General features: G+C 60.0%; 97 protein-coding genes and 1 riboswitch (2 of these 98 cut by a window edge). Of the genes, 66 read left to right on the top strand and 31 right to left on the bottom strand.

Features of this window, described 5'->3' with window-relative positions; all coding sequences use genetic code 11:
* Positions 1–3, top strand: the 3' portion of a protein-coding gene (locus FHT82_RS20545; RefSeq protein WP_183734530.1) for a DUF2934 domain-containing protein. 255 nt of this gene lie to the left of the window's left edge; the window shows 3 of its 258 coding nt (coding positions 256–258); its start codon lies off the left edge, out of view; it ends in the stop codon at positions 1–3.
* 176 nt (positions 4–179) lie between these two features.
* On the opposite strand, the gene FHT82_RS20540 is transcribed toward FHT82_RS20545, so the two are convergent.
* Entirely contained in the window at positions 180–824 is a 645-nt protein-coding gene (locus FHT82_RS20540) for a ThuA domain-containing protein (RefSeq protein ID WP_183734529.1), read from the bottom strand.
* Positions 825–1,150: 326 nt separating this feature from the next.
* On the opposite strand from FHT82_RS20540, the gene galE reads away from it, so the two are divergent.
* Positions 1,151–2,134, top strand: coding sequence for a UDP-glucose 4-epimerase GalE (gene galE, locus FHT82_RS20535; RefSeq protein WP_183734528.1), 984 nt, complete (start codon positions 1,151–1,153; stop codon positions 2,132–2,134).
* A complete protein-coding gene (locus tag FHT82_RS20530; protein ID WP_183734527.1) occupies positions 2,112–3,656 on the top strand; it encodes an alkaline phosphatase family protein in 1,545 nt (514 codons plus the stop codon). Before galE ends, FHT82_RS20530 begins: the two co-directional genes overlap by 23 nt.
* Positions 3,657–3,765: 109 nt before the next feature.
* On the opposite strand, the gene FHT82_RS20525 is transcribed toward FHT82_RS20530, so the two are convergent.
* The gene (locus FHT82_RS20525; protein WP_183734526.1) at positions 3,766–4,269 is read right to left on the bottom strand and encodes a DUF1993 domain-containing protein; all 504 of its coding nucleotides are present in this window, start codon (positions 4,267–4,269) and stop codon (positions 3,766–3,768) included.
* Positions 4,270–4,655: 386 nt separating this feature from the next.
* Between FHT82_RS20525 and FHT82_RS20520 the strand changes: the two genes are divergently transcribed.
* From FHT82_RS20520 to FHT82_RS20510, 3 genes are all read left to right on the top strand, one after another.
* Positions 4,656–5,585: a sugar ABC transporter substrate-binding protein gene (locus FHT82_RS20520; RefSeq protein WP_183734525.1), complete on the top strand. Its 930-nt coding sequence runs from the start codon at positions 4,656–4,658 to the stop codon at positions 5,583–5,585.
* Between the two features lie 75 nt (positions 5,586–5,660).
* Positions 5,661–7,202 (top strand): sugar ABC transporter ATP-binding protein, encoded by a 1,542-nt coding sequence (locus FHT82_RS20515; protein WP_183734524.1) that lies wholly within the window; start codon positions 5,661–5,663, stop codon positions 7,200–7,202.
* Positions 7,203–7,239: 37 nt separating this feature from the next.
* Complete coding sequence (locus tag FHT82_RS20510) at positions 7,240–8,265, top strand: ABC transporter permease (RefSeq protein WP_183734523.1); 1,026 nt, start codon at positions 7,240–7,242, stop codon at positions 8,263–8,265.
* Positions 8,266–8,337: 72 nt separating this feature from the next.
* Here the strand turns inward: FHT82_RS20510 and FHT82_RS20505 are convergent, their stop codons facing one another.
* Complete coding sequence (locus tag FHT82_RS20505) at positions 8,338–8,868, bottom strand: NUDIX hydrolase (RefSeq protein ID WP_183734522.1); 531 nt, start codon at positions 8,866–8,868, stop codon at positions 8,338–8,340.
* 211 nt (positions 8,869–9,079) lie between these two features.
* On the opposite strand from FHT82_RS20505, the gene FHT82_RS20500 reads away from it, so the two are divergent.
* From FHT82_RS20500 to FHT82_RS20435, 14 genes are all read left to right on the top strand, one after another.
* The gene (locus FHT82_RS20500) at positions 9,080–10,138 is read left to right on the top strand and encodes a dipeptidase (RefSeq protein WP_183734521.1); all 1,059 of its coding nucleotides are present in this window, start codon (positions 9,080–9,082) and stop codon (positions 10,136–10,138) included.
* A gap of 47 nt (positions 10,139–10,185) precedes the next feature.
* Complete coding sequence (locus FHT82_RS20495) at positions 10,186–11,823, top strand: ABC transporter substrate-binding protein (protein ID WP_183734520.1); 1,638 nt, start codon at positions 10,186–10,188, stop codon at positions 11,821–11,823.
* 21 nt (positions 11,824–11,844) lie between these two features.
* Positions 11,845–12,912 (top strand): ABC transporter permease, encoded by a 1,068-nt coding sequence (locus FHT82_RS20490; RefSeq protein WP_183734519.1) that lies wholly within the window; start codon positions 11,845–11,847, stop codon positions 12,910–12,912.
* Positions 12,909–13,835 (top strand): ABC transporter permease, encoded by a 927-nt coding sequence (locus FHT82_RS20485; RefSeq protein ID WP_183734518.1) that lies wholly within the window; start codon positions 12,909–12,911, stop codon positions 13,833–13,835. The genes FHT82_RS20490 and FHT82_RS20485 overlap by 4 nt, the downstream gene beginning before the upstream one ends.
* Positions 13,832–14,665, top strand: a complete 834-nt coding sequence (locus FHT82_RS20480) for an ABC transporter ATP-binding protein (protein WP_183734517.1) — start codon at positions 13,832–13,834, stop codon at positions 14,663–14,665. The genes FHT82_RS20485 and FHT82_RS20480 overlap by 4 nt, the downstream gene beginning before the upstream one ends.
* Positions 14,662–15,411, top strand: coding sequence for an ABC transporter ATP-binding protein (locus FHT82_RS20475; RefSeq protein WP_183734516.1), 750 nt, complete (start codon positions 14,662–14,664; stop codon positions 15,409–15,411). Before FHT82_RS20480 ends, FHT82_RS20475 begins: the two co-directional genes overlap by 4 nt.
* 162 nt (positions 15,412–15,573) lie before the next feature.
* Positions 15,574–15,762 carry a hypothetical protein gene (locus FHT82_RS20470; protein ID WP_183734515.1) on the top strand — a complete coding sequence of 63 codons (189 nt, stop codon included), beginning with the start codon at positions 15,574–15,576 and terminating at the stop codon, positions 15,760–15,762.
* A gap of 133 nt (positions 15,763–15,895) precedes the next feature.
* A complete protein-coding gene (locus tag FHT82_RS20465) occupies positions 15,896–16,060 on the top strand; it encodes a hypothetical protein (protein WP_183734514.1) in 165 nt (54 codons plus the stop codon).
* A 119-nt stretch (positions 16,061–16,179) separates the two neighbouring features.
* On the top strand, positions 16,180–16,365 hold the full coding sequence (locus FHT82_RS20460; protein WP_183734660.1) for a hypothetical protein: 186 nt from the start codon (positions 16,180–16,182) through the stop codon (positions 16,363–16,365).
* Between the two features lie 322 nt (positions 16,366–16,687).
* Positions 16,688–25,207, top strand: coding sequence for a glucoamylase family protein (locus tag FHT82_RS20455; protein WP_183734513.1), 8,520 nt, complete (start codon positions 16,688–16,690; stop codon positions 25,205–25,207).
* Positions 25,208–25,305: 98 nt separating this feature from the next.
* Complete coding sequence (gene opgC, locus FHT82_RS20450; RefSeq protein ID WP_183734512.1) at positions 25,306–26,535, top strand: OpgC domain-containing protein; 1,230 nt, start codon at positions 25,306–25,308, stop codon at positions 26,533–26,535.
* A gap of 235 nt (positions 26,536–26,770) precedes the next feature.
* The gene (locus FHT82_RS20445) at positions 26,771–27,541 is read left to right on the top strand and encodes a hydratase (protein WP_183734511.1); all 771 of its coding nucleotides are present in this window, start codon (positions 26,771–26,773) and stop codon (positions 27,539–27,541) included.
* Positions 27,542–27,569: 28 nt separating this feature from the next.
* Positions 27,570–27,725 carry a hypothetical protein gene (locus FHT82_RS20440; protein ID WP_183734510.1) on the top strand — a complete coding sequence of 52 codons (156 nt, stop codon included), beginning with the start codon at positions 27,570–27,572 and terminating at the stop codon, positions 27,723–27,725.
* Positions 27,718–27,957 (top strand): hypothetical protein, encoded by a 240-nt coding sequence (locus FHT82_RS20435; RefSeq protein ID WP_183734509.1) that lies wholly within the window; start codon positions 27,718–27,720, stop codon positions 27,955–27,957. The genes FHT82_RS20440 and FHT82_RS20435 overlap by 8 nt, the downstream gene beginning before the upstream one ends.
* A 135-nt stretch (positions 27,958–28,092) precedes the next feature.
* Here FHT82_RS20435 and FHT82_RS20430 read toward each other — a convergent pair whose 3' ends face one another.
* Positions 28,093–29,856, bottom strand: a complete 1,764-nt coding sequence (locus FHT82_RS20430) for a glucan ABC transporter ATP-binding protein/ permease (RefSeq protein ID WP_183734508.1) — start codon at positions 29,854–29,856, stop codon at positions 28,093–28,095.
* 308 nt (positions 29,857–30,164) lie between these two features.
* Between FHT82_RS20430 and FHT82_RS20425 the strand changes: the two genes are divergently transcribed.
* The 3 genes from FHT82_RS20425 to FHT82_RS20415 all read left to right on the top strand — a co-directional run bounded on the left by FHT82_RS20425 (position 30,165) and on the right by FHT82_RS20415 (position 35,228).
* Positions 30,165–30,905, top strand: coding sequence for a LuxR family transcriptional regulator (locus FHT82_RS20425; protein WP_183734507.1), 741 nt, complete (start codon positions 30,165–30,167; stop codon positions 30,903–30,905).
* Between the two features lie 117 nt (positions 30,906–31,022).
* Positions 31,023–34,487 carry a pyruvate carboxylase gene (pyc, locus tag FHT82_RS20420; RefSeq protein ID WP_183734506.1) on the top strand — a complete coding sequence of 1,155 codons (3,465 nt, stop codon included), beginning with the start codon at positions 31,023–31,025 and terminating at the stop codon, positions 34,485–34,487.
* Between the two features lie 168 nt (positions 34,488–34,655).
* Positions 34,656–35,228 (top strand): NAD(P)H-dependent oxidoreductase, encoded by a 573-nt coding sequence (locus FHT82_RS20415; RefSeq protein WP_183734505.1) that lies wholly within the window; start codon positions 34,656–34,658, stop codon positions 35,226–35,228.
* 42 nt (positions 35,229–35,270) lie between these two features.
* On the opposite strand, the gene FHT82_RS20410 is transcribed toward FHT82_RS20415, so the two are convergent.
* The 4 genes from FHT82_RS20410 to FHT82_RS20395 all read right to left on the bottom strand — a co-directional run bounded on the left by FHT82_RS20410 (position 35,271) and on the right by FHT82_RS20395 (position 38,689).
* Positions 35,271–36,032 carry an amino acid ABC transporter ATP-binding protein gene (locus tag FHT82_RS20410; protein WP_183734504.1) on the bottom strand — a complete coding sequence of 254 codons (762 nt, stop codon included), beginning with the start codon at positions 36,030–36,032 and terminating at the stop codon, positions 35,271–35,273.
* On the bottom strand, positions 36,029–36,709 hold the full coding sequence (locus FHT82_RS20405) for an amino acid ABC transporter permease (protein ID WP_183734503.1): 681 nt from the start codon (positions 36,707–36,709) through the stop codon (positions 36,029–36,031). The genes FHT82_RS20410 and FHT82_RS20405 overlap by 4 nt, the downstream gene beginning before the upstream one ends.
* 104 nt (positions 36,710–36,813) lie before the next feature.
* The gene (locus tag FHT82_RS20400) at positions 36,814–37,587 is read right to left on the bottom strand and encodes an amino acid ABC transporter substrate-binding protein (protein WP_183734502.1); all 774 of its coding nucleotides are present in this window, start codon (positions 37,585–37,587) and stop codon (positions 36,814–36,816) included.
* Between the two features lie 154 nt (positions 37,588–37,741).
* Positions 37,742–38,689 (bottom strand): DMT family transporter, encoded by a 948-nt coding sequence (locus FHT82_RS20395; RefSeq protein WP_183734501.1) that lies wholly within the window; start codon positions 38,687–38,689, stop codon positions 37,742–37,744.
* A 132-nt stretch (positions 38,690–38,821) separates the two neighbouring features.
* Between FHT82_RS20395 and FHT82_RS20390 the strand changes: the two genes are divergently transcribed.
* From FHT82_RS20390 to ispG, 3 genes are all read left to right on the top strand, one after another.
* Positions 38,822–39,598, top strand: a complete 777-nt coding sequence (locus tag FHT82_RS20390) for a DeoR/GlpR family DNA-binding transcription regulator (RefSeq protein ID WP_183734500.1) — start codon at positions 38,822–38,824, stop codon at positions 39,596–39,598.
* A 60-nt stretch (positions 39,599–39,658) separates the two neighbouring features.
* Positions 39,659–40,852, top strand: coding sequence for an MFS transporter (locus FHT82_RS20385; protein WP_183734499.1), 1,194 nt, complete (start codon positions 39,659–39,661; stop codon positions 40,850–40,852).
* Between the two features lie 95 nt (positions 40,853–40,947).
* Positions 40,948–42,195, top strand: a complete 1,248-nt coding sequence (ispG, locus tag FHT82_RS20380; protein ID WP_183734498.1) for a flavodoxin-dependent (E)-4-hydroxy-3-methylbut-2-enyl-diphosphate synthase — start codon at positions 40,948–40,950, stop codon at positions 42,193–42,195.
* Positions 42,196–42,255: 60 nt separating this feature from the next.
* Here the strand turns inward: ispG and FHT82_RS20375 are convergent, their stop codons facing one another.
* Positions 42,256–43,170, bottom strand: coding sequence for a polyprenyl synthetase family protein (locus FHT82_RS20375; RefSeq protein WP_183734497.1), 915 nt, complete (start codon positions 43,168–43,170; stop codon positions 42,256–42,258).
* A gap of 134 nt (positions 43,171–43,304) precedes the next feature.
* On the opposite strand from FHT82_RS20375, the gene mtgA reads away from it, so the two are divergent.
* The 5 genes from mtgA (at position 43,305) to FHT82_RS20350 (ending at position 46,414) form a co-directional block, all read left to right on the top strand.
* Positions 43,305–44,042: a monofunctional biosynthetic peptidoglycan transglycosylase gene (gene mtgA / locus FHT82_RS20370; protein WP_183734496.1), complete on the top strand. Its 738-nt coding sequence runs from the start codon at positions 43,305–43,307 to the stop codon at positions 44,040–44,042.
* A 95-nt stretch (positions 44,043–44,137) separates the two neighbouring features.
* Positions 44,138–44,860 (top strand): DUF1868 domain-containing protein, encoded by a 723-nt coding sequence (locus FHT82_RS20365; RefSeq protein WP_183734495.1) that lies wholly within the window; start codon positions 44,138–44,140, stop codon positions 44,858–44,860.
* 12 nt (positions 44,861–44,872) lie between these two features.
* Positions 44,873–45,520 (top strand): glutathione S-transferase family protein, encoded by a 648-nt coding sequence (locus FHT82_RS20360; protein ID WP_183734494.1) that lies wholly within the window; start codon positions 44,873–44,875, stop codon positions 45,518–45,520.
* Positions 45,521–45,676: 156 nt separating this feature from the next.
* Positions 45,677–45,862, top strand: a complete 186-nt coding sequence (gene rpmF, locus FHT82_RS20355) for a 50S ribosomal protein L32 (protein WP_026186748.1) — start codon at positions 45,677–45,679, stop codon at positions 45,860–45,862.
* Positions 45,863–46,006: 144 nt separating this feature from the next.
* On the top strand, positions 46,007–46,414 hold the full coding sequence (locus FHT82_RS20350; protein WP_183734493.1) for a hypothetical protein: 408 nt from the start codon (positions 46,007–46,009) through the stop codon (positions 46,412–46,414).
* On the opposite strand, the gene phaR is transcribed toward FHT82_RS20350, so the two are convergent.
* Positions 46,409–46,981 (bottom strand): polyhydroxyalkanoate synthesis repressor PhaR, encoded by a 573-nt coding sequence (gene phaR, locus FHT82_RS20345; RefSeq protein WP_183734492.1) that lies wholly within the window; start codon positions 46,979–46,981, stop codon positions 46,409–46,411. The two genes, FHT82_RS20350 and phaR, sit on opposite strands and share 6 nt — an antisense overlap.
* A gap of 233 nt (positions 46,982–47,214) precedes the next feature.
* On the opposite strand from phaR, the gene FHT82_RS20340 reads away from it, so the two are divergent.
* Both FHT82_RS20340 and FHT82_RS20335 read left to right on the top strand, forming a co-directional pair.
* Entirely contained in the window at positions 47,215–48,396 is a 1,182-nt protein-coding gene (locus FHT82_RS20340) for an acetyl-CoA C-acetyltransferase (RefSeq protein WP_183734491.1), read from the top strand.
* Positions 48,397–48,463: 67 nt separating this feature from the next.
* Positions 48,464–49,189: a beta-ketoacyl-ACP reductase gene (locus FHT82_RS20335; protein ID WP_183734490.1), complete on the top strand. Its 726-nt coding sequence runs from the start codon at positions 48,464–48,466 to the stop codon at positions 49,187–49,189.
* Positions 49,190–49,373: 184 nt separating this feature from the next.
* Here FHT82_RS20335 and FHT82_RS20330 read toward each other — a convergent pair whose 3' ends face one another.
* From FHT82_RS20330 to FHT82_RS20320, 3 genes are all read right to left on the bottom strand, one after another.
* Entirely contained in the window at positions 49,374–49,520 is a 147-nt protein-coding gene (locus tag FHT82_RS20330; RefSeq protein WP_183734489.1) for a hypothetical protein, read from the bottom strand.
* Between the two features lie 194 nt (positions 49,521–49,714).
* The gene (locus FHT82_RS20325; RefSeq protein ID WP_007825452.1) at positions 49,715–49,969 is read right to left on the bottom strand and encodes a YMGG-like glycine zipper-containing protein; all 255 of its coding nucleotides are present in this window, start codon (positions 49,967–49,969) and stop codon (positions 49,715–49,717) included.
* Between the two features lie 26 nt (positions 49,970–49,995).
* Entirely contained in the window at positions 49,996–50,151 is a 156-nt protein-coding gene (locus tag FHT82_RS20320) for a DUF3309 family protein (RefSeq protein WP_017962528.1), read from the bottom strand.
* Positions 50,152–51,009: 858 nt separating this feature from the next.
* On the opposite strand from FHT82_RS20320, the gene FHT82_RS20315 reads away from it, so the two are divergent.
* The 5 genes from FHT82_RS20315 (at position 51,010) to FHT82_RS20295 (ending at position 57,301) form a co-directional block, all read left to right on the top strand.
* Positions 51,010–54,144: a helicase-related protein gene (locus FHT82_RS20315; RefSeq protein ID WP_183734488.1), complete on the top strand. Its 3,135-nt coding sequence runs from the start codon at positions 51,010–51,012 to the stop codon at positions 54,142–54,144.
* Positions 54,145–54,146: 2 nt separating this feature from the next.
* Entirely contained in the window at positions 54,147–54,551 is a 405-nt protein-coding gene (locus tag FHT82_RS20310; RefSeq protein WP_183734487.1) for an RNA-binding S4 domain-containing protein, read from the top strand.
* A 195-nt stretch (positions 54,552–54,746) separates the two neighbouring features.
* Positions 54,747–55,085, top strand: coding sequence for a ferredoxin FdxA (gene fdxA, locus FHT82_RS20305; protein ID WP_183734486.1), 339 nt, complete (start codon positions 54,747–54,749; stop codon positions 55,083–55,085).
* Between the two features lie 400 nt (positions 55,086–55,485).
* Positions 55,486–56,058 (top strand): CarD family transcriptional regulator, encoded by a 573-nt coding sequence (locus FHT82_RS20300; RefSeq protein WP_113299540.1) that lies wholly within the window; start codon positions 55,486–55,488, stop codon positions 56,056–56,058.
* A 379-nt stretch (positions 56,059–56,437) separates the two neighbouring features.
* Positions 56,438–57,301, top strand: coding sequence for an RNA polymerase factor sigma-32 (locus FHT82_RS20295; protein WP_007825441.1), 864 nt, complete (start codon positions 56,438–56,440; stop codon positions 57,299–57,301).
* A gap of 54 nt (positions 57,302–57,355) precedes the next feature.
* On the opposite strand, the gene FHT82_RS20290 is transcribed toward FHT82_RS20295, so the two are convergent.
* Complete coding sequence (locus FHT82_RS20290; RefSeq protein ID WP_183734485.1) at positions 57,356–58,900, bottom strand: M48 family metalloprotease; 1,545 nt, start codon at positions 58,898–58,900, stop codon at positions 57,356–57,358.
* 382 nt (positions 58,901–59,282) lie between these two features.
* Complete coding sequence (locus FHT82_RS20285) at positions 59,283–60,824, bottom strand: MDR family MFS transporter (protein ID WP_183734484.1); 1,542 nt, start codon at positions 60,822–60,824, stop codon at positions 59,283–59,285.
* A 114-nt stretch (positions 60,825–60,938) separates the two neighbouring features.
* Between FHT82_RS20285 and FHT82_RS20280 the strand changes: the two genes are divergently transcribed.
* The 6 genes from FHT82_RS20280 to FHT82_RS20255 all read left to right on the top strand — a co-directional run bounded on the left by FHT82_RS20280 (position 60,939) and on the right by FHT82_RS20255 (position 66,074).
* Positions 60,939–61,466, top strand: a complete 528-nt coding sequence (locus FHT82_RS20280; RefSeq protein ID WP_183734483.1) for a MarR family winged helix-turn-helix transcriptional regulator — start codon at positions 60,939–60,941, stop codon at positions 61,464–61,466.
* 93 nt (positions 61,467–61,559) lie between these two features.
* Positions 61,560–62,234: an OmpW family protein gene (locus FHT82_RS20275; protein WP_183734482.1), complete on the top strand. Its 675-nt coding sequence runs from the start codon at positions 61,560–61,562 to the stop codon at positions 62,232–62,234.
* Positions 62,235–62,294: 60 nt separating this feature from the next.
* Positions 62,295–62,951 (top strand): thiamine diphosphokinase, encoded by a 657-nt coding sequence (locus FHT82_RS20270; protein WP_246698184.1) that lies wholly within the window; start codon positions 62,295–62,297, stop codon positions 62,949–62,951.
* Positions 62,952–62,954: 3 nt separating this feature from the next.
* The gene (locus tag FHT82_RS20265) at positions 62,955–64,778 is read left to right on the top strand and encodes an ABC-F family ATP-binding cassette domain-containing protein (protein WP_183734480.1); all 1,824 of its coding nucleotides are present in this window, start codon (positions 62,955–62,957) and stop codon (positions 64,776–64,778) included.
* 103 nt (positions 64,779–64,881) lie between these two features.
* Positions 64,882–65,280, top strand: a complete 399-nt coding sequence (locus tag FHT82_RS20260; RefSeq protein WP_183734479.1) for a VOC family protein — start codon at positions 64,882–64,884, stop codon at positions 65,278–65,280.
* A 164-nt stretch (positions 65,281–65,444) separates the two neighbouring features.
* Entirely contained in the window at positions 65,445–66,074 is a 630-nt protein-coding gene (locus tag FHT82_RS20255) for a DUF5666 domain-containing protein (protein ID WP_183734478.1), read from the top strand.
* 50 nt (positions 66,075–66,124) lie between these two features.
* Here the strand turns inward: FHT82_RS20255 and FHT82_RS20250 are convergent, their stop codons facing one another.
* Entirely contained in the window at positions 66,125–67,966 is a 1,842-nt protein-coding gene (locus FHT82_RS20250) for an ABC transporter ATP-binding protein/permease (RefSeq protein WP_183734477.1), read from the bottom strand.
* 148 nt (positions 67,967–68,114) lie between these two features.
* A riboswitch (SAM riboswitch) is annotated at positions 68,115–68,192 on the top strand.
* 47 nt (positions 68,193–68,239) lie between these two features.
* Between FHT82_RS20250 and metA the strand changes: the two genes are divergently transcribed.
* From metA to FHT82_RS20220, 6 genes are all read left to right on the top strand, one after another.
* Entirely contained in the window at positions 68,240–69,163 is a 924-nt protein-coding gene (gene metA, locus FHT82_RS20245) for a homoserine O-succinyltransferase (protein WP_183734476.1), read from the top strand.
* Between the two features lie 140 nt (positions 69,164–69,303).
* The gene (locus FHT82_RS20240; protein WP_183734475.1) at positions 69,304–70,326 is read left to right on the top strand and encodes an aldose epimerase family protein; all 1,023 of its coding nucleotides are present in this window, start codon (positions 69,304–69,306) and stop codon (positions 70,324–70,326) included.
* A gap of 112 nt (positions 70,327–70,438) precedes the next feature.
* On the top strand, positions 70,439–71,212 hold the full coding sequence (locus FHT82_RS20235) for a GntR family transcriptional regulator (RefSeq protein ID WP_183734474.1): 774 nt from the start codon (positions 70,439–70,441) through the stop codon (positions 71,210–71,212).
* A complete protein-coding gene (locus FHT82_RS20230) occupies positions 71,209–72,240 on the top strand; it encodes an SIS domain-containing protein (protein WP_183734473.1) in 1,032 nt (343 codons plus the stop codon). Before FHT82_RS20235 ends, FHT82_RS20230 begins: the two co-directional genes overlap by 4 nt.
* Positions 72,240–73,391, top strand: coding sequence for an N-acetylglucosamine-6-phosphate deacetylase (nagA, locus tag FHT82_RS20225; RefSeq protein ID WP_183734472.1), 1,152 nt, complete (start codon positions 72,240–72,242; stop codon positions 73,389–73,391). Before FHT82_RS20230 ends, nagA begins: the two co-directional genes overlap by 1 nt.
* Positions 73,392–73,404: 13 nt before the next feature.
* Entirely contained in the window at positions 73,405–74,133 is a 729-nt protein-coding gene (locus FHT82_RS20220; RefSeq protein WP_183734471.1) for an SIS domain-containing protein, read from the top strand.
* A gap of 129 nt (positions 74,134–74,262) precedes the next feature.
* On the opposite strand, the gene efp is transcribed toward FHT82_RS20220, so the two are convergent.
* Entirely contained in the window at positions 74,263–74,832 is a 570-nt protein-coding gene (gene efp, locus FHT82_RS20215; RefSeq protein WP_064696465.1) for an elongation factor P, read from the bottom strand.
* A 149-nt stretch (positions 74,833–74,981) separates the two neighbouring features.
* Here efp and epmA point away from each other — a divergent pair, with 149 nt between their 5' ends.
* From epmA to FHT82_RS20170, 9 genes are all read left to right on the top strand, one after another.
* Positions 74,982–76,046, top strand: a complete 1,065-nt coding sequence (epmA, locus tag FHT82_RS20210) for an EF-P lysine aminoacylase EpmA (RefSeq protein ID WP_183734470.1) — start codon at positions 74,982–74,984, stop codon at positions 76,044–76,046.
* Positions 76,043–77,095: a lysine-2,3-aminomutase-like protein gene (locus FHT82_RS20205; RefSeq protein ID WP_183734469.1), complete on the top strand. Its 1,053-nt coding sequence runs from the start codon at positions 76,043–76,045 to the stop codon at positions 77,093–77,095. The genes epmA and FHT82_RS20205 overlap by 4 nt, the downstream gene beginning before the upstream one ends.
* A 264-nt stretch (positions 77,096–77,359) precedes the next feature.
* Entirely contained in the window at positions 77,360–77,611 is a 252-nt protein-coding gene (locus FHT82_RS20200) for an acyl carrier protein (protein ID WP_183734468.1), read from the top strand.
* Positions 77,611–78,792: an acyl-CoA dehydrogenase family protein gene (locus tag FHT82_RS20195; protein ID WP_183734467.1), complete on the top strand. Its 1,182-nt coding sequence runs from the start codon at positions 77,611–77,613 to the stop codon at positions 78,790–78,792. Before FHT82_RS20200 ends, FHT82_RS20195 begins: the two co-directional genes overlap by 1 nt.
* A gap of 4 nt (positions 78,793–78,796) precedes the next feature.
* Positions 78,797–79,705 carry an amino acid--[acyl-carrier-protein] ligase gene (locus tag FHT82_RS20190; RefSeq protein WP_183734466.1) on the top strand — a complete coding sequence of 303 codons (909 nt, stop codon included), beginning with the start codon at positions 78,797–78,799 and terminating at the stop codon, positions 79,703–79,705.
* The gene (locus tag FHT82_RS20185) at positions 79,696–80,676 is read left to right on the top strand and encodes a DUF1839 family protein (protein WP_183734465.1); all 981 of its coding nucleotides are present in this window, start codon (positions 79,696–79,698) and stop codon (positions 80,674–80,676) included. Before FHT82_RS20190 ends, FHT82_RS20185 begins: the two co-directional genes overlap by 10 nt.
* A gap of 16 nt (positions 80,677–80,692) precedes the next feature.
* Entirely contained in the window at positions 80,693–83,167 is a 2,475-nt protein-coding gene (locus FHT82_RS20180) for a glycoside hydrolase family 2 protein (RefSeq protein ID WP_183734464.1), read from the top strand.
* 46 nt (positions 83,168–83,213) lie between these two features.
* Positions 83,214–84,392 (top strand): glycosyltransferase family 4 protein, encoded by a 1,179-nt coding sequence (locus tag FHT82_RS20175; RefSeq protein ID WP_183734654.1) that lies wholly within the window; start codon positions 83,214–83,216, stop codon positions 84,390–84,392.
* A gap of 90 nt (positions 84,393–84,482) precedes the next feature.
* The gene (locus tag FHT82_RS20170; RefSeq protein WP_183734463.1) at positions 84,483–87,794 is read left to right on the top strand and encodes an alpha/beta fold hydrolase; all 3,312 of its coding nucleotides are present in this window, start codon (positions 84,483–84,485) and stop codon (positions 87,792–87,794) included.
* Between the two features lie 97 nt (positions 87,795–87,891).
* Here FHT82_RS20170 and FHT82_RS20165 read toward each other — a convergent pair whose 3' ends face one another.
* From FHT82_RS20165 to FHT82_RS20155, 3 genes are all read right to left on the bottom strand, one after another.
* Positions 87,892–89,046: a glycosyltransferase family 4 protein gene (locus FHT82_RS20165; protein ID WP_246698183.1), complete on the bottom strand. Its 1,155-nt coding sequence runs from the start codon at positions 89,044–89,046 to the stop codon at positions 87,892–87,894.
* Positions 89,047–89,161: 115 nt separating this feature from the next.
* Complete coding sequence (locus FHT82_RS20160; protein ID WP_113299657.1) at positions 89,162–89,398, bottom strand: Lrp/AsnC ligand binding domain-containing protein; 237 nt, start codon at positions 89,396–89,398, stop codon at positions 89,162–89,164.
* Between the two features lie 70 nt (positions 89,399–89,468).
* Positions 89,469–90,377, bottom strand: coding sequence for a LysR substrate-binding domain-containing protein (locus FHT82_RS20155; RefSeq protein ID WP_183734462.1), 909 nt, complete (start codon positions 90,375–90,377; stop codon positions 89,469–89,471).
* Positions 90,378–90,479: 102 nt separating this feature from the next.
* Here FHT82_RS20155 and FHT82_RS20150 point away from each other — a divergent pair, with 102 nt between their 5' ends.
* The 6 genes from FHT82_RS20150 (at position 90,480) to FHT82_RS20125 (ending at position 98,792) form a co-directional block, all read left to right on the top strand.
* On the top strand, positions 90,480–91,886 hold the full coding sequence (locus tag FHT82_RS20150; protein ID WP_246698182.1) for a VOC family protein: 1,407 nt from the start codon (positions 90,480–90,482) through the stop codon (positions 91,884–91,886).
* A 69-nt stretch (positions 91,887–91,955) separates the two neighbouring features.
* Positions 91,956–93,239: an FAD-binding oxidoreductase gene (locus FHT82_RS20145; protein WP_183734460.1), complete on the top strand. Its 1,284-nt coding sequence runs from the start codon at positions 91,956–91,958 to the stop codon at positions 93,237–93,239.
* Between the two features lie 25 nt (positions 93,240–93,264).
* Positions 93,265–94,803 carry an aldehyde dehydrogenase family protein gene (locus tag FHT82_RS20140; RefSeq protein WP_183734459.1) on the top strand — a complete coding sequence of 513 codons (1,539 nt, stop codon included), beginning with the start codon at positions 93,265–93,267 and terminating at the stop codon, positions 94,801–94,803.
* A gap of 197 nt (positions 94,804–95,000) precedes the next feature.
* Complete coding sequence (locus FHT82_RS20135) at positions 95,001–96,026, top strand: iron ABC transporter substrate-binding protein (protein ID WP_183734458.1); 1,026 nt, start codon at positions 95,001–95,003, stop codon at positions 96,024–96,026.
* A gap of 64 nt (positions 96,027–96,090) precedes the next feature.
* Positions 96,091–97,758 carry an iron ABC transporter permease gene (locus tag FHT82_RS20130; protein WP_183734457.1) on the top strand — a complete coding sequence of 556 codons (1,668 nt, stop codon included), beginning with the start codon at positions 96,091–96,093 and terminating at the stop codon, positions 97,756–97,758.
* Positions 97,755–98,792 (top strand): ABC transporter ATP-binding protein, encoded by a 1,038-nt coding sequence (locus FHT82_RS20125; RefSeq protein WP_183734456.1) that lies wholly within the window; start codon positions 97,755–97,757, stop codon positions 98,790–98,792. Before FHT82_RS20130 ends, FHT82_RS20125 begins: the two co-directional genes overlap by 4 nt.
* Before the next feature lie 102 nt (positions 98,793–98,894).
* Here FHT82_RS20125 and FHT82_RS20120 read toward each other — a convergent pair whose 3' ends face one another.
* The 10 genes from FHT82_RS20120 to FHT82_RS20075 form a co-directional block, all read right to left on the bottom strand.
* Positions 98,895–100,226 carry a glucoamylase family protein gene (locus FHT82_RS20120; protein ID WP_183734455.1) on the bottom strand — a complete coding sequence of 444 codons (1,332 nt, stop codon included), beginning with the start codon at positions 100,224–100,226 and terminating at the stop codon, positions 98,895–98,897.
* Positions 100,227–100,482: 256 nt separating this feature from the next.
* On the bottom strand, positions 100,483–102,321 hold the full coding sequence (locus tag FHT82_RS20115; RefSeq protein WP_183734454.1) for an ABC transporter ATP-binding protein: 1,839 nt from the start codon (positions 102,319–102,321) through the stop codon (positions 100,483–100,485).
* Between the two features lie 40 nt (positions 102,322–102,361).
* Positions 102,362–103,117 carry a DUF1028 domain-containing protein gene (locus FHT82_RS20110; protein WP_183734453.1) on the bottom strand — a complete coding sequence of 252 codons (756 nt, stop codon included), beginning with the start codon at positions 103,115–103,117 and terminating at the stop codon, positions 102,362–102,364.
* Positions 103,118–103,119: 2 nt separating this feature from the next.
* Entirely contained in the window at positions 103,120–104,904 is a 1,785-nt protein-coding gene (locus FHT82_RS20105) for a gamma-glutamyltransferase family protein (RefSeq protein WP_183734452.1), read from the bottom strand.
* A gap of 21 nt (positions 104,905–104,925) precedes the next feature.
* The gene (locus FHT82_RS20100; protein ID WP_183734451.1) at positions 104,926–105,810 is read right to left on the bottom strand and encodes an ABC transporter permease; all 885 of its coding nucleotides are present in this window, start codon (positions 105,808–105,810) and stop codon (positions 104,926–104,928) included.
* Positions 105,807–106,754, bottom strand: coding sequence for an ABC transporter permease (locus FHT82_RS20095; RefSeq protein WP_183734450.1), 948 nt, complete (start codon positions 106,752–106,754; stop codon positions 105,807–105,809). Before FHT82_RS20095 ends, FHT82_RS20100 begins: the two co-directional genes overlap by 4 nt.
* Positions 106,755–106,817: 63 nt before the next feature.
* Positions 106,818–108,326 carry an ABC transporter substrate-binding protein gene (locus FHT82_RS20090; RefSeq protein ID WP_183734449.1) on the bottom strand — a complete coding sequence of 503 codons (1,509 nt, stop codon included), beginning with the start codon at positions 108,324–108,326 and terminating at the stop codon, positions 106,818–106,820.
* A 79-nt stretch (positions 108,327–108,405) separates the two neighbouring features.
* Positions 108,406–109,131: a FadR/GntR family transcriptional regulator gene (locus tag FHT82_RS20085; RefSeq protein WP_183734448.1), complete on the bottom strand. Its 726-nt coding sequence runs from the start codon at positions 109,129–109,131 to the stop codon at positions 108,406–108,408.
* 207 nt (positions 109,132–109,338) lie between these two features.
* Positions 109,339–110,781, bottom strand: a complete 1,443-nt coding sequence (locus FHT82_RS20080; RefSeq protein WP_183734447.1) for a M81 family metallopeptidase — start codon at positions 110,779–110,781, stop codon at positions 109,339–109,341.
* Positions 110,782–110,789: 8 nt separating this feature from the next.
* Entirely contained in the window at positions 110,790–111,923 is a 1,134-nt protein-coding gene (locus tag FHT82_RS20075) for an ROK family transcriptional regulator (RefSeq protein ID WP_183734446.1), read from the bottom strand.
* 405 nt (positions 111,924–112,328) lie between these two features.
* Between FHT82_RS20075 and FHT82_RS20070 the strand changes: the two genes are divergently transcribed.
* Positions 112,329–114,017: an ABC transporter ATP-binding protein/permease gene (locus FHT82_RS20070; protein ID WP_183734652.1), complete on the top strand. Its 1,689-nt coding sequence runs from the start codon at positions 112,329–112,331 to the stop codon at positions 114,015–114,017.
* Between the two features lie 98 nt (positions 114,018–114,115).
* Here the strand turns inward: FHT82_RS20070 and FHT82_RS20065 are convergent, their stop codons facing one another.
* On the bottom strand, positions 114,116–115,343 hold the 3' portion of the coding sequence (locus tag FHT82_RS20065) for a glucoamylase family protein (protein ID WP_183734445.1). The gene runs 92 nt beyond the window's last position; the window shows 1,228 of its 1,320 coding nt (coding positions 93–1,320); its start codon lies off the right edge, out of view — the gene reads right to left on this strand; its stop codon occupies positions 114,116–114,118.

The raw sequence follows: 115,343 nt of genomic DNA, 5'->3' as shown, positions 1-115,343 counted from the left end.
TAGGCTCGGCTGAGACCGGCGTCGCAGAGGCGCTTTTATATACTGAATGTTAGTCAGCCGTCGGCTTTTTTGTTGTCAGGCCGGCTTGTTCGCAAGCATGATGTGAACGTTCCTCGGCTCTGTATATTTATCGAAGCCGCCCGGCCAAGTATCGCAGCTCATTGCGGTCCTACCCCTCATTACTGGCGAGCGGCCCAACTGAGGCCGCGCCGGAGAATGAGGGGCATATAGGGGTGGCTGAATTCGGCGGCGACGTGGCCCAGTGCGGAGTAGAACACGCGGCCTTCGCCGAAATGTCGCTTGAAGACGACGGGCATCGCGATATTGCGCGCGGCAGGATCGTACTGGCCGGTGAAGGTCGTGGTGGCCAGGATTTCCACCGAGGGATCGTAGTGCAGATAATACTGCTCCGAGCGGTAGTCGAAGTCCGGAATGCCTTCCATTAACGGATCATCCTGCCGCGTTATGGCAACCTGGAAGTCAATAATATTGCCGGGATGGGCAACCCAGGTGACACCGGAGACGTAGCGGAAGGGTGCGCTTTCCTTGAAGGAAGTAGCAAGGCAGCCGTGATGGCCCCCGAGGCCGAGACCGCCGCGAACAGCTTGGACCAGGGCATCTGCGTGCGGCTTTTCCAGCTTCTCGCCGGTAATGACCGGCACCAGAAGATCGGCATTTGCGAGAAGCGGGGAGCCGAAGATGCCGAGGTCATTGGTGATTTCGACTGCAAATCCGTCCTCGCGCAACAATTCGCCAACGATGTTTGCGCAGGGCTCCGGCTCGTGGCCCTGCCAGCCGCCCCAGACGATGATCGCCTTTTTCATATTTTCTTCCTTAAACTCATGCAGCAGGCTTATCGACGATAAACATTATAGTGCTAAGGCTGAGCGGCCAGATGTCGACCGATCTCTTCGACCACGGAAGAGCCGAAATGTCGGCGCCATTCCGACGGCGTTAGCGATATAACGAATGTCTTCGATGCAAAAGGCGTCGGTGTGGCCGGCAGGCCGATCGCGCTGCCCAATGCGCATTCCGTGTGCAAGGCATCTCTAATCTTCTTCTTTTTGCAAATATGTAACCGAGATAACTTTTTACTGACGTGTAATTTGGCTAAGGTCCACGCATCTGTGACTTGTAAAGGGATAGATGCATGGCAGGTGAAACGGTACTGGTCGTCGGCGGCGCTGGTTATATTGGCTCGCACACGTGTCTCGATCTGGCGAACAAGGGCTACAAGCCCGTGGTGTTCGACAATTTTTCCAACGGTCATCGCGAATTCGTCAAATGGGGACCAGCGGAAGAGGGTGACATTCGCGATCGCGCCCGTCTCGATGAGGTGCTGGCAAAGCACAAACCGTCGGCGATCCTGCATTTTGCGGCGCTGATCGAGGTCGGCGAATCAGTCAAGGATCCGGTCTCCTTCTATGAGAACAATGTCATCGGCACGCTGACGCTCCTCTCGGCGGCGCAGGCGGCGGGTATCAATGCCTTCGTCTTCTCCTCTACCTGCGCGACCTACGGTCTGCCCCAGAGCGTGCCACTCGATGAGACGCACCGCCAGGTGCCGATCAATCCCTATGGCCGCACCAAATATATCGTCGAACAGGCGCTTGCCGATTACGACCAGTACAAGAGCCTTCGCTCCGTCGTGCTGCGCTATTTCAACGCTGCCGGCGCCGATTTCGAAGGCCGGATCGGCGAATGGCACCAGCCGGAAACGCATGCGATCCCGCTGGCGATCGACGCAGCCCTGGGGCGCCGCCAGGGCTTCAAGGTTTTCGGCAGCGACTACGAGACGCGCGACGGCACCTGTGTGCGCGACTATATCCACGTTCTCGATCTCGCCGATGCGCACGTGCGCGCCGTCGAATATCTGTTGAGAGGTGGCGAGTCTGTCGCGCTTAACCTCGGCACCGGCACCGGCACGACGGTGAAGGAACTGCTCGGCGCCATCGAAGATGTCTCCAAGAAGCCGTTCCCGGTGGAGTATATCGGCCGTCGCGAGGGCGATTCACATACGCTGGTCGCCAATAACGACAAGGCGCGGGACGTGCTGGGCTGGGTGCCGCAGTATGATCTCTCGCAGATCATTCAGTCGGCCTGGAACTGGCATGCGAGATCAAATCAGCACTGAACGCGGCTCAAAGCCCAACGTTCTCATCGTCACTGCGGATCAATGGCGCGGCGATTGCCTCTCGGCTATGGGGCACGCCTGCGTCAAGACGCCGAATGTAGACGCTCTGGCGAAAGAAGGGACGCTCTTCCGGCGGCACTATGCCGGTGCAGCTCCCTGTTCGCCGGCGCGCGCTACGCTTTATACCGGCCTTTATCAGATGAACCATCGCGTCTGCCGGAACGGATCGCCGCTCGACCGGCGGTTCGATAATCTGGCGCTGGCGGCAAGGCGGGCGGGTTACGATCCGACGCTGTTCGGCTACACGGACACGGCGCCCGATCCCAGAGATATGGATGCCAATGATCCGCATCTGACCACCTATGAAGGCCTGCTGCCGGGTTTCACGGCTCGCCAGCTCCTGCCGGAACATGAAAGACAGTGGCTTTCCTGGCTGCGTTCACGCGGCCACAAGGATGCCGTCAGCCGTGATATCCACATTCCAGTCGGCGCTGCGGCAGGAGAAATCTCCGACGCGGCGCCCGCCTATTCACGTGAAGAAACGCAGACCGCCTTCCTGACCGGCGAATTCATCCGTTGGATGGGGGAGCAGGATGCGCCGTGGTTCGCGCATATTTCCTTTTTGCGGCCGCATCCGCCTTTCTCCGTACCGGAGCCCTTTAACCGCATGTTCAATCCGGGCGAAGGCCCGGCTTTTGCGCGTGCCACCGACTGCGAAACGGAACAGCAGAGCCATCCCTATCTTGCCTATGCGATGCCGCGCGCCGGCAAGGGCAGTTTCATCCGCGGGGCGGAAGGGCCGCTCAGCGACTGGAACGTCGCTGATTTCGATGCCATCCGGTCTATTTACTACGGCATGATCGCCGAAGTGGACGACCAGCTCGGCCACATCTGGCAAGCGCTGAAAGATGCCGGTGAGTGGAACAACACGATCATCGTCTTCACCTCCGATCATGCAGAGATGGCGGGGGATCACTGGATGCTCGGCAAAGGCGGCTATTTCGACGGCAGCTACCATATTCCGCTCGTCATTCGCGATCCCGGCGCGGCCGCAGCCGGTGGTATCGTTGATCATTTTACCAGTGCTACCGATGTGTTTCCGACGCTTTGCGAACGGCTCGGCATTGTGCCTGCCAATGGCATCGACGGCCGCTCGCTTGCATCGTTCCTCGACGGTATCGAAGCGTCGGGCTGGCGGGACGCGGCTTTCTGGGAATTCGATTTCCGCGATATCGCCCATGGCGAGGCGGAGCGGCATTTCGGCCTTCGGTCGAATGAACTGAACCTTGCCGTCATCCGCGACAACAGGTTCAAATATGTGCATTTCACCGCATTGTCGGCGCTGCTCTTCGATCTCTCGGAAGATCCGATGGAATTGCGCAACCTTGCCGACGATCCGGCCTATGCGTCGGTACGGCTCGGCTATGCCGAACGGCTGCTGTCGCTCCGGGCGCGACATCTCGATCAGACACTTGCCTATACCGAACTGACGGAAAAAGGGCCGGTGACGCACCGACCCTGATTAGAGCGCCGTGCGTCCGTTCGGACGCACAAAGGACGCTCTAACTCTTGGAAATTACGCATCAGGCTTTCGAAAATCGGTTCCGATTTTCGGGCCGATGCTCTCGGCATCAGAAGTTTCCGAGGAAATCCCGCTTGCCGACCGGCGCACCCTGATTGCGCAGGATGGCGTGTGCCGTCGTCACGTGGAAATAAAAGTTCGGCAACGCGAAGAGGGCGACATATTCGAGGCCCGGCACGACCAGACCGTTGCGGCCTGGCACCGTGATATCCTTGACGTCGCTCCCTTCCAGAGCCTCCGAAGAGAAGCTGGCTAGATAGGCTTCGGTCTTCGCCATACGCTCGCGCAGTTCGGCGATCGTCGTTTCATTATCCTCGAATTTCGGCGCGTCGGTCGCCGTCAGGCGAGCGAGCGTAAATTTCGCGCTGTCGCTGGCGCGCTGGTACTGACCGGAAAGCGGCAGCATGTCCGGTGCCAGACGCGCGTTTACGAGAATGGTCGGATCGATCTTCTTTTCCTCGGCATAGGCTTCGGCCTTGTCGAGATAGGTTTTCAGGCTGGCAATGCCGCGCTGAAACATGGGTACGGTAAGGCGATACATCGAAATGGACATCTGTCCTGTCTCCAAAATTTTCAAAAAACAGCCGGTGTGCGCAGGCTGTTGGGGCCTCGACTAGATGGGGATCTCTACGGCTTTCACAATAAGTGCCTGTGACGGTTCTTTGCCGATCATGGCCGGATTGCAACAGGCTGATCTCCCACAGTTCACCGCAATAGCGGGCCTCGCGCCGCCAACCGTATCCGAAATCGGCAAAGAGGCTTGACGTCGTTTCGATAAAATGGAATGAATATTCCGCGAGACAAATTTTACGGTTTGTTTGTTCCGTTTTGACGGGGCCGCCACGGGAGAGGCGGCGCGGGATTAAGGCCTGCAGACGGATGTCTGAGGCCCCGGCGTGAGGAGGGTGCAGCCGGGCACCGCTTTGTGGAGGAAATGCAATGAGAAAATTCATTCTGGGCACTGCGATGGCGCTCGTCCTGTCGACGGCCGCCCATGCGGAAACGGTCGGCGTTTCGATGGCCAAATTCGACGACAACTTCCTGACCGTTCTGCGCAACGGCATGACCGATTATGCGAAGACGCTCAATGGCGTCACATTGCAGGTTGAAGACGCGCAGAACGACGTTTCCAAGCAGCAGAGCCAGATCCAGAACTTCATCGCCTCAAAGGTCGATGCGATCATCGTCAACCCTGTCGATACCGATGCGACGACGGCAATGTCGAAGCTTGCGGCCGATGCCGGCATTCCGCTGGTTTACGTCAACCGTCAGCCGGTCAATGTCGACACGCTGCCAGAAAAGCAGGCTTTCGTGGCGTCCAACGAGCAGGAATCCGGCACGCTGGAAACCAAGGAAATCTGCCGTATTCTCGGTGGCAAAGGCAAGGCCGTCGTTATCATGGGCGAGCTTTCCAACCAGGCGGCTCGCATGCGAACCCAGGACGTCCATGATGTCATCAAGACGGACGAATGCAAGGGACTGGAGATCGTGGAAGAACAGACGGCCAACTGGGACCGCACCCAGGGCTCCGACCTGATGACCAACTGGCTCTCCAGCGGCATCGAGTTCGATGCCGTGATCTCCAACAACGACGAAATGGCGATCGGCGCTATCCAGGCGCTGAAGGCGGCCGGCAAGGACATGACCAAGGTCGTCGTCGGCGGTGTCGACGCCACGCAGGACGCGCTTGCCGCCATGCAGGCGGGCGATCTCGATGTGACTGTATTCCAGGACGCCGCCGGCCAAGGCAAGGGGGCGCTCGATGCCGCACTCAAGATTGCCAAGGGCGAAAAGGTCGAGAAGAAGGTCTACATCCCCTTCCAGCTCGTCACGCCTGAAAACGTCAAGGACTTTGTCGCCAAGAACTGAGGCGGGTCGAGACGAACCGGGTGCGGGCCGGAACGCCCGCATCCTTTAAACCTATCCGTATCCGGAGGAAACCAGATGGCTGTCAGCCCGACCACCATGGCCGCGGTTCGCGCAAGTGGCGCAATTCCGAATGCGGAATATCTCCTGACCGCCGAGGGCGTGCGCAAGGAGTTTCCGGGTGTCGTGGCGCTTGATGATGTACAGTTTCGGCTGAAGCGCGGCTCCGTGCATGCGCTGATGGGCGAAAACGGTGCGGGCAAATCCACGCTGATGAAAATTCTTGCCGGCATCTATATTCCCGATAAGGGCGACATCCGGCTGAAAGGCGTGGAAATCCGGTTGCAATCGCCGCTCGATGCGCTGGAAAACGGTATCGCCATGATCCATCAGGAACTGAACCTGATGCCCTTCATGACGGTGGCGGAAAATATCTGGATCCGCCGCGAACCGAAGAACCGCTTTGGCCTCGTCGATCACGGTGCGATGTATCGCCAGACCGAGGAATTGTTTGCCCGGCTCAATATCGCCATCGACCCCGCGATCGAGGTCCGGTATCTCTCGGTTGCCAACCGCCAGATGGTCGAGATCGCCAAAGCGGTCTCCTATAATTCCGACGTGCTGATCATGGACGAGCCGACCTCGGCGCTGACGGAGCGGGAGGTCGAGCATCTCTTCCGCATCATCCGTGATCTGAGAGCGCAGGGTATCGGCATCGTCTACATCACCCACAAGATGAACGAGCTCTTTGAGATCGCCGACGAGTTTTCCGTTTTCCGCGACGGCAAATATATCGGCACGCACGCCTCCACCGACGTCACCCGCGACGACATTATCCGCATGATGGTCGGACGCGAGATCACCCAGATGTTCCCCAAGGAAGATGTGCCGATCGGCGACGTGGTACTGTCGGTCAAGAACCTCAATCTATCAGGCGTCTTCCGCGACGTTTCCTTCGATGTGCGCGCGGGCGAAATCCTCGGAGTGGCGGGCCTCGTCGGCTCGGGTCGGTCGAACGTTGCCGAAACGCTGTTCGGCGTGACGCCGGCGAGCTCCGGCACGATCGAGCTTTTCGGCAAGCAGGTCGAGATCACCTCGCCGACGGTGGCGATCCGCAATCACATGGCCTTTCTTACGGAAGACCGAAAGGACACGGGCTGTCTTCTCATCCTCAACGTTCTCGAAAACATGCAGGTCGCCGTGCTGCACGACAAGTTCGTCAAGGGCGGCTTCGTGCAGGAAGGCGCCATCGAGGAAACCTGCGAGGACATGGCGCGAAAGCTGCGCGTCAAGACGCCGAACCTTTATGAGCGTGTCGAGAACCTCTCGGGCGGCAATCAGCAGAAGGTGCTGATCGGCCGATGGCTGCTCACCAATCCGAAGATTCTGATCCTCGACGAGCCGACGCGCGGCATCGATGTCGGGGCAAAGGCGGAAATCCACCGGCTGGTCACCGAGATGGCGCGCAACGGCGTCGCCGTGATCATGATTTCCTCGGAGATGCCGGAGGTTCTCGGCATGAGCGACCGCATCATGGTGATGCACGAGGGGCGCGTCACCGGTTTTCTCAATCGCGATGAAGCAACGCAGATCAAGGTGATGGAGCTTGCCGCGCAGTGATTGCGTGTGAGCCGGGATCGCTGAAGGGAGGTTTGACATGACTATCAAGGCAGCAGAGGGCGCAGCCCCGCTCGCAACCAGGCCGAGGCGACGGCGCGTGCCGCCTGAACTCAGCATCTTCCTCGTGCTGGTCGGCATTGCGCTCATTTACGAAATCCTCGGCTGGATCTTCATCGGCCAGAGTTTCCTCGTAAATTCACAGCGCCTGACGATCATGATCCTGCAGGTCTCCGTCATCGGCATCATCGCCGTCGGCGTCACCCAGGTCATCATCACCGGCGGTATCGATCTTTCTTCGGGCTCGGTCGTCGGCATGACAGCGATGATCGCAACAAGTTTTGCCCAGTCCTCAAGCTGGGGGCGGGCTGTGTTTCCCTCGCTGACCGATTTGCCTGCCCTCGTGCCTATCGTCGTGGGGCTGTTGATCGGGGCAACCGCCGGCCTCATAAACGGCGCGCTCATCGCCTATACGAAGATCCCTCCGTTCATCGCAACGCTCGGAATGTTCGTTTCGGCCAGGGGGGTGGCCAAGTGGTATACCAAGGGACAGCCGGTTTCGGGGATTACCGAACAGTTCCATTTTATCGGAACCAAGGCATGGCCGGTTGTCGTGTTTCTGATCGTCGCGCTGATCTTCCACATTGCGTTGCGCTACACCCGCTACGGAAAGTTCACCTATGCCATCGGCGCTAATCCGCAGGCGGCCCGCGTTTCCGGCATCAACATCGAGGCGCATCTCGTCAAGGTCTATGTGATCGCGGGATTGCTTGCCGGACTTGCAGGTATCGTCACGGCGGCGCGGGCAGAAACCGCGCAGGCAAGCATGGGCGTCGGATATGAGCTTGATGCGATTGCTGCGACCGTCATCGGCGGTACCTCGCTGACAGGCGGCGTCGGGCGGATCACCGGCACGGTCATCGGCACCATCATCCTCGGCGTCATGACGTCAGGCTTCACTTTCCTCAGGATCGACGCCTATTACCAGGAAATCGTCAAGGGCGTCATCATCATCGCGGCCGTCGTCATCGACGTCTATAGGCAGAAGAAACGAACCAAGCACTGAACCGGAAAAAGGGGCTTCGGCCCCTTCATTGTTTTATGGGGAATGGCTGTGATCACGACGAGGATGCAGGGCTTATGATGTCTTCAGATGGTGCGTGAGTTTCTGACGATCACCCAAAATCATCTCGGACGGAATATCGGCGAGGTAGAAGAGAGCGATTTCCAGTCCCTCTGCGATGGCGTCATCTGTTGGTCCCGGCAGCTCTTCCTCACGCATCCGTGCTTCGAAAACGGTGAGCAGAAAATCGAAGCTTTCGCCTTGTGGTGAAATAAACTTTTTTCGTTCGATTTCGATCGGCTCGACCAGATCCAAGGACACGCCGATTTCTTCTATTATCTCCCGGCGAAATGCGGCGGAGAAATCCTCGCCTTCTTCGACCGTTCCGCCCGGCAGAGACCAGCCGGTATGCATGCCGCTTCTCTTCGCCAGGACGATTTGGCCTCTGGCATTATGGATGATGCCGATCGCTCCACCCAATGCCCGGCGGGAAAAGTGCTTATGTTTCTGTGCCTCAAAATCGGCTTCCGGTAAGGGCTGGTCGGCGGCCGTCAGTCTGGCATCCGGGTATTGTCGAATAAGCGCCTGGAAAATTTCCTCACTCATGGGGTTCTCTCAAATCATTGGCAGAAAAGACATTCCGCGGCGATTCAGCCTGTGGACCGCGGCATCCAGGGTATTTGCGACGTTACCTTTTTGCATCGCAAAATTGCATGCTTTCCACATTGCGCATTTGTAAAAAAATAGGTGGCGCTTTCCGTCAGCTTTTCTATTCTTGCCGCTTCGATCCGCCCGTTCGGGCAGCGCAGGAAAGCAGATGCAACTCGTATTCGACGGCCACAACGACGTTCTCCTTCGACTCTGGACCCATGCGAAAGACGGTAGCGATCCGGTTGCGGAATTCGCTGATCGCACGACAGCAGGGCATATAGATGCTCCCCGGGCGAGGGCGGGCGGTCTGGCTGGTGGCCTCTGCGCCATCTACATTCCGTCGGGCGATCTGGTCTTTGCCGATCCCGATGCGAACGGCCACTACGCGACGCCGCTTGCCGCCCCTCTCGATCCGCTGCCGTCGCTCGCGATCGCCACGGAAATGGCGGCGATCGCGCTCAGGCTCGACCGTGCCGGCGCCTGGAAGCTCTGCCGTTCGGTCAAGGATATCCGCAAAGCGATGGCATCAGGCATTTTCGCCGCCGTCATGCATATCGAAGGCTGTGAGGCGATCGGCGCCGATCTCGCCGCGCTCGAAGTCTTCCATGCCGCTGGCCTGCGTTCGCTGGGGCCGGTCTGGAGCCGCCACAACATTTTCGGCCATGGCGTGCCCTTCGCTTTCCCCAGTTCGCCGGATACGGCGCCGGGCCTGACGGAAGCCGGCTTCGCGCTGGTGCGCGAGTGCAACCGTCTCGGCATCATGATCGATCTCGCCCATATCACCGAAAAGGGTTTCTGGGATGTGGCGGAGACGACCGACCAACCGCTCGTCGCCAGCCATTCCAACGTCCACGCGCTGACGCAGGTGGCGCGCAACCTCACCGACAGGCAGCTCGATGCGATCCGCGAGAGCCGCGGTCTCGTCGGCGTGAACTATGCCACCGCCATGCTGCGACCAGATGGCCGCTCCGAGGCAGACACGCCGCTCTCCGACATGATCCGCCATATCGATTACCTCGTGAACCGCGTCGGGATCGACTGCGTGGCGCTCGGTTCGGATTTCGATGGTGCTACCATTCCGGAAGAAATCGGCGATGCTTCGGGCAACCAGAAGCTGATTGCCGCTCTCCGGCAAGCTGGCTATGGTGCGGAAGACTTGACCAAAATGGCCAGCGAAAACTGGCTTCGCATTCTGGCTTCGGCGTGGAGGGAAGAGGACGTCTGAAACCAAATAATACTTAGTAATCAATCAAAACAGGGGAACAAACCACGATGATTACCAAACTCAACCGTAGCTTCCGACTTCTTTCCGCGGGAGCGGCCCTTTCGCTCCTGATGGTAGCTGCGCCTGCTGCTTTCGCTGAGACGCCGAAGGATACGCTCGTTGAAGGTTTTGCCATCGACGACATCATCACGATGGATCCGGGCGAGGCTTTCGAGCTTTCGACAGCAGAAGTCACCAGCAATACCTACAGCCTGCTCGTTCGCCTCGACATGAACGACACGTCGAAGATCAAGGGCGATCTCGCCGACAGCTGGACCGTTTCCGATGACGGCCTGACCTATACGTTCAAGCTGAAGCCGGATCTGAAGTTCGCCTCCGGCAACCCGATCACTGCCGAAGACGTGGCCTGGTCCTTCGAGCGTGCCGTCAAGCTCGACAAGAGCCCGGCCTTCATTCTTACTCAGTTCGGTCTGACCGGTGACAATGTCACCGAAAAGGCAAAGGCTGTCGATCCGACCACCTTTACCTTCACCGTCGATAAGCCCTATGCGCCGAGCTTCGTGCTGAACTGCCTGACGGCAACCGTCGCTTCCGTCGTCGACAAGAAGCTGGTCATGGATCATGTGAAGTCCGTCACCGTCGATGCCGACCACAAGTATGACAACGATTTCGGCAATGAGTGGCTGAAGACGAATTATGCCGGTTCCGGTGCCTTCAAGCTGCGCGAATGGCGTGCCAACGAAGTCGTCGTCATGGAACGCAACGACAATTACTACGGCGAAAAGGCAAAGCTTGCCCGCGTCATCTATCGCTACATGAAGGAGAGCTCGGCGCAGCGCCTGGCGCTCGAGGCCGGCGATATCGATATCGCCCGCAACCTGGAGCCGGGTGATCTCGATGCCGTTTCCAAGAATGCGGATCTGGCGACAACCAATGCGCCGAAGAGCACGGTCTATTACGTCAGCCTCAACAGCAAGAACGAGAACCTGAAGAAGCCTGAAGTCCAGGAAGCCTTCAAGTATCTCGTCGATTACGACGCGATCGGTGCGACCCTCATCAAGGGTATCGGCGAGATCCACCAGACCTTCCTGCCGACCGGCCAGCTCGGTGCGCTGAACGAGAACCCCTACAAGCTCGACGTCGCCAAGGCGAAGGAACTGCTCGCCAAGGCGGGTCTGCCGGATGGTTTCTCGGTCACCATGGATGTGCGCAACACGCAGCCGGTAACCGGCATTGCCGAATCCATGCAGCAGACGCTCGCCCAGGCCGGCGTGAAGATGGAAATCATTCCCGGCGACGGCAAGCAGACGCTGACCAAGTACCGCGCCCGCACGCACGACATGTATATCGGCCAATGGGGCTCGGACTATTTCGACCCGAACTCCAACGCCGACACCTTCACCTCCAACCCTGACAATTCCGACGCCGGTACGGTGAAGACGCTCGCATGGCGCAATACCTGGGAAGCGCCCGAGCTCGACAAGGTGACGAAGGCTGCCCTGCTCGAACGCGACGCTGCCAAGCGCGCCGCCATGTATGAGGATGTCCAGAAGAAGTTCCTGGCCAACAGCCCGTTCGTCATCATCTTCCAGCAGATTGAAGTGGCGGGCTATCGCAAGAGCCTTAAGGACTTCAAATTGGGGCCGAGCTTCGACACCAACTATGTAGGCCCGATCGCGAAGTGATGAGCCGGCTAGGCTGATCCAGTGAGCATCGTCGAAACAAGACAGGAGGCGCGGCCCCGCAAGGGCCGTGCACTCTCCTTTGCAAAGGCGCTGGGGCGCTTCCTCTTCGCCGCCGTCACCACCTATCTCGGCCTTCTGGCCGTCACCTTCTTCATCGGCCGCGTCGTGCCGATCGATCCCGTGCTCGCCATTCTCGGCGACCGCGCACCGAGCCATGTCGTGGAGCGCGTGCGCCGCGAGATGGGCTTCGACCTGCCGCTCTACGAACAGTTCTATATTTACCTGAAAGGCATCCTTTCCGGCGATTTCGGTACTTCAGTCCTGACCACCAATCCGGTCATGGTTGATATTCGCCGTGTCTTTCCGGCGACGCTGGAGCTTGCGACCGTCGGCACGATCATCGGATCGGTCATCGGCGTGCCACTCGGCGTGCTGGCCGCTGTGCGCCGTGGCAGCATTGCCGACCAGGTCGTCCGCGTCATCGGCCTTGTCGGTTATTCGGTGCCGATCTTCTGGCTGGCACTGATCTCCCTCGTCATCTTCTATGCGCAACTGCGCTGGGTGGCTTTCCCCGGCCGCATCGATATCGTCTACGAATACAGTTTTACGCCGGTCACCGGCTTCTATCTTCTCGACAGTGCGTGGCAGGGGCAGTGGGATGTCTTTTATGATGTCTTCCGCCACATCATCCTGCCGGCCTGCCTGCTCGGTTATTTTTCGCTCGCCTATATCAGCCGCATGACCCGCAGCTTCATGCTGAACGAGCTGTCGCAGGAATATGTGGTGGCGGCCCGCGCCAAGGGGCTTTCGGAAACGCGGGTGATCTGGGGCCATGCGCTGAGAAATGCGGCGGTGCCGCTGGTGACCGTCATCGCACTCTCCTATGCCGGCCTGCTTGAAGGCTCGGTGCTGACGGAGACGGTTTTTTCCTGGCCTGGTATAGGCCTCTACATCACCAATTCGCTGCAGAGTGCCGATATGAACGCCGTGCTTGGCGGCACGATCGTTATCGGCACGGTCTTTGTCGGCATCAATCTCATTTCCGATCTTCTTTATCGGATACTCGACCCGAGGACGCGCAACCGATGACGGTTCCTTCCACGCCGATCAGCCGCCGCGAGTGGCTGCTGTCCGACCGCCCTCAGTCGCGCATGCAGGCCCGGCTCGGCCGCGCCTATGTCACGTGGCGGCAGTTTACCGCGAACCGGCTCGCCGTCGTCGGCCTGCTCATCATCGTGGCGCTGCTGCTGATTGCTGCCTTTGCCAATGTCATCGCCACTCACAATCCCGTTGTCGGCGATCTCAAGAATGCCCGCTTACTGCCGCCCGGTAGCGCCGGCTATCTGCTCGGCACCGATGATCAGGGCCGCGATATCTTCTCGCGCCTCGTTTACGGTTCGCGGCTGACGCTGCTCGTTGTCGTGCTGGTCGCCATCATCTCGGCACCGGTCGGCCTCATTGTCGGTACGGTGTCGGGTTATGCCGGCGGATGGGTGGATGCGACGCTGATGCGCATCACCGATATCTTCCTTGCCTTTCCGAAGCTGGTTCTGGCGCTCGCCTTCGTCGCAGCGCTTGGACCGGGCATCCAGAACGCCATCATCGCCATTGCCATCACGTCCTGGCCGCCCTATGCGCGCATCGCCCGCGCCGAGACGCTGACGGTTCGCCGCTCCGATTACATATCGGCGGTTAAACTGATGGGCGCCTCGCCGTTGCGGATCATCGTGCGGCACGTCATGCCGCTCTGCATGTCCTCGCTGATCGTTCGTGTAACCCTCGACATGGCGGGCATCATCCTGACCGCTGCCGGCCTTGGCTTCCTCGGTCTCGGTGCCCAGCCGCCGCTGCCGGAATGGGGGGCGATGATTGCCTCCGGCCGCCGTTTCATCCTCGACCAATGGTGGGTCGCGGCCATGCCCGGCATCGCCATCCTCGTCGTCAGCCTCGGCTTCAACCTTCTGGGTGACGGCCTGCGCGATGCGCTCGATCCGAAGGAGGCCGGCCAATGAGTTCGCTTCTGACTGTGAAAAACCTGCGAGTCAGCTATCCGACCCGCACCGGTGTGATCGAAGCCGTACGCGGCGTTTCGTTCACGCTCGGCAAGGAGCGACTTGGTATCGTCGGCGAATCCGGCTCCGGCAAATCGCAGACCGGCCGCGCCATTATGGGCCTGACGCCAAAGCACGGCATCGTTACCGCCGACACATTGAATTTCAGCGGCATCGATCTTCTGAAGGCTTCGGCTGTCGAACGGCGCAGGCTGCGCGGCAAGCGCATCGCCATGATCCTGCAGGATCCGAAATATTCGCTCGATCCGGTCATGACCATCGGCAAGCAGATCTGCGAAACGCTGCGCACGCATGAGAAGGTTGGCAAGGGTGAGGCGCGCGACCGTGCGCTTTCCATGCTGGAAGCAGTGCAGATCCGCGACCCCCATCGGGTCTTCGATCTCTATCCGCACGAGGTTTCGGGCGGCATGGGCCAGCGCGCGATGATCGCCATGATGCTGATCGCTGGGCCGGAATTGCTGATTGCCGACGAGCCTACCTCGGCCCTCGACGTTACGGTCCAGCTCGACGTGCTCAGGATCATGGACCGGCTGGTGTCCGAACGCGGCATGGGGTTGATCTTCGTCTCCCACGATCTGAGGCTGGTCTCCTCCTTCTGCGACCGCGTCATCGTCATGTATGCCGGCCGGATCGTCGAAGAGATCGCCGCATCCGAGCTTCGCAACGCGAAGCATCCCTATACGCAGGGGCTGCTCAACTGCATGCCGCAGATCGGTGAAAACAGGCATCCGCTGCCCGTCCTCGACCGCAAACCGGAGTGGGCTGCATGAGTACAGCGCTATCTGCAGACCATCTCGGTGTCGTCTACGACCATTTTTATGCGCTGAAGGATGTGAGTGTCTCCATCGAAAGTGGCGAATCCTTCGGGCTCGTCGGTGAGTCCGGCTCGGGCAAGTCGACGTTGCTGCGAGCCGTTGCAGGGCTCGCGCCCGTCAGCGAGGGTATCGTCCGCGTTCACGGCGAGGTTCTGAAGGGTGTAAAGCGCAGCAGGAACTTTTACCGAAGCGTCCAGATGGTGTTTCAAGACCCCTACGGCTCGCTGCATCCTCGCCAAACCGTCGACCGGCTGCTTCTAGAACCGCTGGCGATCCATGGCATAGGTGATAGCGAGAAGCGCATTGCCCGCGCGCTCGACGAGGTCGGGCTCGGCAATGGCTTCCGCTTCCGCTATCCGCATCAGCTTTCCGGCGGCCAGCGGCAGCGTGTGGCGATTGCCCGCGCACTGATCGTCGAACCGTCGATCCTGTTGCTCGATGAGCCGACATCGGCGCTCGATGCCTCCGTGCAGGCCGAAGTTCTCAACCTTCTCGAACAGATCCGCCGCGACCGGAACCTAACCTTCGTCATGGTCAGCCATGATCTCGGTGTCATCACCCATATGTGTGGGAGGCTTGCTGTGATGCGTGGCGGTGCCGTCGTTGAACGGCTGACATCGGCTGAACTTGCCGCCGGCAGTGTTCACGAAGAGTACACGCGAAATTTGATGATCGCGAGCAAGGGTTTCGTAAAGGCTTGAAAGCCAATGTTTTCAAACCTTTGAAAAATCTCGCACCGCGTCGACGTTAAGGATAATGGTTTCCTAAAACACGACCATTCGACTAGACTATTGACAGCTGCCTTAGTTCTGTCATGATCGCGTTAACGACCGTTAGCTTTCGTGATCGATGGAGGTTGAGGCATGTTCTTTCTCGGTGGGATGACCATGGGTTACCTCGATCCACCTGTTAAGGCCGAGCGGAGGGAAACCGCCTCCGTTACTATCCCGGCGGAAAAGGATCGCCGGTTGATCGAAACATCCCCCAACACACCCCAGGGCGACAACGCTGCAGAGCGTTCCTGGATTTGGGCGTGGCGCACGCTCTGCTGAGCAGAAGCCTGGGTGGATTTTCTCTTTCGTCTGCTCTGGACGGAAATTTATCTCTACCTACCTTATAGAGAATGTAAGAAAATAAATGCGAGCTGGCTGTCCGGCCGCAAAAACAAACAGACGGAGGCGACACATGGCAAATCTGGGTATTTCGCATACTCATGTGAACCAGTACGGATCCGTATCGGCCAAGAAGCCGGTCACCACGCGGCACAAGATTCAGACCGCGATCCATGCAACGATTTTCACGGCGGCATTCCTTTTCGTCGTCGCAATGGTTTTCGGCGTCGTCGGCTGAGACGGCTCGTTCCGGGCGCTACCTGATGGCGCTCGCCTGATCGATCATTTCCCTATCTGGAACAATTGGGATGCAGCGGCATTCTCCTGACACTTTGGTGTTCGACTTGGAGAATGGTCATGAGAGGCATCCTGCTGTGGTCGCTGGGTATCCCGATCCCGGCCATCATCCATCTTCACCTGTTCCGCGAAATCCAGCTCATCCCCGAAATTAGGCGTGAGGCGCTGATAAGGCCGTCCAGCCGCATGGACGTCATCCATGCGGCTTTTCATGCCTGTGGGTCGGGCGACTTACGGAAAGCCTGATGCGTAGATTCAAAGAGCTAGGGCGTCCTTAGTGCGTCCGCATGGGCGTATGGCGCTCTGGAAACAGGTCTCACGACTTGAATTATCGCAAGCCTGTCCAACTTTCCCGAATGGCCTTGCGGGGAGGGTATCGGGCACCCGTGACCATCGCAAAGTCACGGCTGAATGGGGTCGCTCCCTTGCTGCAACGCTCTCGGACCGCTCGTTTATCTTGGTTTTCCGGCCGTCGGCGAGGATCGGTCCGTTCATGCGAGAGGCATCATAAGCAATGTAGAAAGCCCGCCCACATTCAACAATGTCGTTTGGATCCAGAACCGAACCTATGTCCATTGCCAATCCGTCTCCGAGCCTACCGCGCGAGCCTGAGAAGAAGCAGATCGACCACAGTGATTCGATCCGCTCAACCTATCTGTCCAATGAGGACATCAGGGCAATGGGTGAAAGCGTCGCCTGCCGTACGGTGAACGAGTTGCCAGGCTTCGCACCGTTCGATTTCTTCGCGCGCCACAGGGAGAACGAGAAGGAAATCCTGCGCGTCTACCGCACGACAGCGGCCGACGCCGAGGCCGGGGGGAGGATCACGCCAGCCGCCGAATGGCTGCTCGACAATCATTACATCGTCGAAGAAGCTATCCAGGAAGTCCGTCGTGATTTCCCGCGCCGCTTCTATCGCGAACTGCCTTTGACTGATATCGGCGATGCCGAAGTTCCGCGCACGCTCGTACTGGCCTGGCTCTATGTCGCCCATACCCACAGCACCATCTCGCAGGAAAGCCTGACGGCGCTCGTCGATGGCTTCCAGCAGCATGAGACACTGAGAATTGGCGAGCTCTGGGCGCTGCCGTCTCTGGTGCGCTACGTGCTGGTCGAAAACCTCCGCCGTATTTCGAGCCGAGTCGAGCGCAGCCGCGGCATGCGCCGCCGCGCCAATGAGGCCGCCGACGTACTGGTTCGCTTAGCCGACACCGCAAAGGCTGCCGCCTATCTGAGGACGCTGGAGGAACTTGCCGAGGACAATACTTTCTCGACGCAATTCCTCTACCGCATGCGTGATGGTTCGCAGACTTCGAGCATGGCGATCTCCTGGTTGGACCAGCGGCTGGAGCGGCTCGGGCGTGACAGCGAAGAAGTGACGATGGCGGAGCATAGCCGCCTCTCTGCCGGCAATGTCACAACGGGCAATATCATCCGCAGCCTACGCGAGATCAACGATACGGAGTGGTCGGTCTGGATCGAGCAGGTCAGCCATGTCGACAGGTTGCTCTGGGACAAGTCCGACTACGGTGATCTCGATCCCGGTTCGCGCAACAGCTATCGCAGGCAGATCGAAAAGCTTGCCAGACGCTCGCCGCTGAGCGAGGTGCAAATCGCCCAACTCGCCGTCGACATGGTGGCTGAGGTCAGGCATTCCGACGAGGCGCAGCCGCATGAGCCTGATATCGGCGGCTTCATTACAGGCGCTCAACGCCTGAAGTTCGAAGCGCGCGCGGATTACCGTCCAACGCTGGCGCAGCACGTCTTCCGCGCCGTCCGCAAGTTCAATTGGATGGCGATCGCCGTTCCGGTCGTGCTGATCACGATCATCGCCATGGCTGTTGTCGGCGGGTTCATGGCCATTGCCGGCATGGCGTCGATCGAAATCGCCCTGCTGCTCATCCTATTCTCGCTGCCGGCGTCGGAAGGTGCAAATGGCCTCTTCAATACCGTGCTGTCCTTCTTCGTCACGCCGGCGCGGCTCGTCGGTTACGAGTTCAAGCGGGGTATCCCTGACGATGCGCGCACGCTCGTCGTCGTGCCTTGTCTGATTTCCGATCGTGACAGCGTTGACGAGATGGTGCGCAATCTCGAGGTTCATTATCTCGCCAATCCGCACGGCGAAATCCATTTTGCACTGCTCAGCGATTGGCCGGACAGCGATGTGGAGGAAAGCTCTTCCGATCTGGACGTGCTGGAATATGCACGCCGTGAAGTTGCCAATCTCTCAGCTCGTTATGCCTATAACGGCGGGACGCGCTTCCATCTCCTGCATCGCCGCCGCCTCTACAATCCGTCCGAGGGTGTATGGATGGGCTGGGAGCGCAAGCGCGGCAAGTTGCACGAGCTGAACCTGCTGCTGCGCGGCGACCGCGACACGACCTACCTGCCAGGCGCCAATACCGTGCCTGCCGATATCAAATACGTCATGACGCTCGATGCCGATACCCGCCTCATGCGTGATACCGTCACCAAACTCGTCGGCAAGCTCCATCACCCGATCAACCGGCCGGTCATCAACCCGGAAACTGGTCGAGTCGAAAGCGGTTATGGTATTCTGCAGCCGCGCGTGACGCCGTCGCTGACGACGGGCAAGGATGCGTCGGTCTTCCAGCGCGTCTTTTCGATCAACCGCGGTCTCGACCCGTATGTTTTCACGGTTTCGGATGTCTATCAGGATCTTGCCGGCGAGGGCACGTTCACCGGCAAGGGCCTCTATCATGTCGATGCTTTCGAGGCTTCGCTGAAAGGCCGCATCGCAGAGAATTCGGTGCTCAGCCACGACCTTCTCGAGGGGTCGATGGCGCGCTGCGCGCTCGTCACCGATCTCGAACTCGTCGAAGATTTCCCGGTCCGCTATGAGGTCGAGACCTCGCGGCAGCATCGCTGGGCTCGCGGCGACTGGCAGCTCCTGCCCTATATGCTCAATCCGAAATACGGCGTCACCGCGCTCGGCCGCTGGAAGATGTTCGATAATTTGCGCCGGTCGCTGACACCGATCGCCTGGTTCTTCGCTTCCGTGCTCGGCTGGTATCTGATGGAGCCGTTCGGCGCGCTGATCTGGCAGATCCTGCTGATCTCCTGCCTGTTCGTGGCGCCCACCCTGTCGCTCGTCAGCGGCATCATTCCGCGCAGCAGCGATATCGTCGCCAGCGCTCATCTCCATACCGTCTGGTCGGATATCACGGCTGCCAATGCTCAGGTGGCGCTGCGCATCATCTTCATCGCCGACTCTGCCTGCATGATGGCGGATGCGATCAGCCGTTCGCTATACCGCCTGTTCGTCAGCCACAGGCTGATGCTCCAGTGGCGTACTGCGGCCAGCGTCCAGGCCGGCAAGCAGGGCACCATTCTTTCCTATTACGAAGCGATGTGGCATGCGCCGGTCCTCGCGGTCCTGGCGATAGGTTTTGCGGCGCTGTCAGGCGACGACGCCTTCCTCGTTGGTATTCCCTTCGCGCTCCTCTGGATCCTGTCACCAGCCGTCGCCTGGTATGTAAGCCAGTCGGCCGAGACGGAAGATCGTCTCGACGTGCCGGATGACGTCTCCGACGAGTTGCGAAAGGTCGCGCGTCGCACCTGGCGATACTTCGAAACCTTCACGACGGAGGAGCAGAACTATCTGCCGCCCGACAACGTGCAGGAAACGCCGCATGTCATCGTGGCGACGCGCACTTCGCCCACAAATATTGGCGTCTATCTCCTGTCCGTCATTTCCGGCCGCTATTTCGGATGGTTCTCCTTCGAGGAGACGATCGAGCGCCTGGAGCAGACGGTCGCCACGGTCGACCGCATGGAAAAGTTCCGCGGCCATCTCTTCAACTGGTATCACACCGATACGCTGCAGACGCTGGGGCCTCGCTATGTTTCGGCGGTCGACAGCGGTAATCTCGCCGGTCACCTGATTGCCATTTCCTCAGCCTGCCGCGACTGGGCGGAGGCGCCCTCGGCACATGTCCAGGGCAATCTCGACGGTGTCGGTGATACGGCCGGCATTCTCGGTGAAGTGTTGGACGACCTGCCTGACGACCGCAAGACCGTGCGGCCGCTGCGCCGCCGTCTGGAAGAGCGCATCGCCGGCTTCCAGAACGCGCTTGCCGCGGTCAAGCGCGAGCACGAGTTTGCCTCGATCCGTGTCATCAACCTCGCGGTCCTGGCGCGCGACATTCAGAACCTCGCCGGCAACCTGCATCATGAGGTGAAGTCGAAGCAGACGGAAGAGGTCACGTTGTGGGCGGCTTCGCTCGTCAAGGTCTGCGAGGCACATATCTCCGATAGTACCTTCGACCTTTCCAATATCGATGCCTTGCGTCCGCGCCTCGTCGCACTTCGCGACAAGGCGCGCGATCTCGCCTTTTCGATGGATTTCGGCTTTCTGTTCCGTTCGGAGCGTCGCCTGCTGTCGATCGGCTACCGTGTGGAAAGCGGCGAACTGGATGCTGCCTGCTACGACCTTCTCGCGTCCGAATGCCGCCTGACCTCACTCTTCGGCATCGCCAAAGGTGACCTGCCGACGGAGCATTGGTACAAGCTTGGCCGCCAGGTCGTGCCGGTCGGTTCGCGTGGCGCGCTGGTTTCCTGGTCCGGTTCGATGTTCGAATATCTGATGGCCCCGCTCGTCATGCAGGAGCGCGGCGGCGGCATTCTCAACCAGACCAACAATCTCGTCATCGTCGAGCAGATGAACCATGCCCGCAAGCTCGGTACGCCCTGGGGCATCTCGGAAGCGGCTTTCAATGCCCGCGACCATAACCTCAACTATCAATACACGAACTTCGGTGTGCCGACGCTCGGCCTGAAGCGCGGTCTCGGCCACAATGCCGTCATCGCGCCCTATGCCTCGCTGCTCGCCAGCCAGTATTATCCGGCGGCGGCGCTCGAAAACCTGCAGAAGCTTCGCAAGCTCGGTGCTCTCGGCAAGTTCGGTTTTCATGATGCCGTCGATTTCACGCCGACACGAGTGCCTGAGGGCAAGAAATGTGTGGTCGTCTATAACTACTATGCGCACCATCACGGCATGTCGATTGCGGCTGTCGCCAACGTCGCTTTCGACGGGCTGTTGCGCGAGCTCTTCCACTCGGATCCGGTCATCGAAGCGGCCGAACTGCTGCTGCAGGAAAAGGCGCCGCGCGACATCCCGGTCATGAGCGGCAAGGACGAATCCGTTACACCCGCCGCCATCCAGGACGAACTCATGCGTCCGGTCATCCGCAAGCTTGCCGATCCGGCATCGCGCGACCGCGAGCTCGTCTTCCTGTCGAACGGTCATTATTCCCTGATGCTGACGGCGACGGGCGCGGGTTATGCCCGCTGGAACGGTCTTTCCGTCTCCCGCTGGAAGCCCGATCCGACCGAGGATCGCTGGGGCAACTTCATCTTCCTGCGCGACATGGCGACCAATGAGTGGTGGTCGGCGACGGCGGAACCGAAGAGCGTTGAAGGCGAAACGGTCAGGGTGGAATTTGCTGACGAGAAGGCCGTCTTCAGCAAGGTGCTTGGCGAGCTCACGAGCGAGGTCGAATGCATCGTCGCCACCGAACATGATGCGGAAGCCCGCCGCCTGACGCTGTTCAATATGGGCGCGGAAGATCGCTTCATCGAAGTGACTTCCTATCTCGAACCGGTGATCGCATCGGACGACATGGACAATGCACATCCGGCTTTCGCCCGAATGTTCGTGCGGACGGAGATCGACAAGCGCGGCGACGCTATCCGCGCCTGGCGCAACAAGCGCGACCCGAACGAAGCGGCCATGAGCATCGCACATCTGATCGTCGACAATGCCGGCGATGCGCGCCACACCGAATTCGAAACCGAGCGGCGCAAGTTCCTCGGCCGCGGTCGCAGCCTGGCGAACGCTGCCGCGTTCGATCCAGGTGCGGCGCTTTCAGGCACTGATGGTTTCACGCTGGATCCCGTCCTGTCGCTGCGTCGTACTGTCCGCGTTCCGACCGGAAAGAAGGTCAGCGTGATCTTCTGGACAATCGCGGCGCCTGATCGTGCCGAGGTGGACAAGGCCGTCGACCGCTATCGCCATCCGGATGCTTTCAACCACGAACTCGTTCAAGCCTGGACGCGCACACAGGCGCAGATGCGCCATGTCGGCGTCAGCTCGCAGCAGGCGGCCGCCTTCCAGCATCTCGGTCGTTATCTTGTCTATCCGGACATGCAGCTTCGCGGCGATCACATGGTCGTCCGGACCGGCATGCAGTCGCAGTCGGCGCTCTGGCCGTTGGCAATTTCGGGCGATTTCCCGATCTTCACGCTGCGCATCGATGACGACATGGATCTCGAGATTGCCCGCGAGGCGTTGCTGGCGCAGGAATATCTGCGCTCGCGCGGCGTGACCGCCGATCTCGTCATCATGAACGAACGGGCCTCTTCCTATGTGCAGGATATGCAGCATGCGCTCGACGCGATGTGCGAAAACGTGCGCCGCATGGGCCAGGCTGACGGCCTGCGCCAGCACATCTTTGCGGTCCGCAGGGACTTGATGGAAGAGAGCACCTATCAGGCACTGATTGCTGCCTCGCGGGTGACGCTGCATGCCAGGAACGGCAAGGTGGTCGATCAGATCAACCGCACCCTCATGCTGTTTGCGCTCGGCAAGGAAGAGCTTGAGGAGACGGAAAAGACCGAACGCGCGGGGATGCCGGTCAAGCGCATACCGCCCCTGCCGGCCCCGGCTATCAAGACCGTCGCCATTGAGGAGGAAGGCGATCTCGACTTCTGGAATGGCATCGGTGGCTTTAGCCGCGACGGCCGTGAATATGTCACACGTCTGCCGGGCGGGCGGGCGACGCCACAGCCATGGATCAACGTCATCTCGAACGACCAGTTCGGCTTCCATGTGTCGGCGGAAGGTGCGGGTTTCACCTGGAGCGTCAATTCGCGCGATTATCAGCTCACCTCCTGGTCGAACGATGCAGTCATCAACCGTTCCGGCGAAGCCCTCTACATAGCGGATCTCGAAAGCGGGGCGGTCATGACGCCATTTGCAACGCTTTCCCGTCGCAACGACATTCGCTTTGAAGCGCGGCATGGTCTCGGCTATTCCACTTTCTCCAGCATGCAACATGAAATTGCGCTGGAAGTGACGCAGACGGTGTGTCGCGAGAAGCCGGTGAAGCTGCAGCGCCTGCGGTTGCGCAATACAGGCTCGGAAAGCCGCAAGCTTCGGCTCTACGCTTATGTCGAATGGGTCCTTGGGAATAATCCGCAGAAGACTGCCTCCTTCATCTTGTCGAAACACGACGAGGAGACAGGGGCGCTGTTTGCTACGAACCTCTACAGCATCGATTATTCGGGCCGTACCGCCTTCTTCGCCGCGAGCGAAACGGTTTCGAGTTTCTCAGCAAGTCGTCGTGAGTTTCTTGGCAAAACCGGGACGATTGAGGCGCCTTTCGCTGTGACAGCAGCGGCGGCTCTTTCCGGCTCCACGGACCTCGACGGCGATCCAGCAGCGATCCTTGCGATCGATATCGAGCTCGGCGCCGACGAAGAGCGCGACGTCACCTTCTTCCTGGGGGATGCGCCGACGGAAGAGGCCGCGCGCGCCTTGCTTGCCGATATTCGAAAGGGCTCGTTCGATGAGGCGGTGCAGGCGAACCAGGGCTTCTGGCAGGAATTCACCGGCAAGCTGCAGATTTCGACGCCGGATCAGGGCATGAACAATCTCGTCAATACCTGGCTGCCCTATCAAAGCCTCGGCTGCCGCATCATGGCCCGCACCGCCTTCTATCAGGCGAGCGGTGCCTTCGGCTTCCGCGACCAATTGCAGGATACGCTCGCCTTTGTGCTGCAGGAACCTGCGCTTGCGCGGCGCCAGATCGTCAACGCCGCCTCGCGTCAGTTCCGCGAAGGCGACGTGCAGCACTGGTGGCTGCCGGGAACGGGCGCCGGCGTGCGCACCATGATTTCCGACGACGTTGTATGGCTCGCTTATGCGATCGATCATTATTGCAGCGTCAGTGGCGACAGGAGCGTGCTTGACGAGCAGCTTCCCTTTCTTGAAGGCCCGGCGCTGCTGGAAGGTCAGCACGACTCCTTCTCCAAGCCGGAGATGTCCGAGGATACGGCAAGCGTCTACGAACATGCGGCCCTGGCGCTCGATCTCGCCATTGCCCGCAAGGGCACAAACGGCCTGCCGCTCTTCCTCGGCGGCGACTGGAATGACGGCATGAACCGAGTCGGCATCGGCGGCCAGGGCACGAGCGTCTGGCTCGGCTGGTTCCTTGCCGGCACACTGCGCTCTTTCGTCCCATATGCCGAAGAACGGGGCGACAAGGCTCGTGCCGAACGCTGGAGGACCCACCTCACCGAACTCAAGAGGGCGCTCGAAAGCGCTGCGTGGGATGGCGGTTATTATCGTCGCGGCACATTCGATGACGGCACGCCGCTCGGATCGAAGGAAAACCTGGAATGCCAGATCGATTCGATCGCCCAGTCCTGGAGTGTGCTCTCGGGCGAAGGCGATTCGGAGCGGGCCGCCAAAGCGATGGATGCGGTGCTCGCCCAGTTGGTGGATGAGGAGGCGCGGGTCATCCGCCTCTTCACGCCGCCTTTCGAGAAGTCGTCAAAGGATCCGGGCTATATCAAGGCCTATCCGCCCGGCGTTCGCGAGAACGGTGGCCAATACACACATGCCTCGACTTGGGTGGTCATGGCACTGGCAAATTTGAAACGGGGGGACGACGCGCTGCGTTGCTTCCAAATCCTCAATCCGATCACCCATTCGCTGAATAAGGCGGCGGCCGAACGGTACCGCGTAGAGCCCTACGTCGTAGCGGCCGATGTCTACGGCGACGATCCCTATATCGGGCGTGGCGGCTGGACCTGGTACACGGGTTCGGCCGGCTGGCTCTACCGCGCGGCGGTAGAAGGCATCCTCGGTATCCGGCTAAAGGGTGGACAACTTTTTGTGAACCCGTCGCTCCCTTCCAATTGGGACGGGTTTGCGGCAGAGATCAAGCGCGGCGGAAGCAAATACCGCATTTCGGTCTCAAAAGCGTCCAATGCTGAAGGCTACACTCTGTCTATAAACGGCAGCGAAGTCGCCAATCCCCACGAGGGATATCCGGTCGGATAACAGCAATCTCCAAGCTGATTTTCCGGCGATTCGCGCGGCCAAAGGGGAACCCTTTTGGCCGGCGTAGCGTTTGCAAAACGGATAACAGGAGAGACACCATGGCAGGTATGCCGACCAAAGCCATTGGCGCCCAACGAAGTTCCATATCAGTAGCGGCGTCGAAGCGTGATACGAGGCTCGATGTGATTCGTGGTCTTGCCCTGATCACGATCTTCATCAATCACGTCCCAGGGCAAATCTTCGAATATATCACGACGAAGAATTTCGGCTTTTCCGATGCCGCCGAAGCCTTCGTGCTGATCTCGGGCATTGCAGTCGGTCTTGCTTATGGTTCGCGCTTCAAGGCGGGCAGACGGCTGGAAATGGCGATCAAGGCGGCAAAGCGCGCCTTCACGCTTTATCTCGCTCATATGATCACCACCTTCGTGACGCTGGCGCTCTTTATCTGCGGCGCTTGGCTGTTCCATCGGCCGGGGCTACTGGTCGAGATCAATATTCTGGCGGTGCTGATGAACCTGAAGGAGGGCATTCCCGCACTGCTGCTGCTCGGCCACCAGATCGGCTACAACAACATTCTGCCGATGTACGGCGCGCTGATGTTGATGGTGCCGCTGATCCTGCTTCTGAACGAGAAGAGCACGCTGTTGGCGCTAGTCGTTTCCGGCACCGTTTGGCTGCTTGCGGGCGTCTATCAGATTGCGCCGCAGAACATGCTGTTTGAAGGAGACTGGTTCCTCAATCCCTTCTCCTGGCAGTTCCTGTTCACGATCGGCATCGTGTCGATGATGCATGTCAAGCGCGGCGGCACGCTTCCCCGCCATCCGCTGCTTTTCGCGCTCGCACTCAGCTATGTCGTGCTCTCCTTCATCTGGGTGACAGCCCGTCTCTGGGATCTCGGAAACTATCTTGCGGCGCTCGGCCTGCCGGTAGTGCTCACCGGTTTCGACAAAACCTTCCTGTCGCTGCCGCGTCTTATGCACGTGCTGGCGCTCGCCTATCTGGTGATCAATATTCCGGCGGTATCGCAGGCTTTCCGCCGCCCGGCCGATCATCCGCTGACGATCCTCGGCCGGCACTCGCTCAATATCTTCGTCGCCGGCACCATCCTTGCAATGGCCGGGCAAGTGCTGCTCTACATCACCAATCGAGACCAGATCATCGGCCCGATCTTCGTGCTTGCCGGTATCGCCGCCCAGTTCGCCTATGCCTATTATCTTGAATACAAACGCGAACAGGAAAAGACCCGGCCTCTTGCCGGCGGCGCCATTCCGGTACCGGTCCGTGTCAACCGGGCGGCGGATTCCTACGGTCAGGGCAAGCGCAAATAGGCCGGCTTCCTCAAACAATATTAAGCTGGCGGTCGAAGAGGCCGCCGGCTTTTTTCTTTTCGCCGAGCGTGGATGGCTACGCCTTGACGCAGTTGCTCCAGGTGGAAGCGCGAGGGCAAACCTCCGGGATCACTATGAGATTTTGATTTTTTAGCTGTTCATCACGAATGGAACGGTTACGCGCCTGGCTCCATTTTGGCTTCCTGAGGCAATGCCAATGATAGGGAGCACGAAGATGTACTTCGAACTCAAGGACGCCACAGCCGATATCCTCGCCAGGAGCCGTCGGCATAATGAACTCTGCGATCTTCCCCTTGACCTGATCTCCTCCGAACGCGAGGCTTATGACATCCAGGCGATCGCACAGGATGCGCTGGGTTTCGAGCGCAAGGGCTACGTGCTTGTCGGCACGAGCGAGGAATCGCGCCACATCCTCGGTCTCGCAAGGCCGATCTATTCCGAAATTCCCGGTTCTGCACTTCTTGCCGGCACGAAGGAATTCCGGCTGCCGCCAGGCACTATCGGTGTCCAGTGTGAGCTGGTTTTCACGATGCTGCGGTCCTATCCGGATATCGGAGAGCCGATCAACCTCGACAGTGCTGCTGAAGCCGTGCTCGATTGCCGCCCGGCCGTCGGCATTCTCGGCCGGCGCACGCGGCGGGTCTTCACGGGAGACCACGCAGCGATCGCCGACTTCGGCCTGCATGTCGCAACCCTCTGCGGTGATCATACCGGGGCGCTGGCATCAGCCGATCTTGCCGGCATCGATATTACGACCTTCCTGTTCAAGCAGATGGTCTTTTCGGGGACATCCGCATCGGTCATGGGCAATCCGCTCAATGCCGTCGTCTGGCTGGCAGGCCAGCTTTCGGCGAACGGCAGGCAGCTTCAGGCCAACGATATCGTTGCGACGGGATCGTGCACGACCATTCTTCAGGTTTGGCCCGGCCAGCATATGGCGGCTGATTTCGGACCACTTGGACAGGTGGAATGCATCTTTGCGTGACACGCATTTCAAACCGAAAGGACAAGTTATGAGGCCGCAGCGAAAGCCATTCATTACCGAGATCAAGAAGACGAAACAGTTCTGCCGCAAGCCGGTTCCGGCCGAGGCCAATCGCCCGGATGCCGCAATGAAGGCAGGGACAAAGATGGATGTCGGCCGGAGCGAGGTCGCGCGTGATGGTTAGTCGCAACGTTCCTCACGAATATTTCGTGCTTGATGCCGCGAAGGCAGACGGCCCTGTTGTCGGTCATCTTCGCGGTAAACCGATTTCTGCCGTGGTCATCGACCGGAACGGTGGCCGCTATCGGTTTGTCGGCATCGCCGCCAGGGATGGCCGCGGCAGGCTTGATGTCATGTCGCTCAAACAGGGCGAATGGATCCTTGCACCTGACCTGGTCTATGCAGAAGCGGCTTAGAGGTTCTACAGATCTATCCCTACCGAGGACGATGACAAGCGGGTCTGCCCACAGCGTTTCACAGGGAATCCACGCAACAAAAAGGCCGGAAGAGCGATGCCCTTCCGGCCTTTCGTCGTGTCCTTGCGAAGCCGATCAGGCAGCTTCGGTCGTGTGGGCCTTGCGGACTTCATCGTCCGTCAGGATGCCGCTGGCGCGCAGCAGAGCAGCGAAGCGGCCGTTGGAGTGGCTGAGCTCGTCGAAGCTGCCGTGCTCGACAATGCGGCCGTTGTCGAGGAACAGCACCATATCCGCCTCGCGGACCGTCGAGAGACGGTGGGCGATGATGAAGGTGGTGCGGTTCTGGCGCAGGTTGTCGATCGCGGCCTTGACGCGGGCTTCCGTCTCGACGTCGAGCGCGGAGGTCGCCTCGTCCAGCACCAGGATCGGCGCATCCTTGAGAATGGCGCGGGCGATCGCGATACGCTGGCGTTCGCCGCCGGAGAGCTTGTTGCCACGTTCGCCGACATGGGTGTCGTACTGCTCGTCGCGGTTCTCGATGAAGTCGGACGCGGCGGCGGCTTCGGCGGCGCGACGCATATCCTCTTCAGACGCGTTCTCGCGGCCGAGGCGGATGTTGTCGCTAATCGAGCGATTGAGCAGGCCGGCATCCTGGAAGACGGTGGCGATATAGCGGCGAAGCGACTTGCGCGTGACCTTGCTGATATCGGTGCCGTCGACGAGGATCTGGCCGCCCTGCGGATCGTAGACACGCTGCAGCAGATTGACGAGCGTCGTCTTGCCGGCGCCGGTCGGACCGACGATCGCAACCGTCTGGCCGGCCTTCACTTTGAAGGAGACGTTGTGCAGGCCCTGCGAGCTGTTGGCGAAGCCGAAGGAGACGTCGTTGAACTCGACGTCGCCCTTGACGTCCTTGATCTCGCCGTTGCCGGCCGGCTCTTCGCGTTCGCGGACGGAATCTTCCAGATTATAGAAGTCTTCCAGTTTCGAACGGGCCTCGAAGATCTGCGTGGCGAACTGGCGCATCAGGTCCAGGCGGGCGATCAGCAGGTTAGCGAAGCCGATGAAGGCAATGACGTCGCCGACACGCAGTTCGCCGTTCTGGACCAGCACGGTACCGATGACGAGCACGATCATCATGGCGATCGTGGAGGCCATGCGATTCAGTGCGCTCGCAAGCGCCCACCAGTCGAGCACCGGGTACTGCGCCTGCAGCAGGCGATCGGCGAAGGACTTCAGCGCACGCGTTTCGGCATCGATACGGTTATAGCTATGCAGCACCGAGACGTTGCTGATGGAATCGCTGACGTGACCGAAGACAGTATGATAGTGGTTCTCGACCGAAGCCTGGCCATCCTTCGTGCGGCTCATGACCACGCGGCCGATGATCCAATAGGCGATGCCGAGCACGATCAGGACTGCGGAGAGACGCAGATCCATGGATATCGCGGTCGGGATGAGCAGGCCAAGCGCAATGACTGTCGAAAGATGGTTGCGCATGAACTCCAGCCACAGGCCGAACAGGGTTTCGCAGGCGCGCAGCAGCGTGTGCAGCGCGTTGGACGTACCCCGCTGATGGTGCCAGGAAAGCGGCATGGAGATGATGCGGCCGAAGGCCTCCGTCAGAAGCGTCGCGCGGCGGCCGTGGGCCAGCCTGTCTGCTTCGCGTGCCACGAGGACGAAGGCGATGGTATTGAAAACCGCAAAGGCGGCCCACATCATAAGGATTGGCTTGACTTCGCCCTTGCCGGAAATCGCATCGATGATACGGCCGAACAGGATCGGCTCGGCAATGGTGATGGCCGCCAATACGATGTTCGCGATAACGACGAGGGATACGCGGAGCTTGTAGGCGCCGAGATAGCGCAGAGCCCTTGCATAGACCTTAAATAACGACACGTCGGAACCTCTTTTTGCATCTGCGAAAAACGGGATGGTGCGATGCTACAAAAAACTACCTGAACCGACGATTAACAGGATCTTCGGGTTTGGAATCCGGCTTCGAAATTTGTGATCGTAGAGTGCGATAAGTGACCATGGTTTTGAAATTGTTGCTTAGCTATACATCACGACAATTTGCGCTTGCATTCGCTGGAGCGTCTAGCGCACCATCCAACTTGCGAACTGCAATTTTTAGGAAAGACCGTTCAGCGGCGGGTTAACAGGCCTGCTCCGGCGGCCTCGTTGGTCCGGGCAAGGGGCATTTTGTGCAAATTCATTCTTTAATTCAATTGCTTGTCATTTTAGAGGAAAGTTCCGATAGCCAAAGTGTGCTCGACGAACTCGAAAAGGTGATCCGCGCGAGCGGATTCGATTTCTACGGTCTGCTTCGTCATCCCAAGCAGGGAGACAACCCGTGGGGTGTGACTATGGCCAGCCGATGGCCGGAGAGATGGTCGCACATCTATGCGGTGAAAAAATACGTGCTCGTCGATCCGACCGTACGGTATCTTGCGCATGCGCAGCGGCCTTTCCGCTGGCGCGACAGCATGGCGGCTTTCCGGGATGACCCGCATCAACGCCGCATGGAGCAGATGATGGTCGATGCCTACGGCCATGGGCTGGAAGACGGCTATATCTTCCCGATCTATGGGCGAAACGGCATCCTCGGCAGCCTCAGCGTCGGCGGCAAGCCGATTGAGCTTTCGCCGCCGGAGATCTCGCTTTTCGAGGCGATCGCCCGCAAGGCCTTCTGGCGGCTGCTCGATATGCAGGGCGAGGCTGCGACGCTGGAAACGGTGCCGATCAGCGATACGCAGTTGACCAGGCGCGAAATGGAAATCCTGCATTATCTTGCCGAGGGCATGACCTCGATGGAGATCAGTAAGCATCTGAAGATCTCCAATCACACAGTCGACTGGTACATGAACGGCCTGCAGGACAAGCTGAAGGCCAAGAATCGGCAGCAGGCAGTGGCTCTGGCTTTCCGGCACGGGCTGATCACCTGAGATCTAGAGAAATTCTATTTCGTCACGGCAAGGGAAATTGAACTTTCTGTAACAGCACGTTAAGAATTCTCTTCGCGGGTGCAGCATGGCCCGTTTCCGTGCTTTGAGGAGAGTACATTGCCCATATCGAAGATTCTTGTCGCCAACCGTTCCGAAATCGCCATCCGTGTCTTCCGCGCGGCCAACGAGCTCGGGATAAAAACGGTCGCGATATGGGCTGAGGAAGACAAGCTGGCGCTGCATCGTTTCAAGGCCGACGAGAGCTATCAAGTCGGCCGCGGCCCGCATCTCGCCCGCGATCTTGGGCCGATCGAAAGCTATCTTTCGATCGACGAAGTGATCCGCGTCGCTAAGCTTTCCGGTGCCGACGCCATTCATCCCGGCTACGGCCTGCTTTCGGAAAGCCCTGAATTCGTCGATGCCTGCAATGCCGCAGGCATCACTTTCATCGGCCCGAGGGCCGAAACGATGCGCCAGCTCGGCAACAAGGTTGCGGCGCGAAACCTTGCCATTTCCGTCGGCGTTCCGGTCGTTCCGGCGACCGAGCCGCTGCCGGACGATATGGCGGAGGTCGCACGCATGGCGGCCACGATCGGCTATCCCGTCATGCTGAAAGCCTCGTGGGGCGGCGGCGGTCGTGGCATGCGTGTCATCCGCTCCGAAGCCGATCTCGCCCGCGAAGTGACGGAAGCCAAGCGTGAAGCGATGGCCGCCTTCGGCAAGGACGAGGTCTATCTCGAAAAGCTGGTGGAACGTGCTCGTCATGTCGAAAGCCAGATCCTGGGTGATACGCACGGCAATGTCGTGCATCTCTTCGAGCGCGACTGCTCCATCCAGCGCCGTAACCAGAAAGTCGTCGAGCGCGCGCCCGCGCCGTATCTTTCGGAAGCACAGCGACAGGAACTCGCCGCCTATTCGCTGAAGATCGCCGAGGCGACGAGCTATGTCGGTGCCGGCACCGTCGAGTACCTGATGGATGCCGACACCGGCAAATTCTACTTCATCGAAGTCAATCCACGCATCCAGGTGGAGCATACGGTCACCGAAGTCGTCACCGGCATCGATATCGTCAAGGCGCAGATCCACATTCTCGACGGATTTGCGATCGGCACTGAGGAATCCGGCGTACCAAAGCAGGCGGATATCCGCCTCAACGGCCATGCACTGCAGTGCCGCATCACGACAGAGGACCCCGAGCATAATTTCATTCCGGATTACGGCCGCATCACCGCCTACCGTTCGGCATCGGGTTTCGGTATACGCCTCGACGGCGGCACGTCTTATACCGGCGCGATCATCACCCGCTACTACGACCCTTTGCTTGTCAAGGTGACCGCCTGGGCACCCAATCCGCTGGAAGCCATTTCCCGTATGGACCGCGCGCTGCGCGAATTCCGCATCCGCGGTGTCGCCACCAACCTGACCTTCCTCGAGGCGATCATTACGCATCCGAAGTTCAAGGATAATTCCTACACGACACGCTTCATCGACACGACGCCGGAACTCTTCCAGCAGGTCAAGCGCCAGGACCGTGCCACCAAGCTTCTCACCTATCTCGCCGACGTCACCGTCAACGGCCACCCGGAAGCGAAGGATCGCCCGCGGCCATCAGAGGATGCCGCCAAGCCTGTCGTACCCTATATCAATGGCGGCAAGATCCCCGATGGTACGAAGCAACGTCTCGACCAGCTTGGCCCGAAGAAATTCGGCGAGTGGATGCGCGAGCAGAAACAGGTGCTGCTGACCGATACGACGATGCGCGACGGACACCAGTCGCTGCTCGCCACCCGCATGCGCACATATGACATTGCCGGGATCGCCGGCACTTATGCGCATGCGCTGCCGAACCTCTTGTCACTGGAATGCTGGGGCGGGGCTACCTTCGATGTTTCCATGCGCTTCCTGACGGAAGATCCGTGGGAGCGTCTGGGGCTGATCCGCGAGGCAGCTCCCAACTTGCTGCTGCAAATGCTGCTGCGCGGAGCGAATGGCGTCGGCTACAAGAACTACCCTGACAACGTCGTGAAATATTTCGTCCGCCAGGCTGCGAAAGGCGGTATCGATCTCTTCCGCGTCTTCGACTGCCTGAACTGGGTGGAGAACATGCGCGTGTCGATGGACGCCGTTGCCGAGGAAAACAAGCTCTGCGAAGCGGCGATCTGCTACACGGGCGATATCCTCAATTCCGCCCGGCCGAAATACGACCTCAAATATTATACGGACCTTGCCGTCCAGCTCGAAAAGGCCGGCGCGCATATCATCGCACTGAAGGACATGGCGGGCCTGTTGAAGCCGGCCGCCGCCAAGGTCCTCTTCAAGGCGCTGCGCGAAGCGACCAGCCTGCCGATCCATTTCCATACGCATGATACGTCGGGCATCGCTGCTGCCACGGTTCTTGCTGCCGTGGATGCCGGCGTCGATGCCGTCGATGCGGCGATGGATGCGCTCTCGGGCAATACCTCGCAGCCCTGCCTAGGCTCGATCGTCGAGGCGCTGCGCGGCTCCAAGCGCGATCCGGGCCTCGATCCGGAATGGATCCGCCGCATCTCCTTCTATTGGGAAGCGGTTCGCAATCAGTATGCGGCCTTCGAGAGCGATCTGAAGGGGCCGGCATCGGAAGTCTACCTGCACGAAATGCCGGGTGGTCAGTTCACCAACCTCAAGGAACAGGCCCGGTCGCTCGGTCTCGAAACCCGTTGGCACCAGGTGGCGCAGGCCTATGCCGACGCCAACCAGATGTTCGGCGATATCGTCAAGGTGACGCCGTCCTCCAAGGTTGTCGGCGACATGGCGCTGATGATGGTCTCTCAAGATCTGACGGTTGCCGACGTCGTCAGCCCGGACAGGGAGGTTTCTTTCCCGGAATCGGTGGTTTCGATGCTGAAGGGCGATCTCGGCCAGCCTCCGTCGGGATGGCCGGAAGCGCTGCAGAAGAAAGCTCTGAAGGGCGAGCAGCCCTATACCGTGCGTCCAGGTTCTCTGCTTGACGATGCTGATCTCGATGCGGAGCGCAAGGCGATCGAAACCAAGCTCGAGCGTGAGGTGAGCGATTTCGAGTTCGCCTCCTACCTCATGTATCCAAAGGTCTTCACCGATTTTGCGCTGGCTTCGGATACCTACGGCCCGGTCTCGGTGCTGCCGACGCCCGCTTATTTCTACGGCCTCAAGGATGGCGAGGAACTCTTTGCCGATATCGAAAAGGGCAAGACGCTCGTCATCGTCAATCAGGCGATGAGCCAGACCGACAGCCAGGGCATGGTCACTGTCTTCTTCGAGCTCAACGGCCAGCCACGCCGCATCAAGGTGCCGGACCGGGCGCATGGTGCGTCGGGTGCCGCTATCAGGCGCAAGGCGGAAGCCGGCAATGCGGTCCATGTCGGTGCGCCGATGCCGGGCGTCATCTCGCGCGTCTTCGTCTCGCCGGGACAGGCAGTCAGTGCCGGCGACGTGCTCGTCTCCATCGAGGCGATGAAGATGGAAACGGCCCTGCACGCGGAGAAGGGCGGAACGATCTCGGAAGTGCTGGTCAAGGCTGGCGACCAGATTGATGCCAAGGATCTGCTCGTCGTCTATGCCGGTTAAGCAGAAGGCGACGTTGTCTCCGATATCACCCGATTGTGTCCGATTGGCTTGTTAAAAAGCTGATTTTTCTGAGAGTTAGCAGCCTTCTCGCCTTGCCGGGCGAGGAGGCTTTCTCATAGAATTCCGCTCTCACCACCAGCCCCCAAGCCCAATCAGGAAAGCATCTCTATGAGCAAGTTGAAGATTGCCGTCATCGTCGGCAGCACGCGCATTGGCCGTTTCGCCGAGCATCCGGCCAAGTGGATCGCCGAACTCGTCGGTCAGCGTTCCGAACTCGAAGTCGAAATTCTCGATCTTCTCGACTACCCCATGCATTTCTTCGGTGAAGCGCGTGCCACCGCGGCGGAAAGCGAAACCGCCGAGCGTTGGAAGAAGAAGCTACGCGAATTCGATGGCTTCATCTTCACGGCCGCCGAATATAATCATGCCCCGACGGCCGTTCTGAAGAACGCGATCGATCTCGGCGAATTCATCCAGAAGCCGGTCGGCTTTGTCGGTTATGGCGGCGTCGGTGGCGCACGCGCGGTCGAGCATCTTCGTCTGGTCTTCGTCGAAATGAGCGCGGCTTCCGTCAAGACGGCCGTTCACATCTCGTTCGGCGAATATCTTTCGGTTCTCAAGGAAGGCAAGAACCTCGGCGACTACGCGCATCTGAACGAAGCCGCCAAGAACCTGCTCGATCAGCTGACCTGGTGGGGCAATGCGCTGAAGGCAGCCCGCGCCGTCGTCACGGCCGCTTAATTGGAATTTCCGTGTGGCGGGATGTTCGCATCCCGGCATTGCTCAGATATCGTAAGTGTGCGCCGCATTGATGGTGGAGATAAAGCGCTTGGTGCGCTCCTTCTCCGGCGTATTGAAGATCGCCCTGGCGCTGCCCGTTTCCACCACGCTGCCGGCTTCCAGAAAAACCACGTCATTGGCAATCTTGGAGGCGAGGCGAAGATCATGGGTCGCCATGACCATGGTCGTGCCTTCACGGGCAAGCTGGCCCAGCACGTCTACCACTTCCGCTGACAGTTCCGGATCAAGCGCAGACGTCGGCTCGTCGCAGAGCAATACGCGCGGCGAAGGCGCGAGAGCGCGGGCGATTGCCACGCGCTGCTGCTGGCCGCCGGAGAGCGTCGAGGGCCAGGCATCGGTCTTGTGTGCCATGCCGACCTTGGTCAGCAGTTCCATGGCGCGTTCGCGCGCCTTTTCCCTTCGCCATTTCAGGACTGTGACCAGACCTTCCATGACGTTTTCGATCGCCGTCTGATGCGGAAATAGCTGAAAGTTCTGGAACACCATGCCAGTCTGGCGACGGATCTTCTGGATTGCCTGCCAGCCGACACGCTTGCCGGGTGCGAAGGAAAGCGTTTCTTCGCCGAGGTGGATTACGCCTGCGGTCGGGATTTCCAGGAGATTGATGCAGCGAAGCAGCGTGCTCTTGCCGCCGCCGGACGGGCCGACGAGAGCGGTAACGCTGCCTTCCGGAATGCGGATGCTGATGTCCTTCAGGATGACGGCGTCACCGAAGCGCTTTTCGATATTGGAAAGCTCGATCATGCATTTGCCTCCAGCATGCCGCCATAACGCGCGAAGCGGCGTTCCAGCCTTTGCTGCAGCGTTGAGAGCACGGAGCTCAGGACGAGATAGATCAGTGCTGCCTCGATATAAAGGATCAATGGCTCGTAAGTGGTGGCGACGATGCGTTGCGCGGCCTGGAAGAGCTCCGGCACGGTGATGGCGGCTGCGAGCGAAGTGTCCTTGACCAGCGAGATGAAGGTGTTCGACAGCGGCGGCACGGCTACGCGGGCGGCTTGCGGCAGAATGGTGCGGCTCATGGCCTGACGCCAGCTCATGCCGATCGAATAGGCCGCTTCCCATTGGCCCTTGGGCACGGAGGAGATGACGGCGCGAATGATTTCGGAGCTGTAGGCGCCGATATTCAGCGTGAAGCCGATCAGGGCCGCCGGAAAGGCATCGAGCAAGATACCGATGCTCGGCAGGCCGTAGAAGATGACGAAGAGCTGGACGAGCAGAGGCGTGCCGCGGATGACCCAGACATAAAAACGGGCAATGGCTGCAACAGGTTCTGGTCCGAAGAGACGGGCGATCGCGGTGATCAGGCCTAGGATCAATCCGAAGGCGAAGGAAAGCAGGGTCAAGGGGATGGTGAAGATCAGCCCCGCCCAGAGGAGCGAGGGAAGCGATTCCGCCATCAGTTGGAGCCAGTGCGGCAAGGGCGTGTCCTCAAGAAAAGACGCGTCCGGCGAGTGTTCGCCGGACGCTTTCTCATGCAGCTATAGATGATATGGCGGCAGCGCGAAACCGCCGGTGTCAGGACTTACTTGGAAACGTCCTGGCCGAAATACTTGTCGGCGATCTTCTTGTAGGTGCCGTCAGCCTTGATGTCGGCGAGCGCCTTGTTAATCGCTTCGAGCAGTTCCGGTTCGCCCTTGCGGATGATAATACCGGAATAGTCAGCATTTTCCTGCTGGGCGACGATCTTCACCGGAGCGTCCGGTTTGTGCTTCTTGAAGTCGAGGAAGGAAAGGCTGTCGTTGATCGTGGCATCGGCGCGCTTCGTCAGCACGAGCTGGATCGACTGGTCGAAGCCGTCGGTGCCGACGAGTTCGGCGCCCGCTTCCGTGGCGAGCTTGCCGAAGTTGCTGGTCAGCGACTGAGCGGCCTTCTTGCCCTTGAGATCGGCGAAGGTCTTGATGCTGTCGTCGCCGTCACGGACGATCAGAACGGCCTTGGAAGCGATATAGGGCTCGGAGAAGTCGTACTTCTGCTTGCGCGCATCGGTAATGCCGACCTGGTTGATGACCGTGTCATAGCGGTTGGCGTCGAGGCCGGCGATCAGGCCGTCCCACTTGCCTTCAACGAACTCTGCCTTGACGCCGAGCTTGGCGGCGACTGCTTCGCCGATCTCCACGTCGAAGCCGACGAGCTTGCCGCTTTCGTCATGATAGGTGAACGGGGCGTAGGTGCCTTCCGTGCCGATCTTGAAGACGCCGGCAGACTTGATGGCGCCGAGGTTTTCGCCGGCATGGGCAGGCAGAAGGGCTGCAGCCTGAATGAGGGCAGCGGCGGCGACGGTTTTCAACCAGTTCATTGTTCTATCCATCCTTGGGAAGAGCGTGTTCGGATGGTTGATACATCGCAGAAAATTGCGGCATCGGAAGCGTAGAAAACTGCAAATAAAAGCGGCAACTGCGAATATTTTTCTCAAGCCGCCATTCTGGTTACGAATCCGGCTGAAACCGGTATCAGGCCGTCGCGCGATGGCGCAGTCTTTCGCTGACGATAATGATCAAACCTGCTCCAAGGATCATGATCGCGCCGACAACGACATTGTACGTCGGAATGTCGGCCCAGATCATGTAGCCAAGGATGAAGGCCCAGACGAGCGAGGTATATTCGAAGGGTGCGAGCACCGAAACCGGCGCCTGACGCATGCCTTCGAAAAGCGCGAACTGGGCGCAGCCGGCAACGACGCCGGTGCCGATGAGCAAGCCGAGTTGTGTGAGAGTCGGCGTCTGCCAGGTATAGATGACGGCGATGCCGGTCATGATGAGAAAGAAGACATTGGAGACGGCTAGCTGGACGATGGTCTTCTCATGCAGCGAGGTCTTACGCAGCAGCACCATGGCCGATGCCCAGAGCACGGCTGCCTGCAGCGCCAGATAGACTGACCAGGAGATGGTCAGGCCGACGGGATTGCAGGCGATGAGCACGCCCACGAAGCCGACGCCCACCGCAAGCCAACGTGCGGGTGTCACTTCTTCTCTCAGGATGAACCAGGCAAGCACGGTGCCGACGACGGGAGCGGCGTAGTAAAGGGTGGTGACTTCGGCGAGTTGCAGGTGGCGTGCGGCGGTATAGTAAGAAAGCCAAGCGCAGAGCAGCAGGATGCTGCGGGCGATCATCGGTTTGATGATCGAAGAGGTGACAGCCTGATGGACAAGCTTGCCGCGGCCATAGGCAAGGCAGCCGACAAGGATCGTGAGGCTGCGGAAAAACAGGATCTGCCAGACGGGGATCGCTGATGTCAAAACCTTGACGATCGCGTCATGGAAGGTGAACGCCATATAGGCTGCTGTCGTGAGCGCGATGCCCAAGCTGACGGAGTTTTTCACGGGAATGCACCAGAGGCGGGATATGCCGGCAGGAATCGGGAATGCCCGATCGATATTCGCGCCCTTGGAGCCGGTCAATAGGCCAGATTTCGCCCTACTGGTGGAGCTTCGTTTCACAATGTCAGAAAACGTGTGACCGTGCATGTTGCATGCACGATCGTCAGCGTTTATGCATGATTATAGGTGTTGATAGATTGATCCGGTAGGAACATGCAGGATTTCCTGTTGCGAGAACGTCAGAGTGTGATTTCCGAGCGGCTCAAGACGCATGGCCGCGTGCTGGCTGCGGAGCTTGCGCTCGAATTCGGAGTCTCTGAAGACACGGTGCGGCGTGACCTGCGCGAGATGGCTGCAGCAGGCCTCTGCGAAAGGGTCTACGGTGGAGCGTTGCCGGTCTCGCCGGCGCGCGGGAGCCTGACCCAGCGCATGAGTTTTGCTGCCGACCGGAAGCAGGCTCTGGCGCGCGCCGCTGCAGGCGAAATCGCCGCCGGCATGACGGTTTTCTTCGATGCCGGCAGCACCAATCTGGCAATCGCCAATGCGTTGCCGGCTGACTTGCCGCTGACTGCAGCGACGAATGCACCGGTGATCGCTGCGGCGCTGATCGAAAAACCTGAAGTCAACGTCATCCTGATCGGCGGCCTGGTCGACCGTCAAACCGGTGGCTCGCTCGGCGCCAAGGCCCTGCGCGACATGGAGCAGCTTTCGCCCGACCTCTGTATTCTGGGCGCCTGCGGCGTCGATATCGAGGCAGGATTGACAGCGTTCGGCTTCGAGGATGCGGAGTTCAAGCGGTTCGCCACATCCAGGAGCAAGCGGGTCATGGTTGCGGCCACATCGGAAAAATTCGGCACAGCAGCGCCGCACAGCGTTTTGCCGGTCGCGCATTGCGAATGCCTTGTCGTGGAGCATGACGCCGATGCTCTCATGCTCGAGGAATACCGTGCACGCGGGTGCCGGACGATCGTTGCGGAGAAGACGGCTTGAGGCCGTCCCTCCTTTTATGGGGATCGGGTAGTCAAGCCCGATGAGAGGAAAGACAAGGAAATGGATAATAACGTGAGCGTGGCTCCGAGGGTGCGGAGCAGCTTTGTCACCAGCAACAGAGCGGCGGTCTCGCTGCTCTTTCTCATGAACGGTTTCGTCATCGGCGGCTGGGCGCCAAAGATTCCTGACTTTGCCGAACGGCTTGATCTCACCAAGTTCGAACTCGGGCTGATGATCCTGGTCTTCGGCCTCGGTTCGCTCGTCATGATGCCGATCGCCGGCGCGCAGATCGCCAAGCATGGCTCGCGGGTTGTCGTGCAGGTACTGGCCGTTTGCCTGTTGCCGATGCTTCTGGCGCTGACGCTGGCTCCCAACGTCATCACAGGGGCGATCTCGCTCTTTCTGTTCGGCGGTTTCATCGGCGCGATGGACGTGGCAATGAACGCCAATGCCGTGGCGGTGGAAAAATCCATGCGCCGTGCCATTATGTCGTCCTGCCATGCCTTCTGGAGTCTCGGCGGTTTGATCGGTTCCGGTCTCGGCGGCCTGGTGATCTCCAAACTCGGTATTCTTGGCCACGCGGAACTGGCGACCGTGCTTGCCGCGATCTTCCTTGCCATCGCCTGGCCGATGATCCTGGCCGACCCGCCGCATCCTGATACCAAGAAGGAGAAGACGAAGCTGCCGATGGTGCCGCTGCCGTGGCTGCTCGGCATTATGGCGCTATTCTGCATGGTGCCGGAAGGTGCGGTCCTGGACTGGGGTGCGCTCTATCTCAGGCAGGAAATGGGTGCGTCGGTCGCCCTCTCCGGCCTCGGCTTTGCGGCCTTCTCGGCGACCATGGCGACCATGCGCTTTGCCGGCGACCTGGTTCGCGACCGTCTCGGTGGCGTCAAGACGCTGCGTATCTGCACCCTGTTTGCGATTGCCGGTATGCTACTTGCGAGCCTTGCGCCAAATGCGGAAATTGCCATCCTCGGCTTCGCGCTTTGCGGGATCGGCATTTCCAACATGGTGCCGATCGCCTTTTCGGCGGCGGGCAATATTCCCGGCCTGAAGCCCGGTATCGCTATCTCCGTCGTGACAACCATGGGTTATTCCGGCATGCTGGTTGCGCCTTCGGTGATCGGCTTCGTGGCTGAACATGTCGGCTTTGCGGCTGTCTTCATGGCGCTGCCGATGCTGCTAGTCGTGGTTCTCGCATTCTCCAAGCTGGCGCGTTATGCCGACGGGGTCTCCGGTGGCGGCCACTGAGCCGCCTCCAAACAAAAGTGATATACGGGGCGGTTGACAAGCCTGCGGGCTTGATCCACCTGAAAGGCTCTGTTTTCCGGGTGTAAGAGCTCTTCATGTCTGCTTTCGATTTCGATCCGAAACCGCGCCGCGCCTCCGTTGCCGTTGATGTCGGCGGCGTCATCGTCGGCGGCGGGGCGCCGGTCGTCGTGCAATCCATGACCAACACCGATACGGCGGATGTGGATTCCACCGTCGCCCAGGTGGCCGCGCTCCATCGCGCCGGTTCTGAGCTTGTCCGGATCACCGTCGACCGTGACGAAAGTGCTGCCGCCGTGCCGAAGATCCGCGAGCGCCTGGCGCGCCTCGGCATGGATGTGCCGCTGATCGGCGACTTCCATTATATCGGCCATAAGCTGCTTGCCGATCATCCGGCCTGCGCCGAGGCTTTGGCGAAATACCGCATCAATCCAGGCAATGTCGGCTTCAAGGACAAGAAGGACAAGCAGTTCGCCGAAATCATCGAGATGGCGATCCGCTACAACAAACCGGTGCGCATCGGCGTCAACTGGGGTTCGCTGGACCAGGAACTGCTGACGCAGCTGATGGACAAGAACCAGGCCGAGGGATCGCCGCTTTCTGCCCGGCAGGTAACGCATGAGGCGATCGTGCAGTCAGCGCTGCTGTCTGCCCAGCTTGCCGAAGAGATCGGCTTGCCGCGCAACCGCATCATCCTTTCGGCAAAGGTCAGCCAGGTTCAGGATCTGATTGCCGTCAATTCGATGCTTGCCGAACGTTCCAACCACGCGCTGCATCTCGGCCTGACCGAAGCCGGCATGGGTACGAAAGGCATCGTCGCTTCTTCGGCTGCCATGGGCTATGTGCTGCAGAACGGCATCGGCGATACGATCCGCATTTCGCTGACGCCGGAGCCGAACGGTGACCGCACCCGCGAGGTGCAGGTGGCGCAGGAATTGCTCCAGGTCATGGGTTTCCGCCAGTTCGTGCCTGTCGTTGCGGCCTGTCCGGGCTGCGGGCGCACGACCTCGACGGTGTTCCAGGAACTCGCCCAGAACATCCAGAGTGACATCCGCAAGAATATGCCGATCTGGCGCGAGAAGTATCCGGGCGTGGAAGCGCTCAATGTCGCGGTCATGGGCTGTATCGTCAACGGACCGGGTGAAAGCAAGCATGCCGATATCGGCATTTCGCTCCCCGGCACCGGCGAGACGCCGGCTGCCCCTGTCTTCATCGACGGCAAGAAGGCCCTGACGCTGCGCGGCCCGAATATCGCTTCGGATTTCGAGGCGCTCGTCATCGACTATATCGAGAAGCGCTTCGGCCGGAAGACGGCGGCGGAGTAATCATTCCGCTTTTCGATGACCTCCAGCCTTCAGGGCTGGATGACGCAGTCTTTTCTCTGTCTAACTCTTGCGTTCGGCCACGAAGTGGGCTGCGGTGATCAACAATGCGGCGCGCTCGCCGTAGGGAGCAAGCAGCTCTTCCGCGTCCTCGACGTGCCGGCGCAACTGCTTCTCCGCCCATTCCATACCGTGGAGCGCCACGAGTGTTCCTTTGCCGCGGGCGGCATCCTTGCCGGTCGCCTTGCCCATCGTCTGGGTATCGGAAGTCAGATCGAGAATATCGTCGGCAAGCTGGAAGGCGAGGCCGATCTTTTCGCCGAAGCCGCGCAGGCGCTCACGGTCTTGCCCAGACGCGCCGGCGATGATGGCGCCGGCCTCGCAGGCGAAGCGGATCAGCGCGCCCGTCTTCATCGCCTGCAGGCGAATGATGCCAGCTTCATTGGGCGTCTGCGTTTCCGCTGCAAGATCAAGGACCTGTCCGCCGGCCATGCCGCCGAGGCCAGCGGCGCGGGCGATCGCCAACACAAGTTCCGTCTTGCTGCGGTCCGGCAGGTCAGTTTCCGGGGCGGCGATGATGTCGAACGCGTAGGTCAGCAGGCTGTCGCCGGCCAGAATGGCGGTCGCTTCGTCGAATTTGATGTGTACGGTCGGCTTGCCGCGGCGCAGGTCGTCGTCGTCCATAGCCGGCAGATCGTCGTGAACGAGTGAATAGCAATGGATGCATTCGAGTGCCGCACCGACGCGAAGCGCGGCCTGCCTGTTGCCGCCGAGAAGTGCTGCGCTTTCCACGACGAGGAAGGGGCGCAGGCGTTTGCCGCCATTCAGGACGGCGTAGTGCATGGCGCTACGCAGGAGGTCGGGACGAGCGATCTCGTCGGACAGTACGGTAGGAGAGAGCAGGAGATCGAGCAGCGCCTCGATCTCGGCGGCACTGCTTTTCAACCGTGTCTCGAATGTTTCCCGCTTTGCGTCCATGCGCGCTCTTTGGCACGGCAGAACGGCTGCTGGCAACGGAATTGTCGATCACCGCGTCAAGATTTCCGCCGCACTCTGGCAATGCGGGTTTTCAGGCGGTATGACAACGACCAGGGCGAAATCGGACTGGGACATTGGATATAGCGCCGCAGACAGAGGAAAGCGTCGAGGCGCCGGTTCACCGGCGTTGGCTTGGAGACCGTCAGGTGCTGAAACGCATTGTTCTTGCCGTTCTGGCGGTACTGCTTTTGCCCTATGTGCTGATTTTTGTCTATCTGCTGCCCTTCATCCATCCGGTTTCGACGCTGATGCTGCGCGATCTCATGCTTCTGCGCGGTTACGACCGGCAGTGGGTGTCGATCGATGACGTCGCGCCTGTTCTCGTGCAGTCGGTGATGATGTCAGAAGACGGGCAATATTGCTTTCATGGCGGCGTCGACTGGGGCGAGATGCGCATGCTGGTCGAAGACACGCTGAAGGGCCAGGAGACTCGCGGCGGCAGCACGATCCCCATGCAGACGGCGAAGAACCTCTTCCTCTGGAACAGCCGCTCCTTCATCCGCAAGGGATTGGAACTGCCACTGGCCGTTGGTTCCGATTTCGTCTGGTCGAAGCGGCGGCTGATGGAGATTTATCTCAATATCGCCGAATGGGGGCCGGGCATCTACGGTATCGAGGCGGCTGCGCAATATCACTTCAAGGTGCCTGCCTCGAAACTTACACGCCGACAGGCATCGTTGCTTGCGGTTTCTCTGCCGAACCCGATCGACCGCAATGCCGGAAAACCCGGGCGAGGCCTGCGCAGGCTTGCTGCGCTCATCGAGCGGCGGGCGCAGGGTTCGGGCGATTACATCAAGTGCATCTATGATTGATATCAGAACGTGTCGTTGGAAGAGGCAAGCGTCATCTGACATTCTTGGTTTTGCCATATGGGCGATACATCAGCAACCAAAGCCCCGAGTCGCCCATGACATCTACGACGCTTTCGCCCGAGCTTCTCCACTATTCGAAGACCCACAATCCCGCTCCGCCAGCGCATCTCGGCTCCCGCTACCGCAAACTCGCGGGCTTCCTGCCGGAGCAGGGCAACACGATCGTCTGCCATCCCCCGAGGGGCTCACAAACGCTGCAGGTGCTGATCGAAGCGCGTGAGAAATATCTGGCGATGCCGGAGGCAGCGCAATTCATCTTCACTCCGATCACCAGCCTCCACATGACGCTTTTCGAAGGCGTGATCGAGACCGGCCGCAAGAAGAACCACTGGCCCGATGATATTCCACTCGATGCGCCGATCGATGACATGACGGAGCTCATGGCGGCACGGCTCGAAGGTTTCACGATGTTCGATCCCTTCAAGGTAGCGATCGTCGAAGCCCGTCCGTCCGGCCTGCTTCTCGATGGCGCGACAGAGGGTGACCGCAAGGTGATGCGCGCCTGGCGCGATGCATTCGCAGATCTCCTGGGTTATCGTCAGCCCAACCATGAGCACTACAAGTTCCACATGACCTTTGCCTACCCGATCGAGCGGCTGGAAGACAAGGCACTGCCGCGCTGGCAGGCAATGCTCGACGAGGTGACAGAGTATATCCGCACCAAGGCGCCTGTGCTGGAACTCAATCCGCCGGCCTTCTGCGTGTTCGAGGATATGAACCACTTCCACGAAGTGCTGATTTTCGATTTCGAACCCTGACAGGAGAACACCATGAACAAGCTGACGCTTTACATCGCCAACAAGAACTATTCTTCCTGGTCGTTCCGGCCGTGGATGGCGCTGATGGGCGTCGGCATCGATTTCGAGGAGGTGTTGATCCCCTTCGACTATCCAGGTGGTAACCCCAACATCAAGGCGGTCTCGCCGAGCGGCCATGTGCCCCTGCTGCAGCATGGTGCGCTGAAGATCTGGGAATCCTTCGCGATTATCGAATATGTGGCCGAGCTTTTTCCCGAAGCAGGATTGCTGCCTGGGGATCGTGCCGAGCGGGCGCTTGGCCGTTCGGTTTCCTTGGAGATGCTTTCGAGTTTCCGGGCATTGCGCAGCGCCTGCCCGATGAATATCCGCCGGCCGAAAGGCAAGATCGCACTTCCCGACGGGGTTTCCGCCGATATCAGCCGTATCGAGACGATCTGGCGCGATCTTCTGCAAAAATCCGGTGGCCCGTTCCTCTTCGGTGAATTCAGCGGGGTAGACGCGATGTTTGCGCCCGTCGTTAATCGCTTCGATATATATGATCTCGTCAGCGGCAAGGATACACTGGCCTATATGGATGCGATGAAGGCGCACCCGGCTTGGCGGAGATGGGAAGAGGCGGCCCGCGCCGAGCCGTGGATCGTGCCGGAAGACGAGGTCTGATCAGAGAATCAGCCGCATCGCAAAAAATCCATATGGGGACTGGTCAAGGTCGCCCCTTGCATGTATAAGCGCGCAAAATTTCCGAAATCGCGACATGTCCGTTTCGGCCGCCAGTCTGGCCGTGGGAATGTTTTGCCCGCAAGTGGAGTAAGAGAAATGGCTGTACCGAAGAGAAAAACGAGCCCGTCCAAGCGCGGCATGCGCCGTTCGGCTGATGCGCTGAAGGCTCCGACCTACGTTGAAGACAAGAACTCCGGCGAACTGCGCCGCCCGCACCATATCGATCTGAAGACCGGTATGTACCGTGGCCGCCAGGTTCTGACGCCGAAGGAAAACGCATAAATTCCATGCGGCTTGTCCGATGAGAGCTTTGAAGGCCGGCTTGACGCCGGCCTTTTTCTTTTCAAGATATCATAATCTTCGATGCCTTGAAGTGAGACGGTAATGTCAGGCAGTATTCCCTGGAGGTTAGGGAGATTTTTCTGCATGATTACCGCAATACCGCTGATGGTTATTCCATTTATTCTTTACAATCTGGCGATGCTGGGCCTGATGGGTGGTGGCGGAATTCCCTCGCTCCAGCACGACGTGGTCGTGCTGTCGATGCTCTCAGGCGCGATGTGGAGCATGGCGCTCGGCGATCTCTTCATCGTCGTGGCGCTCGTCGTGCTTTTCTTGGAGATCCTGAAGGCGACCCGGAACGGTTCCGGCAACCTGATCAATCATATGCTGTCGATGCTGGTCTTCATCGCCTTCCTGGTCGAGTTTCTTCTCGTCCGGGACGCGGCGACCCAGGTCTTCTTCATTCTGATGACCATTGCGCTGATCGACGTGATCGGCGGCTTTGCAGTGTCGATCCGCAGCGCCGGCCGGGACGTCTCGATCGGCCTATAGGCTGTCGAGCTTGTTCTGCAGCGCGCGAAGCTGTTCCTTCAGCTCGTCGATGTCCTTGGCCTCCGCCTTGCGGGTTTCCTTGGGCGGCGGCGTCATGAAGGGCGAGAACATCTGCATGGCCTGCTGGAACATCTCGGTGTTCCGGCGGACCTGATCCTCGATCATCTGCATGGGAAGCTGAAGGTTTTTGCCGAGCGGCGTTTCGCCGAAAGCGCGGTTCACCTGCTCGCGGATCTGCGACTGCTGTTCCGTGAATGCACGCATGGAATGCTCCAGGAAGCTCGGAACGACCATCTGCATCTGGTCACCATAGTAGGTGATGAGCTGACGCAGGAAGGAGATCGGAAGCAGCGTGTTGCCGGTCTTCGATTCCTGCTCGAAAATAATCTGGGTCAATACCGAATGCGTGATGTCGTCACCGCTTTTGGCGTCCTGGACGACAAAGTCCTCCCCCTTCTTCACCATCTCCGCCAGGTCTTCCAGCGTCACATAGGTGCTGGTGCCCGTATTGTATAAGCGGCGATTGGCATATTTCTTGATTACGATCTGACCCTCGGTCTTTGCCATATCAGTCTCCGAACCCCCATCTGATTGTATGTATACTCCTCCACCAGAGACTGTAGACGCAAAAGAAGGGCGGTGACAATCTCTTTGTGCGATGCGGCAAGCCCTTTCCCCGTACGGATAAATCCATTCGAGGGCGCTGCAGCAGATGGCGGGACAGTCTTGGCATTTGACTTGCGCCTGCAGCTTTGTCAGTTTCCACTTATATGTGTGACGAGAAACGAGGAAACCACCCTATGAGCAGTTCATCCGTCGTCATCGCCTCTGCAGCGCGCACCGCTGTCGGTTCCTTCAACGGTGCTTTCGGCACAATTCCCGCTCACGAACTCGGTGCGGCGGCCGTCAAGGGCGCGCTGGAGCGGGCAGGTGTTTCTCCTGAAGACGTGGACGAGGTCATCCTTGGCCAGGTCCTGCAGGCTGGTGAAGGCCAGAACCCGGCCCGTCAGGCCGCAATGAAGGCCGGCGTTCCCAAGGAGGCGACAGCCTGGAGCGTCAACCAGCTCTGTGGTTCCGGCCTGCGTGCTGTCGCACTCGGGATGCAGCAGATTGCGCTTGGCGATGCGAAGATCATCGTCGCCGGCGGCCAGGAATCCATGTCGATGGCGCCGCACGCAGCGCATTTGCGCGGCGGCGTGAAGATGGGCGACATGAAGATGATCGACACCATGATCAAGGACGGTCTCACCGACGCCTTTTATGGCTATCACATGGGCGTTACCGCAGAAAATATCGCACGCCAGTGGCAGCTTTCGCGTGATGATCAGGATCAGTTCGCCGTCGGTTCGCAGAACAAGGCCGAGGCCGCGCAGAAGGCGGGCCGCTTCAAGGACGAAATCGTTCCTTTCGTCATTCAGGGCCGCAAGGGTGACGTGACTGTTGATGCCGACGAATATATCCGCTACGGCGCGACGCTGGAGGCCATGGCAAAGCTGCGACCGGCTTTCGACAAGGACGGCACGGTGACTGCGGCAAATGCCTCCGGTCTCAACGACGGCGCTGCTGCAGCCGTGCTGATGAGCGAAGCGGAAGCGTCGCGACGCGGCATCCAGCCGCTTGCCCGCATCGTTTCCTGGGCAACAGCCGGCGTCGATCCGCAGGTCATGGGTACAGGCCCGATCCCGGCCTCTCGTAAGGCGCTGGAAAAGGCCGGCTGGTCCGTCGGCGATCTCGACCTCGTTGAAGCCAATGAGGCCTTCGCAGCTCAGGCCTGCGCCGTCAACAAGGATCTCGGCTGGAACCCTGACATCGTCAACGTCAATGGCGGCGCGATCGCGATCGGTCATCCGATCGGCGCGTCGGGTGCACGCGTCCTCAACACGCTGCTCTTCGAGATGAAGCGGCGAGGCGCCAAAAAGGGGCTGGCTACACTGTGCATCGGTGGCGGCATGGGTGTCGCGATGTGCTTTGAGGCAATATAAATAGCGTACAGTGCATGTTTTTTGAGGCCTGCCTGAGAGCAGGCTGACAACAACAGGGGAGCGGAACATGAGCAGGGTGGCTCTGGTCACTGGGGGTACGCGCGGCATTGGCGCGGCAATTTCGATGGCGCTGAAGAATGCCGGCTATAAGGTTGCCGCCAACTATGCCGGCAATGACGAAAAGGCCAGGGCATTTCACGATGTCACCGGCATCCCGGCCTTCAAGTGGGACGTGTCCGACTATGTCGCCTGCGGCGAGGGTATCGAGAGGGTCCAGGCCGAGCTCGGTCCGATCGAAATCCTCGTCAACAATGCCGGCATCACGCGTGACGCGATGTTCCACAAGATGACGCCGCAGCAGTGGCACGAGGTGATCAATACCAACCTCACCGGCCTCTTCAACATGACGCATCATGTCTGGAGCGGCATGCGCGACCGCAGCTTCGGGCGCATCGTCAATATCTCCTCCATCAACGGGCAGAAGGGCCAGATGGGACAAGCGAATTATTCCGCGGCCAAGGCCGGCGACCTCGGTTTCACCAAGGCGCTCGCTCAGGAAGGCGCTGTCAAGAACATAACAGTCAACGCCATCTGCCCCGGTTACATCGGTACGGAGATGGTGCTGGCCGTGCCGGAAAAGGTGCTGAATGAGAAGATCATTCCGCAAATCCCGGTCGGGCGCCTCGGTGAACCCGAGGAGATCGCGCGTTGCGTGACTTTCCTCGTTTCGGACGACGCCGGTTTCATTACCGGTTCGACGCTGACGGCCAATGGCGGTCAGTTCTTCGTCTGAGCCCTATTTCTTCTGATTGTGGGCATAGCTGCCGGTGCCGTCATGCGGGCCGGCAGATGCACCATAGGCCGCGAAGGCAATGGTGAGAGGGCGGCGATCACGATGATCCTGTCCATGGCCGTTTCTGCCGCGGACGGGCGCTCGAATAGTTGCCGTCGCGCGGTTTTCGGTTTCTTTGATGGTGTCAGGCGTTTGGATGATGCCGTCTGTTGGCCTTGACTGGCACCTTCTGGAGGGCGCGGTCCTTGCTGCGGAGAGCGGCGATTGCTGTCGTGAGAAAGGCCGCGGCAATCAGGACGGCGACGGCGGAATTGAGCAGAATCTGGGCCATGATGGCGTCCCTTTCCATTCGCGGGCGGCAGGTGCTCTGCCCTTTGCGATCTTGAAGGGAATATGCGCCTGGCGTCGGCGGCGCGGTAGATTTGACTTCAGCGACCAATCGTCAACGCCATGTTGACGATAAAAGCGCGCAAGAAAAACGGGCGCCGAAGCGCCCGTTCAAAATTTCCGATGGACCGGGGTCTATTAGCGGCAACGCGCTTCGTAGCGGCGGCCGTAACGGTCGCGATAGATGCAGTAGCCGCGGCGTTCAACCGACTGGCCGATCAGTGCGCCTGTCAGACCGCCGGCGACTGCGCCAACTGCCGCGCCACCCCAGCTGTTGCTGACGGCGCCGCCGATGATGGCGCCCGTGCCGGCGCCGATCGCCGTGCCCTGCTCCGTCGGAGTGCAGGATGCGAGAGCGCCGATAAGAGCGCAGCTAAGAACAATCTTTTTCATGTCTAACTCCCCAGGTTGCCGGCCTTTTAAATTCGGCCCATCAGTACAAGAATGATGATGATGACGAGAACTAACCCCAAACCACCGGAAGGTCCATAGCCCCAGCCGCGGCTATAACCCCAATTCGGCAAGGCGCCGATCAATAGCAGAATAAGGATAATAAGAAGTATCGTGCCTAGCATGGTGTTTGTCCTGTCTCATCCTCATTTCGATTGGACTAGAAACACGCATCTTCGATTTTTGTTCCCGGCTAATCTCTCGGAATGTCGCGGCGGCGTTATCGGTCATTTCTCCAAAGCGGAGTTTAGCCGGTTCGCCAAAAGCCAAGTCGGCGAAGAACGCCCCAGCCTTTTCTCTGTATGGTTAAAAATGTGTTTAAATACAACATGTTGTGGTGAACAAAGCGGGAAAGTGGTGATGTCTCCGATTCGTCAGCGATTCGTTCCGGCTTTGATCGGTGCCGATCGTCCGTCGGTTTGCATACGCCCGCGTCTAAGGCATCGTAAATTCGACATGTAAAAGATTAACGCGATCTGGCGCTTCAGCCCGGCTCTCCCGAATTGGTGGAACCGTATCTTGGTGGCGGCGGCGAAAGGCCCACAACATCTCGCCGTGAACAAAAAGGGAAAGTCTCGATATCAGCGATTCGTCTCCGATTCGTTCCGGATTTGGTCGAAGCGTTAATTCTGGATCGGATCTTGCGGTCTTTACGGTTCGGCAAGAAGCGTTAATCGCGGTTGATGAAATCTCTCCCGCGCTGAATTTATCGATTCTGCATCTAGTGTAAAAAAGCGATTCAAAATCAATACTTAGCCGTGAACAAAAGCTGAATCAGCCGGAGTCAGCGATTCGTCTCCGATTCGTTCTCAAGCTGTTCCGAATCTTAAATCAAGGACTTAGCGGACTGTGACTTCCATGCTCAATCCAAAGTCTATTTCAAATCTGCCCTTGCGTTTGGAGCTTCGGCTGTCCATGTGTTCTCTGCCTTACCCGCAGGAGCCGACTTGACCCGGGGCGTCCCCGCCTCACTTGCATGGACCATGACCCTGACTTCGCAGCCGATGATACTGAGCGGGCGCGGCGTGACCGCGGTGCTTGGGCCGACCAATACCGGCAAGACCCATTATGCGATCGAACGCATGGTGGCGCATGGCACAGGTGTTATCGGCCTGCCGCTCCGCTTGCTCGCGCGCGAAGTCTATACGCGGGTGGTGGAAAAAGTCGGCGCCCAGAATGTTGCGCTGGTAACCGGGGAGGAAAAGATCTCGCCGCCGAATGCGCGCTTCTCTGTCTGCACGGTCGAGGCGATGCCGCGGGAAACCAAAGCCGCCTTTGTTGCTATCGACGAGGTGCAACTCGCGGGAGACCTCGAGCGCGGCCATATCTTCACAGACCGTATCCTGCATCTGCGCGGTCGTGACGAGACGCTGCTGCTTGGCGCCGGTACCATGCGGCCGATCTTGCAGCAGCTTCTACCGGGGATAACCGTCACGGAGCGGCCGCGGCTTTCTCACCTTCTCTATGCGGGACAGAAGAAGATCACCCGGCTGCCGCAGCGTTCGGCTATCGTCGCCTTCTCGGCGGACGAGGTTTACGCGATCGCCGAACTGATCCGTCGTCAGCGTGGCGGAGCGGCCGTGGTGCTCGGGGCGCTGAGCCCGCGCACCCGCAATGCGCAAGTGGCGCTCTACCAGGCGGGCGACGTCGAATATCTGGTTGCGACCGATGCGATCGGCATGGGTCTCAATCTCGATGTCGATCATGTGGCCTTCGCGCAGGATCGGAAGTTCGACGGCTATCAGTTCCGCAATCTCAATCCTGGTGAACTCGGCCAGATTGCCGGGCGCGCGGGACGTCATGTGCGCGACGGAACCTTTGGTGTAACCGGCCAGGTCTCGCCGTTCGACGAGGAGCTGGTACAGCGCATCGAGGGCCACGAATTTGATAATATCAAGGTTCTGCAGTGGCGGACCAAGGATCTCGATTTCTCCTCGATACAATCCCTGCGGGCAAGCCTTGAGACCGGACCCCGCGTGCCGGGTCTGACGCGGGCGCTGCCGGCGGTCGACCAGCAGGCGCTCGACCATTTATCGCGCTATCCGGAAATCACCGATCTCGCTAACACGCCGGCGCGCGTCGAAAAGCTCTGGGAGGCTTGCGCTCTACCGGACTATCGGCGCATAACGCCTGCGCAACATGCCGATCTTATTTCTACCCTCTTTTCCGATCTGGTGCGCTATGGCACGGTAAACGAGCAGTTTCTCGCGGAACAGGTTCATCGCTCGGATCGGACAGATGGAGAAATTGACACGCTTTCGGCGCGAATCGCGCAGATAAGAACCTGGACCTATGTATCGAATCGGCCCGGCTGGCTTGCCGATCCGACACACTGGCAGGAAAAGACGCGGGAAATCGAAGATCGATTGTCCGACGCGTTGCATGAAAGGTTGACGAAACGCTTTGTTGATCGCAGGACATCTGTGCTCATGAAGCGCCTGAGAGAGAATGCGATGCTGGAAGCTGAAATCAGTGTGAATGGCGATGTCTTTGTTGAAGGACATCATGTGGGGCAGTTGACCGGGTTCCGTTTTACGCCTGTGGGTGGAACGGATGGGCCGGACGCCAAGGCGGTTCAGTCTGCGTCGCAGAAGGCGCTCGCGCTTGAATTCGAAGCCCGTGCCGCGCGCCTGCATGCGGCAGGCAACGCCGATCTGGCGATCGGCTCGGACGGTCTTGTGCGTTGGCTCGGCGACCCTGTCGGACGTCTATCCGGTAGCGATCACGTGATGCGTCCGCGCGTCATCCTGCTTGCCGACGAGCAGCTTACGGGCAATGCGCGCGATCATGTCGCCGCCCGTATCGAACGTTTCGTCAATCATCATATCAGCACGGTGCTGAAGCCGCTCGACGATCTGTCGCGCGCTGAGGACCTGCAGGGCCTTGCCAAGGGGCTCGCCTTCCAGCTCGTCGAGAATCTCGGCGTGCTCTTCCGCCGCGACGTGACGGAAGAGGTGAAGTCTCTGGATCAGGATGCGCGCGCCTCCATGCGCCGTTACGGCATCCGCTTCGGTGCCTACCACATTTTCGTTCCGGCGCTTTTGAAGCCGGCGCCAGCAGAGCTCATCACACTGCTCTGGGCGCTGAAGAATGACGGGCTCGACAAGCCAGGTTATGGCGACCTCATTCCGGTGCTGGCCGCCGGCCGTACCTCCGTCGTCACCGATCCGAGCTTCGAGCGCATGTTCTATAAGCTCGCCGGCTTCCGTTTCCTCGGCAAGCGCGCGGTGCGTATCGATATCCTCGAGCGTCTGGCCGACCTCATCCGCCCGCTCTTGCAGTGGAAGCCGGGTCAAGCCAGCCGTCCGGAAGGCGCTTATGACGGCCGCCGCTTCACGACGACGACGGCGATGCTGTCCATTCTCGGCGCGACGCTGGAAGACATGGAAGAGATCCTCAAGGGTCTCGGCTATCGCGCAGACGCGGTAAAGGCCGAGGAGGCTGCAGCATTCCTTGCGACGCAGGATGCGGCATCGGCTCCCGTAACGGCGATTGAGACCGTGGCAGAGGAAACGGCTGAAAAGGCCGATCATGACGACGCAGATGGCGCTTCGGAAGAAACGCCCGCTGTCGAAGCCGCTCCTGCGGCTGCGGAGACGCCTGTGGCAGCCGAAGGTTCGGTTGAAGTCAGCGAGGCTGAAGCTGAGGCTGCAGAGCCGAAGCCGGTTCTTCTGTGGCGTCTCGGTGGCCGCAACGAGAACCAGCGCCAGGCGCGCGGCCATGGCGACCGCCGCGGCGGGCAAGGTCAGGGCGAACGTCATGGCCAAGGTCATGGCCAAGGTCAGGAACGTGGCGACCGTAATCGCCGTCCTGGCGGCGGTGAGGGCGGCGAGGCCCGTGATGGCAACCGCCACAACAACCGCAACCGGGATGGCGGCAACCGCGAAGGCGGGAATCGTGATGGCGGCAGGCCGCAGCAGGCGCGCAACGAGCAGCGCGGCGACCGTCAGGACCGTGGTGATCGCAAGGATCGTGGCGACCGCAACGACCGTAACAACAACCGCGGCAATTCGCAGCCGCTGCGTTTCGAGGCCAAGCCGCCGCGCAAGGAGAAGCCGATCGATCCGGATTCGCCCTTTGCCAAACTTGCAGCGCTCAAGGAGCAGATGAAGAAGTAATCATGGGCGGAGAAACACAGCCAGGAAGCGGTTCGCGCCAGCGCATCGACAAATGGCTGTTTTTCACACGTATGGCGAAATCACGCTCGCTGGCGCAAAGCCATATCCAGTCTGGCCATGTCAGCATCAACGGCTCACGCTGCGCGCAGCCTAGTCAAATGATCAAAGTCGGTGATCGCATCGAGTTGAAGCTGGAGCGGCGAGACGTCATTCTCGTCGTTCGGCTGCCCGGCGACAGACGCGGCCCCTACGAGGAGGCGCGGCTGCTCTATGAGGACCTGTCGCCGCCTCCAGATGAGACAAAACGCCTCACCCCATACGAACAGGCAATCCGGGCGACTGGTTCCGGCAGGCCGACGAAAAAGGAACGACGCGCAATCGACAGGCTGATGTCGGACGAGGATTAGAAAACTCTTCCTGCCATAAGCCTTTCGAAGATCGTTTGTCCTTGAAATCCTGCTGCAAAGTCGATACGTCACACACAACCTGCCGGGTAGTGTGCTTGCCTCCCAAGCCTGTTCACGCTTTTTCTCCGGCTCAGGGGACAGGCGCGACGTTCCAGGTTGCCCGGCCCCGCCCGCATGGAAATCCTGGAGTTCTTCATGACCTATGTCGTGACCGACAATTGCATTCGCTGCAAATACACCGATTGTGTTGAAGTCTGCCCTGTCGACTGTTTCTACGAGGGCGAGAATTTCCTCGTCATCCATCCCGATGAATGCATCGACTGCGGTGTCTGCGAGCCGGAATGTCCGGCCGAGGCGATCAAGCCCGATACCGAACCGGGTCTCGACAAGTGGCTGAAGATCAACGCGGAATATGCGAGCATCTGGCCGAATATCACTGTTAAGAAGGAGCCGATGCCGGAGGCCAAGGAGCTGGACGGCGAGACCGGGAAATTCGAGAAATACTTCTCTGAAAAGCCCGGTAGTGGCGACTGAAATTCTCGACGGGCAGCGCCGTTGAAACCGGGTTCAGCCTCAGGTTAAACGTTTCAAATTACGCGTGAGTCACATGGGGGCTATGTGTTGCCCACATGACTCACGTTAAGCAAATTATTGATTTCCTCATATTTTTGTGATACGTTCACCACACTGTTCCACTTGTGGCATGACGCATGCCCAAAACCATCACGAAAGTAAAAGCAAATCCGCACGCGGTTTCCGTGACATATCAATAACTTGAGCTGTCGGATCCCAAGATCGCGCGCGAGGATACCTTTTTGCTTCTGTCTGGTGGAACCAGAGTGAAGTCACCCGACGGATCTAACCGTCTCATCCGGGCCTGACTGACCCGGGCTCCGGCCGTTGCCGGAAGCGTAACAGGGAGTTTTTGATTAGAATGACCATCCAGCAGAAAAAACCTTCTACCGCACGTCACGGCTTCAAAACTGGTGAATCGATCGTGTACCCCGCTCACGGCGTCGGTACCATCACGGCTATCGAAGAGCAAGAAGTCGCCGGCATGAAGCTTGAACTTTTCGTCATCGATTTCGAAAAGGACAAGATGCGTCTGAAGGTTCCGGTCGCAAAGGCCATGAGCATCGGCATGCGTAAGCTTTCCGAAACCGACTTTGTCGAGCGCGCCCTCAAGGTCGTGCAGGGCAAGGCTCGCGTCAAGCGTACCATGTGGTCTCGCCGTGCCCAGGAATATGATGCCAAGATCAATTCCGGCGACCTGATTTCCATCGCAGAAGTCGTTCGCGATCTCTATCGCGCTGAAAACCAGCCGGAGCAGTCCTATTCAGAACGTCAGCTTTATGAAGCTGCCCTCGACCGGATGGCTCGCGAAATCGCTGCCGTCAACAAGATGTCTGAAACGGAAGCCGTTCGCCTCGTCGAGACCAACCTCAACAAGGGTCCGAAGCGCGGCAAGGCGATCGAGGAAGACGATTCGCAGGACGAAGCAGCTTAATAGCGCATTGTTTTTGCTGATGAAAAAACCCGGCCTGGTGCCGGGTTTTTTATTGGAACTTTTTCGCCGCTGCGACGTTCATATACAGTAATGCGGACTCCACCGGAACCCATAAGCTCGGTTTGACTTCCGCTAAAGCTGTCAATGTTCGATGAGGAGCGGATCATGATTTCCAGAATTTGCCTATCCGGCAATCTCAAGAAACTGATCCAGTCCAGCCGCTTCAGCGGCATATGAAGAGAGATAGGGCCTCCTCCTGAAAAGTCCAGGAGCGAGGCCTTTATGCATTCAAGAGCCTAGTTTGCTCCGGCGCAGCAATGTTCCGGAAACGATGTTTGCTTGTTTATTTTTAGGCACGTGGCCTGTTCAGGAGAGCGATATGAAGAACATGTCTGCAGATCGGCGCATGATCAAAATAGCAATGGCGGCTCCCTATCTCGCCCGTGAAGAGGAACATAATCTCGCCATCCGCTGGAAGGATCACGAGGACCGCGGCGCCCGCAACCAGATCGCCATGGCGCACATGCGCCTCGTCATTTCCATGGCAGGAAAGTTCCGCAACTTCGGCCTGCCGATGAGCGATCTCGTGCAGGAAGGCTATGTCGGGCTTCTGGAGGCGGCCGCTCGCTTTGAACCGGCGCGCGATGTACGCTTTTCCACTTATGCAAGCTGGTGGATCCGTGCTTCGATCCAGGACTATATCCTGCGCAATTGGTCGATCGTGCGCGGCGGCACGAGTTCGGCCCAGAAGGCACTGTTCTTCAATCTGCGGCGCCTGCGCGCCAAGCTCGCCAAGGGCGACACGCAGCTGACGCTGCAATCCATTCATCAGGAAATCGCCGCCGCTCTCGGTGTCAGCCTTGCCGACGTGCAGACCATGGATGCGCGCCTTTCCGGCAACGATGCGTCGCTGCAGGCGCCTTCCGTCTCCGGCGACGCCGATAGTGCAGAGAAGATGGATTTCCTCGTCAGCGACGAGCCGCTGCCGGACGAGCAGGTCTCCAACATGATCGATGGCGAGCGCCGCCGCGTCTGGCTTGCGTCTGCCCTCAAGCATCTCAACGAGCGCGAAATGAAGATCATCAGCGCGCGCCGGCTCGCAGAAGACGGAGCGACACTCGAAGAGCTCGGCGCCGATCTCGGCATTTCCAAGGAGCGCGTGCGTCAGATCGAAAGCCGGGCGATGGAAAAGCTTCGCACGGCGCTCGTGAGCGCCGATCCGCATATGGCAGCCTATGCCTGACCAAGAATTACTCCCCAGCAGCACATACTGGCCCGGCATAAGCCGGGCTTTCTTTTATTCGGAGATGATCTTCACGCGGTCACCGGGAGAAACAGCAGCGCCCGTCGGCAAGGCGTTGATGAGCTTGAAGAGATCAAGCTTGCGATCGGTACCCATCATGCGGGAGGCGAGCGTGGTGATGTTGTCGCCAGAGCGAACGGTGACGACACGGATGCGCAGCGGCTTCAGCGAGGCGGCTTCGTCCGGCGTCATACGGCGGAAGCTGGCGCGCAGGACGTCTGCCGTCGGCTCCAGCGAAGGGCTGCCCTTCGGCACGGCCGTCAGGAAGCGGAATATCTGGTTGTTGTTTCTGACGACCGTAACATCGAAATCCCAGCGATCGGCAGTGGCGCGGGCGGTCACAGCTTCCATACCGTTGACGTTGATCGGCCGGATGCTTGCGGGATCAAGCCCGGTAACCCAGCCGCTGGAGATATAATTCGTCAGGCTCTGGTTCTGGTTGTCGGCGACGCCATCGAAGCGGATGGCGATATCGTTCGGGCCGGTCGCCATGACCGCTTCGACCTTGTTGTCGATACTGAAGTCCGGCGGTACGTCGAAGCGTATGCCGAGGCCGCCATGCAGGAAGGTCTGGCCGCGCACATAGCCTTCTTCCGGGCTGTCGCCGTAGAGAAGACCGTCGATGCCATCGAGATAGTAATCGCGGCCCTTGTCTCCGACCGAACCTTCCTGGCCGAAGGCGCGGGCATGGCTGCGGGCAAGCTCGATGCGCTGGGCAGAATTCGGATGGCTCGACAGGAAGTCCAGGCTCTGGTCGGCTTCCGGATCGACCGACATGAAGCGGCTGTAGGCGGCCATGGAATCGAGAAAGCGGGTTGCGGCATAGGGATCGTAGCCGGCTTCGCCGAGCATGCGCACGCCGATGACATCGGCCTGCAGCTCCTGTTGGCGGGAGAAGGCGGCCAGGCGCAGCTTGCCGCGGGCAAGCGCCTGCTTGCCGGCTATATCGCTCGACAGAACCTCAGCCACGACGCGGCTGGCAATGACTTCGGCTTCCTCGCGCTTCTGGCGTTCGATGCCGTGGTTTGCGGTGACGTGGCCCATCTCGTGCGACAGTACAGCCGCCACTTCCGAGGCGTCATTGGCGAGCGCCAGCAGGCCGCGGGTGACATAGAGGTAACCGCCCGGCAACGCGAAGGCATTGATGGCGGGCGAATTCAGGATGGTGATGCGATAGGACTGGCTCGGATTTTCCGACACGGCCGTCAGCGCGCCGGTGATGCGGGCGACGAGGCGCTCGGTCTTGGCGTCCTTATATTCGCCGCCATAGCTCGCGACGATGCGCGGATGCTCGCGAGCGCCCATGGCAGCGCGCGGGTCATTTTTTTGTACTTCGTCGACGATCTGTGGATTGGACGATGGGCCGACGGTCGGCTGATAGGATTGTTCGATCAACGTCTCGCAGCCGTTCAGCGCGATGGCGCAGACTGAAAGCAGCAGGAGACGGCGCGCCCAACGGCACGGCGCAAGAAAAGCATCACTGGAAAGCGCGGGCGATTTCCACGTCGTCATGCTGTCCAGTCTGTCTCTCCCCATCATCTTAAGTCGCCGGTCTGCCGCATCTTCGGGCCGGCCGCTGCCAGAAAAATTCAATAGGCTTCCGCCTCGGTTCTCGCGCTGCACAATCGGCCGATCCAAGTCTTTGCTGTAGCTGATTTCCGCGTGGGTTGCATAGCGAGACTCTATCTAAATGTGGTGCCGTTGCATTTCGGCAATGCCTCGCCTGTCGAGGCACTTTCTCGCTCCGATGAAATTATGGCGAAAGTTCCATCGCAAGTGCAGATTCCGGCTACACTGCGGAAAAAATAGGTCAGCACGGCGACCGATGCGGGCGACCATAACGTCCGCGCGAAGAATACAATTAATAGTAGTGTTTGCTGCTTGATCGAAATGAAGAGGCGTGCGGGCCGCGCGCCTATGCTTATTCCGCAGCTTCGGCGGCGGCGCTGGTCGGGCCGGTCTTTGGTTCGCCGGCACGGGGCAGCTGCACTGGTTTCAGCATGATGGCGGCTATCAGGCCGATCAAAGCAATGCCGCAAGAGGTCATGAACAGCGGTGAGAAGGCGGCGGCATAAGCATCCGCGACGGCCTGACGGCTGGCTTCGGGAAGTGCGGCCATCATTCTTGGCGTCAGCTCCTCGATATTGGCCACGCCCGGGATGGAGGAACCGAGCTTGCCGAGTTGCGATGCGATGATCGCACCGTAGATGGAGATGGCAATCGAAGCGCCTCCCATGCGCGACAGCGTGACCGAGCCGGTCGCCGCACCCACATCGCGGGCCGGCGCGGCGTTCTGTACGCCGATGACCGGAACCTGCTGGGCAAGGCCGATGCCGATACCGTGCAGCAGCATGATCGCGCCGATGAAGGCGATCGGCGTGCCGGCATGGACCTGCGACATCAGTGCGAAAGCAATGGCGCTGCAGGTGAGGCTGGCGATGGCGAAGGGCTTGTAGCGACCGGTCTTCGAAATGATGCGGCCGGCGTTCAGGGAGCCGCAGACGAGGCCGCCTGTCAGCAGAATGAAGAGCAGGCCTGCGCCAGACGGCGAAAGGCCTGTGGTCGTCTGCAGGAACAGCGCGAGGTAATTGACCATGCCGATGGCGATCGCGCCGCCCATGATCGAGATCACCAGCAGCAGGCTGAAGGTGGAATTGCGGAAAAGTGGCAGAGGGACGATCGGCTCCGGCGCGCGGCGTTCGACGAAAACCCAGGCGATGGCGCAAACCACGCCGAAGGCGACGATGCTGATGCTCTGCGGGGAGATCAACGCACCGAAAAGTTCGCTGCTGTCGGTCGCAAGCACGATGCTGGTCGTCGTCAACGCTAGCAGAAGTGCGCCGGCATAATCGATCTTCGGTCGACGATGCGGTTTACGGTAGGGCAGCATGAAGGCGAGGCCGGCAAGCACGATAAAGCCGATCGGCACGTTGACGAGGAAGATCGAGCGCCAGCCGAAGAGATCGCTCATCGTGCCGCCGAGGACCGGGCCGATGGCGCCGGAGGCCATCAGCACGAGGCTGGAATAGCTCTGGTAGCGGGCGCGTTCGCGCGGCTCGAAGAGGTCGGCGTTGACGGCGAAGATCGAAACCATGATACCGCCGCCGCCGAAACCCTGCAGCACACGGGCGGCGATCAGCGTGTTCATGGAGACGGCGAGACCGCAGACGGCGGAGCCCACCGTGAAGATCGCGATCGCTGTCATCATCACATATTTGCGGCCGAAGAGATCGCCGAGTTTTCCATAAAGCGGCATGACCGCGCTCAGCGCCAGTAGATAGGCCGAGCCGATCCAGCCGAAGCGGTCCAGATGGCCGAACTCGCCGACGATGGTCGGCAACGCGGTGGAGACGATCTGATTATCCAGCGTCGCCATGAACATGGCGGTCATCAGGAAAAAAAAGAGGATGAGCCGCCGACGGGGATCCGTCACGAGCGGCGCAGGGGCAAGTTGCATATCCATGGGGGCCAATTTCGTTATTTCGATGCTTTATGTGCTAATGGCATATATTTGTCAATAGCACATTATTGACATTGGCATATTTTATTTTTGATTCCGGTCTGTTATGGTTCCGTCATGAACGAGACGCTGACCAAGACAAGAACGACAGAGATTGATGAGCCTCCCATGGACAGCGTGCTGCGCATCGGCCGTTCCATGACGCGCATGAGAATGATGACGGGCCGCCGGCTGATTGGCCGGCTGGCGATCCAGAGCGTGGCTCCGGATCTGGAGCTCTCGCATCTCGATGTGCTGGATGCCGTAAGGCGGGCGCAGGCAAACGGCGAGGTGACCGTTGGTGCCATTGCCGAGATGCTGCGCATCGATCCGTCGCGGGCCAGCCGCGTCGTTTCCGATATGGTCGGCCGTAATGTTCTGCGCCGCGAGGCATCGCAGGCGGATGCGCGGCGTATCGTCGTCGTCATGACTCAGGTCGGACAGAATCTGCTGGCGGAAATCCAGGCCCAGAAGCTCGCCTTCGTTACCGAGGTCGTGCGGGACTGGCCGCAGGAAGAGATCGACACTTTCTCCGTCTTGTTCGAGAAATTCATCGGCGGCTATGAGGCAATCTTCCTGTCCCGTGACAAGGATACGCCAGGCTGAAGAAAATAGTCTGAGCGTTTGATCTCGCTCAAGCCGACCCGCCTGAGGCAGGCCTAAGTCTCTCCCCGTTCGACGACATCAGGAGAGATTCACATGAAACATCATCCGCTTCGGCTGAGGGGCATTTTCGCCGCTATCGTTTTCGCATCCTTCGGGCACGCGGCGCTTTCCGCCGATCTGGCGCCTTCGGCTGGCCCGCCGATGGCCACGCAAAGCCCGTGGCAGGTACGCCTGCGTGCGCTGGGCGTGGTGACGCGCGATAACGGCTCGGTCGACGGCATTTCCGGATCCGGTCTTTCCTATTCGGACACAGTGGTTCCGGAAGCGGATATTTCCTATTTCTTCACCGACAATATTTCCGCGGAGCTCATTCTCGGCACGACCTATGCCAATGTGCATGGCGAAGGCTCGATTGCCGGCCTCGGCGATATAGGCAAGACGTGGCTGTTGCCGCCAACGCTGACATTGCAATATCACTTCACCGATTTCGGTGCCTTCCAGCCGTATCTCGGTGCAGGCGTGAATTACACGGTCTTCTACAATCAGTCAGGCAAGAGCGCCGACAGCCTCGATGTGAAGAATACATTCGGCGTCGCGCTGCAGGCGGGTTTCGATTACATGTTCGATGAGCATTGGGGTGCGAACCTGGATGTGAAGAAGATCTTCCTGCGTCCGGATTTCGATGCGACCGTCGGCGGTGCCAATGTCAGCGGCAAGGCGAAACTCGATCCCTGGCTGATCGGCGCCGGTGTGACCTACCGCTTCTGAGAGAAAGGCGCCGGATCTTCGGCGCCTCTTCCCCTTCACCCCCGGTTTGCGCTATGGGCAATGCCCATGAGCCAATCCACCTTCACTATCCTGCTCGGCGGGGTACTCAGCCTGACGGATCGTCTGCGCGAAGCCGTGCGGGACACCCGGTTCATCGCGGCCGACGGCGGCATGCGCCACGCAGCGGCGTTGGGCGTGGTGCCGGAATTGTGGGTTGGCGATTTCGATTCGACACCGCCCGATCTCGACGGCGCCTTTCCCAATGTGCCGCGTCAACCCTATCCGGCCGCAAAGGCGGCGACCGATGGCGAGATCGCCGTTTCCGAGGCAATCGAGCGTGGCGCAAAACGCCTGATCCTTGCAGGCGCATTGGGCGGTGAACGCTCCGACCATGCGCTTCAACATCTGCTCTATGGCGTTGAACTGGCGCAAGAAGGCTTCGACGTGCTCTTGACCTCGGGCAGCGAAGAGGCGGTACCTTTGCTTCCCGGCTCGTTGGAGATCGATCTTCCGCCGGGTAGCCTGTTTTCCGTGCCGGGTTTCAGCGAGCTGACCGGGCTCTTCATCGAGAATGCCCGCTATCCGCTCGCCGACTTCCATTTGCCCTTCGGTTCGTCGCGCACCATTTCCAATGTAGCGGAAGGCCCCGTGCGCTTCTCGCTTGCCAGCGGCAGGGCCATCGTGCTCGCGCGGCCCTATGATCTTTCCGGAGTCTGATTCTTGGCGCCTCCCATTCTGAAACTCGACGATATTTTCCTGAGCTTCGGCGGCACGCCGCTACTTGCCGGCGCGGCCTTGCAAGTGGAGTCCGGCGACAAGATCTGCCTCGTCGGCCGCAACGGCTCGGGTAAATCGACGCTTCTGAAGATTGCTGCCGGTCTCGTCGATGCCCAGTCCGGTGAGGTCTTCCGGCATCCGGCATCAACGGTGCGCTATCTGGAGCAGGCACCGGATTTTGCCGGCTTTAAGACCGTGCAGGCCTATGCCGAAGCGGGGCTCGGGCCGGGCGATGATCCTTACCGGGTCACATACCTGCTGTCGCACTTAGGGCTGACGGGCGAAGAGGACCCGAAGAACCTTTCCGGCGGCGAGGCGCGCCGCGCAGCGCTTGCCCGTGTGCTGGCGCCGGAGCCTGATATCCTGTTGCTCGACGAGCCGACCAACCATCTCGACCTGCCGACCATCGAATGGCTGGAAGGCGAACTGCAGAAGACGCGCAGCGCGCTGGTGCTGATCTCGCACGACCGCCGCTTCCTCGAGAAGGTCTCGACAGCGACCGTCTGGCTCGATCGCGGCACGTCGCGTCGGCTCGACAGGGGCTTTGCGTTTTTCGAGGCCTGGCGTGATCAGGTGCTGGAGGCGGAAGAGATGGAACAGCACAAGCTCGGCAAGGCGATCGAGCGCGAAGAGCACTGGCTGCGCTATGGCGTGACGGCACGGCGCAAACGCAATATGCGACGGCTCGGCGAGTTGCAGACCATGCGCTCACAATATCGTGGCCATAAGGGGCCGCAGGGAACCGTGCAGGCGACCACATCCGACGCACAGGAATCCGGCAAGCTTGTGATCGAGGCCGACAAGATTACCAAGAGCTATGACGACAGGCCGATCGTCGCGCCGTTCTCGATCCGCGTGCATCGGGGCGATTGTATCGGTCTGGTCGGTCCCAACGGCGCCGGCAAGACGACGCTTCTGAAGATGCTGACCGGCCAGCTTGCGCCTGATAACGGTACGGTGAAGCTTGGCACCAATCTCGAAATTGCCACTCTCGACCAGAAGCGCGAAGATCTGAACCCCGAGGATACACTTGCCAACTATTTGACGGATGGGCGTGGCGAAAACCTGCTGGTCAATGGCGAGCAGCGGCATGTGACCGGCTACATGAAGGAATTCCTGTTCCAGCCGGAGCAGGCGCGCACACCGATCAAGAACCTCTCCGGCGGCGAGCGTGCCCGGTTGATGCTGGCGCGCATCCTGTCGCGGCCGACCAACCTGCTGATCCTGGACGAACCGACCAACGACCTCGACATCGAGACGCTGGATCTGCTGCAGGAAATTGTCACAGGTTTTCCCGGCACCGTCATCCTCGTCAGCCACGATCGCGATTTTCTCGACAGGACGGTGACCTCGACGATCGCGCCTGCCAATCCGGAAGCGCCGGACGGACGCTGGATCGAATATGCCGGCGGCTATTCCGATATGCTGGCACAGCGCAAGGGTGCCGCCGAAGAGCGCCGCAAGGCTGAGAAGGCGGTGGAGAAGCCGAAGTCGCAGGAGGCTGCGGCTGCCGCTCCGTCCGTCTCGAAGGGCAAGCTCTCCTACAAGCAGAAATTCGCGCTCGAAAACCTGCCGAAGGAAATGGCGAAGGCGGAGGCCGAGATCGCCAAGCGCGAGAAGAAAATGGCTGATCCGAGCCTCTTCACCAAGGACCCGGCGACGTTCAGCCGGCTGGCATCGGAAATGGAGAAGCTACGCGAAAACCTGACCAAGATGGAAGAGGAATGGCTAGAGCTCGAAATCTTGCGGGAAGAGCTGGAAGGTTGATCGGAATAAAAATTTCTCGAATGTCGGATCGGGTGGTTATTGGCCGTCCTTGGGCCGAGCGTGATCAACGGCATGGTGCCGCCACGTCATAAGGGAGATTTTCATGCGCATGATTTTCGTGAACCTGCCGGTCAAGGACCTCGTCAAGTCGAAGGAGTTCTTCTCGGCGCTCGGCTTTTCCTACAATCCGAATTTTACCACCGACGACGCTGCCTGTATGATCGTCGAGGAAAATATCTACGTGATGCTGCTGACCCACGGTCACTTCCAACAGTTCATCGAAGGCGATATCGCCGATACGTCCAAGGGCAAGGAAGTGCTGACCTGCCTTTCGGCCGGCAGCCGCGTCGAGGTGGATGACTACCTGAAGAAGGCGCTGGCAGCCGGCGGCAAGCCCTGGAAGCCGATCCTCGACATGGGTCCAATGTACGGATGCAGCTTCCAGGATCTCGACGGTCATGTCTGGGAAATCATGTATATGGATATGTCTGCTGCCGGCTGAGCCGGTATTTCCAAAGATCTGGTGTGGACTTCCGGTATCCGGATCGAGTTGCCGGAGTCCATTTTCTCTCACTTTTCCTTGATTCGTCAGTGTTGCGTCATGCGGCATAGAGTGCCGCTCGGCAGCCGGGACCGTGCCGATCAGAGGCAAGAAGGAAGAGTCACATGTCTCGCAAATCCTATACCGGACTATTCATGGCGCTTGCCGCCAGCAGTTTTGTCGTGCTCGGCCTTTCGCAGGCAGCGAGCGCGCAGGAAACGCAACGCATGCGCGTGCGTGGCACGATCGAGAGCCTTAGCGGCGATACACTGACCGTCAAGACCCGCGAGGGCAGCGACACGACGGTGGCACTTAAATCGGGCTGGAAGGTCGCTGGCATCAAAAATGCGTCGGTGGACGACATCAAGGTCGGCGATTTCGTCGGCGTCGCCTCCCTGCCGAAAGGCACAGGTCCCGATGGTGCCATCGAGGTGCTGATTTTCCCGGCAGCGATGAAGGGTACCGGCGAAGGCAACCGTCCGTGGGACGTGCAGCCGAACAGCTCGATGACGAATGCGACCGTCAGCAATGCGGTCAAGGCCGTCGATGGTCATACGATCACGCTGACTTATCAAGGCAAGGAAAAGACCATCTCGATTGCCGACGGCACGCCGATCGTCACCTTTGCGCCGGCGACGAAGGACGACCTGAAGCCGGGTGCAGGCGTCATCGTCATGGCGGAAAAGGCAGCCGACGGCAGCATCTCGGCCGCGCAGGTCACCGTCGGCGTCCACGGCGTGATGCCGCCAATGTAAGACACACAGTTCCGGACGCAAAACCGCTACATAATTTTATGGGAATTGCCTTAAAGCGCCGGGGCGCGGGCTGCCGCGGCGCTCGACCCGAGAACCGAAACTACCGGCTCTTCCTCGGATTTCGAGGGCAGCGCCAGCAGATGCAATGTGCGCGGATGCAGCGCTTCCAGATAGGTCTCCGAGCGGCCGATATAGATCATGCCGGTGTCCGGCATAGTGGCAAGCAGCTTCGTCATCGTATGCTGCCATTCCGGCTCCATGCCCTCGAGCACTTCGTCGAAAACGACCCAACGGGGCTTGACGAGAAGCAGACGGGCAAAGCCGATTGCCTTTTGCTCGTCGGCGTCGAGAAGCTTGTCCCAGCGCGCGCGGCTGTCGAGTCGGGCAACCAGCGCATGCAGACCGGCAGCCTCAAGCGCGGCTTCGATGGCCGCCGTGTCATAGGCCTCGGGTTTTTCGGGGAATGAGATTGCCTCACGCAGCGTTCCGCCGGGGACATAGGCGACCTGCGGGATGAACAGGATGTCGGCAATCGGCGGCAGACCCATCGTACCTTTACCGCACGGCCAGAGGCCGGCCATGGCCTGGAAGAGCAGGCGGCGGTTCACGCTGTGATCGCCGTTGATCATGACCTTCTCGCCGGCCTTGATCGTAACATCCGTTTCGCGTATCCGGAAGCCGCCGCAATCCTCGATGTCTTCGCCAAGCTTGGCGAAGATGACGATATTCTTCAGCGTCAGCGTATCTGCTGCGGTTTCCTCATAAACGATGGCGTCCTTCAGATCGAAGTCGTCGTCCATCTCCTGCAGTGCCTGGCGGAAATCGGTGACGCGCATCAGCGTGGCGCGCCATTCGGCGATCGGGCCGAAGTTGGCGACATACCAGCGCAGTGCCGTGTTGACCTGGTTGAAGGCCCCGACCGACATCATCAGCTGGCCGAAGGTAAGGCCGCCGGAGAAATAGGCGGGTGCTGCAACGATGATCGGAATGACGATGACCAGCCAGCCATAACCTGCCGAAACCCAGGTGAGGTTGGTATTGGCCATGGCGAGACGCTTGATAACCGCGAGAACGTTGCTGATGTCGATATTGATGCGCTTGCGCTCGTTTTCCTCGCCGTGCGCCACTGTAATCGCTGGCATGTTCTCGTTGGCGTGCATCAGCGCGAAGCGCAATTCGGCTTCCTTGGAGAAGCGGTCTGCATTGAGCTTGACAAGTTTGCGGCCGACGACCTGGCTTAGTACCGAGGCCGATGCAGCATAGAAGATTGCCGCCCAGACCATGTAGCCTGGAATGGAAAAACTGTAGCCGCTGATATGGAAGATGAAGCCGCTCGAAAGCTCCCACAACACGCCGATGAAGCTGACGAGTAGTATGGTCGACTGCAGGAGGCCGAGCACGAGACCGGTGGTGCTTTCGGCCAGGTTGCGGGAGTCCTCATGCAGCCGCTGGTCCGGATTGACGCCGAGAATGCCGATGGTAGAGAGTTTGAGGGCGCGCTTGCGCTTCAGCCATTGATCGACGAGATCGCGCGAAAGCCCTTCGCGCATATAGAGCGCAGTCATCTGGTTCAGCCAGGCCTGCAGCACGTTGAGTAGCAGTAGCGCGCCGGCGATCATCGCGAAGATTTCGAGCTGGTGGAAGAACTCTCCAAGATCACGGCGTTCGAGGGAATCGTAGAAGGGGGCGTTCCATTCGTTGAGGATCACCTGTCCGTAGGCTGTCGCCAGGATGATGACGACAAGCAGGATCGCAAGCCCCACGACCTTGCCGCGGACCTGCGAATTCCAGAATGCGGAGAACATCACTCCAAGCCGATATGTCAGGCTGAGATCATACCCTACCCGGTCCTGACTCTGGATGCCCCTCCCCCTTTCGATGTTATTTGCCATTACAAGTTTCCAAATCCGCCCATCCCTATATTAATAACATGGGGGCGTCACTGGTCCATCAACAGATTCCGCCACGCATAAAGAAAGCGTGATGGCTTTTGCAGCTATCTGCATTGACAGTTGATTCGAAGCTGGACTGGCGCTATCTAGGATGCCTTGTGGTGATTTGGCCGGCCGGCTTGCAGCCACGTTAAATAAGTCGCTAAAGGGCCGCGTGCGGACCGGTAGCGATTCTTTCGCCGCCGGTTTTTTATTTTGATCGAGTTGACCGCAATGCCCATCAAGATCCCCGATACGCTGCCCGCCTTCGAAACCCTTGTGAACGAAGGTGTGCGGGTGATGACCGAAACGGTGGCGATCCGCCAGGATATCCGCCCGCTGCAGATCGGGCTGCTGAACCTCATGCCGAACAAAATCAAGACCGAGGTGCAGATGGCGCGCCTGGTGGGTGCTTCGCCGCTGCAGGTGGAATTCTCGCTGGTCCGTGTCGGCAACCACAAGGCCAAGAATACATCTGAAGAACATCTGCTCGCCTTCTACCAGACCTGGGAGGAAGTGAAGCACCGCAAGTTTGACGGCTTCATCATCACGGGGGCGCCGATCGAGACGCTGCCTTACGAGGACGTTACCTATTGGAAGGAAATGCAGCAGATTTTCGACTGGACCCAGACAAACGTCCATTCGACCATGAATGTCTGCTGGGGCGCGATGGCGGGGATTTATCATTTCCACGGCGTGCCGAAGTATGAGCTGAAGGAAAAGGCCTTCGGCGTTTACCGCCACCGAAATCTCAAGCCCTCTTCCGTTTATCTCAATGGTTTCTCTGACAATTTCGAGGTTCCGGTGTCGCGCTGGACCGAGGTGCGCCGGGCCGACATCGAGAAGGTCGGCGGCCTCGAGATCCTGATGGAATCGAGCGAGATGGGCGTCTGTCTCGTCCACGAGCCGAAGGGTCGGCGGCTCTATATCTTCAATCACGTCGAATATGATTCCACGTCTCTCTCGGACGAATATTTCCGCGACGTGAATGCCGGCGTGCCGATCAAGATGCCGCACAATTACTTCCCGCATAACGATCCGGCACTTGCGCCGCAGAACCGCTGGCGCAGCCATGCGCATCTGCTTTTCGGCAACTGGATCAATGAGATCTACCAGACGACGCCCTACGATATCGAAGAGATCGGCTCGGACATCTGAGCGTTACAGGGTGGGTTTAGAAATGGCGCCGTCGCACTTCCGCGACGGCGTTTTGTTTTCTGGGTCCGCCCGGTTGCGATTTGCAGCGAATGGAGGCAGGTTCCGGTTCCTGAATCCTAGGGATGGAGTGAGCGTCGATCATGGTGGACAAATTGGAACGGGAAGTTTTCGGACAGACGAAGGAGGGGGAGACCGTCCATCGCGTCGTCATCCGCGGTGGTGGACTGACGGTCAAGGTGTTGACCTGGGGTGCGGTTATCCAGGACGCGCGGCTGGAGGGCCATGATGCGCCGCTGGTGCTCGGCTTCGAGGATTTCAGCAGCTACCTCGCCCATTCGCCCTTCTTCGGGGCAACGCCGGGCCGCTGCGCCAACCGCGTCGGCGATGGCAAGTTCACGCTCGACGGCAAGGCTTACCAACTCGAACTCAACGAGAAGGGCGTCACGCATCTTCATGGCGGCAGCAACAATATCGGCACGCTCGTCTGGACGATCGTCGAACACGAGGCCGACCGCGTAGTGCTGAAGATCGTCGACCGCGATGGCCGTGCTGGTTATCCCGGCAACTGCACGATCCAGGCGACCTATCGTGTGCATGGCAATGGCGAGCTTTCCGTCAATTACGAGACGACGACGGACCAGCCGACGATTGCCAACGTCTGCCAGCATTCCTATTTCAATCTCGATGGCCGCGAAGATGCCTTGGCGCATGAGATCATGATCGCCGCCGACCACTATCTGCCGACCAATGAGAAGCAGATACCGACCGGCGAGATCCGCCCTGTTGAGGGGAGCGAGTTCGATTTCCGCGAGATGGCGCCAATGAAGCGCTTCGTCAGGCAGGAGCAGGCCCTCTACGACCATAATTTCTGCTTATCGAGCGAGCGCACGGGCAAGCGCTCCGTCGTGCTTGCCCGCAGCCTGCATTCCGGTGTTTCGCTGGAAGTGCGCACGACAGAGCCGGGCGTGCAGTTCTATGCCGGTTTCAAGCTCAACGTGCCCGTGCCGGGTCTCGGCGGCCGTAAATATGGTCCCTTCGCCGGCTTCTGCCTGGAAACACAGATCTGGCCTGACGCGATCAATCACCAGGGCTTCCCCAATGCGGTGCTGCGCCCAGGCGAAGTGCTGCGTCAGGAAACGGATTACATCTTCACGAAGAACTGAGTTCGTCGTCCTATCTGGATCAATGAACCCTCGCGGCGTCCGGCGAGGGTTTTTCTTTGATGGAGCGAATCCGGCTTGCTGATTGGTTCTAAATAGGTTCTATTATCTATCCATGGATAGAACCAGTCTGGTCGCAGAACTGAAGGGCCGCGCGCTGCACGACGAGGCGGCAGCAGGACCGCTTTACAAGCGGCTGGCGCAGGCGTTGACCGGCCTTATCCAGGAAGGCCTCTTGAAACCCGGCACGGCATTGCCCGGCGAGCGCGATCTGGCGGAAGCGCTGAAGCTCGGCCGCGTCACAGTGCGGACGGCCTATCGCGATCTCATGACATCAGGTGCGCTGGAATCGCGTCATGGCAGTGGCACTTTCGTTTCCAGCAAGGTGGAGCGCATGGAACAGTCGCTCTGGCGGCTTTCCTCCTTCTCTGCGGACATGCGTTCGCGCGGGCGCTCGCCAGCGGCGAAGATCCTGTCCCGCACCGTCAACAATCCATCCCCTGAAGAATCCTTTCTGCTCGGCCTCGGCGTCGACGAACCGGTGCTGCGGCTCGACCGCCTTCGTCTGGCCGACGGGCTGCCGCTCGCCATCGAGCGCGCCGTCGTACCCGTCAAGTTTCTTGGCGAGGATGCCGGCGGTGAAGGCTCGCTCTACGATGCGCTCGCCCAGAGTGGCCACAAGCCGGTACGCGCCATACAGCGATTGACGGCCGTCACGCTTGATCCGTCATCGGCCGCTATTCTCGATGTCAAAGCCGGCGCGCCGGCCCTTCTGATCGAACGCGTTTCACGCCTGGAAGACCAGCGCGTCGTTGAATACACCCGCTCGCATTATCGTGGCGATGCCTATGATTTTGTCGCCGAACTGAGAATTGGAGATGACCTATGAGTGAGAACCAGTCGCTGATGCTGCAGGAGGCCGGCCAGTCGCCCGAAGTGGTCGCTACCCTGCTCGAAAAGGAAAAGCCGGTCTTCGCCGAAATCATCCGGCTATTCTCGTCCACCCGCCCAAGTGTCGTGACGACAGCGGCGCGCGGCTCTTCCGACCACGCCGCGACCTTTTTCAAATACCTCTTCGAGATCACCTGCGGCGTGCCGGTCGCCTCGATCGGCCCGTCCATCGCTTCCGTCTATAATGCGCCCCTGCATCTGAAAGGTGGCATCCATTTCACGGTTTCACAGTCGGGCGCCAGCCCGGATATCGTTGCTTTGCAAGAAGCGGCCAAGAAGGGCGGAGCGACGACGATTGCCGTCGTCAACGTCACCGACAGTCCGCTCGCCAAGCAGGCCGATATCGTTCTCGGCCTCAATGCTGGCGCTGAAAAGAGCGTTGCAGCAACCAAGTCCTTCATCGCATCCGTTGCCGCCCTTGCTGGCGTTACCGCTGCGATCGACGGCAAGGCCGATCTGCAGACCGCGCTCGATAAGCTTCCAGCCGCTCTCTCTGCGACGTCCGGTATCGATACGAAGGCTGCCGAGGATGTACTGTTCACCGCCGCATCGCTTTATACCGGTGGACGCGGTACGGCCTTCGCCATTGCCCTCGAAGCAGCGCTGAAGGCCAAGGAGACGGCCGGCTTGCATGCCGAGGCCTTCTCGCTCGCCGAGCTCATGCATGGACCGATGCGCCTCGTGCAGCCGGGCTTCCCGATTGTCGGCTTCGTGCCGGAAGATGCCGCCTTCGACAACAATGTGAAGGCACTGGAGCGGCTGCAGACGCTCGGCGCCACCACCGTGCCCTTCTCGACAAAGCCGCTCGCCGGCGTCAATCTGCAGGTTCCCACGACCGGCAACGGCCTCATCGATCCCCTGGTTTCGCTGCTCGTCTATTATCGCCTGATCGAGTCCGTCACCCGCCGCAAGGGTTTCGATCCGGACAAGCCGGCAAACCTGCTCAAGGTGACGGAGACCGTCTGATGACCCGCAAGATCTTCACCGGCGCACGTATCTTCGACGGCGAACGCTTCCACGATGAGCGGGCGCTGATCGTCAAGGACGGACGCATCGAGGCGATCGTCGGCCGCAATGATCTGCCCGAAGGCCAAGTCGTGACGCTTGATGGCGGCGTCCTGTCTGCCGGGTTCATCGATGCGCAGGTCAACGGCGGTGGCGGCCGCATGCTGAACGATGAGCCGTCGTCTGACTCCATGTACATGATCGCCGATGGGCATCGCCCCTATGGCACGACGGCGCTTCTGCCGACTCTGATCACCGATACGGCCAAAGCAACGGCCGCTGCGATCGAGGCGGCGGAAGTCGCTGTAAAGACCAATCGCGGCGTTGCCGGCCTGCATCTGGAAGGTCCGCATCTGGCGCCGGCGCGCAAGGGTGCGCATCTGGCCGAATTGATGCGCCCTGTCGAGGACAAGGACGTTAAGGCCTTCATCGCTGCACGCGAGGCGATCGGCACACTGCTCGTCACGATCGCGGCGGAGCAGGTGACGGTTTCGCAAGTGCGCGAACTCAGCGAAGCTGGCGTCATCGTCAGTATCGGCCATTCCGATAGCACCAGCGAGGCGGCGGAAGCTCGTTTCGACGCCGGCGCGCGGGGTGTCACGCATCTCTTCAATGCCATGAGCCAGCTGGCGCACCGCGCGCCGGGGCTCGTCGGGGCGGCGATCGACCATCCGGCCGTCTGGTGCGGCATCATCGCCGATGGCCACCACGTCGATCCGAAGGCGCTGCGCACGGCGCTGCGCGCCAAGCGTGGCGAAGGCAAGCTGTTCTTCGTGACCGACGCCATGTCGCTCGTCGGCTCGGAGAAAGATACGTTCACGCTGAATGGCCGCACTGTGCGGCGCGAGAGAGGCGGCTTCTGTTCCAAACTCGTGCTTTCGGACGGCACGCTGGCAGGCTCGGATGTCGATATGGCTTCAACGATCCGCTACGGCGTCACCTATCTGGATCTGACGCTTGCCGAAGCGCTCAGGATGGCGACGCTCTATCCAGCGCGTTTCCTGCGGCTTGCCGATCGAGGCCACCTTTCGCCGGGCGCGCGCGCCGATCTCGTGCATTTCTCCGATACGATCGACGTGAAGGCAATTTGGCTCAGCGGCGAAGCAGCGTAAAGGAGTATGGGCGATGACTGACATCACCGATGCCTATTTCTCCGATCTGATCGGCCGGCTGCAAGAACTGAAGCAGGCGCTTGCCGAGCCGATGGCGCAGGCCGCTGCCGTGATCCTCGAGGCCGCCCGTGACGATAAGCGCGTCTATGTCTTTGGCACCGGCCATTCGCATATGTTGGCGGAAGAGGTGCATTACCGCGCCGGCGGGCTTGCCTTCACGGTGCCGGTTCTCGTCGGCTCGGCCATGCTGCATGAGGGCGCGGTCATCAGCTCCGTCTATGAGCGGACGCAGGGCCTGGTGCGGCCGATGCTGGAACGCTACGGCATGCAGCCGGGCGACGTCATCATCATCGCTTCCAATTCCGGCGTGAATGCTGCACCGATCGAAGCAGCCGATTATGCGCGCGAGATCGGTGCCCAGGTGATCGCCATCACCTCGATCGCCTATTCGACGGCGATCGCCAATGGCCGCCGACGACTTGCCGATGTGGCCGACGTGATTCTGGACAACGGGCTGCCGCCGGGTGACGCCGTTCTTGATCTCGACGGCACGGGCCTTCGGGTCGGGCCGGTGTCGACGGCGGTCGGCGTGACTGTCATCAACGCCATTTTCGCGGAGGTCGCCTCCGAGCTTTCCAAATCCGGGGATGCGCCGGTCTATCTCAGTGCCAACATGCCGGGTGCTGCCGAGACCAACCAGAAACTGGTCAAGAAGTACCGGCCGCGCAATCCGCATCTTTAAGGGAAAGAGAGGCCGGCTTTTGCCGATCTTCTCCATCCAACCGTGTCGTCTCAAAATCAACGGTCCCAAACGAAAACGGCCCGAAGCGGGTGCTTCAGGCCGTTCGAATGTCTGGAAACCGATGCGCGATCAGTCCTTGGCGCGCTCGACGTAGGAATTGTCTTCCGTCGCGATGACGACGCGGGTACCGGCATCGATATGCGGCGGAACCGAGGTGCGGATGCCGTTGGAGAGCATAGCCGGCTTGTAGGAAGAAGATGCCGTCTGACCTTTGACGACCGGTTCGGTCTCGACGATCTCAAGCGTGACGTGGCGCGGCAGTTCCAGCGCCAGCGGGATACCTTCGTGGATCGACAGGATGCAGGTCATGCCTTCCTGCAGGTAGGCCTTCTGGTCGCCCATGGTTTCAGCACTGACGACGACCTGGTCGTACGTCGCCGGGTTCATGAAGTGGAAGCCCTCGCCATCTTCGTAGAGGTACTGGAAATTGACGTCTTCCACGAAGGCGCGCTCGACCTGTTCGGTGGTGCGCCAGCGCTCGGAAACCTTCACGCCGTCGACGATGCGGCGCATGTCGACCTGAGTGACCGGCGTACCTTTGCCCGGATGGAAATTCTGAGCCGTGAGAACGACGTAGAGCTTGCCGTCGACATCGAGAACGTTGCCCTTGCGGACCGAGGAGGCGATGACCTTGACCATAAGACTTCCTTGTAAGTCGGCTTTCGGCGTCGTAGAGGACTGTCGGAATGGCCCTGAAGACGCAAAATGTTTTTCTTCGGGGGCGCACTAACCTAAAATCGCGGAAATAGCCACCCCATCCCGGCCGAATCCGGCGAGGAAAACGTTGAATGAACCCCACGAGCGCCAAAGCGTCTCCCTGGTGGACACCATCAGTGCATGCCGATCGCCGCCCGTTCCTCGTCGGGCGCAATGCGATCCAGGCAGCCCTGCGCGGTTATTTCGCCCGCGAGGACTTCATAGAGGTCGATACCGCCACGCTGCAGGTGTCACCGGGCAACGAGGCGCATCTGCATGCCTTTGCCACACAGGCGCTGACGACGGACGGTCAAGCGGCACCCTTCTATCTGCACACGTCGCCGGAATTTGCCTGCAAGAAGCTGCTTGCGGCCGGTGAGCAGCGCATCGCTTGTTTTGCCCATGTCTATCGCAATCGCGAGCGCGGGCCGCTGCATCATCCGGAATTCACCATGCTGGAATGGTATCGGGCGGGCGAAAGCTATGAGAGCCTGATGATGGACTGCGTGCGTTTGCTGGCGCTTGCCGCCGAAACGGTCAAAGCGGCAAAGCTCACCTATCGCGGTGCTGAGTGCGATCCTTTCGCAGGACCGGAGCGGGTGAGCGTCGCAGAAGCGTTCAGCCGCCATGCCGGTATCGATCTTCTGGCGTCGGTTTCCGCCGACGGCTCGACGGATCGCGAGCATCTCGCCGCCGAAATGCGGCGGGTCGGCATGCGCGTTGCCGATGACGATCATTGGGCCGATCTTTTCAGCCGGGTGCTGGTGGAAAAGGTCGAGCCGCATCTCGGTTTCGGCCGCGTCACCATTCTCGATGAATATCCTGTTCCCGAAGCCGCTCTTGCGCGGCCGTCTGGGCACGATCCGCGCGTGGCTGAGCGTTTTGAGCTCTATGCCTGCGGCGTCGAGCTTGCCAATGGTTTTGGCGAATTGACCAATGCTGCCGAGCAGAGGCGCCGTTTCGAGATCGAAATGGCGGAGAAGATGCGGATCTACGGCGAGGCCTATCCGATCGACGAGGACTTTCTGGCGGCGCTTGCGATCATGCCGGAAGCAAGCGGCATCGCGCTCGGCTTCGACAGGCTGGTGATGCTGGCGACGGGTGCATCGCGGATCGATCAGGTCCTCTGGGCGCCGGTTGCGGAGTATGGTCGATGAACGCTATGCGCCCGATAAAGAGTGTCGATGATCTCGTCAGGGCAGGGCTGGTCGAGGAAGCCGAACGGCTGGCGCTCGATGAGGTCGCCATGCGTTACGCCATCGCGCTGACGCCCGCCATGGCGAGGCTGATCGATCATGGCGATCCGGTCGATCCGATTGCGCGGCAATTCGTGCCTGATGCCGCCGAGCTCGTCACCACGCCCGAAGAACGGGCCGATCCCATCGGCGATCAGGCGCACAGTCCGGTCGAAGGCATCGTGCATCGCTATCCGGACCGCGTGTTGCTGAAGGCGGTACATGTTTGCCCCGTCTATTGCCGCTTCTGTTTCCGGCGCGAGATGGTAGGGCCGCAGGGGCTTGGCACGCTCGATCAAACGGCGCTGGCGGCCGCCTTCGACTATATCCGCGGGCATGGTGAAATCTGGGAGGTCATCCTGACCGGTGGCGATCCGCTGGTGCTTTCACCACGGCGGCTTGGTGAGATTCTGAGCCAGCTTGCAGAGATCGAGCATGTGAAAATCGTGCGCTTCCATACGCGCGTACCTGTCGTCGATCCGCAGAAGATCGATGCGGCGCTGATCGCGGCGCTGAAAACGAGCGGCAAGACCATCTATGTTGCGCTTCACGCCAATCATCCGCGTGAGCTGACGGCGGAAGCACGCTCTGCCTGCGCCCGTCTCGTCGATGCTGGCATCGTCATGGTCAGCCAGTCGGTGCTCTTAAGGGGCGTCAACGATAATCCCGATGTCCTGGCGGAGCTGATGCGGGCCTTCGTCGAGACGCGCGTGAAGCCCTATTATCTCCACCATCCGGATCTTGCGCCCGGCACCAGCCATTTCCGGCTGTCGATAGAGGAGGGGCAGAAGATCGTCGCCTCGCTTCGCGGCCGTATCTCGGGCCTCTGCCAGCCCACCTATATTCTCGATATTCCCGGCGGTTACGGCAAGGCTGTGATCGGCAAAGGCGCTGTGCAGGCGACCGGTGAGGGTTGCTATTCGGTTTCGGATTATCGCGGCGACGAGCATTCCTATCCGCCTGCCGGTTAACGCAAAAACGCGCACCCGGCGTGCCATTTCTGCACTCAACATAGCCGGCACCATTTACTGCCGGTCTTCTCAGGCCACATCAACCTATTGATAGAAATTAAGTATTAGGCCTCAAGCGAGCATGATTTGTAAAATACCAAGTATGAGTCACAGTCATATTTAACTAATTATATTAGCGGAATGTTCTGTTTTCCGCACTAAAAGCACTCCCATGAAAAGGCGATGAATGCCGGCTCAGGATCATGAAAATCTGGAGTGAATGGGATGAACAAGACAATCCGCGACCTCGTAGCCAAGTTCGGTAAGCTCCCTGTTCCGGTTGATCAGGTTGCCGATGATGCGGATCTTTACGTTGCAGGTCTGACGTCCTTCGCCTCGGTGCAGCTCATGCTCGGCATCGAAGAGGCATTCGACATCGAATTTCCCGACAATCTCCTGAACCGTAAGTCCTTTGCGAGCATCTCGGCGATCGCCAAAACGGTCGATCTCATCCGGGATAGCCGAAAGGTCGCCTGATGAACTTCCCGGTCAAGATCACGGAAGACAGCCTTGTCGCAAGGGCTGCCCGCGTCGCCGAAATTGCGGCAAGACACGCGGATGCCGTCGATATCGAAGGCCGGTTTCCGCAGGAAGCCGTCAATGCGATGAAAGCCGAGCGACTGCTCGGTATCCAGATTCCCCGCCATCTTGGTGGCGAGGCTGCTTCCACCACCGATATTGCCGAATTGTGCTCGATGCTCGGCCAGGCCTGCGCGGCAAGCGCGATGGTCTTCGCCATGCACCAGATCAAGCTTTCGAGCCTCGTCGAACATGGCGTCGACGGCGAATGGCATTGCGCCTTCATGCGCCGCATCGTCGCTGAACAGCTCCTGATCGCCTCCGCGACCACCGAGGGCGGAATCGGCGGCAATCTGCGCAACAGCATCTGCGCCATCGAAATCGATGGCGATATCTGCCGGCTGGAAAAAGATGCGACCGTCATTTCCTACGGCTCGCATGCCGATGCCATTCTCATAACCTCGCGCAGCCATCCGCAGGCCGCCTCTTCCGATCAGGTGCTGACAGCTTTCTTGAAAGATCAGTACACGATCGAAAAGACGCATGTCTGGAATACGCTCGGCATGCGTGGCACCTGCTCCGACGGCTTCCTGTTCAAGGGCGAGGCGCCGGCTGTACAGATCCTGCCGAAGCCTTTTGCTGAAATCGCTGCGCAGTCGATGCTGGCATCGTCACACTTACTCTGGAGCGGTGTCTGGTACGGCATTGCCGTCGATGCCGTTTCCCGCGCACAGGCCTTCGTACGTGCCGCTGCCCGCAAGTCTCCAGATGCGACGCCGCCCGGCGCACTTCGCCTCGCGGAGGTCTCCAACCTCCTGCAGATGGTGAAGTCGAACGTCGTTGCCGGCCTCAAGGCCTATGAAGATGCCAAGGCTGACGGCGACAAGCTCTCATCGATGGGCTTTGCGGTAGCGATGAACAACGTCAAGATCGCTTCCTCGGAAACGATCCTGGAAATCGTCAATCACACCATGCTCATCTGCGGCATCATGGGCTACAAGAACGGTACGCCCTTCAGCCTCGGACGTCATCTGCGCGATGCCCATTCCGCACAGCTCATGATCTCGAACGACCGCATCCTCGGCAATACGTCGAGCATGCTCCTCGTCCACAAGCAGGACACTAGCCTACTGGGGTAAAGCCATGGATATGCAGACATCGTTTCTGGACCGGCTCTTCGAGTCCGGCCTGCTGATCGATACCGGCGTTGACGGCCTTTATGGCCGCAGCGGCCAGTTTGAAGACGTCATTGCCGCCTTCGAACGGCTGATCGACAAGTTCGGCGGTGCCGACGGCGCCGAGGCGATGCGTTTTCCGCCCGGCATGAACCGCGCGCTCTTCGAAAAGAGCGGCTATATGAAGAGCTTCCCGCAGCTTGCCGGCACGGTGCACAGCTTCTGCGGCAGCGAGCTCGATCACATGAGCCTGCTGCAATGCATGGAAGTTGGCGAAGACTGGACCAAGGACCAGAAAGCAACCGATATCGTGCTGACGCCGGCCGCCTGCTATCCGCTCTATCCGACGGTTGCGAAACGCGGCAATCTGCCGGCCAAGGGCGGCCTTTTCGATCTGCAGTCCTATTGCTTCCGCCATGAGCCCTCGAAGGACCCGGCTCGCCAGCAGCTTTTCCGCATGCGCGAATATGTCTGCATGGGCACCGAGCAGCATGTGACCGATTTCCGCCAGAGCTGGATGGACCGCGGCGTCGAAATGATGAAGCAGGTCGGTCTCGACGTGACCATCGACGTTGCCAACGACCCGTTCTTCGGCCGCGCTGGCAAGATGATGGTCAACAATCAGCGTGACCAGAACCTGAAGTTCGAGCTGCTGATCCCGATCACCTCGGCGGCGAACCCAACCGCCTGCATGAGCTTCAACTACCACCAGGATTCGTTCGGCCTGAAGTGGGGCCTGAACCTCGAAGACGGCAGTGTCGCCCACACCGCCTGCGTCGGCTTCGGCCTGGAACGCATTGCTCTGGCGCTCTTCCATCACCACGGCCTTGACGTCAAGGAATGGCCGGCCAGCGTACGGAAAGTCCTGTGGGGCTGAGCGGCTCGATGATATCGGTCTTTGCGGGTATCGATCCCGATACCTACAAGCCGCATGCGCTGCATTCCAGCGAGCGCATGTGGCCGGAGACCAATTGTTACATCGACCTCTGGATCGAGGTGCTCTCGACCTTCGGCGTTGCGCCGGAGGCGATGCTGGGCTTCACGCTGACGCAGGATTTCGAGGGCGACCAGTTCACCTTCTTCAAGGTGCCGCTGGAAGATCTCGAAGCGCTCTATGACATCCGCGCCACCGAGCTTGCGATCTATGACCGCGTCGAGCGACATGTCGAGGTGCAGATCGCCCGCGGGCGGCTTTGCCTTATCGAGATGGATTCCTTCTACATGCCGGACACGCGCGGCACTGCCTACCGGCAGGAGCACGGCAAGACTACGGTCGCGATCAACCGCCTGGACTTTGCCGGCAAGCGCGTCGACTACTTCCACAATGCCGGCTTTTTCCGTATCGAGGGAGAGGATTTCGACGGGCTTTTCCAGTCCCATCTGACGGATGAGGATGCGCCGTTCCTCCCGTATACGGAGTTCGCCAAGTTCCCCGAACGTCCGGTCGGCGAGGCACATCTGCGCGAGGCGTCGCGGGGGCTTCTCGGCTTCCATTTCAAACGTCGTCCGAGCGCCAATCCGATCCGCGCCTTTGCAGAGGTTTTCCCGTTACAGGTCGAAGCGGTGGCTGACCGCTCCTTCGGCTTCTTCCATAAATATGCCTTCAACACGCTGCGGCAGGTTGGTGCGAATTTCGAGCTTGCTGCCGATCATCTGGCCTGGCTTTCGGCCGGCGAGTTTGGTGTTGCGGCCGAAGAGGCGCGCCGGATCTCGGAAGTAGCGAAGTCGGTTCAGTTCCAGCTTGCCCGTGCTGTCACCCGTCGCAAGTTCGAGCCGTTGAAGGCGGCACTTGATCCGGCCGCCGATGCATGGGATTCGATGATGGCATCGCTCGCGGAGCGATTCTGAAGCCGGAGATCTGACCATGCGGGGGCGGTTAGCAAGCATCGGGGCTGAGGAAAGCTTGCTTTCCGAAGGATGGAATCTGGTTCTGACTGAGCCTGACGCTTGTGCGACGCCGCACGATATCCATCTGTCAGCGCAGTTCATTCCGGCACCCGTTCCGGGCACTGTCGCGGCTGCGCTGGAAAGAGCCGGGCTTTTCGACCGGGAAAATGCCCAAGCGCTCAACACCAGGGATGCCTGGTATCTGACTCGCCTCTTCGATGTGGAGCCGGGCGAGGCGCTCCTGCGTTTTCAGGGGCTGGCGACGGTCTGCCATGTTTTTCTGAACGGGGTGGAGATCCTTTTCTCCGAGAGCATGTTCACCGCCCATGAGATACCGGTGACGCTCGCAGGCGGCGATGAACTGGCGCTCTGCTTCCGGGCGCTCGCCCCCCGCCTTGGCGAACCCGGACCGCGAGCCCGCTGGCGCCCGCAGATGATCACACCGCAAGGGCTGAAGAATATCCGCACGACGCTGCTCGGGCATATGCCCGGCTGGTGCCCGGAAATCCATGCAGTCGGGCCGTGGCGGCCGATTTCGCTCGTGCGCCGAGGCGCGGCCTCGGTCGATAATGTTTCGGTGCGCGCGGTGTTGGAGGAAAGTGGCGCGGGGCGGCTCAGCGTTTCGCTTTATACTGCTGGCGAGGAGCCGGTGATGCTGTTGCGTTGCGCTGGCGCCGAACAAGGTTTCGAGAAGATCGGCGATCGGCATTATTCGGCAATTCTCAAGCTCTCCGACATCGAGGCCTGGTGGCCGCATACGCATGGCGTACCGCATCTCTATGACGTGACGCTGGTTATCGATGGCGAAGAACATTCGCTGGGCAAAGCCGGTTTTCGCCGTATCGAGGCAGACCGCGGTGCTGATGGCAATGATTTCGCGCTTGTCGTCAACGGCGAGCGGGTCTTTTGCCGCGGAGCGGTCTGGACAACGGCCGATATCGTACGGCTGCCTGGCGAGCGAGCCGATTACGAGCCCTACCTGCGGCTTGCGGCAGAAGCTGGCATGAACATGATCCGCATCGGCGGTACCATGGCCTATGAAACGCCCGACTTTTTCGCGCTCTGCGATGCGCTCGGGCTGATGGTCTGGCAGGACTTCATGTTCGCCAATTTCGACTATCCGAAGAACGACAAGGCCTTTATCGGCCATGTGCATGCCGAGGTGGAGGAGTTTCTGCACGGCGTGCAGCTCTCGCCCTCGCTTGCCGTGCTCTGCGGCGGCAGCGAAATCCACCAGCAGGCGGCGATGTTCGGCCTGCCGGCGGATTTCTGGAGCGGGCCGATCACCGACGAGATCATCCCGGCGATCTGCCAGCGCATGCGGCCGGATGTGCCTTATGTGCCAAATTCGCCCTATGGCGGAACCATGCCCTTTTCGCCCAATGCCGGCGTCACGCATTATTACGGCGTGGGTGCCTATATGCGGCCGCTCGAGGATGCGCGCCGTGCCGAGGTCCGTTTTGCGGCCGAAAGCCTGGCCTTCGCCCATGTGCCGCAGCAGAGGACCTTGCAGCGGCATCTCGACGTGCCCTCGGTTCACAGTCCGCTCTGGAAAGAGCGGGTGCCGCGCGACCGCGGCGCGTCCTGGGATTTCGAGGATATCAGGGATTTCTATCTCGGGCTTCTCTACGATCTCGACCCGGCTAAGCTCCGTCGCGAAGACCCAGAGCGCTATCTCGATCTTTCGCGCGCCGTGACGGGCGAGGTGCTGGAGGAGACCTTTGCCGAATGGAGGCGTAAGGAATCGCCTTGCAATGGCGCGCTCGTCTGGACCCTGCAGGATCTGTTGCCGGGCGCTGGCTGGGGCGTGATCGATTCCACCGGCGAGCCGAAGCCCGTCTGGCATGCCATGCGCCGCGCCTTCCGTCCTGTCCAACTCATATTCACCGATGAGGGGACGAACGGCCTTTACGCTCATGTTATCAATGAAACGGACAAGGTGGTCGCTCTCGAACTCGATGTTGCCTGCCTGCGCGATGGGCGCCAGCAGGTAGCGAGTGGCAGCAAGGCTTTCAATCTTGATCCCAGAAGCGCGGAGCGCATCGCCTGCACCGATCTCTTCGGTGGCTTCTTCGATGCGGCCTATGCCTTCCGTTTCGGCGCGCCGTCACATGATGTGAGCGTCGCCTGGCTACGATCGACCATGGACGGCGCGTTGCTGGCGCAGGCGTTCCATTTTCCGCGCGGGCGAACCAGGGCGTTCCACGACGCAACGATCGAGGCATCCTTCATGCGTGAGGGCGATGATTGGTTCATCACGCTTGCGACCGACAGGCTCGCCCAATCGGTCCATATCGATGTCGAAGGTTATCGACCTGAAGAAGACTGGTTCCATCTGGCGCCGGGTTCTGCCAAGCGGGTCAAGCTCATCGCCACTGCGGGTACGGATGGCGATGCATTGCCGACGGGCGAAATCAGGAGCGTCGGCGCCTCGCGCCGTTTCGCGCTTTAAGGGCTGGGGAGTGGCAATGACGATAAGAGTGCAGGCGGAAGAGGCTTTGCGGGGCGTCTATCGGAGCGTGCGCGGACATGTGTTGCAGCGGCTCATCGTCAAATCGCGGCTCGCCTTCGACCCGCGCCGCCCAGTGGAAGTCGTCGGTTATCTGTCGATGGCGGCAGGTGTCGGCGAATCCGCGCGGCTTTGCGCCGCTGCGCTCTCACAGATTGGCCGTGAGATCATGTTTGCTGATGTCAGCACGCATCCGGATGAAGGCAAGCTGGTGGAGTGGGCATCTACACAGGTTTCCCAAGGTCAGCCAGGAAACCGCATATGGCATCTCAATCCGCCCATGCTGCCGCGCGCGATCCTGAAGAAAGGCCTCGGCAATTTCACCCGTGCCTTCAACATCGGCTACTGGGCCTGGGAGCTCGAAGTGGTGCCGGCGGAATGGCGCAATGCCATGCATTACATGAACGCCGTCTTCGTTCCCTCCGAATTCACCAGGCGGGCGATCGCGCCGCATACGAGCGCACCTGTCGTCGTCGTGCCGCATCCGGTGACCGAGCGGCCGGCGGCTGACGGTATCAGGCGGAAATTCGGGATTGCCGAGGATGCCTTCCTCGTATCCTTCATTTTCAGTGCCGGCTCCTCGATCAACCGCAAGAATCCGCAGGCTGCCATCGAGGCCTTCAGGCTGTTCAGCACCGAGTGCCCCAATGCCTTCCTGCTGATGAAGGCGAGCGGCAATCCGGGCAGGGACGAAGCGCTCCGAATGCTCATGCAGTCCGTCGAGGGCGACCCTAACATCAGGATCGTTACCGACAATCTGGCGAGTTCGGAGATCAACGGCATTATCCGTGATTCCAACGCCTATCTTTCGCTGCATCGTTCGGAAGGGTTTGGTTTGACGGTGGCTGAAGCGATCATGCACCGCACGCCTGTCGTCTCGACCGGATGGTCGGGTACCGCAGACTTTTGCGACCCTGATAATACCTGGCTGGTCGAGCCCTCACTCATTCCCGTCATCGATGATCATCCGGAATTTGCCGATCTCAAGGATGCCGTCTGGGCCGATCCTTCGCCGACGGAAGCGGCAGCGCATCTGAAGAGCATCTATTCCGATCCTGATGGTGCGAGGCGGAAGGCTGAGGCGGCTCGGGACTATCTGATGCGCCACCTTGCCGAGCACAGCTACGACAAGGCGCTTTCAAGGCTTTCGGCAATGCAGGCGAGCTAAGCTGAGGGCGTCACTCCCCTTTATTTTAACATTTCCAATTTAGAGATGGCTTGTTTTTCGGCCGCGATGCGGCGTGCAACGGATGGACAGATGTCGAAGGGCATTATCGCAAATTCGATGATGAATGCGGCGGCGGGCATGCTGCTTCTGGTGACGGGGTTCGTGTCCTCAATCATAACCGCGCGCCTGCTCGGGCCTGAGGCCAACGGCATCGTCGCTTTCTCGCTCTGGCTCGTCGTCACCGGCGCCTCGATTGCCGAACTCGGCTCCAGCATCACGCTTCTGAAGACGCTGCCGCAACTCTCGGCGCAGGGCTACGGTCTTGAGCAGCGCAAGGGATTTGCTTCGATCCTCGTCACTTTCATGGTCTGCTCCACGCTCGTGCTGCTGGGGCTCTACGCCATGTTCTTCCTGACGTCGGAGGAGATGCACTGGGCCGATACCGCGCCGTCGGTGGCGTTGGTCACCGGTATCCTTTTCTTCATCCAGGCAATCGGTTCCTTCGTCAAATTCTACCTCATCGGCGAAAAGCGGCTCGGCACCTTCTTCCAGCTGACGCTGATCGTCTCGGTCTTCCAACTCGCAGGTGTCGCGATCGGCGCCGTCTTTTATGGGGTGGAAGGTGTGCTCGTCGGTTATGCGCTCGGCCAGTTCGTGCTTTTCGTCGCTACCTTACCGATCCTCTTTACCCGCCGTGACCGCTGCGGCATCTCCCTCAAATATCTGGCTTCGTCTTCGGTCATCCTGTCGATGCAGTTCATTATCGATTCGATTTTCCTTAATCGTATCGAGCTGCTTTTCCTGCAGCAGTTCTGGTCGGTGGAAATGGTAGGCTTCTATGCTGCCGGCCTGTCGATCGCCAATATCGCGCTGCAGCTTCCGATCCAGATGAGCGGCAGTCTGCTGCCCTATTATTCGGAGCGCCGGCATACCAGCGCCGACTCGAAATTTCCGGTCGAAGCCTTTACCGCCGTCATCCGCAGCATGGCCTATATCGTGCTGCCGATGAGCCTCGGGCTTGCCGCGATCTCCAGCGAACTCGTGCATGTCGTCTTCGGCGAAGCCTTCGATCGAAGCGGTGGGGTTGTTGCCCTGCTTGCGCTTGTCGCGCCGGCCTACACCTTCATGCAGGTTCTCAGCCTATACCTGCTTTCCATCGATAAAGCTAACGTACGGTTGAAAATCAGTGTGATAGGTGGCCTCCTGATGGTAGTGGGTTGTTTACTCATCGTACCTAGTCTGGCCGCCGAGGGTGCCGCGCTCGTGCGCATAGCCGTATTTGTTGCGATGTCGGTAATGATGGTCAGACAAACGGGATTCGGAACTCAGCTTTCGGGCCTTTATCTCAGCCTTACGAAGATTGCTCTCGCAGCGGTATTTTGCGCTTGCGGCGCCATTACCGCACTTGAGTTCGTCCAGGGGCCGATCGGTCTTGTCGCTGCGATCATCGTCGGCACGTTTACCTATTTTGCTGCGCTGAAGGTCTTCCGTGCCGTTCCGGCCGAGGATATTCAAGTCCTGCGCTCGATCCTCGACAAGATGCCGGCGCTGCTGCAGGGAACGGCAAGGCGCGCGGTCAATTTCATCACCGCGCCGACCCCCGAAGGGGAAGAGAAAAGGCCGGTCAACGAGGAATTTTCGCGTGAGCCGGCAGAAGGCGCCGGCCGCGCCGCCGCCCTTCCTATTGTCTTCGATGGGACGATCGGTCTCTTCATGCCGGAAAAGCCTGACGTCGTAAAACGCTCGGCTGCCGTTCTCTTCGTCAGCCCCTGGGGTTTCGAGGAAATGTGCACACGGAAATTCTACCGCGTGGCTGCAGAGCACTTCTCCGATATTGGCGTTCCGAGCTTGCGTTTCGATTATCCAGGCACGGGCGACGCGCTGGATTTCGGTGATCACGCACCGAGCCTCGAAATCTGGAAGAATTCCATCCGCGCGGCCGCTGCGAAGCTGAAGGCACTCAGTGGTTGCTCGCAGATCATTCTTGTCGGCCAGGGTCTCGGCGGCACGCTTATCCATCTGACCGGCCACACGATCGAGGGCGTCGACAACATCGTGCTGCTTGCGCCTGTTTTAAGCGGCAGGGGGCATCTGCGCGAAATCAACATGTGGTCACGGATCATCCACGCCGACCTCGGTCTCGGCAAGGAACATGCGCCGAGCACCCAGGTCCAGATCGCCGGATTGACCCTGCCGGACGCGATTGCCGCGGAAATCGGCAAACTCAACATCAGTTCACCGCAGGACCTGGCGGCGCCGAATTATCTTATACTAGAACGCCCGGTTCGCGTCGATGATACGGCCTTCGCTGACGCGCTGAAGGCGCTCGGCGGCAATGTCGAGCAACGCGTTTTCGAAGGGTATGACGAGCTGGTCACGAACCCGCTCTTTGCCAAGACGCCGATGGCAGTCATCGAGCTGCTTTCCGAATGGCTCGTCGAAACGACTAGGCCCTCAACATCAGCCGAGCACTCACCGCAAGTGATCGAAAATCAGTCGCTCGCGGGCGACGGCTTTGAGGAAGTTCCGGTACGTTTCGGCGCCTTCCAGCATCTCATCGGTGTCGTCAGCCGGCCGCAGGGCGAGATCAAAGGCAATGCTGTTCTCTTCATGTCGACGGCCTATGACCGGCATGCCGGTTGGGGCCGTACGACGGTCGATATGGCGCGCGCGCTGGCGCGTCAGGGCGTGGTTTCGCTGCGCTTCGATTCTGCCAATGTCGGCGACAGCGTTCCGCGTCCGGATGCGCCGGAGCAGGTTCTCTATTCGGCGACGCAGACGGACGATGCGCTCGCCTCGCTCGATCTGCTGGAAAGCTTCGTGGCCGGCCCGATCATGGTCGCGGGTCGCTGCAGTGGTGGTTATGTGGCATTGCGCGCAGGCATCGAGGATGAACGTCTGAAAGCGATCGTTTCCATCAATCCTTTCGTTTACTACTGGGATCCCGACATGCCGGTGCGGCGTGAGCATGTCGTTTCGGTTCCGCGCAGTGTCGATGATTATGGCCAGCGGATGATGCGGCTCGACACGCTCAAGCGGTTGTTCCGCGGCGAGGTCGATGTCTTCGCAGCGCTGCAGAATATCTTCATTGCGGTCGGCCGCAGGCTTTCGCCGCGCATTGCGCCGCTCGTCGAACTTATCCCGGGACGCCGCCATGTCGCTCGGCAGGTCCGCCAGTCCTTTGCAGCGCTCGCCAAACGAAAGGTGCCGCTGACGCTGATCTACAGCGAAAGCGATGTCGGCCTCGACCACATGTATTTCCACTTCGGTCCGCGCGGGCACAAGTTCGCCCGGCACCCGAATGTGCGTTTGGTGATGCTGCAGGATGCCGACCACAACCTGACACCGCCGGAATCACGCAAGCTGGTGCTGGAGGAGATTGTTCGGCTGGCGAAGGCCTGAGAATTTTCTGGTTTTCCTCGAATGGCGGAAGCGCTTTCTCGCTTGTGTTCCCATAATTGCGGACACAAAGGGGCTGCGCGCGTTTGCTGGAATTTGTCTAAGCGATAATGCCGATCGACCGGTAAAGGTCGATGTAGCGCTCCGCCACGGCATCCCACGAATAGGCGTGGGCGGCATCGATGAGGTTCTTCCGTAGGATAGCACCCCCGGCAGCGACTTTGAGGTAAGCGTCTTCGATCGCATCTGCGGCCGCTTCCGGTTTCGCGAAGTCAGCGAGCACGATTGCCTCATGTCTTCCGGCCAGCGAACGATAAGCGTCGTTGGCGTTCAGAACCGGCAGCAGGCCGGCACTCATCGCTTCCAGTGCGACGAGGCCGAAGCCTTCGTATTCCGAAGCGGAAGCGAAGAGCGAAGCCTTGGCGATGATATCGCGGATCTCCTGGTTGTCAGGCGAGATGGTGAGCGTGACGGACTTCTCCAGCGACCTTGCCGCGATCTCCCGCCGGAGATCGGCGGCATTGAGATCAGATTCGGCACCGACAATATCGAGATGCCAGTCGGGATGACGTCTGACAAGTGCGGCCCCGGCATCCAGCAGGTGATCGAGCCGTTTGTTTACGGAAAAACGCCCAATCGTAACGATGCGCCGTTCCGGTGCGCGCGAGCCGATATCGGCAAATTTGCCGATATCGGCGCCGTTTTCGATGGTGATGCCGTCAGGAACGATCCGGATGAACTGGCTGAGGTCGGACGCGCTGCAGCAAACGACCTGTCGGTAGGCCATTGCAGAAAGCCGTGTCAGCGTACTGAACCAGATCTTCTTGATAACAAGGTATTTCTTTGTGTGGAAGAAGCCGCCATGGGTCGTGACCACCATGGGCTTGCGATGCAGGAAGCGGCCCCAGGCGAGCGCATCATAGAAGAAGTCTATGGCATGGACATGGATGAGATCGGCATCGCCGATATGGCGAAAGACCTGCGGCGCCAGCGGATAGCGGCTTGTGCCGGACCAGGAGATGCGGACGACTTCGATGCCGTCGATGGTTTCGCGTCGTTGAAGCTTGTTTTCGGGAGCGGTAAAAAGGGAATCAAGCGTGACGACGCGAACGCGATATCCGCGCTTCAACGTCTGGCGAGCCAGATTGGCGACCACATCTTCCATGCCGCCGCGGTTCGGCAGGAACTGCCGGACGACATGGACGATGAGCGGTGCCACCTGCGGCTGCTCCCTATTCTCGAAGGTCTCTTTCATGGAGACGGACATTTCCCACCTGTTTTTGTGGGTATTATCAGTCATGTCAGTGCTTAAGGGGTGGTTTATGAAGGGCGCGCCGCTGCAGGCTTTATTAGCAAAAGGGTTAACCGCTTCAGAACGCCTTGAAGGTCAATGTCGTGAGCGAGCGGATGATACCGGGGATATTGGCGATGTTGTCGTTGATGAACTTGCCGATATCCTGGCCTTCCTCGATGTAGACCTTGAGCAGCAGATCGTAATTGCCTGATGTCGAGTAGAGCTCCGAGACCAGTTCGGTCTTGTAGATGGCGTCGGCGACCTCGTAGGTCTTGCCGGGGGCGCATTGGAGCTGGACGAAGATCGGCTTCATGGGAATTTCCTGCATCGAATTCTGATGGCGCGCATAATGGTCGAAACCGCTGCCGCGATGCAAGCCTTCCTTACGTTTCAGAACCCGAACGGGCTTCGGCGATGATCCAGTCGCGAAAGGCGGCAAGCGGCGCGTAATCGGCGCGCTCCGGCGGGAAGGCCAGATAATAACGCTCGCGGCTTTCCATTTCGCGGTCGACGGCGGCAACGAGATCGCCGCGCTTCAACTCTTCCTGGATGAGAAAGGTTGGCAGAAGAGCGACGCCGAGGCCGGCGATCGCTGCTTGCGCAGCCGTCGCAAACTGGTCGAACAGCATGCCATGCACGCTTTCGAAGACGACGCCGCTATCCGCAAACCAGCGTTCCCAGGCATCAGGCCGGGTCGTCAGGTGCAGGAGAGGCACCGTCAACAGATCTTCCGGGCGGGAGATTGCGCTGTGCTTCAGAAAATCCAGGCTGCAGGCGGGTAGCGTGCGCTCCGACATTAGGAAGGCGAGCTCCGCACCTGGCCAATGAGAATGGCCGAAATGAATGGCAGCATCGATGGAATCGAGGCGGAAATCGAAGGAGGAAAGCCGGGTTACGAGATTGATCGTGACGCCGGGATTGGCGGCGAGGAAGCGACCGAGGCGTGGTGCCAGCCAGCGTGTGCCGAAGGTCGGCAGGATGGCAAGGTTCAGCGTGCCGCCATGGGGGTTGGCACGCAGGTTCAGCGAGGCGCTGGAGATGCGCCGCAGCGCTTCGCGGATTTCCCGCACATAGGCATCGCCGGCAAGGGTAAGGCGCACCGTTTGGCGCTCGCGCAGGAAAAGCTCGACGCCAAGCTGCTCTTCCAACGCCTTGATCTGGCGGCTGACAGCACTCTGCGTCAGGTCGAGCTCGCGGGCTGCTGCCGTCACGCTGCTGGTGCGAGCGACCGCTTCGAAGGCGGCAAGATGGGCGGTCGATGGCAAAAAGCGCCTTGCTGCGAGCATGTTCATTCCATTTCAGAATGAGCTGTTTCCAAAACGTCGATATTCATTGCTCCGACCGATTTGTAAAGAACTTCATCCTGCAAAATCGGAATGAACGCGGAGTTCTTCATGCCCGGCGCTTTCGTCTCCACGGATCGCATCCGTTCGCTTTTCACCGAAGCCATGTCGCAGATGTACCGGACGGAGGTTCCGCAATACGGCACGCTGGTTGAGCTTGTGGGGGAGGTCAACGCCGAAGTCCTAGCAAAAGACGGGGAATTGAGCGCGCGGCTTCGGCGTGCAGGCGAACTTGAGCGCATCGATGTCGAGCGCCACGGTGCGATCCGGCTCGGAACTGCCGGGGAGCTCTTCACGATCCGCCGGCTCTTTGCCGTGATGGGCATGCAGTCGGTCGGCTATTACGATCTCTCGGTCGCCGGCGTTCCCGTGCATTCCACCTGTTTCCGGCCGGTCGAGGAAGCGGCGCTGAACGTCAATCCCTTTCGTGTTTTCACCTCGCTTCTGCGACTGGAGCTGATCGAGGACGAGGAGCTGCGTGCCGAAGCCGCGGCTATTCTCGCAAAACGGCGAATTTATACGCCACGCGCTATCGAGCTCATCGAGCAGCACGAGAAGGCTGGCGGGCTGACGGAAGCGGAAGCGACGGAATTCGTCGCCGAGGCGCTGGAGACCTTCCGCTGGCATGGCGAGGCGACGGTCAGCGCTGAGACCTACAAGCGTCTGCATGACGCGCACCGTCTTATTGCCGATGTCGTCAGCTTCAAAGGGCCGCATATCAACCATCTGACACCGCGCACGCTCGATATCGACGAAGTGCAGCGGCGCATGCCGGAACGTGGCATCACGCCCAAGGCCGTCATCGAGGGGCCGCCGCCGCGCAATTGCGATATCCTGCTGCGGCAGACGAGCTTCAAGGCGCTGGAAGAACCGATCGCCTTTACCGGAGCGGCCGGGACGACATCAGGCACGCATACGGCCCGCTTCGGCGAGATCGAGCAGCGCGGCGTGGCACTGACGGCCAAGGGCCGGGCGCTCTATGATCGGCTGCTTGCTACGGTGCGCAGTGAAGTGCAGGTCGGGGCATCCGGCGCCAAGGCCGGGGACTACGATACCGAGCTCACCGAACGCTTCAAAGCGCTGCCGGACAGCTGGGACGGACTGCGGCGCGAAGGGCTGGCCTTCTTCCACTATTCGGCGTCCCCCGAAGGCATTGCGGCGAGGGGGCAGCTCCCCTCCGATCCGGAAATTCTCATCGCCAAGGGCTATCTTGGCTTTGATCCTATCATCTACGAGGATTTCCTGCCCGTGAGTGCGGCCGGCATATTCCAGTCGAACCTCGGTACCGATCAGCAGCAGAATTATGCGACGCGCTCGAACCGGGCAGCCTTCGAGGAAGCACTCGGCGCTGATGTGCTGGATGAGCTCGCGCTTTATGCCGAGCGACAGACTGCTTCGCTCGACATGGCTATGGAAAAGCTCGGCCTTTCCGGTCTGAAGCTGAAGACGGTCGCCTGATATTTGGCCGCTTCCGCGAGAGTGGAGGCGGCGCTAGAGTGCTGATTTCGATCCTGACTGGACTGTCCGATGCTCAATGATCCGCGCTCCCACGGCCTATGGGAAAAGACTGCTCCTCAGCCACCCGTCACATCTGCACTGGCGGGTGCTGTCGAGGCTGATGTCGTCATAGTCGGCGGCGGTTATACCGGCCTTTCCTCCGGCCTGCATCTGGCCGAGGCGGGGTCGCGGGTCGTGCTGCTTGAAGCGAAGGAAATCGGCTTCGGCGGGGCAGGCCGCAATGTCGGCCTGATCAATGCGGGCATGTGGGTCATGCCGGATGATCTTCCCGACGTGCTCGGCCCTGTCTATGGCGAGCGGCTGCTCGATCTGCTCGGCAATGCGCCGCGACTAGTGATGGAATTGATCGAAAAGCACGGGATCGCCTGCGAGCTCGAAAAGCATGGCACGCTGCACTGCGCCGTCGGTGCCGACGGCTTGAAGGAAATCGAAGACCGCTACAGGCAATGGTCGGCGCGCGGAGCGCCCGTTATGCTGCTTGACGCGGGCGAGACGGCAAAACGTATCGGCACGAATGCTTATGCCGGATCGCTTCTGGACATGCGCGCCGGCACGCTACAGCCGCTTGCCTATGCGCGCGGGCTTGCCCATGCCGCGCAGAAGGCGGGAGTCGTGCTGCATACGGCGAGCCCGGTCATCGCAACGGAGCTTCAGGGCAGCCGCTGGGTGGTGAAGACGGCGCAGGGACAGGTCACTGCCGACTGGATCATCGTCGCGACCGACGCCTATAGCACTGGCCCCTGGGAGCAGGTGCGCAACGAGCAGGTGTTTCTGCCCTATTTCAATTTCGCCACCGTGCCGCTCGGCCATAATCTGCGCCAGTCCATCCTCCCCAATCGCGAAGGCGTTTGGGATACGAAGGAAATCCTCTCTTCCTTCCGGATGGATCAGGCAGGGCGTCTCGTTTTCGGCAGTGTCGGGGCGCTGCGCAATACCGGTCTTTCCGTGCACAAGGGCTGGGCCAAACGCTCGTTGAAGCGGCTCTTCCCTGAAATCGGCGATATCGAGTTCGAATGCGAGTGGTACGGTCAGATCGGCATGACCGACAATGCGCTGCCGCGCTTCCACAAATTCGCCCCCAACGTTGTTGGTTTTTCGGGCTATAATGGTCGTGGGATCGCGCCCGGCACGGTGTTCGGCCGCACGTTGGCGGAACATATCCTTGGCCGGGTCGGCGAGGCGGACCTGCCGCTGCCGCTGACCGATCCGTGTGAGCCGAGCTTCCGCGCACTTAGGGAACTATGGTACGAAGCCGGCGCTCAGGTCGCCCATTTCGCCGATGCCCGTTTCTGAGAACAACAAGACTGGAACCAAGACAATGAACATCGCCGTCCTCGATCTCGCCACCGAAACCGCCAAGCTGCTCGCCGATCTCGGCGTCGATGCCAACAGCTACACAGGTGGCACACTTTCCGTCACCTCGCCGATCACGGGCAAGGAAATCGGCAAGCTTAGGGAACATTCCGTTGCGGATGCCAAGGCGGCGATCGACGCGGCCCACAAGGCCTTCCTCGAATGGCGGGCCGTTCCGGCGCCGAAGCGCGGTGAGCTGATCCGTCTGCTCGGCGAAGAATTGCGCTCTTCCAAGGCAGCACTCGGCCGGCTCGTTTCGATCGAAGTCGGCAAGATCACTTCCGAAGGCCTCGGCGAAGTGCAGGAGATGATCGATATCTGCGATTTCGCGGTCGGTCTTTCCCGCCAACTCTATGGCCTGACGATCGCCACCGAACGCGCCGAGCACCGCATGATGGAAAGCTGGCATCCGCTCGGCGCCATCGGCATCATCTCGGCTTTCAACTTCCCGGTTGCCGTCTGGTCGTGGAATGCGGCGCTTGCCATCGTTTGCGGCAATGCCACCGTCTGGAAGCCTTCGGAAAAGACGCCGCTGACGGCGCTTGCCGTCCAGGCTCTGTTCGAGAAGGCGCTGAAGCGTTTCGTCGCCGAAGGCGGCAAGGCTCCCGCAAATCTCTCCACGCTGCTGATCGGCGGCCGCGAAATCGGCGAAGTGCTGGTCGACCATCCGAAGGTCCCGCTCGTTTCGGCAACCGGCTCCACGGCCATGGGTCGCGCCGTTGGCCCGCGCCTGTCGCAGCGTTTTGCCCGCGCAATCCTTGAGCTCGGCGGCAATAATGCTGCGATCGTCTGCCCGACGGCCGATCTCGATCTGACGTTGCGCGGTGTCGCTTTCGCGGCCATGGGCACGGCTGGCCAGCGCTGCACGACGCTGCGCCGTCTCTTCGTTCATGAGAGCGTCTATGACCAGCTCGTACCGCGGCTGAAGAAGGCCTACGGTTCGGTGATGATCGGCAACCCGCTGGAAACCGGCACGCTGGTCGGCCCGCTGATCGATGGCCAGGCCTTCGACAAGATGCAGAGTGCCCTCGGCCAGGCAAAGGCTGCCGGCGGCGCTGTCGTCGGCGGCGAGCGCGTCGAGAACGGTTCGGCAGAGGCCTTCTATGTTCGTCCAGCACTCGTCGAAATGCCGGAACAGACCGGCCCGGTAGAGCACGAAACCTTCGCGCCGATCCTCTATGTCATTAAGTACAGCGATTTCGACGCCGTACTGGAGCTGCACAATGCCGTGCCGCAGGGCCTGTCATCGTCGATCTTCACCAACAATATGCGTGAAGCAGAGACCTTCCTGTCGTCGCGCGGTTCGGATTGCGGTATCGCCAACGTCAATATCGGCCCGTCAGGTGCGGAAATCGGCGGTGCCTTTGGCGGCGAGAAGGAAACGGGCGGCGGTCGTGAATCGGGTTCCGACGCCTGGAAGGCTTACATGCGGCGCTCGACCAACACCGTCAACTACGGAAAGACCCTACCGCTGGCACAGGGCGTCAAATTCGACGTCGAATAGGCTAACGCATTGGAATACAACAGGCGACGCCTCACCGGCGTCGCTTTTTTTCAAATCCGAATTTATTCCCGCGAAGATGAAAGATTGAGTCAAGATATTTTGATGTTATTTTTGCCGCTGAAACTTGAAATTATCAGTCAACAAAAATATACGCCTGCCATCGCCCTTGCTCGGGTGACATCGCCACGGAGGCCATCATGAAAACTGCCCTTAACCATCTTTCCAGCGCGCTCGCGCTTGCCGCTTCGCTTCTAGCCGCCACCGCACTCACCGGCAGCGCCAATGCGCAGGAGTCCGAAGGTATCGTCGTTTACAACGCCCAGCACGAAAGCCTCGGCCGTGAATGGATCGATGCCTTCACCAAGGAGACCGGTATCAAGGTCACCATGCGTCAGGGCAGCGACATGCAGTTCGCCAACCAGATCATCCAGGAAGGCGATGCATCGCCTGCCGACGTGTTCCTGACCGAAAACTCGCCGGCCATGTCGCTGGTCGACGGCGCCGGCCTGTTCGCGCCGATCGAGAAAGATACGCTGGATCAGGTTCCGGAACAGTACCGCCCGGCCGATGGCATGTGGACCGGCATCGCCGCCCGCACCACCGTTTTTGTCTATGACAAGACGAAGCTGACGGAAGACAAGCTGCCGAAGTCGATGCTCGACCTTCAGGATCCCGCCTGGAAGGGCCGCTGGGGTGCTGCGCCTGCCGGCGCAGACTTCCAGGCAATCGTTGCCGCCTTCCTGCAGCTGAAGGGCGAAGACGCCACCAAGGCCTGGCTGAAGGGTCTCAAGGACAACGCCACCCCCTATAAGGGCAACAGCGTCGCCATGAAGGCCGTCAATGCCGGTGAAGTCGAAGGCGCGATCATCTATCACTATTACTGGTTCGGCGATCAGGCGAAGACCGGCGAGAACAGCAAGAATGTCGGCCTGCACTATTTCAAGAACCAGGATCCGGGCGCTTTCGTCAGCGTTTCGGGCGGCGGTATCCTGAAGTCCACGCAGCATATGAAGGAAGCCCAGGCTTTCATCAAGTACCTCACCAGCAAGGCTGGCCAGGCGGTGCTTAAGGACGGCGATTCCTTTGAATATGCCGTCGGCAAGAATGCGGCCTCCAACGACAAGCTGGTGCCGCTTGCCGACCTCAACGCTCCGAAGGTTGAAGCCTCGACCCTCGACAGCAAGAAGGTCGTGGAGCTGATGACGGCCGCTGGTCTCATCTAAGCTTTTCTGTCGCAGTCTTCTTCCGGCCAAAACTATTGCTTTTGGCTCAAGAAAACCTTAGGGCATGACAAAATCCGGCAACCGCTCTTCAAAGGCGGTTGCCTTCCTTTTTCAGCGTGTGAAGGCATCGGCCTTGCTGCAGGACAACAGATTGCTCGCATCCGGCAATGAGGCGCCGGTGGCGCCGGGGGCCACGCCAATCGTTTTGCCGCGTGGGCGCATGCCGCACGCTCCCGTCGTCCTCCTTGCATCCATCGTGGCGATCTTCAGCCTCGTGCCGCTCGGCTTCATTGCCTGGGTGACCTATGACGTCGGCTGGGAAACGGTGAAGACGCTGGTCTTCCGCCCGCGCGTCGGCGAGCTTCTCGTCAATACGGTTCTGCTGGAATCGATCACCATTCCGCTGTCGATCGTCCTTGCCGTCACGCTCGCCTGGCTGACAGAGCGGACGGATATCCCGCTTGCGCGGCTCTGGGCGTGGCTCGCCATTGCCCCGCTCGCCGTGCCGGCCTTCGTGCATTCCTATGCCTGGGTGAGCCTGCTTCCGGGCATGCGCGGGTTGCAAAGCGGCGCCTTCGTTTCGGTGCTTGCCTATTATCCGTTTCTGTATCTGCCGGTCGCGGCGGCGCTACGTCGGCTCGATCCGGCGATCGAGGATGCCGCCGCCTCTCTCGGCCTCGATCCGTGGTGCGTCTTTTTCCGGACGATCCTGCCGCAGCTCCGCCTTGCGATCTGCGGCGGCTCGCTGCTGATCGCGCTGCATCTGCTTTCGGAATACGGACTGTTCGTGATGATCCGCTTCGACACGTTCGCGACTGCGATCGTCGATCAGTTCCAGTCCTCCTATAACAGCCCGGCTTCCAACATGCTCGGCGGCGTGCTCGTCGGCTGCTGCCTGTTCCTGCTTGGTCTCGAGATTCTGCTGCGCGGCAACGAGCGCTATGCGCGCGTCGGCTCCGGCTCGGCGCGACCGGCTGATCGACGCCGGCTCGGCTGGTTCGTGGTACCGGCCGTGGCGCTGCCGATCATCCTTGCAGTGCTGACCCTCGGCGTGCCGCTGATCACGCTTGGCCGCTGGCTCTATCTCGGTGGGCTTGGCATCTGGCGCATCGAGGTCGCGAGTGCCTTCGCGCAGACGATCGTTCTCGCCATCGCAGGCGGTGTGCTGGCGACGGTTGCCGCAGCGCCCATGGCTTGGCTCTCGGTGCGCGCGCCGGGCCGCTTCCAGCGTATTCTCGAAGCCTGCCACTATTATGTCGGCTCGCTGCCGGGTGTCGTCGTGGCCTTGGCGCTTGTTTCCATTACCGTCCGCCTCGTACTGCCGCTCTACCAGACGTTTGCGACGTTGCTTGTCGCCTATGTGCTGCTCTTCCTGCCACGTGCCATGGTCGGCTTGCGCGCCAGCATCGCGCAGGCTCCTGTCGAGTTGGAGCGTGCGGCGATGGGGCTTGGCCGCACGCCGGGACAGGCAGTGCGCCAGATCACCATGCGCCTTGCTGCGCCAGGGGCTGCCGCCAGTTTGGCGCTTGCAGCGCTCGGCATCACCAACGAGCTGACGGCGACGCTGATGCTCTCGCCGAACGGCGTTGACACGCTGGCGACGAAATTCTGGTCGCTGACCAGCGAGATCGATTATGTCTCGGCGGCACCCTATGCCTTCATGATGGTCGTGCTGTCACTGCCGCTTACCCTCATGCTCTATGCTCAATCGAAACGGACTGCCGGCCAATGACGCTGCTTACGATCGACACTATCAGCAAGCGGTACGGACCGGTTCAAGCCTTGAAGGACATCTCGCTTGAAGTGCAGGCGGGCAGCCGCACGGCGGTCGTCGGTCCCTCCGGCTCCGGCAAGACGACGTTGCTGCGCATCATCGCCGGCTTCGAACAGCCGGACATCGGCCGGATAATACTCGATGGCGAGGTTCTGGCTGACGGGCCGGCCTGCGTGCCTGCCCACAAGCGCGGCATCGGTATCGTCTCGCAGGATGGCGCGCTCTTTCCGCATCTGAGTGTGGCGGAGAATATCGGTTTTGGATTCGAGCGCGGTGCGCCGGATCGCGAAAAGCGCATCTTCGATCTTCTCGAAATGGTGGAGCTCGACCGCGGCATGCTGGAGCGTCGTCCGCACCAGCTTTCGGGTGGTCAGCAGCAGCGCGTGGCGCTTGCCCGTGCGCTCGGCCGCCGGCCGCGCCTCATGCTGCTCGACGAACCGTTTTCGGCGCTCGATACGGGGCTTCGCGAAAACATGCGCAAAGCGGTTGCCCGCGTGCTGCAGACGGCTGGCATTACCGCGGTCCTCGTGACGCACGATCAGGGGGAGGCCCTATCCTTTGCTGATCAGGTTGCGGTCTTGCGCGAGGGGAGGCTTGTGCAGGCCGGCACGCCGCAGACGCTGTATCTCAAGCCGCGTGACCGCGAGACGGCGCTATTCCTTGGCGATGCGGTGATGCTGCCGGCGATCATCAAGAATGGTTTTGCCGATTGTGCGCTCGGCAATGTGCCGGTTGAGGGAGCCCACCAGGGCAAAGCGGAAATCATGCTGCGGCCGGAGCAGATTCGCGTCGTCGTCGATGAGGCGAATGCGAAATATGGCGGGCGTGTCGTGGATGTGGAATTCGGCGGCGCGACCTGCACGGTGGCGGTGTCGCTTGCTGCTGTCGCCCTGCCGCCGATCCTGATCAAGACCTCAAGTGTAGCATTGCCGGCGCGGGGCGATCTCGTTCGCCTCGATATCGCCGGCAAGGCGCATGTTTTCGTGCGATAGGTCCAGAGCATTTCCGTTTTCTTCGAATGCGGAAATGCTCTGTCTCTCTTTTCGCGCACTTCCGGAAGGAAAACCGCTGCGCAGTTTTATTGGAATTGCTCTCTAGCCTGCCTTCAGAACCAGTTCTTCCGACTCCTCGCCAGCCAGCCAGCCGCCGGTGAAGCCGGCGCGCTCGAGGCCGAGGCGGATCACCGCGTTCTTGCGCATCAGTTTCCAGATGAAGTCGGAACGTTCGTTCTCGACCGTCATGACGACGAGACCCTGGTCGATGGCGACGGTGCGGTCATCGACCCAGCCTTCCGGCCGCTTGGTCTGGACGGTCGGGTTGAAGCCGCCAGGGAAGCCGCCTTCCAGAAGCAGGTTCGGATAGGTGGTCAGCAGTGCCTTGGTGCCGTCGATGGCGGCCTGCCGGTCGTAAGGCAGGCAGGCGAGTGATGCCCAGGGCGCGATCGTGCCGTCATCGGGACCGAGCGGAGCGCCACGGGCAGCATAACCAAGCACTTTCGGGTTACGGCCGCCGCGCATGCGCCGCGTCGGCGGCGGGCCATCGCAAGCGGTAAATCCCCAGATATCCTTGCTGTAGCCGACGAACTGGCCGGGATTGCGTTCCGCATAATCGCGCTGGACGTTGATGACGACCTGCGTGTTGCGGAAATAATCCCAGTTCCGCTCAGCCATCGGCTTGTCCTTGATGCCGCGGAAATCGATCCAGGCATGGGAGAAGAGATGGATGAAGAGCGGGCCGGCATAGAGATAGGGTTGCTCGTTGAAGATCATCCACGAATAGCTTGCCGTGAAGGCGTCATAGCTCGATTGCGGGATCGGGTAGGTCGGTGACGCAAGCGCCAGCGTGTAGAGGAGGATCGCTTCATCGAAGCCATGGTAGCGCCAGCGCAGGAAACCGGAAGAAGGCTTCCAGCCCATCGAGATAGTGTCGCCCTTGTTCAACGCCCAGCGCCAGTCGACGCGCTCGTAGATGAATTTTGCGAGCGCGCGGATCTCGGTCTCGGTTTCATCCTCGCCGTCGAAATATTGCGCGGCGGTCAGAATGCCGGCGACGAGCAGAGCGGTATCGATGGTCGAAAGCTCGCTGTTCCAGGCGCGGTTGCCGGTATTCACGTGCAGGAAGTGGTAGAAGAAGCCGCGATGCCCGGTTGCGTGGCGTTCCGTACCCTGTTTGGCGTTGGCGAAAAAGTGCAGCGTGTTGAAGACGCGCTCGGCAGCTTCCGCGCGGGTGATCCAGCCGCGCTCGACGCCAACAGGATAGGAGGAAAGTCCGAAGCCGACCGCGGCAATGCTTGCCGGCACGCCAGGGATCGACGTATCCGGCACAAGCCCGTTTTCTGGATTGGAATATTTCAGGAAATATTTGAACGCTGAGTGCTGCAGCCTGTCGACTAGCGCGGCATCAATGTCTTCAATCCGTTGCAGCATGTGCTCCTGCCCAACTGTTATATCGCCCCATGCTTCAACATGGTGGCTGCCCCCAGGCAAATCAAACCTTTTTGATTCGCAAGGATAAGAGAACACAAACGCCGGCAATTGGCGTTAATAATTCCCAGTGAAATAATATCTGGAATAAATGATATAAGCGATGCAGCAAAAGGGATTAAACCGCACCCCGCGGATGCGGTTCGTCTCGCGCAATATCTACCATTCTCAAGCTGTCGGTTGAACCTGCTGGACTGGCTCAGGCGGCTTCCTCCATCCGCACCATATGGCCCGTCACGACCTCGCGGAACTGACGCTTCGGAGGCACGTAACCCACGGGGCGGACAGGGCTTTTCAGTTCGTCGGTGCCGAGATTGCGGCGGATGCCGCGGCGGGCGGGATCCGGTATGGGAACCGCCGCCATGAGTTTCTTGGTGTAGGGATGCTGCGGGTTGCGGAAGAGTTCTTCACGCGGGCCGATTTCGACGATTTCACCCAGATACATAACCGCGACGCGGTGACTGACGCGTTCGACAACAGCCATATCGTGGGAGATGAAGAGGAAGGCGAGGTTGAGGCTCTGCTGCAGGTCCATAAGGAGATTGCAGACCTGCGCCTTGATCGAGACATCGAGAGCCGAGACGCTTTCATCCGCAACGATCACTTTCGGGTCGAGCGCAAGAGCGCGGGCGATGCAGATGCGCTGACGCTGGCCGCCGGAAAACTCATGCGGGTAACGCTTCATCATGTCCGGCTTCAAGCCGACGCGTTCGAGCAGGTCCGCGGCCTTGTCGCGCGCCTGGGCTCGGGTGCCCAGCCCGTGTTCGATGAAAGGTTCGGCAACGGCTGCTCCCACCGTCATGCGCGGATTGAGGCTCGCGAAAGGATCCTGGAAGATCATCTGGATGCTGCGGCGCATGTTGCGCAGTCTGGTCGCATCGAGGTTCAGCACGTCATAGCCGTCAAGGTTGACGGAGCCGCCATTCGGCTGCACCAGGCGGGTGATCGAACGGCCGGTCGTGGACTTGCCGCAGCCGGATTCGCCAACGAGCGCCAATGTCTCGCCTTGGAAGAGGTTGAAGGAGACATTCTCGACGGCATGAATAGCGCCTGTCCTGCGGCCCAGGAGGCCACCGCGAATATCGAAGCGGGTGACGAGGTTCTTCACCTCAAGGATCGGCGTCTTGCGACGGTCGATGGTGTCGGCCACCTCCACTGGTTCACTGCGCTCGCCCGTCGCCGTATCTATAACGGGAAAGCGCAAAGGCCATTTTTGCCCGTCCATCGAGCCGAGACGCGGCACGGCGGAAAGCAAAGCACGCGTATAAGGGTGCTTACCGCGGTTGAAGATATCATCCGTCATACCGGTTTCGACCGCCTCGCCGCGATACATGACGATGGTGCGATCGGCGATCTCGGCGACCACGCCCATGTCATGGGTGATGAAGAGAACGGACATGCCCTCCTCTTCCTGCAGCACCTTGATGAGATCGAGGATTTGGCCCTGAATCGTCACGTCGAGCGCGGTGGTCGGCTCGTCGGCGATCAAAAGCTTCGGCCGCGATGCGAGCGCCATGGCGATCATCACGCGCTGGCGCATGCCGCCGGAAAACTGGTGCGGATATTCGTCGAAGCGGGAGGCGGCATTGGGAATGCGGACCTTCTCCAGAAGGCGGATGGTTTCAGCCCGCGCGTCAGCCCTGCTGATATCACCATGGCAGGTGAGCGCTTCGGAAATTTGCCTGCCGATGGTGAAGATCGGGTTCAGGCTGGTCATCGGCTCCTGGAAGATCATGGCTGCCTCCTTGCCGCGGACCGCGCGCATATCGCTGTCGGAGAGCGAAAGGATGTCACGGCCATTGAGCGTGATGCTGCCTTCGACACGGCTCGAGCCTTTGGCAAGCAGGCGCATGATGGAGAGCGAGGTGACGCTCTTGCCCGAACCGCTCTCGCCGACGATGGCTACCGTTTCCCCCGGCATGACATCGAAGGAGACGTTGCGGACGACGGATTTCCATTCACCGTCGGCGAGGAAGGAGGTCGTCAGGTTCCGGACGGAAAGAACCGGAGAGACGGATGCTGCAGGCTGATCACTCATTTCGTTCCCTTATTCTTTTTTATACCGGATGGTCGGGCTTTCAGGTCTTCAAAGGCGTAGCGAAGGAGGCCGATGGCCGCCCTTCCGCAATGCGCGCGGCTTCCAGCGCTGCGATCTTTTCATCGATCTCGCGCCTGTCAATCATTCCGTCAGGATTGGCTTTCGTAGCCATGGTCTCGGCAACATGCATGTAGCGCTCCTGCGCTACGGCATAGAGACGGTGCAGTTCGGCGAGCGGATCGGGATGATCGTCCGCGCGGATGCTGAGCCAGGGATAATCCTGGTCGCGGTGGACGAGGAGGGCGGCGGACTGTTTGCCGCGCTTGTCGCCGCCGGCATCCTCGCCGGCCTGCATGGCTTCGAGCAGGCGCGCGATGAAGGGCTTGTCCATCGCCTTCTTGTAGGCGGCAAGCGTCTGAGCGACGACCTCGGGACCAGCCAGCATGTTGCCGGCGACGGAGATGTTGTCGTCCACCAGATGACCGGCCCAGTCGATGCATTTCGTGCCGGTAAAAGCAGCGTTGCGGCCGGCGGCATCGATCAGGTGAAACTGGCGCTGGTCGCGACCGGCGTCGCGACTGGTCAGTTCGGCGATGATCTCATCCGGCGCCTTGCCGCCGGCAAGCAGGACAAGGCCATCCGTGCCGTAGAGTGGGCTGACGAAAGCCTGAGTGGCGACCGCACCGATGCCGCCGCGGATATGCGGCACCAGCCCGCCGACCGCAAAGAAACGGGTGGCGACGGCTATGCCGAGATAACCAGTCTGGGGATCGCGGGCGACCATGGACCAGGTCATACTTACCTCCCAATCGCGTAGGCCTGCATCAGGCGCGGCGTGGCTGCGGCGCGCAGCAATCCATCGGTATCGCGGCGGGCAGCCGTTAGGCGACCAATGGTCCAGGGCTCGGAGACGGTGAGCGCGTGGCCGCGGGCGCGCAGGTTATCGAGCACATCGATCCTGAAATTGCCTTCCACCATCAGGCCGCCGGGTTCACGCGTGCGCGGATAGAAGGAGCCGGGGAAATGCGAGGTGTGGAAGAGCGGCTGGTCGATCGCCGCCTGCAGGTTCATCTTGTGATGGACATAGCGCAGGAAGAAGGAGAGCTGCCACTGTTCCTGCTGATCGCCGCCCGGCGTGCCGAAGGCAAGTGTCGGGCGGCCTTCGTAAAGGGCGAGCGAAGGTGTCAGCGTCGTGCGCGGGCGCTTGCCGGGAGTGAGCGACGTCGGCAGGCCGGGCCTCAGCCAGAACATCTGGGCACGCGAATTCAGGCAGAAGCCAAGGCCCGGAATGATCGGCGAGGACTGCAGCCAGCCGCCTGAGGGCGTGACCGAGACCATGTTGCCTTCGCGGTCGATGACATCGATATGGACGGTGTCGCCGCGCTTTTCCGTCAGATGCGCCATGGTCGGCTCGTAGACTGCGCCTGTCTTGGAATCTGCGCCGAGCATCTCCATCGTTACGTCATATTGCTGCTCGAAGCCCGCCAGTTTTCCGGGACGCAGGTCGAAGGATGCTTCGTTCGTAATGAGTTTGCGGCGGACGGCGGCGTAGGTGTCTGACAGAAGCTGATCGAGCGGCACCTCGCCGAATTTGGGATCACCGTAGTAGACCTCTCGATCGGCGAAGGCGAGCTTCATGGCTTCGGTCACGGTATGGACGAAGTCGGCGCCATCAGGCGCCATTGCGGCGATGTCCATGCCCTTGAGGATCGACAGGGTCTGCAGGAAGACCGGACCTTGGCCCCAGGGGCCGATCTTGGCGACCGTCCAGCCGTGATAGTCGTAGGTCTGCGGCTCCTCGATCGTTGCCGACCAGTTCGCCATGTCATCCGCCGTCAGCACTGCCTTATGCCGGCTGCCGCTTGCATCCATCACTTCCGCGTTTTTTAGATAGTCTGCGATCTTCTCGGCGACGAAGCCGCGATAGAAGGCGTCTCGGGCGGCTTCGATCTGCGCCTCGCGGTTTTGCTTTGCTTCCGCCTCGGAGATGATGCGCTTCCAGGTCTCGGCCAGAACCGGGTTCTTGAAGTTGGAATTCGGCTCCGGAACAGAGCCTCCCGGCACCCAGGTGTCGTAGGAGGTCGGCCATTCCTTTTCGAAGAATTCGGCAAGCCCCTTGATGGTGGCCGAAACGCGGGGCAGCAGCGGATGGCCGTTTTCGGCGTAGTAGATCGCCGGCTCGAGCACGTCGCGCACACTCATCCTGCCGTAGTCGCGCAGCATCAGCATCCAGCCGTCGAAGGAACCGGGAATGACGGTTGCGAGCAGGCCGTCGCCCGGGATGAGTTTTAGGCCCTCAGACGTATAGTGTTCGATGGTGGCTCCTGCGGGAGCAGGACCCTGCGCGCAGATGACCTCGACCTTGTCCTTTTTCTTCGAATAGATGATTGCCGGCATGTCTCCACCGGGACCGACGAGGTGCGGCTCCAAGATCTGCAAGGTGAAGCCGGTCGCAACCGCCGCATCGAAGGCATTGCCGCCTTTTTCCAGGATGCTCATGCCGACCGCCGAGGCGATCCAGTGCGTTGAGGTGACGACGCCGAACGTGCCCAGAATTTCGGGGCGGGTCGTAAATGCGGTCATTTCATATGTCCTTTCGAAGAGTCATGCTTCGCGCGGATCGAGCGCATCGCGCAGGCCGTCGCCCAAGAGATTGAAACCGATAACGACGAGGAAGATGGCAATGCCCGGCCACATCGCCATCCAGGGCGCCTGGCTGAGAAAATTCTTGGCGACGTTCAGCATCGAGCCCCAGCTCGGCGCGGGCGGTTGTTGGCCGAGGCCGAGGAAGGAGAGGCTGGCTTCGGCGATGATGGCGGTCGCGATCGTCAGCGTCGCCTGCACGAGGATAGGTGCGAAAACATTCGGCAGGATGTAACGGGTGATGATGCTGAAATGGCGAAGACCGATGGAGCGCGCGCCTTCGATATATTCCTCTGTCTTGACCGCCAGTACCTGGCCACGCGTCAACCGCACGAAGATAGGCATTGCCGAAAGGCCGATCGCGATCATCGCGTTGCTGAGGCTCGGACCGAGGAAGGCGGCAAGCGCAATCGCGGTGATCAGGAAAGGCATTGCGAGGAAGGCTTCGGTGATGCGGGAGATGATCATGTCGATCCAGCCGCCGAAATAGCCTGAGATCAGGCCGAAGGGCACGCCGATGAGAACGGCGATCGCCACGGAAAAGACGCCGGCCATCAGCGAGGCCTGCGCGCCCCAGATCATGCGGGAGAGAATATCGCGGCCAATGTCGTCGGTGCCGAGCCAATGGGCCGCTGACGGTGCCTTGCGGATCATCGACCAACTCGTGGCATTCGGATCGGGGAGCGGCAGGAGTGGCGCGATGATGGCAAGGATGGCGAAGAAGGCGATGATGGCGAGGCCGACGAGCGCGCCCTTGTTAGCTTTGAGCTTGCGCCAGGCGCGGCTCGGCGCACGCTGCTCGGTTGAGGCGATGGGTGCGGCAACGACTTGATCGATTGCGGTCATAGCGAAGCCCTCATGCGCGGATTGAGGAGAACGTAGAGCACATCGGCCACGAGGTTCATCAGGATGAAGCCGATCGCCGTGCAGATGACGACCCCCTGGACGACAGCGTAATCGCGGTTGAAGACGGCATCGACGATGAGCTTTCCAAAGCCTGGAATGGTGAAAATCTGCTCCGTGAGAACTGCGCCGGCGAGAAGTTCGCCAAAAAGCAGAGCGGTCAGTGTGACGATCGGCAGGACCGCGTTGCGGAAGCTGTGTTCCAGCACGACGGAGCTTTCCGGAAGCCCCTTGGCACGGGCGGTACGGATGTAGTCGGCGCTCAAGACGCTCAACATCGCCGAGCGGGTGTGGCGCATCAGCGTGGCGGCAAGCGCGTTGCCGAGCACGAAGGAGGGCATCAGCATGGTCTCGATCGAGCGCAGCGGATTGGAGAAGAAGGGCTCGTAACCCGAGGCTGGAAGCCAGCCGAGGTTCACCGAGATCAGCAGGATCAGCATGATGCCGAGCCAGAAATTCGGGATCGACAGGCCGGATAATGCGATGATGTTGGCGAGATAATCGATGATCGTATTTTTCTTGACAGCCGCCAGGATGCCCATCGGCACGCCGATGACGAAGGCGAAGATCATCGACATGATGGCGAGCTGGACGGTAACCGGTAGTTTCTCGGCCACCAGTTCGAGAACCGGCTGGTTGGTGCGCAGCGAAATGCCGAGATCGCCCTTCAGGGCCGAGCCCAGCCAGTAGAAATACTGGTAGGGGACGGGATCGTTGAGGTGATATTTTTCCCGCAGGAATTCCAGCACCTGCGGATCGCGCTCTTCGCCGGCCATGGCTAGGACCGGATCGCCCGGCAGAAGTTTCTGCAGGGAGAAGACGAAGACCGAAATGATCAGCAGAGTTGGAATGGCGACCAGCAGCCGCTTGGCGATGAACCTGTACATGGGCGCTCCGATACCATCAGCGGAACGCGGCGAGGATCGCCGCGTTCCTGAAGCGTGCGGCTATCAGCCTTCCTTCTTCACGCCGACGAGGCGGATCATGCCGTCGGGCGAAGCAACGAAGCCGGTGATGTTCTTGTGCAGCGCCCAGATCCAGGACTGGTGGCCGAGGAAGATGATCGGCAAATCGTCATTGAGGATCGTGGTTGCGGCATCGTATTTCTGCTTGCGCACGGAATCGTCAGGGGACTGGCGAGCCTCGTTCAGCAACTTGTCGACATCGGCATTGCAATATTTGCTGTCGTTCAGGCCGGCGCCGCAGGTGACGAACTGCTGGATATTGCCGTCAGGATCGACTCGGCCGGACCAGTCGGAGCGGCTGAGCTGATAGTTGCCGGCGGTCTGCTCGTTGAGCAGGGTGGCAAATTCCGTTGTCTTCAGGGTCAGGTCGAAGCCGGCTTCGGCGACCATGGACTGGATGATCTGCATCATCTGCATGACCACCGGGCTGTTCGACACCTGCATTTCAACCGGAATGCGGTCGAAGCCTGCCGCCTTGACGAGGGCCTTGGCTTTTTCGACGTCGCGGGCCGGAACCGGAACATTCTTGTCGAACCACGGGCTGCTCGGCGGGAAGGGCTGGTTGCCGGCAACGCCGGTGCCTTCGAAGACGATCTGCATGGCGGCATCGCGGTCGATTGCCAACGAGAAGGCCTGGCGCAGGCGCTTGTCCTTGCCCATCGGGTTGTCGGCGCGCACGCCATTGCCGACATTGGTGTAGATGCCGAGCCAGCCGGTATTGACGACATCCTTGTAGACGAGGTTCGGGTCGCTCTTGACCGTCTCGGCGTCGGTGGCAGCCAGGCGTTCGATCATATCGAGATCGCCGGAGCGCAGGTTGGCGAGGCGTACGGTCGAATCCGGGATCGGCAGATAGGTAAGCTTGTCGATGAAGACATTGTCTTTGTTCCAGTAGTCCTGGAACTTTTCGAGTACGATACGGTCCTGCTGGACGCGTTCGACGAATTTGAAGGGGCCGGCGCAGACGGGATGGTCGCCGAACTTCGCGCCGAGTTCCTTTGCGGCCTTCGGCGAGACGATCATGCCCGCACGGTCGGAAAGTTGGGCCAGCAGGGTGACATCTGGGCTCTTCAGCGTGAACTTGACTTCATATTCGCCTGACGCCTCGACCTTCTCGACGGAGCTCAGCTCGCTCTTGCGACGCGATTCCGGCAGGGTCATGTTGCGCTCGATGGTGGCGACGACGGCTTCGGCGTTGAAGGGTGTCTCGTCCTGGAACTTCACGCCCTGGCGAAGCTTCATGGTGAGTGCCTTGCCGTCAGCCGACCAGTTCCATTCGGTCGCAAGCTGCGGCACGATCTTCAGGTCGGGCGAGACATCGACGAGCTTGTCGCACATCGCGGTATAGACGATGCGACCGACGAAGGTGCGCGACTGCGCGGGATCGAGCACGTCGGCATCGTCCTGCAGGCCGATTTTCAGTTCGGTCGCGACAGCGGGAAGCGCAAAAAGCGCTACCGCTGCGGCTGATGTCAGCAATCTGGCGAATTTCATTTCATTCTCCTCTGTTATGTTTTTGTTTCACGATTGTCGTGTCGAGCCGTCGGTTATCTCCGCCGTGCCGTTTCCCCGCTCAGGTGGGTTCCTTCTCGACCTCCGTCTCGCTGTGGTCGAGAGAGGTAATGCGGATGAGGCTTTCCTGCAGCGTCAGCAGGTGCTGGCGCATGGCTTCGCCGGCTTTTCCCGGATCGCGGGCGGCGATAGCATCGACGATGGCTGTGTGCTGGCCATGGGTGACTTCGCGCGTGCGGCTGGCGCTGCGGGCGCGCTCGCGGATCGCCTGCCAGGCTTCGTCCTGGCGCACGCGGTTGATGACGTCGAAGATCATGAGGAAGAATGTGTTGCCGGCGCATTGGGCGATCTGGCGATGCAGCGCGCCATCCCAGAGTTCGCGGCCGTCGGCATCCGTGCTTTCATAGATCTTCTTCACCAGATCATACATCCGCTCGACATCGGCTACCTTGGCGCGCATAGCAGCAAGTTGTGCAAGCTGAGGTTCAACGCGCAGGCGCACTTCCATGATTTCCATGAGATCGGTGTCGGCGACGATGGAATCGACATGGTTGCTCCAACCGTCCGGCCGCTTGCCGGCAAAGGTGCCGGAGCCTTGCCGGCGCCAGATGCGACCCTCGGCCTCCAGCACTTCCAGCGCGCGACGGATCGAGCGGCGGCTGACGCCGAGGATTTCGGAGAGCGTACGTTCGGTTGGCAGCTTGCCATCGGCATCGAGACTATCCGACTGCAGGAGAGCCCTCAGCTTCTCCAGCGCGTAGTTCGAATTGCCTTGCGTATCGTCCATGATTGGCTGAACCAATTTAATATTGGTTCAATGCAAACCAAATCCAGCGGATCGTCAAGCGCTTTTTTGTGCAAATAAATATCTGCCTGTTTATTGATCGTATGGCCTATATTTGCGACAGATCCAAAGGTACGCACACGTTTTGATGAGAACTGCACGCTAGACAAACGTGCGGTACCAAAAATCAATTGGTTCGCCTATCAAACCTCAGCGGTTCGCGGAGCGTGCCGATAGGAAAGCTTGCGGCTCGAAGCCGAAATCCTTGTCGAAAGGATAGGTCGGGTGCTGCTTGCGCAGGCGCGGCAGGCGCTCGACGAACTGGTCGACGACACCGACCGAGAGCGCCATGAGGTTGGGATTGGCGATCGGTGCGAGTTCCGGCGAGAGATAACCCGACTTGACGACGACGATCTTTGCCGTGCGCGGATCAAGACCGAGGCGGGTAAAATCGACGATGTTGTGATAGGGGCGGCGCTTGGCGGAGAGCACCAGATCGATGCCGCCGATGGAAACGACGGCCTGCCGATCGGCTGCGTCGCCGGTTTCGTGCAGGAACTTCACCGTGAAGCGTCCCGTCACCGGCTTGCTGCCCTTGGTATCGAGCGAGGCGCCGACGGTCAGGTCCAGCGTAGCGCCGACGTTGGCCGCATAGCAGGCTTCCGTTGCCGCCTTGTCGGCAATGCCGGCGAAGACAACGCCGGTGGCGCCCTTAGCGATCAGTTCGGCAAGGACGTCGGCACGATCGCCCACACCGCCGCCGGTCGGGTTGTCGCCGGATTCGGCAAGCACGACGGGGCCGGTCGGGCTAGCGATCGCCTTGGTGACGCATGCCTCGATCGAGCCGGTCTCGCAGCCGAAGACGAATTCCTCGCGTACGTCCCAATAGGCCTTTGCTATACGCTTTGCCTCACGCTCCAGAACGGCACAGTCCGTGCCGGTCATGATGGCGGCGGCGGTGGCGCGGGGCTCGTCGGCCCAGACATAACCGACCATCAGCGAGGCATCCCAGACGCCATCGAGTGCATCGATGCCGGGCAGTTCGGCATAGAGGCTCTTTGCCGGTTCATCCACGGTGCTCGTGCGTTCGCCCGGCAGGACGACCGGGATCGGTGCCCAAAGCAGGGTGGGTTTCACACCGCTCTTCAGGCTCTTCACCAGCATCGAAACCGAACGGCGCATCGTCTCCTCGACATCGATATGCGGCGCGGTGCGGTAGGTAGAGTACATGTCGATCGCATCGAGGATGCGCTGGGTGACGTTGCCGTGCAGGTCGTAACTTGCCGAAACTGTACAATCGTCGCCGACGAGCGCGCGGGCAGCGCTGATCCAGTCGCCTTCCGCATCCTCCATGCCTTCGACATACATGGCGCCGTGCATGGCGAGATAGAGGCCGTCGAGTGGCAGAAGCGGCTTTAAGCGTTCCAGGAATTCGGCCTTGAAGGCCTCGTAGGTGTGGCGCGCGACAGGGCCGCCGGCAATGGCGCGGGCATGGATCGTCGGCAGGAATTCGGCGTCGTAATCCTTCAAAAACGCAAAATATGGAGCGGTCAGCAGTCCCTCGCCGCGCACCACCCGGAAGTCCTTCTCCTCGTTCAGGACGGGATTGTACGTGCTGCATTCGATGTGAATGCCACCGACGGCGATGCGCATGGGAAACCTCAGCTTATCTTGGGACCAATCAGAAAATTATGGGCAGCGATGCTGGCAGCGCCCCGTGCCCAGACGTCGCTGTCGACGCGGCGGGTGCGGATCGGCGTTGTGCCTGCGTAACGGGGAAGAACATTGGCTTCGATCGCCTGTTGCACGACCGTGCCGAACAGGCCGTCGAAGGAGCCCTCGATGTGGGTGATGAGGATCATGCCGGGATCGTTCATCTGGATCAGATGCGAGATCGCCAGCCCGAGCGCGGCGCCCGCCTTGTGGATGATGGCGATCGCTTCGGCGGTGCCGTGCGAGGCTTCTTCTTCCAGTTCCGACAGCGAGGTGCATTTTAGCCCGGCGGCCCGCGTCATCTCCTTGATCGCTTTCATGGAGGCGATCGTATCGAGACAGCCGCGCTTGCCGCAGCGGCAGGGCGCGCCGCCGGGGTCGATCGTCGCATGGGCGATTTCGCCGGCACCGCCATGATTGCCGCGATAGAGTCTGCCGTCGATGAAATGGGCGCAGCCGATACCGTCTCCCAGTGACACGACCGAGAAATTCGGCGTGTCGCGGGCAATGCCGAAGAGCTTCTCGCTGACGGCCACGGCCTTGGCGTCGTTTTCGATGAAAGTATCGACGCCACTTGCCTGGCGGATGATTTCGGCGAGCGGCACATCCTGCCAGCCAAGAAGGGTGGATTGTACGCAGGTCGCCTGCTTTTCATCGACGAAGCCCGACAGCGCCACGCCGATGCCGGCTAGCTTCGAGCTTGCCTGCGTTTGGCCCTTCAGGATTTCCGGCAGGCTGGAGGTGATGGCATTGGCGATGACCTTGGGATCGCGGGAATAGGGCAACTGCTGGCGGGCGATGATATTGCCGTTAAGATCGCTGAGGATCATCGGCGCAGGATCTTCCAGAAGCGATATGCCGATGAAGAAGGCGCATTCCGGCTTCAGGTCGAGCAGGACGGAGGGGCGGCCCTGGCCGTAGACCGTTTCCGTTTCATGTAGAACGCCGCGATCGATCAACTCGCGGGCAATGCCGCTCATCGCCGCTTTGCTCAGCCCGATCGCAGATGCGAGATCGGTCCGGCTGAGGGGACCGGACTCGCTTATGACCCGCAGAAGCTCGCGCTGCGATGAGTTGAACATTAAAATTCCTGATCCTACTGCTTGTGATTTCGCCTCGACAATAAGTTCACAAAATGAACCAATCAATCAATATAAATTACAAAAATTGATCAAGGCGGACCAAAAGGGCGGTTTCAAGAATCAAAAGAGGGTGAATCTATGGATATCATACGCAAGAAATTTATTAGCGCTCGCCAATTCGCACTAGGTTGTGCCGGAGCGCTGTTTGCGCCGCTTTCGGCCTGCTCGATCCGCGAAAATAGCAGATAGATGCAACGCGTCTTGCGTTGCGCAGGATCGATCGTTTAGGAGTCATATCCCGGTTGGGAGCCCGCCATGGAGAAGGCTGGCTCATCCGCTCGCGCGCCGTTCTCTGTCGCACGTTTTTCGCGCTATAGTTCGTCCAAGCATAAGTTGGAGGCAACTATGGGCCAGCAGCAAATTCCGCTCAAGTTGACGGCGACGCGGTTCATCCACGCGATCAAATTGTTCATGACATCCGATGTCGGTGGACGAGCCGGGTTCCTTCTCGCATCGCTGATCGCTCTTTTTGCCGGTATCAGTGCTCTGAATGTCGTCAACAGTTTCGTCGGCCGGCATTTCATGACTGCGATCGCTGAAAGGCAGACTGCCGAATTTGTTCGCCAGGCGATCCTCTACTCTGGCGCTTTTGCTGCTTCGACGGTCGTATCGGTGATTGCCCGCTTCGCCGAAGAACGACTGGCTTTGCTTTGGCGAGAACACCTCACCCGTCGTGCAATCAGCGTTTATATGACCGACGGTACGTTCCACCGGCTCGGCATTCAGGGTAAAGTTTCCTATCCTGATCAGCGGATCGCTGAGGATGTCAAAGCGTTCACGACGACGACGCTCTCCTTTCTGCTTATGCTGCTCAGCAGCGTATTGACGGTCTTCACCTTTTCGAGCGTGTTGTGGCTGATCAGTCCGCTTCTCTTCTTTACGGCGGTTATCTACGCGGCCTTCGGGTCGTTTATGACGATCATGTTGGGACGACCTTTGATCGACCTGAACTATAACCAGCTCGATCGCGAAGCGGCCTTCCGGTCCGAGCTGATCCGTGTTCGCGAAAATACGGAATCGATCATGATCGGGGGCTCCGAGCTACGCCACATAGATCGGCTCCTCAAGCAGTTTGATAGCGTCGCTGCAAACTTCAGGCGGATAATTGGCATCAATCGCAATGTTGGTTTCTTCACCACCGGCTACAATTGGATGATACAGATCATTCCTGTCGTTATCATCGCACCCGCGTTCATGCGCGGTGACATGGAATTTGGTGTCATCACGCAGTCGGCGGCGGCCTTTGCCATGCTTGTCGGTGCGTTCTCATTCATCGTCGCACAATTCAACTCGATCTCGAATTTCGCGACCGTCGTGGCGCGTCTCAGTTCCCTTTTGGAAGCGATCGAGGAGCCCAGCAGCCCAGCAGACATCAGTCTCGAACTCGTCGAGGCTGAGGGGAGCCTTAGCTATGAACATCTGACGCTGAGGTCGCCGACAGGAGAGGCATTGGTAAAGGATTTGTCGGTTCTCATCCCGACAGATACGCGAGTGATCGTTGCTGGAGAAAGTGAGGCCGCGGCCACCGCTTTATTCCGGGCCACGGCAGAACTTAATCCGTCAGGGACCGGGCGCATCGTCATCCCACCCCGTCAACATGTGCGGTTTCTCGGTCAGCGGGCCTATTCGGGTCCGGGAACCCTGCGCCAGATCCTGGCGCCGGCGGAGCGCTCGATAGAGGAAACGGATGACCAAATCCTCGCTTTGCTGAGGAATCTCGGCCTTGCACGCGGTTTGACACCCAGCGATCTGGACAGCGAGCAAGACTGGTCCACGTTGCTGTCGCCGCGTGAACAACAGCTCGTCGCACTTGCAAGCGCGATCATAGCCACTCCGTCATACATTATTCTGGAAAAAGCCGACGCCATCTTCGGTCACGAACTTCTGACCGCTATCCTCGGGCTCCTGGCCGAAAGAAGGATCGCGTGCGTCAACTTCGCCGAGCCGGGTGCCCCGCGCTCATCCTATGATGCCGTTCTGGAATATGTTTCGGACGGTTCCTGGAGGTGGATCGATCAAAAACAGAAAGCCTGACTGTCACGCAGCTTGGTTCTTTGAAACCTCAGGTCGTCTGCAGTGCTGTGCGCTAGCCGGTTGTGTGTCAGGAAGTTGGGGCGGATTCGGCACGACCATCATAACCAGCCGCCTGAAAACCCTGCTCGTCTTAGTCCGACCACCACCGGCTCGCATCGACGCATGATGTTCCACAGCAAGCCGGTTCGGTAGTTTTCGATCATCAGGACGACGGGACCTTGGTCGATCCCGAAATGGTAGGGGCTGACCCACCATCCGTCGTTGTTGTCGCCAGTCGTATATGTCTGGTTGAACGACGGCCTAAACCCGTAAAGTCGCGTCATGCCCAGTTTCATGCGGGCAAAGTTTCGCACGGTCGGGATGACGATTTCCGGCGCAAATGGCAGCGAGGCAACCACAACCCAGGGGGATACCGTTCCATCATCCGGTCCATAGGGAGCGCCCCGGGCGACGTAGTCGAAGAATTCCCTATCGACGCCGTCTATGTTTCGCTTGATCCAGCCAGGCCCATCGCTTGCCGTGAAACCCCAGCAATGTTCGCCGTAGCCTTTAAAGTTCAGCGGGTTGCGAATGGCGTATCCCTGCTGAACGAACGTGGCGTGCCGGCTGTTCTGGAAATAGTCGCTGTCGTGCCCGCGCATGAATTTATCGCGAATTTCACGAAAATCGATCCACATATGTGAAAGCTGGTGCGTGAAGAGCGGACCGGAATAGAGCAATTCACGTCCGAAGATATTCCGCCATTCGTAGCTCTCCGTATAGGCCGTGAAGCTTTCAGGCGGCAGAGGGTGGCTCGGTGAGCCTAGTCCGAGAATGTAAAGAAGCAGGCCTTCGTCATAGCCGCGCCACCGATATGGAATGAATCCGCTTTCCGGTCGCCAACCATGGGTGAGCGTAGCCCCGTGGTCGCGAGCCCAATTCCAGTCCACTCGCTCATACAGCGATTTGGCAAGTGCGCGAACCTTCGCCTCGTCCTCGGTGTCTGCATCGAAATAGGCTGCGACGGTCAGAGCGCCGGCGAACAGGAAAGCCGAGTCGATCGTTGACAATTCGCATTGCCAGACCCGTCGCCCCGTCTCAATGTCGAGGAAATGGTAGAAGAAACCCTTGTAGCCGGACGCATCAGGTTCCGGCCCCTGGTGGCAGGACATCAGGAATTCCAAGCGGCGTCGGGCGATCTTGGCGGCAAACTCGCGAATGACGACTCCGCGCTCCACTATGACAGGAATGGTCGCAAGAGCCATGCCGATGGCGGCGATGCTCGCCGGTGCGCCCGCCTGTGTCTTGTCGCGAACCAATCCATTGTCCGGATTCGTGCATTGCAGA

It is taken from the genome of Rhizobium sp. BK275 (assembly GCF_014193555.1).
Lineage (GTDB): Bacteria > Pseudomonadota > Alphaproteobacteria > Rhizobiales > Rhizobiaceae > Rhizobium.
Note: the sequence above shows the minus strand (reverse complement) of the source record. Positions and strands in the feature narration are given on the sequence as shown.

Coding starts and splice junctions, on each gene's coding strand:
- FHT82_RS20495 (WP_183734520.1), top strand. CDS start 10,186: ATGATTACCAAACTCAACCGTAGCTTCCGACTTCTTTCCGCGGGAGCG.
- FHT82_RS20315 (WP_183734488.1), top strand. CDS start 51,010: ATGACCCTGACTTCGCAGCCGATGATACTGAGCGGGCGCGGCGTGACC.
- FHT82_RS20440 (WP_183734510.1), top strand. CDS start 27,570: ATGAGGCCGCAGCGAAAGCCATTCATTACCGAGATCAAGAAGACGAAA.
- FHT82_RS20150 (WP_246698182.1), top strand. CDS start 90,480: ATGCCCGGCGCTTTCGTCTCCACGGATCGCATCCGTTCGCTTTTCACC.
- galE (WP_183734528.1), top strand. CDS start 1,151: ATGGCAGGTGAAACGGTACTGGTCGTCGGCGGCGCTGGTTATATTGGC.
- FHT82_RS20135 (WP_183734458.1), top strand. CDS start 95,001: ATGAAAACTGCCCTTAACCATCTTTCCAGCGCGCTCGCGCTTGCCGCT.
- FHT82_RS20300 (WP_113299540.1), top strand. CDS start 55,486: ATGACCATCCAGCAGAAAAAACCTTCTACCGCACGTCACGGCTTCAAA.
- FHT82_RS20180 (WP_183734464.1), top strand. CDS start 80,693: ATGCGGGGGCGGTTAGCAAGCATCGGGGCTGAGGAAAGCTTGCTTTCC.
- FHT82_RS20070 (WP_183734652.1), top strand. CDS start 112,329: ATGGGCCAGCAGCAAATTCCGCTCAAGTTGACGGCGACGCGGTTCATC.
- FHT82_RS20085 (WP_183734448.1), bottom strand. CDS start 109,131: ATGGACGATACGCAAGGCAATTCGAACTACGCGCTGGAGAAGCTGAGG.
- FHT82_RS20220 (WP_183734471.1), top strand. CDS start 73,405: ATGACTGACATCACCGATGCCTATTTCTCCGATCTGATCGGCCGGCTG.
- FHT82_RS20435 (WP_183734509.1), top strand. CDS start 27,718: ATGGTTAGTCGCAACGTTCCTCACGAATATTTCGTGCTTGATGCCGCG.
- FHT82_RS20465 (WP_183734514.1), top strand. CDS start 15,896: ATGGCAAATCTGGGTATTTCGCATACTCATGTGAACCAGTACGGATCC.
- FHT82_RS20410 (WP_183734504.1), bottom strand. CDS start 36,032: ATGATCGAGCTTTCCAATATCGAAAAGCGCTTCGGTGACGCCGTCATC.
- metA (WP_183734476.1), top strand. CDS start 68,240: ATGCCCATCAAGATCCCCGATACGCTGCCCGCCTTCGAAACCCTTGTG.
- FHT82_RS20270 (WP_246698184.1), top strand. CDS start 62,295: ATGCCCATGAGCCAATCCACCTTCACTATCCTGCTCGGCGGGGTACTC.
- FHT82_RS20095 (WP_183734450.1), bottom strand. CDS start 106,754: ATGTACAGGTTCATCGCCAAGCGGCTGCTGGTCGCCATTCCAACTCTG.
- FHT82_RS20105 (WP_183734452.1), bottom strand. CDS start 104,904: ATGACCGCATTTACGACCCGCCCCGAAATTCTGGGCACGTTCGGCGTC.
- FHT82_RS20385 (WP_183734499.1), top strand. CDS start 39,659: ATGGATAATAACGTGAGCGTGGCTCCGAGGGTGCGGAGCAGCTTTGTC.
- FHT82_RS20260 (WP_183734479.1), top strand. CDS start 64,882: ATGCGCATGATTTTCGTGAACCTGCCGGTCAAGGACCTCGTCAAGTCG.
- FHT82_RS20350 (WP_183734493.1), top strand. CDS start 46,007: ATGATTACCGCAATACCGCTGATGGTTATTCCATTTATTCTTTACAAT.
- FHT82_RS20285 (WP_183734484.1), bottom strand. CDS start 60,824: ATGGATATGCAACTTGCCCCTGCGCCGCTCGTGACGGATCCCCGTCGG.
- FHT82_RS20280 (WP_183734483.1), top strand. CDS start 60,939: ATGAACGAGACGCTGACCAAGACAAGAACGACAGAGATTGATGAGCCT.
- FHT82_RS20140 (WP_183734459.1), top strand. CDS start 93,265: ATGAACATCGCCGTCCTCGATCTCGCCACCGAAACCGCCAAGCTGCTC.
- FHT82_RS20365 (WP_183734495.1), top strand. CDS start 44,138: ATGACATCTACGACGCTTTCGCCCGAGCTTCTCCACTATTCGAAGACC.
- FHT82_RS20155 (WP_183734462.1), bottom strand. CDS start 90,377: ATGAACATGCTCGCAGCAAGGCGCTTTTTGCCATCGACCGCCCATCTT.
- FHT82_RS20475 (WP_183734516.1), top strand. CDS start 14,662: ATGAGTACAGCGCTATCTGCAGACCATCTCGGTGTCGTCTACGACCAT.
- FHT82_RS20540 (WP_183734529.1), bottom strand. CDS start 824: ATGAAAAAGGCGATCATCGTCTGGGGCGGCTGGCAGGGCCACGAGCCG.
- FHT82_RS20145 (WP_183734460.1), top strand. CDS start 91,956: ATGCTCAATGATCCGCGCTCCCACGGCCTATGGGAAAAGACTGCTCCT.
- FHT82_RS20400 (WP_183734502.1), bottom strand. CDS start 37,587: ATGAACTGGTTGAAAACCGTCGCCGCCGCTGCCCTCATTCAGGCTGCA.
- FHT82_RS20340 (WP_183734491.1), top strand. CDS start 47,215: ATGAGCAGTTCATCCGTCGTCATCGCCTCTGCAGCGCGCACCGCTGTC.
- FHT82_RS20100 (WP_183734451.1), bottom strand. CDS start 105,810: ATGACCGCAATCGATCAAGTCGTTGCCGCACCCATCGCCTCAACCGAG.
- FHT82_RS20255 (WP_183734478.1), top strand. CDS start 65,445: ATGTCTCGCAAATCCTATACCGGACTATTCATGGCGCTTGCCGCCAGC.
- ispG (WP_183734498.1), top strand. CDS start 40,948: ATGTCTGCTTTCGATTTCGATCCGAAACCGCGCCGCGCCTCCGTTGCC.
- nagA (WP_183734472.1), top strand. CDS start 72,240: ATGACCCGCAAGATCTTCACCGGCGCACGTATCTTCGACGGCGAACGC.
- FHT82_RS20250 (WP_183734477.1), bottom strand. CDS start 67,966: ATGGCAAATAACATCGAAAGGGGGAGGGGCATCCAGAGTCAGGACCGG.
- FHT82_RS20480 (WP_183734517.1), top strand. CDS start 13,832: ATGAGTTCGCTTCTGACTGTGAAAAACCTGCGAGTCAGCTATCCGACC.
- FHT82_RS20360 (WP_183734494.1), top strand. CDS start 44,873: ATGAACAAGCTGACGCTTTACATCGCCAACAAGAACTATTCTTCCTGG.
- FHT82_RS20390 (WP_183734500.1), top strand. CDS start 38,822: ATGCAGGATTTCCTGTTGCGAGAACGTCAGAGTGTGATTTCCGAGCGG.
- FHT82_RS20530 (WP_183734527.1), top strand. CDS start 2,112: ATGCGAGATCAAATCAGCACTGAACGCGGCTCAAAGCCCAACGTTCTC.
- FHT82_RS20320 (WP_017962528.1), bottom strand. CDS start 50,151: ATGCTAGGCACGATACTTCTTATTATCCTTATTCTGCTATTGATCGGC.
- FHT82_RS20275 (WP_183734482.1), top strand. CDS start 61,560: ATGAAACATCATCCGCTTCGGCTGAGGGGCATTTTCGCCGCTATCGTT.
- FHT82_RS20130 (WP_183734457.1), top strand. CDS start 96,091: ATGACAAAATCCGGCAACCGCTCTTCAAAGGCGGTTGCCTTCCTTTTT.
- FHT82_RS20445 (WP_183734511.1), top strand. CDS start 26,771: ATGTACTTCGAACTCAAGGACGCCACAGCCGATATCCTCGCCAGGAGC.
- FHT82_RS20310 (WP_183734487.1), top strand. CDS start 54,147: ATGGGCGGAGAAACACAGCCAGGAAGCGGTTCGCGCCAGCGCATCGAC.
- FHT82_RS20295 (WP_007825441.1), top strand. CDS start 56,438: ATGAAGAACATGTCTGCAGATCGGCGCATGATCAAAATAGCAATGGCG.
- opgC (WP_183734512.1), top strand. CDS start 25,306: ATGGCAGGTATGCCGACCAAAGCCATTGGCGCCCAACGAAGTTCCATA.
- FHT82_RS20330 (WP_183734489.1), bottom strand. CDS start 49,520: ATGGCCCAGATTCTGCTCAATTCCGCCGTCGCCGTCCTGATTGCCGCG.
- FHT82_RS20125 (WP_183734456.1), top strand. CDS start 97,755: ATGACGCTGCTTACGATCGACACTATCAGCAAGCGGTACGGACCGGTT.
- FHT82_RS20485 (WP_183734518.1), top strand. CDS start 12,909: ATGACGGTTCCTTCCACGCCGATCAGCCGCCGCGAGTGGCTGCTGTCC.
- FHT82_RS20335 (WP_183734490.1), top strand. CDS start 48,464: ATGAGCAGGGTGGCTCTGGTCACTGGGGGTACGCGCGGCATTGGCGCG.
- FHT82_RS20205 (WP_183734469.1), top strand. CDS start 76,043: ATGAACGCTATGCGCCCGATAAAGAGTGTCGATGATCTCGTCAGGGCA.
- efp (WP_064696465.1), bottom strand. CDS start 74,832: ATGGTCAAGGTCATCGCCTCCTCGGTCCGCAAGGGCAACGTTCTCGAT.
- FHT82_RS20460 (WP_183734660.1), top strand. CDS start 16,180: ATGAGAGGCATCCTGCTGTGGTCGCTGGGTATCCCGATCCCGGCCATC.
- FHT82_RS20170 (WP_183734463.1), top strand. CDS start 84,483: ATGTCGAAGGGCATTATCGCAAATTCGATGATGAATGCGGCGGCGGGC.
- FHT82_RS20160 (WP_113299657.1), bottom strand. CDS start 89,398: ATGAAGCCGATCTTCGTCCAGCTCCAATGCGCCCCCGGCAAGACCTAC.
- FHT82_RS20415 (WP_183734505.1), top strand. CDS start 34,656: ATGAGCAAGTTGAAGATTGCCGTCATCGTCGGCAGCACGCGCATTGGC.
- FHT82_RS20240 (WP_183734475.1), top strand. CDS start 69,304: ATGGTGGACAAATTGGAACGGGAAGTTTTCGGACAGACGAAGGAGGGG.
- FHT82_RS20500 (WP_183734521.1), top strand. CDS start 9,080: ATGCAACTCGTATTCGACGGCCACAACGACGTTCTCCTTCGACTCTGG.
- FHT82_RS20505 (WP_183734522.1), bottom strand. CDS start 8,868: ATGAGTGAGGAAATTTTCCAGGCGCTTATTCGACAATACCCGGATGCC.
- FHT82_RS20235 (WP_183734474.1), top strand. CDS start 70,439: ATGGATAGAACCAGTCTGGTCGCAGAACTGAAGGGCCGCGCGCTGCAC.
- FHT82_RS20165 (WP_246698183.1), bottom strand. CDS start 89,046: ATGAAAGAGACCTTCGAGAATAGGGAGCAGCCGCAGGTGGCACCGCTC.
- FHT82_RS20520 (WP_183734525.1), top strand. CDS start 4,656: ATGAGAAAATTCATTCTGGGCACTGCGATGGCGCTCGTCCTGTCGACG.
- phaR (WP_183734492.1), bottom strand. CDS start 46,981: ATGGCAAAGACCGAGGGTCAGATCGTAATCAAGAAATATGCCAATCGC.
- FHT82_RS20515 (WP_183734524.1), top strand. CDS start 5,661: ATGGCTGTCAGCCCGACCACCATGGCCGCGGTTCGCGCAAGTGGCGCA.
- FHT82_RS20115 (WP_183734454.1), bottom strand. CDS start 102,321: ATGAGTGATCAGCCTGCAGCATCCGTCTCTCCGGTTCTTTCCGTCCGG.
- fdxA (WP_183734486.1), top strand. CDS start 54,747: ATGACCTATGTCGTGACCGACAATTGCATTCGCTGCAAATACACCGAT.
- FHT82_RS20080 (WP_183734447.1), bottom strand. CDS start 110,781: ATGCGCATCGCCGTCGGTGGCATTCACATCGAATGCAGCACGTACAAT.
- FHT82_RS20075 (WP_183734446.1), bottom strand. CDS start 111,923: ATGTTCAACTCATCGCAGCGCGAGCTTCTGCGGGTCATAAGCGAGTCC.
- FHT82_RS20455 (WP_183734513.1), top strand. CDS start 16,688: ATGTCCATTGCCAATCCGTCTCCGAGCCTACCGCGCGAGCCTGAGAAG.
- FHT82_RS20510 (WP_183734523.1), top strand. CDS start 7,240: ATGACTATCAAGGCAGCAGAGGGCGCAGCCCCGCTCGCAACCAGGCCG.
- FHT82_RS20230 (WP_183734473.1), top strand. CDS start 71,209: ATGAGTGAGAACCAGTCGCTGATGCTGCAGGAGGCCGGCCAGTCGCCC.
- rpmF (WP_026186748.1), top strand. CDS start 45,677: ATGGCTGTACCGAAGAGAAAAACGAGCCCGTCCAAGCGCGGCATGCGC.
- FHT82_RS20290 (WP_183734485.1), bottom strand. CDS start 58,900: ATGATGGGGAGAGACAGACTGGACAGCATGACGACGTGGAAATCGCCC.
- FHT82_RS20325 (WP_007825452.1), bottom strand. CDS start 49,969: ATGAAAAAGATTGTTCTTAGCTGCGCTCTTATCGGCGCTCTCGCATCC.
- FHT82_RS20470 (WP_183734515.1), top strand. CDS start 15,574: ATGTTCTTTCTCGGTGGGATGACCATGGGTTACCTCGATCCACCTGTT.
- FHT82_RS20090 (WP_183734449.1), bottom strand. CDS start 108,326: ATGAAATTCGCCAGATTGCTGACATCAGCCGCAGCGGTAGCGCTTTTT.
- FHT82_RS20525 (WP_183734526.1), bottom strand. CDS start 4,269: ATGTCCATTTCGATGTATCGCCTTACCGTACCCATGTTTCAGCGCGGC.
- FHT82_RS20120 (WP_183734455.1), bottom strand. CDS start 100,226: ATGCTGCAACGGATTGAAGACATTGATGCCGCGCTAGTCGACAGGCTG.
- FHT82_RS20375 (WP_183734497.1), bottom strand. CDS start 43,170: ATGGACGCAAAGCGGGAAACATTCGAGACACGGTTGAAAAGCAGTGCC.
- FHT82_RS20190 (WP_183734466.1), top strand. CDS start 78,797: ATGGATATGCAGACATCGTTTCTGGACCGGCTCTTCGAGTCCGGCCTG.
- FHT82_RS20110 (WP_183734453.1), bottom strand. CDS start 103,117: ATGACCTGGTCCATGGTCGCCCGCGATCCCCAGACTGGTTATCTCGGC.
- FHT82_RS20200 (WP_183734468.1), top strand. CDS start 77,360: ATGAACAAGACAATCCGCGACCTCGTAGCCAAGTTCGGTAAGCTCCCT.
- FHT82_RS20195 (WP_183734467.1), top strand. CDS start 77,611: ATGAACTTCCCGGTCAAGATCACGGAAGACAGCCTTGTCGCAAGGGCT.
- epmA (WP_183734470.1), top strand. CDS start 74,982: ATGAACCCCACGAGCGCCAAAGCGTCTCCCTGGTGGACACCATCAGTG.